Below are 114,732 nucleotides of genomic sequence, written 5' to 3' on the forward strand. Positions count from 1 at the left end.
TCGAGCAGCCTCTCGACCGTCGCGTCGTAGTGGTCGAACCACTCCTCGATCAGTCCGACGATCAACGCCTGCTTGGTGCGGAAGTGGTGCAGCAGGCCGCCCTTCGAGACGCCCGCCTCCTTGGCGACGGCGTCGAGACTGATGTTCGGACCTTGCTCGCTCAACGCTCGCGCGGCCGCCGCGAGCACGTCACGGCGGGTGCGGGGCGCGTTGCGCTGCTCTCCGGGCATGTGATCAACCTATCGGTTGCTTAGCCGACCGTCCAGACGGTACGTTATTTGCAGACCAGATGGTCGGCTAAGGGGGTTCGTCATGCGAAGGTGGGCAGCACTGGGTGTGCTCGCGCTCGCGTTGTTGTTGATCGCCGTGGACGGCACGGTGCTGGCCCTGGCGATCCCGGCGCTTCAGCACGAACTGGCGCCGACCGCCGCGCAGGTGTTGTGGATCGGCGACATCTACTCGTTCGTGCTCGGCGGCCTGCTGGTCACCATGGGCACGCTCGGCGACCGCATCGGCCGCAAGAAACTGCTGCTCCTGGGCGCCGCCGGATTCGGGGCAGCGTCGCTGCTGGCCGCGTTCGCGCCCTCGGCCGAGTGGCTGATCGCAGCCCGCGCCCTGCTCGGCGTGGCCGGCGCGACGATCATGCCGTCGACGCTGTCGATCATCCGCAACCTGTTCACCGACCCCGTCGAACGGACACGGGCGGTGGCGGTGTGGGCGGCGGCGGCCACGGCCGGCGCGGCGCTCGGGCCGTTGGTCGGCGGCGTGCTGCTGGAACACTTCTGGTGGGGTTCGGTGTTCATCGTCAACCTGCCGGTGATGGCGGCGCTGCTCGTGTTCGGCGCGTGGTGGCTGCCGGAGACCCGTGACCCGAACCCAGGCCCGTTCGACCTGGTCAGCGCACTGCTGTCAGCAGTTGGCGTGGTACCGCTCGTGTACGCGATCAAGGAGGTCGCGCTGGTCGGCCCGACGTGGACCGCGTTTCTGGCCGGACTCGTCGGCGTTGCGGGCCTGTGGCTGTTCGTGCGGCGGCAGCAGTCGTCCGCGCACCCGATGATCGACGTGGCACTGTTCCGCAATCCGGCGTTCAGCGGTGCCGTGGGCGCGACGATGATCGCCGTGTTCGCCCTGACCGGGCTGGTGTTCTTCCTGTCGCAGTACTTCCAGAACGTGCTGGGCTACTCGCCACTCGAGGCCGGGTTGCGGGAACTGCCGCTCGGTGTCGCGGGCATGCTCGTGATCGCGTTGATCGGGCCGGTCGTGCGCAGGCTCGGCGTGGGCCGCGCGATCGGGGCCGGTCTGCTGGTCAGCGCGGCAGGACTGGCGATCGTCGGTTTCTCGGCGCGGTACGGCGCGATCGCGGTGGCGTTGGTGGTCATCGGCGCCGGCGTCGGGCTCGCGCTGACCCTCACCACGGACGCCGTGGTGTCGGCCGTTCCCGCGGACAAGGCGGGCGCCGCGTCCGCGGTGTCGGAGACCGCGTACGAACTGGGCGCGGCGCTGGGCATCGCGGTGCTCGGGACCGTGCTGTCGGCGTGGGCGGTCACCGGCACGTTCACGGAGGCGATGCAGGGCACGGCACTGGTGGCGGCGGCACTGCTGGCGGTAGCGGCCTTCGTTGCCTACCGGCTCATTCCGAGCGCGACGCCTCGGCCAGCCGTTCGTGCAACCGTTCCCTGATCTGGTCCGGTGTGTAGGCCTCGCGGCGGCGCTGGTTGCGGGCTGCGACCACGCCGCTCGCCGCGACACCCGCGAAAGCGGCGATGCCGAGCAGCTTCCAGAGCTTCATGTGCCTAGGCTAGTCGGTCATGGCGACAACACTGGACAAAGCCGTCGAGATGACCCGCACCGGTGACGTGTGGGTGTTCCGCGGGCGCAGTGCGGCGGACCGGGCGATCCAGGCCATGACGAACAGCCCGGTCAACCACGTCGGCATGGCGATCGTGATCGACGACATGCCGCCGCTGATGTGGCACGCCGAGCTCGGCAAGTCCCTCAAGGACATGTGGAGCGGCACTCATCAGCGCGGCGCACAGCTGCACGATCTGCGCGACGCCGTCGTGACGTGGCACGACAAGTACGGGCAGCGGGCCTGGCTGCGGCAGCTCGACCACGAGGTGACGCGCGAGATGGAGGACGCGGCGCTCCGGACGGTGGCGCGCCTGGACGGCACGCCGTTCCCGTCCACCGCCAAGCTCGCCTCGCGCTGGGCGCGCGGGCGGATTCCGTTGCGGCCGAAGGGAGACGCGACCATCGAGAGCGCGTTCTGCGCGGAGATCGTGGCCGTGACTTACGAGGAGATGGGGCTGCTGTCCAAACGCAGGCCCAACTGGTACGACCCTGGCAAGTTCTGGAGCGGCGACGACCTCGACCTGCTGAACGGCGCCAAGCTCGGCAGGGAGATCGAGATCGTCGTCATGTGAGCGCCGCGCCGACCAGGACCAGTCGCAGCGCCCGTTCCGTGGCGTCGGTGAGCAGTTCCGCGGCGGTGGCCATCGCGACGTCCAGCGCGACCGGGGCGGCGATGATGCTGGCGTAGGCGTCGATGCCGACGTCGTGGGTGGCGCGGGCGTTCTCCCCGATCGTGCCGGCGAGCGCGATGACGGGCTTGCCGTGCTTCTTCGCTCGGCGTGCCACCTCCGCGGGCACCTTGCCGTGCGGGGTCTGGCCGTCGATGGCGCCTTCCGCGGTGATGACGAGATCGGCGTGCGGCAGGCGGGCGTCGAGGTCGGAGTGGTCGAGCATCACCTCGAAGCGCGGCACGAGGGTGGCGTTGAGCGCGTGCAGGCCGGCGCCGAGACCGCCCGACGCGCCGCCACCGGGGATGGTGCGGACCTCCGGGCCGAGCAGGTCCGCCCAGTTGTCCAGGGCGGCCCCGAGCAGGTCGACCTGTGCCGGTGTCGCGCCCTTCTGCGGCCCGAACACCCTCGCGACGCCTCGGTCGCCGCACAGCACGTTGTGCTGGTTGCAGGCCACGGTGATCTCGACCTTGTCCAGTCTGGGGTCCACATCGGACAGGTCGAGCGCCCTGGCGTCGATCAGGGCCGCTCCCCCGCGTCCGATCTCGCGGCCTCGTGCGTCGGTGATCCGCGCTCCCAGCGCCTGCAACGCGCCGGCACCGCCGTCGGACGTGCCGGAGTCGCCGCACCCGACCAGGATCCGGTCGACGCCGAGGTCCAGCGCGGCGAGGATGAGTTCACCGACGCCGTACGTGGTGGTCGTGGCCGGGTCGCGGTGGCCGTTCGGGACGAGCCGCAAGCCTGCCGCCGCCGCCATCTCGACCACGGCGGTACGGGGTCCGGGCCCGCCGAGCAACGCGAACCAGGACGGGACCTCCTCGCCGATCGGACCGGTGACCAGGGCGGGCACGAGCTGGCCGCCGGTTGCCTCCGCGAGCGCTTTGGCAGAGCCTTCACCGCCGTCGACGAGCGGCACCTTGTCCACGACCGCGCCGGGGACCACCCGGTAGATGCCTCGTTCGATCGCGTCGGCGACCGCGCACGCGTCGAGGGACTCCTTGAAACCGCTGGGAGCTACCAGAAAACGCATCGGTGACCTCATTTCAGTGGGAGGCCGAGGTGCGGCCACAGGAGGACGGCGCAGGCGAGGACGAGCGCGCCGGTGATCGGGGCCAGGACCGCGGAGAGCTTGAGCAGGTCCCTGGGGCGGTAGGCGTCGGCGAAGAGGGCGACCGGTTTCGCGGACGACGTGAAGGTGTGGCAGAAACCGGCGGCCGCGGTGGAGGCGAAGGCCAGGGCCGCGGGGTTCATCCCGGCGGCGAGCGCGAGCGGGATGACGATCGGGATCAGGACCGAGGACCGGGCCGAGCGGGACTGGACGACCAGGTGGGCGGCGAGGCTCACCACCACCACGGTGGGAAGCAGGTGGGACGGGCTGATCAGGCCGGCGATGGTCGCGGCCGCGCCGGAGCCGACCAGGGCGGTGCCGAGCATGGTGGTGGCGGCCATGAACAGCAGGAGGGACCACGGGATCTCGGCCATCGCCTGCTTGAGCGTGGTGACGCCGAGGCGTGGGGTCGTGATGGCGATGGCGCCGGCCAGGGCGGTGACCTCGGGTGGGACGTGGTGCCAGGGTTCGGTGAGCCAGGCCGCGGAGACGACGGCGAGGATCGCGAGGGCGGCGAGTTCGGACCTGGTCAGGCCGGCGAGGTGCGGGCGGACCACCTTCGGCACGGCCAGTGCGCCGACCGCGGCGGGCCCCTCACTCCACACTGCCGTCACCAGCGTGGACTCGTCCAAGCCGAGCCGCTCCGCGCGATCCGCGCGGGTGGTGAAGAGCCACAACACCACCTCGGCCGTCACGTGCGCGCTGACCAGGGCGAGCGGCAGCCCCAGCACCAGCCACTGCCCGAACCCGATGCCCTCCCCCGTCGCCTGCTCCAGCAACGCGCTGGTGATCAGGTGCGCGCCCGCACCCACCAGGGTCGCCACCGCGGTCAGCAGGATCACCGACGGGAACAGCACCCCCAGGGCACGCGACACCCGCGAGTTCACGCGCTCCCGCAAGGCGCCGTGCACGGGCAACGCGAGTGCGGCACGGCCCGAGGTCGAGGGCACGAGGAAAGCGGTGAGCAGCAAGGCGAAGGCCGTCAGGTGCAGGAGCCCGCGCACCGAACGCGCACGGCCTGTCAACGACGTCGCCAGCCGGGCGGGCAGCCCTGATGCCGTGACGCCGCCGGCCAGTACGAAGGCGGCGATCAGCAGCCAGGTCGTCGAGCCGCCCAGCACTGCCAGGGCCGAGGCCGGCAGCACGCCGAACAGCAGCAGGACGACCACTGCGGCGAGGGCGACGAACGTGTCGTCCAGCGGTGTGCACGTCCAGAGCACCACCGCCACCGCGAAGACCACCAGCGTCAGCATCACGAGAACGATCCTGCGGCGCCGTGCTGATCCAGCGGTGAAGCCCGGATGAAGGAGCTTTCATCTGCCGTGCCGCCGTCACACTTTCAGCGGGTTCTTCCGCCGCCGGCCGGAGTCATGCTGGTACGAGGCACAGACGTGATGAGGGAGTTCCTGATGCGTCCAGACCCCTTCAACGAATTCCAGGCCAGAGCGCAGCGAGATCGGGAGAGGGCGAAGAGGCGCGAGGAGAGCGAAGAGGGACTCCGGCGTCAGGTCGAGTCCGGGGGCCTCGACGTGGGCATGGTGGTGATGGCGGTCGTCGTCCTCGTCGCCCTGCTGATCTTCTTCCTCGCCATCACCCCGTCCGGGACCTGGTGAAGCACTAGACGAGCCGGTACCCCATGCCGCGCACGGTCTCCACACGCTCCGCACCGATCTTGCGGCGCAGCGAGCGCACGTACACATCGACCACGTTGGACCCCGGGTCGAAGTCGTAGCCCCAGACGTGGGACAGGATCTGCTCGCGCACCAGCACCTGGCCGGGGTGCCGCAGGAACAGTTCCAGCAGAGCGAACTCGCGGGCGGTGAGGTCGACCGAACCGGACGGCAGCACGGCCTGGCGGGTGCGCAGGTCCAGGGACAACGTTCCGGCGGACAGCACGGTGGACTCGGGCACGCCGGGTGGGCGCAGCCGGAGCCGCACGCGGGCCAGCAGTTCCTCGAACCGGAACGGCTTGGTCATGTAGTCGTCGGCACCGCCGGACAGGCCGGCGACGGTGTCGTGCACGGAGTCACGCGCGGTCAGGATGATCACCGGCGTCTGGACGCCCTGTGCGCGCAGTGACCTCAGCACGGAGAAGCCGTCCAGGTCCGGCAGCCCGAGGTCGAGCACCACCAGGTCGAACGACGCGGCCCACGACAACGCGTCCGCGCCGGAGGCGACCACGGACGTGCTGAAGCCGTTGGCGCGCAGGCCCTTTTCCACGAAGGAGGCGATGCGGGCCTCGTCCTCGACGATCAGGATCCGGCCGGTCATCGCGGCACCTCCACCACAAAAGTCGCTCCCTGCCCCGCCACCGAACGTACCTGGACGGCACCACCGTGCGCGTCGGCGATGGCTTTGACGATCGGCAGGCCCAGGCCGGTGGAGCGGGAGAAGAGCAACGACTCGTCGCTCACGCCGGGGCCGGAGTCGGCTATCCAGAAGGAGACCGCTGAGTCCACTGAGGATCCGAACCGGATCGTGGAGCCGTCGGTCGTGTGCCGGACGGCGTTCGAGGCGAGTTGCAGGACGGCCTGGGTCACGCGTTGCGGGTCCAGCACGGCCTCGCCCTCCGCGATCGACTCGAGCACCCAGCGGCGATCGCCCAGGGCACGGAGCTTGGCGTCGATGTCGCTGGTGAGCTCGGGCAGGCTCACCACGACGGGACGCAGGAAGTCCGGGCGTTCGGACTTGACGAGCAGCAACAGGTCCTCGACCAGGCGGGCCATGCGGTCCAGCTCGTCGGTGCACAGCCGCACGACGGCGGTGCGTTCCTCCGGTGAGTCGCCGAGCAGTTCCAGGTGGCCGCGGACGATGGTGATCGGCGTGCGCAGTTCGTGGGAGGCGTCGTCGAGGAACTGGCGCTGCAGGCGGAACGAGCGGTCGAGACGGTCCAGCATCGAGTTGAACTGCTGGGCGAGCGCGGCGACGTCGTCGTTGCCGGAGACCGGGATGCGGCGGGTGAGGTCGTCCTCGGTGATCTCGGCCGCGGCCTGCCGGACCACGCGGATCGGCGCGAGGATCACCCCGGCCACGAACCAGGCGATCAGGGCCGCGATCAGCAATCCTGCCAGCGACACCAGCACCAGCACGCGCACCGTCGAGTGCACCGGGGCGTGCACGCCGTCCTCGAAGTAGCCGGTGACGAACCACATCTCCGCGGGAGCCGCCGCGTGCACCTTCGCCCAGCGGAACGGACCGGCCGGAGTGGACACGACTCCCCATGGCGCGCTCGAGGAAGTGATCACGCCCAGCACCGCGCGGTCGTTCTCCAGCGCGTAGGTCATCCCGGCACGCTGGACGAGCACGCCATCGGGGAGAACGGCGAGGTGGATCTCGTGCTCGTCGGGGTACTGCAGGCTCAGGTGGGCCCCGGCAACGGCGCGCGCGTTGCCGGCGTGCGTCTCGGCATAGGTGCTGAACTCGCCGGTCTCCTGTTCCAGGGCACGGTTGACGCGGTCGTCGACGTCGACGAGCAGGAAGCGCCACACCACGACCACGACGGTCGCGAGGACGAGCGTCATGAGGCCGAGGAGCCAGCACATGATCTTCACGCGTGCGGGCACGTCAGTCGTCCTCGCCATCGTCGTCGTCTTCGACCGGCGGTGGCGGGGGCAGCACGGAGCCGGGTGTGGTCGTCGGAACCACGGCGGAAGACGTGGCGGGCGGGGCCGATCGTCCTATCTGAACCTCCGGTGCACGCACGTCGGGCGGAACCGGTCGCGCCACGGTGAGTACGAGCAGCACGGCCGCAAGCGCGCACACCACGCTGAGCACGGCCACGAGGACCGTGCCGGTGCGGGCCGACGGCAACATGCGACCGACAATGCCCCAGCCGGAGTAGTCCCGCATGAGACCAAGATGAAGATCTCTTCATCTGTCCGCAAATCGACTGATAACTATCAGCCTCTTGACCGGGAACGAACGGCCCCACACGATGGGAGCGGTCTCACACCGGGAGCTGACAACGATGTCACGACTGCTCGTACTCGTGCTCGCCCTGCTGTTGCCCGCCGCGCCCGCCGTCGCCGCACCCGCCGGCTGGACGGTCGCAGGCCCTGGCCAAGTCGCCGCGGAAGTAGCTCTGAACAGCGGAAATCTGACGTTGACCGTGCGCCGGCAAGGCAGAACGGTGCTCCAGCCCGCCGCGGTCGGCCTCACGACGACCACTGCGGACCTCACGAAGGACCTGACGTCCACCGGACGCAGTGACCGCGTTGTCATCGACCGCTACACCATGCCGACCGGCAAACGGTTGCAGCGCACGACCCGGATGAACGAGGCCAGGTTCGGCTTCCGCAACGCCTCCGGCAGCTTCGACCTGGTCGTGCGCGCCTCGGCGGACGGCGTCGCCTACCGCTACGTGCTGCCCGCCCCGGCGACGATCACCGGGGAGGCATCGAGCTTCAGCGTTCCCGCGGACTCGAAGGCGTGGCTGCTCCCCTACAACGCCTGGTACGAGGCCAACCGCGTGCGCACGACCGCGGGTGAGGCCACCGGCGACTTCGGCTACCCGTCGCTCTTCCAGACGGGACAGGACTTCGCGCTGCTCACCGAGTCCGATGTGGACGGCCGGTACGCGGGCAGCAGGTTGCGCAAGAGCGGCAACGGTTTCCAGGTCGTGCTGGCCGACGCCCAGGTGGCGTCGACCGGGACCACGCCCTGGCGCACCGCGATCGTCGGCGATCTCGGCACCGTCAGCACCTCCACGCTCGTGGACGACCTGGCCAGTCCCGCGAAGTTCGCCGACCAGAGCTGGATCAGGCCGGGCAAGGTCGCGTGGTCGTGGCTGAGCGAGCACTCGAGCCCGAGCGACTTCGCGCGGCAGAAGCAGTACGTGGACTTCGCCGCCCGCAACGGCTGGGAGTACGCGCTGGTCGACGAGGGCTGGAGCGCCGCGTGGGTGCCGGAGCTCATCCGGTACGCCCGCGCGCAGGGCGTGGAGATCCTGCTGTGGCTGCGCTGGAGTGACCTCGACACGCCGCAGGAACGTGACACCGTGCTGCCCAGGATCAAGCAGTGGGGCGCCAAGGGCGTGAAGCTCGACTTCATGGAGTCCGACTCGCAGGACCGTTATCGCTGGTACGACGCGGTGTTGCAGAAGACTGCCGACCTCAGGCTGATGGTCAACTTCCACGGCTCCACCATCCCGCACGGCCTCGCGCGCACGTGGCCGCACGTGCTCACGATGGAGGCCGTGCGCGGCGCCGAGAACTACCCGCCCGCCGCCAACAACCCCGTGCAGTTCTTCACCCGCAACGTCACCGGGTCGATGGACTACACGCCCGTGTCGCTCGAAGTCGGCACGAAGGAGGCGTCGATCGCGCACGAGGTCGCGCTGCCGGTCGTCTACGAGTCGGGCTGGACGCACTTCGCGGACAAACCCGAGGCCTACGAACGGCATCCGCAGGCGTTGCGCTACCTGGACCAGATCCCGACGGTCTGGGACGAGACCAGGCTGCTGAACGGCGATCCGGACTCGCACGCCGTGGTCGCGCGCCGCAACGGCGACAGGTGGTTCGTCGGCGGCATCGCCACCCAGGAACGCACTCTCCAGGCACCGCTGGGGTTCCTCGGCGGCGGGCAGTGGCTGGTCGAGACCGTCCGCGACCCCGCCATCCGGGCTGACGTCGTCCGCGACGGTCAGGTCCTGCGCAGTTCCGACACCCTCAGCGTGCCCGTCAAGCGCAACGGCGGCTTCGCGGCGGTCCTCTGCCGCTACCGGCCGGGGTTGCGGACCTGCGACCAGCCGATCCAGCAGGTCCCGAAGACCACGCTCACCGTCACGCCGACCGGCCAGGTCGACACCCCGGCAGGGTCGACCGTCGAGGTCGCCGGCACGTTCACCAACGGCGACAAGGAGATCCGCGACGTCACACTGAGCGCGACCGCACCCGAGGGCTGGTCCGTCAGCGGCCCTGCCGTGCAGCGCCGCAGGCTCGCGCCGGGCGAGTCGATCAGCGGAAGCTGGCAGCTTCGCGCGGGCACGCAGGTCGGCCCGGTGGACGTGCCGATCGTCGCCACCTTCGGTGCCGGTGTGCACGTCGAGCAGGCGGTCAAGGCGTTCGTCCCACCCCCGACGCCCGCGAACGGGTCCCAGGTCAGCGATCTGCCGTTCATGAGCGAGACCAACGGCTGGGGCCCGGTGGAACGCGACAGGTCCAACGGCGAGAACACCGGCGGTGACGGCAACGTGCTGTCCATCGGCGGCACCACCTATGCCAAGGGCATCGGCACGCACGCGCCGTCCGAGGTCTCGGTCTACCTCGGCCGCGGCTGCGAGCGCTTCACCGCGAAGATCGGCCTCGACGACGAGACGGAGCAGCCGGGCTCGGTCGCGTTCCAGGTCTTCGGCGACGACAAACCGTTGTACGACAGCGGAATCGTCCGGGGCAAGGGCGCGGCGGTGCCGATCGACGTCGACGTCAGCGACGTGCGGATGCTCAGTCTCCGCGTCACCGACGGCGGCGACGGCCGCAACTTCGACCACGCCGACTGGGCGGAGGCGGCGCTGACATGCTGATCAACCGCAGAACGTTCCTGGTTGCCACGGGTGTGCTGACAGTCGCGCCGAAAGTCTCGATCGCACAGCTCAAGGACACCTACTACGAGGTGTTGCTCAGGCACACGAGGTGGGCCGAGACGCAGTACGACGCCACGGCCGGGCGATATCGGCGCACGGACTTCGGGTTCGCGGTGGTGCTCGGCAACGCCGTCCTGCTCACCCGAGGCAGCTACGACGCGTCCCTGGCGGGCGTCGAGAAGGACGTTCTGCGCGACCACACGCTCGCCACCATCAAGCACTTCGCGGCGAGCAACGTGCTGGCGGGCGGCACCGAGTGGGGCAAGACCCTGTTCTGGGACACCACGTTCCAGTCCTACTTCGTGCTGGCCGCACGGCTGCTCTGGCCGGACCTCGACGCACAGACCCGAGCGAACGTGGACGCGATCGCGCGCGGCCAGGCCGACTACACGACGTCACTCGGCACCGCGAACGACCCGCGTTCCGGCAGCTGGACGCCGAACGGTCTGCTCGGCGGGCACCGCGGCGACACCAAGCTGGAGGAGATGGGCGTCTACGCCCAGGCGCTCGCGCCCGGACTGGCCTGGCACGGCGACGGACCGGGCTGGCGCGAGGCGTTCACCCGCTGGAGCCGCAACGAGGCCGGGCTGCCCGCCGCCGATCTCGCCAATCCCTCCACAGTGGACGGAACGCCGATCTCGGCCAACACCGCGACGAACCTGCACGACACGTTCATCGTCGAGAACCACGGCTCGTTCGGCCCGCACTACCAGGAGGAGCTCTGGCGCACCTCCGGCCGCAACGCCGTGCACTTCCTGCTCGCCGGACAGCCGCTGCCCGAGGTGCTGACCAAGCAGCCGAACGGAGAACTGTTGTGGCGCACCATTCTCGCCACGATGAGCGACGCCGGCGAGCCGTTGATGCCGATGGTCAACGACCGGGAACACCTCTACGGCCGTGACGTCATCCCGCTCGCCTTCCGCTCCACGGTCTTGCGTGACCCGATGGCGGCGTGGGCCGAGTCGGCGCTCGCGTCCCGGCTGCTCGCCTACCAGGCACATCCGCCCGTGTACCGGCTCGCAAAGTTCTCCGGCGAGGCCAAGTACGAGCCCGAAGCACGCGCGGAGCTCGCGATCAGCTACCTGCTGCACGAGCTGCGCCCACCGGTGGCCCCGGCGACGGACTTCTTCGCCCGCGCCGCGATCACCCTCGACCACGGCGCCGACCCCGGCCTGCTGACCCACCAGTCGGCGGCCGCCTGGGCCGGCACGGTGACCAAGCCGGGGTTCACGAAGCTCGCCTGGCAGCCCGCGCACGACGACTGGCTGTTCAGGATCAGCGGCTCGACCCCGATGCTGCTGCCGTCCGTTGCGGTCACGAGTCGCAATGCCGTTGTGTACCAGCAGATTCGCGACGGCTTCGACGGTACCGCGAGCCTGCTGCGGTTCGCGGACGGGTTCGTCGGCACCGCCACCCTGCCGACCGGCACGATCGTCTGCGCACTCCCCCGTCCCGGCCGGGTCGACGTGCACAACCTCGCGATGGCGGGGATGCCGGGGCTGAGCGGGTCACGCACGTACACGGGTTCGGCGGGCCGCGTCACGGTCCAGGCGCGCGAGGGGTTCCGGGTCGACGACCTGACGTTCCCGGCGACTTCCGCACGTCACGTCCGCATGGTCGGCATCACCCCGCACCCCACCTACGGGTACTCGCTGTTCGAGTTCGAGGCAGGTCAGGGCACGGTGACGGCGTCGTCGTTCGATCCCGGCTTCGAACCGGCGAAGGCGACCGACGGCAATCCGGCCACGCGCTGGGCGGTCGCCCGTGCCGAACGCGGCCGCGCGGACAGCTGGATCGCCGTCGACCTCGGCACCGCCACGACGGTGCAACGCGTGCGCTTGCGTTGGGAGACAGCGGCCGCGGGCGCGTACCGCATCGAGACGTCGCTGGACGGCGCCGCGTGGACGACCGTGGCCGAGTACCCGCGTCCGGATCTCAGCACGCCGGGCTGGCTCGACGTGGACGGCCGGGCGGGGTTCGTCGCGCGGTCCGCCGAGCCGATCACGGTGCAGGGCGACACGATCACCGTGCCCGCAGGCCTCGTCGAGGGTTACGTCCGCGCCGATCTGCGGAAGATCGCGGCAGAACCCGCTCCAGAATGCCCGCCGGGGGTGCGGGCGAGCACCGCGGACGGGTTCCTCAGCCTCTTCAACCTGTCCGGCGCCGACGTCACCGGAACCGTCCGGCTGCGCGGCAGCAGGCTGTACCGGGGCACGCAGGTCACCACCCGCGACGGCACCGAGTACGCGCTGACCCTGCCCGCCGCCACCGCACGGATCGAGGCGCCGTGGTTCACCGCTCGCGGCCTCCCGCCGGGCATCACCGCCGTCGTGCACGACGGGCAGCGCGTCACCTTCCGCGGTGGCCCGGCGATGTTCGTGCTGGTCCACCGCGACGGCCGCAGCCTCCCGGTCGTGCTGGGCAGGGCCGAGCGCACGGTGAGCATGCCGCCGGCCACGCCGTTCCCGATCAACGATCTCACGCTGGGGCGTGTCACGTTCCCGAACTCCGTGCTGCCACCTGGCATGAGCGATCCGTCCGCCGCCGTCGACGGCCGGCAGCACACCGCGTGGAAACCGGGACGGGACGGCCGCATGGTGGTGGACCTCGGGGCGGTGCACGACGTCCAGGTCGCTCTCAAGTGGACGGCCGGGCCGGTGCCGCCGCACGCCGTCACGTACAGCGTGGACGGCAGGACCTACGGCTCGGCCACGGCCGCGCGGTACGTCGCCGTGTCGACCGGCTGGCGTCCGGGGCACGCCTCGGTGCAGAGCGTCGTGGTGCGGACCCGCTCGAACTGACAACGGTCAACGCCCACAAGGCGGGATCACCCGATCCGGCGACCTCATCCCTTCCCAGGCGCGCCGCCTCGTCCGAGGTGGACACAGCGGGCAGGCTGTCACACGTCATCGCTGAAGCACGGGGAAGGAACGACGAGCGGATGATCCGAATCGTGCCTGCCAAGGATCAGCACGTGCGGGTGACCTGGGCGCTGCCCCGCCACGAGCCGCCAGGACCGGTGAGCGTGGTCGGCGACTTCAACGGCTGGACACCGGGGGCGACCGAGCTCCGCGCCCGTTCCAACGGCCGCCGCACCGCCGCGGTCGTCGTTCCTCGCGGCACGACGCTGCGCTTCCGCTACCTCGGTTCGGACGGCGACTGGTTCGACGACTCGGACGCGGCGGCGAAGGACGACCACGGCTGCGTGATCACCGTCTGAGATGGTTACAGCGCTTTGAGGCGCTTGCGGTTGACCGTCAGGACCTCGTCGGACAGCGCGGGATCCGCGTCGGCGACCGCGCGGGCGACCATCATCGACCCGACCATCTGGCTGAACAGCGCGACGGCGCGTTCGCGGGCTTCGGCGGGCGTGAGCTCGGCGCCGGTCTGGCGCGCCCGCTCCAGCAGCATCTCGGTGATGGCGCCGAAGTAGCCGTCGAGTCCGCGTTTGTACTCGGCCTGGGCCTCGGTGCCGTGGCGGCCCACATCCGAGACGAGGGCGGCTGAGGCGCACCCGATCTCGGGGTGGTCGCGGTGGTGTGGGCTGACGTAGCTGTCGACCATGTCGTGCAGGGCCGCTCGCGCCGAACGCGGGTGCGACTTGCGGATGGCGTCCAGGGCCGCCAGCGAGTCGGTGAAACCCTCGTGGAGGACGGCGAGGGCGAGGTCGTCCTTCGAGGCGAAGTGGTTGTAGAAGCCGCCGTGGGTCATGCCGGCGGACTTCATCAGCTCCTCGATGCCGATGCCGTCGATGCCGCGCAGCCGGAAGCCCTCTCCGGCCGCGCCGACGATCTTCTCGCGGTTGAGCCGTTTCTGCTCCTGTGTGATGCGGGGCACTTCGACCACCTCCCTGGCTTGGCACGGCACCTCGTGACCAGGGCCGACGTCCACCTGACTGCGATGTTACCCATCATCAAAACGGGTGTCCACGGACGACGGTGCCTTGACAAGGCAACGATGTCGAGCATCATCATTCTTATTGATGTCACACGTCATCAATAAGCGGGAAGGAGCTCGTCGTGCGCTTCGGAACGATCGGTGCCGGCACGGTCGCACAGGCCATCGCCGGTCACCTCGTCACGGCCGGGCACGAGGTGACGCTCAGCAACAGCCGCGGTCCGGAGACGTTGCTCGACGTCGTGACCCGGCTGGGACCGCTCGCCCGCGCGGGCACGGTCAAAGAGGCCGCCGCGGCCGACATGGTGTTCCTCGCCGTGACGTGGCCGCAGGTCGGCAACGCGCTGTCCGGTCTGTCCTCGTGGGACGGACGAATCCTCGTCGACACCACCAACTCCGGCTTCGCGCCACCCGCGGTGGAGGACCTCGGGGTGGAGACCTCCAGCGAGTTCGTCGCCCAGCGCGCTCCGGGCGCGCGGGTGGTCAAGGCGTTCAACACCCTCTACGCCCAGTACATCGCGGCCGATCCCCGGCACGCGGAAGGCAGGCAGCTGCTCTTCCACGCCGGCGACGACGACGCGGCCAAGGCCGACTTCCGTGCGGTCTTCGACGGCATCGGGTTCGCCCCGGTCGACGCCGGGTCACTGCGCGAAGGTGGCCGGCTGATGCAGGTGGGCGCCGTGCTCTCCGCCCTGCACGCCGTGAAGCTGGACTGAGCATGAGGGCTCTCGCCTACGAGAAGGCTCATCCACTCGACGCGTTCGCCATCGAACTGGTCGACGTCGCGGAACCGCGGCCGCGCGACGGTGACGTCCTGGTCGAGGTCGCCGCGATCGGCATCAACCCCGGTGAGGCCGCGATCCGGAGGACGCGCAGCGCCGCGCCCGGCAGCCGGGTCGTCCTCGGCTGGGAGTTCGCCGGGGTGGTCGTCGCCCTGGGAAAGAGCGCCACCGGTTTCGGGATCGGTGACCGCGTCATGGGGACCGGCGACGTCACCCGGGACGGGGCCTGGGCGGAACGCGTCGCGGTCGACCATCGGGTCGTCGCGAAGATCCCGGACGAACTCTCGTTCACCGACGCCGCCTCCCTTCCGATCGGGGTGCTCACGGCGTGGGAGGCGTTGTTCCGCGATCAGGACTCCCTGCCCGCGGGCGTCGACCGGGTGCTCGTCATCGGAGCGGCGGGAGGCGTCGGTTCGATGGCGACACAGCTGATGAAGGCGAAGTCCGCCTTCGTGATCGGCACGGCATCACGGCCCGAGTCGGCGCGGTGGGTCACGGCGATGGGCGCCGATCTGGTCGTCGACCACCACGGCGACCTGCCTGAGCAGCTTCGCGCGGCGGGCATCGGCACGGTCGACGCGGTGCTCTCCACCTCGGGGACCGGCGGTCACCTGCGATCCATCACCGATGTGCTGCGGCCGTTCGGCCACCTGGCCTTCATCGACGCCGCCGGGCCCGTCGACCTCGGCGCGTTCACGGGCAAATCCCTGTCGCTGCACACGGAGATGGTGTTCAGCAAGATCACCGCCGGCGGGGACCCGAGCACCCAGGGCCGGATCCTCGCCCGCACGGCGCAGGACGTCGTCGCGGGCCGCATGCGCCCGATCGTCACGACAACGCTGCACGGGCTGACCGCGGAGACCATGCGGACCGCCCACACGCTCGCCGAAAGCGGCCGGACGGTCGGCAAGACCGTGCTTGTGGCACACGGCTCCCGCGGGATCGCAACCCCCAACTGAATCACCACTGGAAGGACCGCTCCCCCATGGGAAAGCTTCTCGTCACCGGCGCCACGGGCCACCTCGGACGCCTGACCCTGCAAGCCCTGCTCACCCAGGTGCCGCCCCACCGCCTCGCGGGACTCGCCCGCGACCCGTCCCGCGCCACTGACCTGGCCGAGCAGGGCGTGGACATCCGCAAGGGCGACTACTTCGATCACGACTCGCTCGTCGAGGCGTTCGACGGCGTGGACCGGCTGCTGCTGGTGTCCGCGGAGGCCCTCACCGACCGCGACACCCAGCACGCCAACGTGATCACGGCGGCGAAGCAGGCCGGCGCCCAGCACGTGATCTTCACCGCCGTCCAGCGCCGCGAGGACTCCGACGCCAGGCAGATCGGCGTCACCGACGGCGACATCTTCGCCGAGAACGTGCTGAAGAACTCAGGCCTGACCTACACGATCCTCCGCCACCCGACGTTCATGGAGCACCTCGGCGTCTACATCGGGGCCGACGCCTACGACAAAGGTGTGCGAGTCCCCGAGGGCGACGGCACGGTGGCACCGGCGACCCGGCACGACCTCGCCGCCGCCAACGTCGCCGTGCTCACCCAGGACGGCCACGAGAACACCACCTACACCCTCAGTGGCAGCGAGGCGGCCTCGTTCCGCGACATCGCGAACGCGCTGACGGAGATCCACGGCTCCGAAGTGCTCTACCTGCCCATCACCGCCGAGGAGTACACCGAGAGCCAACTGGCGCAGGGTCTTCCGCGCGAGGTCGCGGAGTTCCTGACCTCCTGGGCCACCGCGATCACCGGCGGCACGTTCAGCGAGAACACCGGAGATCTCGAACGGCTGATCGGCTACCGGCCCACGAGCTACCGGGAGTTCCTCGCCCAGAACCATCCGCGGCTCACCCAGACGGAAACCCTTGACGCCACAAAGGATCTGCTCGAGGGCGAGTACGTTCCCAGCCCCGACCCGATGACCCGCGAACAGGTCGAGCTCTACGAACGCACCGACGGCCGCGAAGGCGCGACCATGATGGGCGGCCCGGTGGTCGTCGTGACCATGCGCGGTGCACGCTCGGGCAAACTCCGGAAGGTCGCCCTCATGCGCATCGAACGCGACGGCGTCTACGCCATCGGGGCATCGGCCGGAGGCCAGGCACGCCACCCGAACTGGTTCCACAACCTCGTCGCACACCCGATCGTCCAGCTGCAGGACGGTCCGGACCGCAGGTTGATGACGGCCAGGGTTGCCGAGGGCCCTGAGCGCGAAAGCTGGCTCGCCTACGCGGACGGGCTCTACCCGTTCTTCGCGGACATGCGGGCCCGCGCCGCCAACGACCGCGAGGTGCCGCTCGTCCTCCTCGAACCCGCCGAAGGCTGACCCCGCAGCCGTTTCGCGCCTAGACGCCGGTGTCACCGAGGAAGTTCAGCACCGCGGCGAGGGTCTGCTGGGGGAACTGGACGTGCGGGTAGTGGCCTGCCCCGTCGATCATCTCCAGCGTGCCCAGCCCGGCCGGCAGAGCGGCGATGATCGCCTCTCCCTCCGCCCGCGGTGAGGCCCAGTCGGGGTCGAGGGTGCCCTGCACGACCAGGACCGGCCGGGTGACGCCGGCCAGGTGCTCACCGGCGTCGGCGGGAGAGATCTTGCCCATGGCCTGCAGGACCTTCATCCGGCCCGGCTCCTCCAGCTTCGCGGTGATCTGACGCAGGCGGGCGTCCCAGTCCGCGGGCTTGGGGCCGGGGTAGGCGACGTCCAGGTACTTGGCCCACTGGCTGGTGCTGCCGAGGAGGGCGGTGCCCATGAGGTGGGTCATGCCGCGGCGGTACGCGGCGACCCGCAGGTCGCCGAGGCGCATCTGCTGCTTGCGGGTGAAGGGTGCGAGCTCGACCACCGCGGTGACCAGTTCCGGGGACTTGGCTGCGGCGATCGTGACCGCGCCGCCGGAGATCGAGTGGCCGACGAGCACGGCCGGTCCGCCGAGGTGCTTCACCAGGGCGATCAGGTCACCCGCGAGGTCGGTGCGGGTGTAGTCCGGCCACTCGACGCTGGACTCGCCGTGGCCGCGCAGGTCCACGGCTGCGACCCGGTACCCGGCCCGCACCAGGCCGGGAGCCAGGAAGCGGTAGGCCTCGCGGCTGTCGCCCATGCCGTGGGCGAGTACGACGAGCGGCCCCTCGGTTCCGGTCACCTCGTAGGCGAGGGTGCCTCCGTCGACACTCAGGAACTCGGTCATCTCACTGCCTCCACGGAGCGTTGGCTAATCTGATTAGCCAAAAGCTATCACCTTTAGCCAAACCGTCAAGCCCCTTAGCCGACGCGTTGCACCCGCTGGCTAACTCCACTAGCTTGAAGCTACTGAAGTTAGCTACCTTGAGGTGCGCCATGACCGAGAACCGACGCAGGACGCCGAGTGCCTAGGGCGGGGCTCACCGCGGCCGCGGTCACCGAGGCAGGGGCCGCGCTCGCGGACGAGATCGGGTTCGCGCAGCTCAACATGGGCCTGCTCGCCGAACGGCTGGGCGTGCGGACCCCCTCGCTCTACAAGCACGTCACCGGCCAGGCCGACCTCCTGCACCGCATCGCGGTCCAGACGGCGAACGAGATGGCCGACACCATCCGCGACGCGACCCAGGGCCGCGCCGGCAGTGACGCGCTCGCCGCGGGCGCGCACGCGATGCGCACCTACGTCAAGGAACACCCCGGCCGGTACGCGGCGGGCAACGCCGCACGGCCGGCCGGTCCCGACGACCCGCTCACCGCCGCGGCCGGCCGGGTGCTCGACTCCTGGACGGCCATGCTGCGCGGCTACCAGATCGGCGCCGACGAGGAGATCCACGCCCTGCGGATGGTGCGCAGCATGCTGCACGGTTTCGCGACGCTGGAGGCGAACGGCGGGTTCCAGATGGACACCCCCGTCGAGGACAGCTTCACCTGGATCATCGACTTCATGGACCACGGCCTGCGGTCGCTCGAGAGCGCGCCTGCCGACGAGTGACGCGCACCTCGAGGATCAGCCGGTGACGGGCACGATCCGGGCGTCGAGCAGCACGCCGTCCTCGATCTCCAGCAGCCCGAGGGTGCCCTGCGGCTGACGCCATTTGTCGGTGGGCGAGCCGGGGTTGAACACCCGGACTCCGTCCTCCTGCTCGTCCCACGGGATGTGCGAGTGCCCGAACACGACGAGGCGGGCGGCGGGGAACCGGCGGCGCATCCTCGCCATCCGTCCGGTCTTCTGGCCGCTGTCGTGGATCATCGCGAACGGCAGCCCGCCGATCTCTGCCTCGACCACGTCCGGCGCGCCCCAGGCCACCACATCGGGCCCGTCGTTGTTGCCGCACACGGCGATGACGGGCGCGTACTGCGCCAACTCGTCCAGCACGGGCGCCACGCAGACGTCTCCGCCGTGCAGGATCAGGTCCGCCGACCGCAGATGTGCCGCCACAGCGGTAGGACACCGCTTCCAGAACCGCGGCGCGTGCGTGTCGGACAGCACGACGACTCTCACGGCTCCGACCGTAGCAACCCCCCAACACCTGCTGATGCTGGAGACGTGGAAGGTCGCGCCGGCGCTGGAGGCAGGGATTCCGGACGGCGTGTTCACCGTCGTGCACGGTTTCGGGCCCCGTTCGGCGGGCGAGACGCTCACGGTCAACCCGGCCGGTGAGCTTCGAGCCGGGTGGCAAGGGCTGCAGGCGGCGCCGGCTTTGCGGCTCGGCGACCCGAAGGACCCCACCACGAGGAACAGCAGCGCGGCACGCGGATGACCCGCACGGTCTACGGGATCACCGCCGCGGGCGTGGCGGAGCTGCGGGAGTGGATCGGCACGCCGCAGCCGATCCCTCCCTCGCGCGACGCCCTGGAGGTACAGGCGCTGTACTTCGACGTGGTGCCGGCCGAGTCGGCGAAGCGGGTGCTGAAGGAGTTCATCAGCGAGCAGGAGGACGCGTGTTCGCCGGGCACGCGGCGGTGGCCCGGACGCGCATCGCGTGGGCGCAGGAGGGGCTGCGGCTGCTCGACGAGTAACCGCGCGCCCTGGCGGGTACCTGACCTGCATGGCAAGGGCGATCTGGAGCGGTTCGGTCAGTTTTGGACTCGTGAGCATCCCGGTGGAGCTGTACAGCGCCACCGAGGACCACACCGTGCACTTCAACCAGTTCCAGCGCGGCACGTCCGACCGCATCCGCTACAAGCGCGTCAACGAGCGCACCGGCCGTGAGGTGCCCTACGACAAGATCGTGAAGGGGCACGAGGTCGACAGCGGCGAGTACGTGGTCGTGGAGCCGGAGGAACTGGACGAGATCGCACCGGGCCGCAGCCGCACGCTCGACATCGAGGCGTTCGTGGACATCGACGAGATCGACCCGGTGCACTTCCAGAAGACCTACTGGCTCGGTCCGGCCAAACCCGAGTTCTCCCGCCCGTACCTGCTTCTCGCGCAGGCGATGAAGAAGACGAACCGCGCGGGCATCGCCATGTTCGTCATGCGCGGCAAGCAGTATCTGACGGCGTTGACGGAGGACAAGGGGATCCTCGCCGTGCACACGCTGTTCTTCGCGGACGAGATCCGCAAGCCGAAGGACGTGCTGGACGTGCCACCGGAGGGCCGGGCGCCGGGCGGCAAGGAGCTCGACATGGCGGTGTCGCTGGTCGAGTCCATGGCCGACGACTGGCGGCCCAAGGACTACCGCGACACCTACACCGAGCGCGTGCACAAGCTGATCAAGGCCAAGCAGAAGGGCCGCAAGGTCAAGGTCGAGGACGAGCCCGCCGAGGCCACGGGGGTCGTGGACCTCATGGAGGCGTTGCAGCGCAGCGTCGAGGCGAGCAAGAAGAAGCGGAAGGTCAGCTGACGACCAACGCCGTCGCGTTGTCGGTGCCGCGCGCGTAGAGAGCCGCACGGACCAAACGCTCCGCCGAGGCGTGCCCGGACATTATCGCCTCGATCCCGTTGTGCCCCAACGGTCCGTAGACGCCATCGGACACGAGAGCGAGCCGCGGTGCCCGAGTCGCCGCACGGCCGATGTTCTCGGACGTGGCGTGGCGGACGGTGTTCGTGACGACGTGTTCCATCCGCGGTTCGGCCTTGATGCCGCGCTCGCGGAAGTACTCCGCGACCGTGTGGTCGGTGGTGAGCTGGACCAGGTCCGAGCCGTTCGAGGCGTACGCGCGGGAGTCGCCTGCCCACGCCACGTCGAAACCGCCGTCCGGGCGGGCCGTGGCGACGACGATCACGGCGTCGCCGGAGTGCACCTGGAGGGCGTCACGGGCGGCGAGGATCGCGGCGACCGGGTCGGCGAGCAGGGCGGCGGCTCGTGCGGCTGCCCATGCGGCTTCGGCGGCGGACGCGGAGTCGCCCACACCATCGGCCACCACGAATGTGCGGCGGTGCTGCGCGAAAGCGTCGGCGTTGTACGTGCGCGGCCCACGATCCGACGCGTGGGTCACGGTGAGCGCGGTGCCCAACGGCATGGTGGCCAGTGGCATGGTGCGATCGATCAGCATGGCGGACCTCCCTGACCTCCACTAAGCCGCGTGCAGCTAGGAGTCTGCTGTCAGGACCCTGAGAAATTCTCTAGAACTTCGCCGCCCTGCGAAACCGGTCCGCTGCCTGGAGCAACGCCGTGGACAGTTCCGGCGGGGAGACGACCTCGAACTCGACGGTGATGCTCGCGAGCATGAACACCACGTCGTCCATGGTCTCGCCTCCGACCCGGACGTGGCACGACGTTTCGTCCACAGCCAAAACCTCGCCGTAGCTGCGCCACCCCACGGCCTCCGAGGCGGGCACGCTCAGTCGCACGACGCCCTGCACGGGCCACCGATCGGCGACGCGCGCGGCCACGAACGCCCCCGCGTCGCCGCCCGGAATCTCACGGGGTGTGAAGCGGGCACCGAACGGAGTCCGCACGCTCATCCGATCGAGCCGAAAAGTCCGCCAGTCCTCCCGTGCGAGGTCCCACGCGACCAGATACCAGCGCCGTCCCCACGTCACGAGCCGATGCGGCTCGGCCTCGCGCTGGGACTCCTCCCCCGCGTGCCCGACGTAGCCGAACCGGATCCGCTGCCGGTCGCGGCAGGCCGTCCCCACCAACGTCAGCAGCCCGGCGTCGACCGCGGGAGCCGGAGAGGTGTGCGGCACCGTCGCGATCTCCAGCGCCGCGACCCGGTGGCGCAACGCGGAAGGCAGCACCTGCTCGACCTTCAGCAACGCGCGCACGGCCGTCTCGCCGATGTTCTCAATGCCGCTCGCGGTCCGCAGCCCGACCGCCACGGCCACGGCCTCGTCGTCGTCCAGCAGCAACGGCGGCAGCTGCGCGCCGGACCCGAGCCGGTAGCCGCCGCCGGACGTGCCCATCGACGCGTGCACCGGGTAGTCCAGTGAACGAAGCCGGTCGACGTCACGCCGCACGGTGCGTGTGGTGACGCCCAGCCGGTCCGCTAGTTCCGCCCCGGACCACTCACGGCGTGACTGCAGCAGTCCGAGCAACTTCAACAAACGAGCAGAGGCCACTGTAGGACCATAACTGTCCTACAGGCGAAATAGCGTCGTCAGCATGAAGCCGTTCGAGATCGCCATCCCCCAGTCCGACATCGACGACCTGCACCGCCGCCTCGACCAGACCCGCTGGCCGAACGAACCCAACGGAGCGAGCTGGGCCCAGGGCACGCCACAGGAACGTCTCAAAGAACTCGTGGACGCGTGGCGGAACTTCGACTGGCGCGAGCAGGAGCGGCGGCTCAACAAGATCCCGCAGTTCGTCACCGAGATCGACGGCGCGCAGGTGCACTTCCTCCACGTCCGCAGCGCCAATGAGAACGCCGAAGCGCTGCTGCTCACCCACGGCTGGCCGGCGACGGGCTTCGCGTTCGAGGAGATGATCGAACCGCGGGCCCGCGACTTCCACCTGGTGATCCCGTCGGTGCCCGGCTTCGGTTTCTCCGGCCCCACCCAGGAGCTCGGCTGGACCATCCCCCGTGTGACCAACGTCTTCGCGGAACTCATGCGGCGCCTGGGTTACGACAGCTACCTCGCGCACGGCTACGACTTCGGCGCCAAGCTCACGCGCGAACTCGGGATGCGGGAGGAGGTCAAAGCCATCCACGTCAACCAGATCTTCTCCGCCGGTGTCACCCAGGAGACGGCGGACATGGAGGTCGAAGCCGAGCGACGGTCCGTGGAGAAGGCTTTCCGGTACGAGTACGAGCAGTTCGGTTACGTGTCGATGCAGAGCACTCGGCCGCAGTCGGTGGCCCACCAGCTCACCGACTCGCCGGTCGCGCAGCTGGAGTGGATCGAATGGGCGTTCCACACGTGGAGCGACCCGGAGATCGGGGTACCCCTCGACGCGTTGCTGACCAACGTCTCGATCTTCTGGTTCACCCGGACCGCGGGCTCGTCGGCGCGCTACTACCAGGAGGGCGACGAGACGTGGGGCGAGCTGGAACCGCCGTCGGCGACACCGACCTCGGTCGCGGTGTTCCCGCACGACGTGGGCGTGCCGATCCGGCGGATGGCCGAGCGCAACCACAGCATCGTGCGGTGGACGGAGATGGCGCGGGGCGGGCACTTCGCGGCGTTGGAGGTGCCGGAGCTGATGACCGCCGAACTGCGAGAGGCGTTTCTTTTGTGAAGCCTCCGCTGGACCGACTACGGTGATCACCGTGCGGTTCACGGTCTTCGGCGGGGTGTCGGCACGAACAGGCGATCGCACGACCGAGTTCGGCCCGACCCGGCTGGGGGCCCTGCTCGGCGTCCTGCTGGTCGACGCGGGCCGGGCGGTGAGCGCCGACGACCTCGTCGAGCGCGTCCTGGGTGACGCGCCACCACCCCGTGCCCGCGCGATGATGCAGACGTGGCTGACCCGGCTGCGGCACTCGTTGCCCGGCCTGGTCGAACGCGACGGAGCCGGCTACCTGGTGCGGGTCGATCCGCTCGAGATCGACCTGCACCTGTTCCGGCACCTCGTGCGGACCGGCCGCACCACCGAGGCGCTCACCCTCGCCGGCAAGCCCCTGCTGTCCACACTGGACACACCGTGGGCCCGGCGGCAACGCGCGGACTTCGCGGACGAGCTGCTCGCCGCCCGGCTCGACCACGTGGACGCGCGGCTGGCCCAGGGCGAGCACTCGACGCTGGTGCCCGAACTGCACGTCCTCGCGGCGGAACGGCCGCTGGACGAACGGATCGCGGCCCAGCTGATCGAGGCGTTGCACGGCAGCGGGCGCGCGGCGGAAGCGTTGCGGCACTTCGAGATCGTGCGTGCGCGGCTGGGCGCAGAGCTGGGCGCCGAACCGTCCCGGCACCTCGCCACCCTGCACCGGCGGCTCCAGGCCGCCTCGGCACCGCGGCAGCTTCCGGCCGCGCCCAAGCCGTTCACCGGCCGGGCGGTGGAGCTCGCGGAGCTCGACCGGGAACCGAACGGCGTCGTGGTGATCACCGGCACCGGCGGCGTCGGCAAGACCTCGCTCGCCGTGCACTGGGCGCACCGCGCGGCGGCCCGGTTCCCGGACGGCCAGCTCTACGTGAACCTGCACGGGTTCGGGCCGAGCGGCGCGGCGGTGAGTCCCGGTGACGCGCTGCTGCGGTTCCTCTCAGCGCTCGACGTGCCGCGCGCCAAGGTGCCGCACGACCTCGCCGGGCAGTCGGCGTTGCTGCGGGACGCGCTCGCGGACAAGCGGGTGCTCATGCTGCTGGACAACGCGACGGACGCCGACCAGATCGAGCCGTTGCTGCCGCGCACGCCGAACGCGCATGTGGTGATCACGAGCCGCACGACGCTGAAACCCGCGCACTCCCACGCGTTGCCGTTGGGACTGCTGCCGCCCGACGACGCCCGCGAGCTGCTGGCCGCCCGCATCGGGCAAGACCGCGCGCGGGCCGAGCCGGACGCGGTCGACACCGTGGTCCGCCGCTGCGCCCGCCTGCCGCTGGCGCTCGCGGTGGCCGGGGCGCGGGCGGCGACGCAGCCGGAGTTCCCGCTGGCGGCGCTGGCGGACGAGTTGGCCGATCTCGACGCGTTCGCCGACGACGATGACGTCACCGCCGACCTGCGTTCGGTGTTCTCCCACTCCTGCAAGGCTTTGACCCCTGCGGCGCTGCGGCTGTTCCGGTTGCTCGGGCTCATGCCGGGCTCGGACATCAGTCTCGCCGGCGCCGCCTCGCTCGCCGGGCTCGGCGAGCGGGAGACCGGGACGCTGCTCGCGGAACTGGCGAGGGCGAACCTGCTCGACCAACCCGAACCGGGCCGGTTCACCTGCCACGACCTGCTCCGCGACTACGCGGCCGAGCTCGCCCTCGCCGGCGAACGGGCCGAGGCGCTGCACCGGTTGCTCGACCACCTCGCGCTGACGGGCGTCGAGGCGGGCGTCGTGTACACGCCCAGCCGCCACCGCCCGAAGACTCCGGAACCGGCGCCGGGCGTGGTGGTCCAGCGGTTCGGCACGCACGAGGACGCGCTGGCGTGGCTCATGGCCGAGCACCCGACGCTGATGGCGGCGATGCCGCACGGCACCGCGGCCCAGACGTGGCTCATGGGCTGGTCGCTCGCCGACGCCCTGGACCGCCAGGCCCGCTACCGCGATCTGCTGACCTCGCAACAACTCGCGGTCGCCGCGGTCGCGCAGCTCGACGACGCCGACGGCCTGGGCCGCACGCTGATCAACCTCGGCCGCAGCCTGAGCCGCATGGGCCGGACAGAGGAGTCCACCGCCGCGCTGCACCAGGCGTTCGACGTCTACGAGGGCAACCCGGCGGGCCAGGCCGGGGTGCTGCTGAACATCGCGATGCTGACCCCGGACGACCGGATCGCCGAGGCGCTGGAGCACACCCGGCGCGGGCTCGCGTTGTTCGAGGAGTGCGGCGACGCCTACGGGCAGGCCAACGCGCTGACCGGGCTCGCGTGGGGCCACGGCAAACTCGGCGAGTACGCCGAGACCGTGCGGTACGCCGAGCGTGCGATGCGGATGTGGCGGGCGATGGACCACCTGATCGGCCAGGCCGAGGCGTGGGACAACCTGGGCACCGGCTACCTCGGGCTGGGCGAGCACGCGAAGGCCGCCGAGGCGTTCACCCGGTCCTGCGAGATGTTCCGGCTCGGTGGCGACCTGCCGCTCCAAGCCGGTGCGTACGAACAGCTCGGCGACACCCACGCGGCCGCGGGTGACGCCGAGCTGGCTCGAGAAGCCTGGCAGAAGACCGTGGAACTGCGCACGGAGGCCGGGCTTCCGACCGACCGCGTGCGCGCGAAACTACAGGCCGAACGCGAGTAGCACGCTGCCGTGCGGGCTCGTGAACTCCGGGTAGTAGCCGGACTGCACGTAGACCATGCCGTCCGACACCACCGCGCCCGTGCCGGGACCGGACATCGTGCCGCCCCGCCCGGTCAGCCCGTTGACCCCGCGAACGTCCTGCACGGTGTCGTAGGACCAGATGATCCTGCCGGTCTTCGCTTCGTACGCGCGGAACTTGCCGTCGGCGGCACCGAGCCAGACCACGCCCGGCGTGCTGGACACCGGCAGGCCGTGCGCCCGCTCGCAGTTCGGCTGTCCCGCGGCCCCGCCCGTCGTGCAACCGTCCTCGGGCGCCGGGGTCTCCCACAGCACCTGGCCGGTACCGGGGTCGACCGCGAAGAGCTTGCCCGGGTCCGCGTAGTAGGTCGCGATGTAGAGCCGCTTGCCGTCGTAGCTCGATCCCCACTGGATGCCGGAGACGCCACCGCTGGGCAGCGGCACGCCGAGCTGGCGACGCCACACGACCTGCCCCGTCGAGGCGTCGAACACGTGGTAGACACCGGACTTCTGGCCAACACCGACTAGCTGCCTTCCGTTGACCACGAACAGGTTCGGCGTGGCGCCGATGTCGTAGTCGAGGTTGGTGCCGTCCTTGAGCCCCGGGCAGTAGCCCTCGGCGTCCGGGGTGTTGCACGCGTCGCGCCAGGTGTCGGCGTCGGTCACCTGGTTGGTCCACTTCACCGCGCCGGTGCGGGCGTTGAGCGCGAGCAGCGAGTCGAACTCGCCGCCCTTGCCGGTGTAGTTCTGGCCGGTGCCGACGTAGAGCGTGCCGGTCCTGCGGTCGATCACCGGCGAGCTCCACACCCCGGCGCCCGACGGCTCGAACCGCTTGGCGCCGTTGGGCCACGTGCCGACCTCGACCGGTTCCGGCACCGTGTAGTGGCGCCAGACCAGCGCGCCGGTGTCGATGTCGTAGGCGTCGATGTGGCCGCGGAACGTGCAGCAGGCGTGCGTGATCGGCAGCGTGTTCTCGGCACTGGACGTGCCGACGTACAGCAGTCCGTTGTGGACGATCGGCGAGCTGGTGGTGGTCGAGGCGATGCCGTCGTCCATCTGCACCTGCCACCGCAGCCGGCCGGTGCGCTGGTCGAGCGCGTAGAGGCGGCTGGCGTTGTCACCGAAGAAGACCTTGCCTTCGGCGACCGTCGGTCCGTCGGAGTTGTACGCGTACCGGTCGGCCGGTGGGAGCGCGAACTCCCACTTCGCCCTGCCGGTGCGCGCGTCCCTGGCGTAGAACTTCCGGTCAGGGCCACCGAAGTAGACGGTGTCCCCCACGACCGCCGGCTGGCTGCGGACGCCGTTGAACTCGCTCTTCGGATAGGCGAGCGCCCACTTCAGCTTGAGCTTTCCGGCGTTGCCCGCGTGGAGCCGCCACTCCGCTGCGTTGTGCCGGGATCCGTTGAGGTCCTTCTGCCACCCCGCCCAGTCGCCGCTGGCGTGAGCCGTCGCGGGTGACGCGGTCAGCACTACTAGCGCCGTGGTGAGCAGCGCTGTGGTCTTGAGCATGAGTTTCCCCCTTCCACCAGCAACCTTGACAGCGGAGGAAGGGGGAAACACCCAAAGAACGTCTCGTGGAAATTAGCCGATCGGTTGATGCGTCACGACGCCGATGCCCGGAAAACCCTTGCTGACCACCGGGTTCCGCCGGCCGTTCAGGTACTGCTGGAAGAACGCCGGGATGTACGTGGTCGCGATCCCACGTTGCTGCTCAGGGGTCAGCGCGGTGGCCGGGCAGGTGCTGTCGTTGTCGTAGGACCATTCGGTGTTGAAGTAGTTGTGGTTGGCGTTCTTCGGCGTGACCTCGTGGATCGGGACGACGTTGCGGCCCTTGGCGTTGTCGATGTACGAACCACCGTCGACCGCGCCGTCGCAGCTGCCGGTCATGACCGCGAACGGGATTTTCGTGATGCGGTAGTCCAGGTTCTCCGGTGCCTCCGGGTCCGGCGCGTAGTACTCGGCGGGCGCGAGCGGGAGCACGGCCTTGATCCTCACCCCGGCCGGCAGTTCACCGGCATGTTCGTCCGACGCCTGGTAGACCGCGCCACGGCCACCGCGCGAGTGCCCGAGCGTGCCGACGTTGGTGAGGTCGACGTGTCCGCGGAACCCAGGCAGCTTCAACGGACCCTTGCCGTCGTCGAGGTCGCGCCACAGCTCCAGGTGCCTGCTCATCACCGCCGCCCTGGCCACGTCCGCGATCTGGCCCATCTCGCCCGCGTTGACGCCGTTGACGCTCACCGACACGACCACGAAACCCTGCCGCGCCAACTCCTCGGCGAGATAGTCGTAGCCGCGGTAGCTCGGGAACGCGTCCCCTGCTGGACACGGCCACTTCCACTGGTCGCCGGCGCACGGCTTCCAATAACCGTGCGCGAGCAGCACCAACGGGCGTTTGCCGACGAGCGTGCGCGGCGCGTGCACGACCGCGGTGAGCTCGAGATCGGCGACAGGTCCGTCCGGTTCGGTGTGAAAGCCGGGCACTTGAAAGGCCCGGTCACCGAGCGAGTACTCGACCTTTCTGATGCCGGAGCCGTGTTCGGGGGCCGCGGAGGAGGTCGGCGCGGCCAGCACCATCGCCATCACGACGGCGGCCGCGGCTTTTCCGATTGCCATGCGCTGATCTCATCGGGAGTTTGTGGGGGTCCTGTGAGCGCGCTGTCACGGTTCTGCCACAGCGAGATGGCCGGCGAACCTGCCGAACCGCTCCGCCAGCGGTCCCGTACCCGCGACGACCCCGCGCCACAACTCCCGGTGCCGGTCCAGCGAGAACCGATCGTCCACCAGCACCACCACGAACCCCTGCCGCGCCAGTTCCTGCGCGTACACATCGGATCCGCGGAAGTGGAACACCATCGGCAGCATGCCGACGAGCGTGCGGGGCGCGTGCACCACACCGGTCAGCGAGCCGGCCTCGTAGCGCGTGGTCGTGGTCGCGGGCCGGTAGTCGTCCTGCGAGGGTGCGGCCGCCGTGCTCTGCGCCGTCAGCACGAGGGCGCACGCTACGGCCACAAGGACTCTGCCGAAAACCATGAGCACGATCTCATCGAGTCCGTGTGCACTGAACGTCCGGACTATGTCACGGTTTTGCTACAGCACCCTCAACACCGTCGAGCAGCACTTTCAATCCGCCGCGAAAGTTTTCGACCGCATCGTTCTCCAGATACGGCAGTTCCGGATCGATTGGCTCTCGATCGTTTTCCAGCAAGTGCAGCATCGGGAACTTCTTCTCCAGGTCAGGCTCGATCTCCAGCAGCACGGCGGACCGCGCGTACCACCACTCCTCGTCGGCCTCCCCGGTCGCGCCACCCGCGGCACGGGCCTCCGCGACGGTCTGGGCAGCGCCGCGCACGAAGTAGTTGACGGCTCCGACGATGCCGCGCAGCTCCCGGCCGGGCAGTCCGGTCGCCACCAGGATCGCGGCCAGCGCCTCGATCACCGCGAACTCGTGCGGGCCGAGCACCGGACGGGCCTGCGACACCTGCAACACCCACGGGTGGCGGCCGTAGAACTCCCACATGTCGTTCGCCCACCGCGTGACGGCGGCACGCCAGCCGTCGTCCAGCTCGTACGACGTGGGCAACTCGGCCATCGCACGGTCGTACATCAGGTCGACCAGCTCGTTCTTGCCCGGCACGTACGTGTAGAGCGCCATGGCGGTGCGCCCGAGCCGCTCCCCCACCGCGCGCATCGAGAACGCCATGCCGTGTTCGTCGGCGACCGCGATGGCCGCGTCGACGATCGCGTCCACGCTCAGCCCCGGCTTCGGACCGGAACGCTTCTCCGCGACCGACGCCCGCCAGAGCAGCTCGATGGAACGGCGCGGGTCGCCCTGACCTGCGTAGACGACCACGGTTGCGACTCCTTACAACGTAAAGTAACCTTGCCGGTCGATACTTTACGCCATAAAGAACAGTTTTGAATCAAACACGGGGGAAGCAGCCTTGAACGCTGTCGCAGACAGCCATGACGTGATCCAGGTCCGCGGAGCCAGAGAGAACAACCTCGCGGACGTGTCGCTCGACGTCCCCAAGCGCCGCCTGACCGTCTTCACCGGCGTGTCCGGTTCCGGCAAGTCCTCGCTGGTATTCGGCACGATCGCGGCCGAGTCCCAGCGCATGATCAACGAGACCTACACCGCGTTCCTCCAGTCGTTCATGCCGTCGATCGGCCGCCCGGACGTCGACGCGCTGCACAACCTGAGCGCGGCGATCATCGTCGACCAGGAACGCATGGGCGCGAACTCCCGCTCCACGGTCGGCACCGCCACCGACGCCCACACCATGCTCCGGATCGTGTTCAGCCGCCTCGGCGAGCCGTACGTCGGCACGTCCGGCGCGTTCAGCTTCAACCTGCCCGAAGGCATGTGCCCGGCCTGCGAGGGCCTGGGCAAGGTCACGACCATCGACGTGGACGCCATCGTCGACCGGACGAAGTCCTTGAACGACGGCGCCATCGACGCCCCGAACTACGGCGTCGGCACCTGGTACTGGCAGGTCCTCGCGAACTCCGGCCTCTACCCCGCCGACCAGCCGATCTCGACGTTCACCGAGCAGCAGCTCGACGACTTCCTCTACAAGCCGACGACGAAGCTGAACATCAACGGCACCAACGTCACCTACGACGGCCTGATCGCGAAGCTGCAGCGCACGATCCTCAGCAAAGACCGCGAGTCCATGCAGCCGCACGTCCGCGCGTTCGTCGACAAGGCCGTCACCTTCGCGACCTGCAACGACTGCAAGGGTGCCCGGCTCAACGAGGCCGCGCTCAACTCGAAGATCCGCGGCGCGAACATCGCGGACTGCTGCGCGATGCAGATCAGCGACCTCGCGAAGTTCGCGCACGCCATCGACGACCCGTCAGTGGCACCGCTGCTCGCCACCCTGCGGGGCACGCTCGACTCGCTGGTCGAGATCGGCCTCGGCTACCTGTCGCTCGACCGCGAGTCCGGCACGCTCTCAGGCGGCGAGTCGCAGCGCGTGAAGATGGTGCGGCACCTGGGTTCCTCGCTCACCGACATCACCTACGTGTTCGACGAACCGACCGTCGGCCTGCACCCGCACGACATCCAGCGGATGAACAACCTCCTGCTCCGCCTGCGGGACAAGGGGAACACCGTGCTCGTCGTGGAGCACAAGCCGGAGACCATCGAGATCGCCGACCACGTCGTCGACCTCGGCCCCGGCGCGGGCGTCAACGGCGGCCACCTCTGCTACTCCGGCGACGTGGCGGGCCTGCGCGCGTCCGGCACGCTGACCGGCCGCCACCTCGACCACCGGGCCAAGCTGCGGTCGGAGTTCCACTCCCCCAAGGGTTTCCTGACGATCAGCGGCGCCCGCACCAACAACCTCAAGGACGTCTCGGTCGACCTGCCGCTCGGCGTGCTGACCGTCGTCACCGGCGTCGCGGGCTCCGGCAAGTCGTCGCTCATCCACGGCTCGCTGCGCAAGGGCCCGGACGTCGTGACGGTCGACCAGTCGCCGATCCGCGGCTCGCGCCGGTCCAACCCCGCCACCTACACCGGCCTGCTCGACTCGGTGCGCACCGCCTTCGCCAAGGCCAACGGCGTCAAGGCGGCGTTGTTCAGCGCGAACTCCGAAGGCGCGTGCGAGAAGTGCAAGGGCATCGGGCTCGTCTACACCGACCTCGCGATGATGGCTGGCGTCGCCACGGTCTGCGAGAAGTGCGAGGGCAAGCGGTTCACGCCCGAGGTGCTGCGCTACACGTTGCGGGGCAAGAACATCAGCGAGGTGCTCGGCATGTCCGTCGCCGACGCCCGCGACTTCTTCCCGTCCGGACAGGCCCACGCGGTGCTCAGCCGCCTGCACGACGTCGGCCTGTCGTACCTGTCGCTCGGCCAGCCGCTGACCACGCTGTCCGGCGGCGAACGGCAACGGCTGAAGCTCGCGATCCACATGGCGGAGAAGGCCTCCACGTACGTGCTGGACGAACCGACCTCCGGCCTGCACCTCGCGGACGTCGACCAGCTGCTCGGGCTGCTGGACCAGCTGATCGACGCCGGCAACACGGTGATCGTGATCGAGCACCACCTCGCCGTGATGGCGCACGCCGACTGGATCGTCGACATGGGCCCCGGCGCGGGACACGACGGCGGCCAGGTCGTCTTCTCCGGCACCCCCGGCGAGCTCGTGTCCACTTCGGACACCCTCACCGCCCGGCACCTGAGGGAGTATCTGTCGTGAGCCTGCTGACGGTCACCTCGGTCCGGCCGGTCACCCCGCGCATGACGCGGATGACGTTCACCGGACCCGGCCTGCGCGAGATCGGCACCTGGCCGGACCAGCAGCTCAAACTGCTCTTCCCGCGGCCCGGTGGATCGGCGCACGTGTCGGACGCCCCGGACGTCGGCACCTGGTACCAGGCCTACATGGCGATGCCCGAGTCCGAACGGCCGTGGATGCGCAGCTTCACCGTGCGGTCGCTGATCGACGGCGTGCTGACCGTCGACTTCGTGCTGCACGGCGACAACGGTCCTGCGTCGAAATGGGCCGCCAACGCACGGGTGGGTGACGTCATCGGCCGGTTCGGGCCATCGCGCGACTACGCCCGGCCGCTCGGCACCGCGGACCTGCTGGTGTTCGCGGGCGACGAGACGGCGTTGCCCGCGATCGGCTCACTGCTGGAACTGCTGCCTGCTGCCCAGCAACGGCTCGTGTTCGTCGAGGTCGCGGATCCGCTGGAGGAACAGGACATCCCCGGCGTGCGGTGGATTCACCGCAGTGCCGGGGAGAACCTGGTCTCGGTGGTGACGGCGGCCGAGGTGCCGTCGCCGGCGTGGGTGTGGCTCGGCGCCGAGGCCTCCGCGGTTCGCGCGCTGCGCAGACACTTCGTCGGCCTCGGAGTGTCCAAGAAGGACATCGAGTTCACCGGCTACTGGCGGCGGACCCTCACCCAGGACGACGCCCCGACCTCCGACGACCTCGCCGAGGCCCAGGAACGGATCGCCGCACTCAGCGAGTGAACTCCAGCAGGCTGCGCCCACCGGTCACCTGAGTCACGGACTCCAACCGGAGTCCGTGCGCCGAGGCCCAGGAACGGATCGCCGCACTCAGCGAGTGAACTCCAGCAGGCTGCGCCCACCGGTCACCTGAGTCACGGACTCCAACCGGAGTCCGTGCGCCGAGGCCAGCCGTTCGAAGTCGTGGAGCCCTCGGTCACGCCCACCGAAGTGCACAAGCATGACCAGGTCGAACTCCGTGCTCTCACCGAGGGACTCCACGACGAGAACCCGTTGCCCCGCCTCGGCGCACCGGGCCAGGATCCGATGCGCCTGCTCGTCGTCCCAGTCGTGCAGGATGTCGAACAGCAGGCAGGCGTCGCCGGTCGGCAGGGGATCGAAGAAGCTGCCGCCGGTCACCTCCGTCCGGCCTTCGAGGCCACGCTCGCGGAACAGTTCGCGCGCACCCGCCGCGCTGTCTTCAAGATCGACCAGGTGGCCGCGCATGTCCGGGTTCGCGGCAAGAATCGCGGCGAGCAGGCTCCCGTGGCCGCCACCCACGTCGACGAGCGTGCCGAACCGCGACCAGTCGAAGTTCTCGACGACCTGCGGGATCCAGCCGCTCATCCGGTTGTTCATCTGCTGGTCGAAGGCCTCGCGCAGGTGCGGCTGCTCGGTCAGGTCGGTCCAGAAGTCCTGGCCGTAGCGCACCGGGTAGGCCGGTTCGCCGGTGCGGACGCTGTGGATCAGGTCGATGAACGCCAGATCGGCGCGTCCGGCGGCGGAGTCGTGGTGCAGCAGGTTGTTCAGGCCGTTGCCCGCACCGGCGCCGAGGAGCGCGCCGAAGTCCGTGGTGCGGTAGCCGGCGTCTGTCAGTTCGGCCACACCGAGGGTCGTCAGGTGGGCCAGGAGCAGGTCGAGCGCGAGCGGGTCGACCTTGAGTTCGGATGCGAGTTCCTGGGCTGTGGCGGGGTTGTCACGCAGGCGGTCCGGCAGTCCCAGGGTCACGGCGACCCGGAGCGCCATCGGCGTGATCAGCCCGGACATCTGTCGAAGCCGTTGTACGTCGGTGTCCACGTGGATCCACCCTGCCACCGCGCGCAACTTAATTTCGGTCAACACTGAAGCAATAGTGTTGAAGGATTCTCACTCAGTGGACGTGGCAGACGCGCTCACTCGATCGGCTTACTGTGCGCCGCGACAGATCATCATCACGCCCGAGAAGCAGGTCACGCAGTTGTCCACTCCCGTCGCGCGGTCCGTGCCCGCCGCGATCAGATCGGTGCTCGCCCGCGATCGCTGGGCGCTCGCCGGCACCGTCACCGTCGTGGTGATCGGTCTGGTCGCGATCTTCGCGGACGTCCTCACCGCCATCGAGGGCCACGACCCGTACACCTACGACGCCACCGCGCTGGCCCCGGAAAGCGGGCTGCCCGCGGGGTCGTTCGGCGGGGTGAGCGGCGAGCACTGGTTCGGCGTCGAGCCGCTGACCGGCCGGGACCTGTTCGCGATCGTCGTGCACGGCGCGCGGACGTCGTTCCTGATCGGGTTCGCGGCCACGCTGGTGTCGATCGGGCTCGGGGTGCTGATCGGCGCCGCCGCCGGGTACCTGGGCGGCTGGATCGACCGGGTGATCACCTGGAGCGCCGACGTCTTCCTCGGGTTCCCGTACCTGGTGTTCATGATCGCGATCGGCGCGGTGGTGCCCGTCGAGTTCCCGCGGGCGCTGCTGCTGATCGTGGTGATCGGGTTCTTCGGCTGGCCGTCGACCGCGCGGATCGTGCGCGCCCAAGTGCTCACGTTGAAGGAACGCAACTTCGTGAAGGCCGCCCGCGTGCTCGGCGCCTCGCCGTGGCAGGTGTTCCGCACCGAGCTCCTGCCGAACCTCTGGGGTCCGGTGCTGGTCATGGCAACGTTGTCGGTGCCCGGCAAGATCGGGCTGGAGGCGGCGCTGTCGTTCCTCGGCGTCGGGGTGCTGCCGCCCACGCCGAGCTGGGGCCGGTCCATCAGCGCCGCGATCGACTGGGTCCGGGTCGACCCCGCCTACCTGCTGTTCCCCGGCCTCGCGCTGTTCGCCGTCACCTGGGGGTTCAACGCGCTGGGCGACGGGCTGCGGGACGCGCTCGACCCGAGATCGGTGACCCGCCGATGACCACCCTCAGGTATGCGCTGACTCGACTCGGCGGCATGGTGCTCGTGCTGCTGATCGTCGCCTTCTGCACGTTCGTCGTGTTCTACCTGGTGCCCTCGGACCCGGCGCTGCTGGCGTGCGGCAAGCCGTGCACGCCGGAGAACCTCGCGCTGGCGCGGGAGTTCATGGGCTTCGACGAACCCTGGTGGCAGCAGTTCCTCACGTTCCTCGGCGGCATCTTCACCGGCCGCACGTTCGGCGCCGGCGCGACGGCGATCCACTGCGCCGCACCGTGCTTCGGCTACTCGTTCCGGCAGAACGCCGACGTGCTGGAGCTGATCGGCGACCGGCTGCCGGTGACGTTCTCGCTCGCGATCGGCGCCGCCGTGCTGTGGGTCGGTGTGGGCGTCGCGATCGGCGTGTACGCCGCGCTGCGCAAGGACTCCTGGTTCGACCGGGCCGCGCTGGCGGGATCGGTGATCGGCGTGTCCGCGCCGGTGTACCTGGTGGGGCTGCTCGGGATCCTCGTGCTCGGGTTCCAGCTGAACGTGGTGCCGGTCGGCAACTACACCGCGTTCACGGAGGACCCGGTGCGCTGGGCATGGGGGCTGGTGCTGCCGTGGAGCGTGCTCGCGTTCGCGCACGGCGCCCACTACGTGAAGCTCACCCGCACGCAGATGCTCGAGACGATGAGCGAGGACTTCATCCGCACCGCACGGGCCAAGGGCGTGCCGGAGCGGACCGTCGTCGGCAAACACGCGCTGCGCAACGTGTTGCTGCCCGTCGTGACGCTGACCGGCATCGAGTTCGGGTCGCTGCTCGGCGGTGCCGTGATCACCGAGCGGGTGTTCAGCCTGCCGGGCCTGGGCGGCCTGCTGATCGAGGCCGTGCACGCCCGCGACCTGCCGACCCTGCTCGGCTGCACCTTGTTCGCAGGTTTTCTCGTTGTCGTCGCCAACGCCGTCGTCGACCTGTCCTACGGCGTGCTCGATCCCCGAGCACGGCTCACCTGAGGGAGGAAAGTCCGTTGTCCAGCAAGAAACTTCTTGCGATCGTGCTCGCCGGTGCCCTGGGGGTCTCGGCGTGTGGCGCGAACGATCAGAAGCCCTCCGGTGACACCGCGGTCAAGCCCGGGAAGGGCGGCACGCTGCGCATCCTGTCCGAGTCGCGCACGCTCAACCTCGACCCCGCCAAGTCCCAGAGCCTCGCGATCACCTCGCTCGGTCTCGTGCACCGCAGACTGACCGGCTGGCAGAACGCCGTCGGCCAGCCCGCGAAGGTCGTGCCCGACCTGTCTGACACGGGCAAGACGTCCGACGGCGGCAAGACCTGGACGTTCGTGCTGCAGGACGGCCTGAAGTTCAGCGACGGCACGCCAATCACGTCCGCGGACGTGAAGTGGGGCGTCGAGCGCTCGTTCGCACCGGCGTTCGGCGGCGGCCTGGGCTACCACAAGGACCTGCTGGGCGGCGGTGACTACAAGGGTCCGTTCGAGGGCAAGGAGCTCGACTCCATCAAGACCCCGGACGAGAAGACCATCGTCTTCACGCTGACCCGCCCGTACGGCGACTGGCCGTGGATCGCCTCCACGCCCGCGTTCGCACCGGTGCCGAAGGGCAAGGGCGCCGAGGCCGACTACCACGAGCACGCCGTCGCGTCCGGCCCGTACCAGGTCGAGACCTACACCAAGGGCGTCGAGGTCAAGCTCAAGCGCAACACCAACTGGGAGCCCGCGAAGGACCAGGTCCGCGCCGGCCTGCCCGACGCCGTGGTGTTCCAGCTGGGCCAGGAGGCCTCGGTCGTCTCGCAGCGCCTCGCCGCCGACTCCGGCGACGACCAGACGGCGTTCGCCTCGTCGTTCGTCTCCCCCGCCCAGCTCGCGCAGCTGCAGGGCAACCCGTCCGCGAAGTCCCGCGTGGTGACGTCGAAGTCGGGCGCGGTCGCGTTCCTCTCGCTCAACACGCAGAAGGCGCCGCTGAACAACGTCAAGGTGCGCCAGGCGTTCCAGTACGCGGTGAACAAGGCCGCCTACCAGGTGGCGTCGGCCGGCACGGCGGCGCTGGCCGGTGACACCGCCTCCACGTTGATCACCCAGGGCATCGAGGGCCGCGAGCAGTTCGACCTCTACCCCTCGAAGCCCGAGGGCGACCCGGACAAGGCCAAGGCGCTGCTCGCCGAGGCCGGTTTCCCGAACGGTCTCGAGAACCTGTCGCTGGTGCTGAACAAGTCCAACAACCAGACCGACAAGGCCGAGGCGATCCAGGCCGCGCTGGCCCGCGCGAACATCAAGGTCACCATCCGGTCGCTGGAGGCCGACGCGTTCGAGACCGAGACGAACCTCTCGGACAACCCCACGTACGACCTGATCCTGTCGTCGTGGCAGCCGGACTTCCCCAGCGCGAACTCGAACATCCAGCCGCTGTTCGCGACCTCGGAGATCGGCAAGGGCGGCTACAACACCTCGCGCTACTCCAACCCCGAGGTGGACAGGCTGATCGAGGAGGCGCAGTCCACTGTGGACCCGGCGGAGGCCGGTAAGAAGTGGGCGGCGATCGACAAGTTGATCCTGCAGGACTCGCCGGTCGTGCCGCTGATCTACACCCGCAACTCGTTCATCCGCGGCTCGAAGGTCGGCAACTTCTACATCGCCGACTTCCCCGCCTACCCGAACTACCTCCAGGTCGGTATCACGAAGTGAGTGCGCTGCTGTCCGTCGAGGACGTCTCGGTGGACTTCGGCTCGGGCTCCCCGGCGGTCAGCGAGGTCTCGTTCTCGCTGACCGCCGGGGAGGTCCTCGCCGTCGTCGGCGAGTCCGGTTCCGGCAAGACCGTGACCGCGATGTCGTTGCTCGGGCTCCTGCCTCCCACTGCGACGGTGTCCGGCCACGCGGTCCTGAACGGGCGCGACCTGTACTCGTTGAACGCCAACGAACTGCGGGAGGTGCGGGGCAACGAGGCCGGCATGGTGTTCCAGGAACCCATGAGCGCCCTCAACCCGGTCTTCACCATCGGCAGCCAGATCGTGGAGGCCGTGCGGGTGCACCGCGCGGTCTCACGGGCCAAGGCTCGCGCGCGGGCGGTGGAGCTGTTGCGGCTCGTCGGACTGCCCGAGGAGCGGTTCAAGGCCTATCCGCACGAGATGTCCGGCGGCCAGCTGCAACGCGTGGTGATCGCGATGGCGGTGGCGAACGAGCCGTCGTTGCTGATCGCCGACGAACCGACGACCGCGCTGGACGTGACCGTGCAGGCCGAGATCCTCGGGCTGCTGCGGGACCTGCGCGACCGGCTCGGGGTCGCGATCCTGCTGATCACGCACGACATGGGCGTGGTCGCGGACCTGGCGGACCGGGTCGTCGTGATGAACGCCGGACGGGTCGTGGAGACCGGGACCGTGCGGCAGGTCTTTCGGGCGCCTGCGGAGAAGTACACGCGGACGTTGCTCGACTCGGTGCTGCGGCTGGACTCGCGGGAGCTGGGGAGGCGCGACACGGCAGAACCGGCGCCACCACCGGACACGCGAGAACCGGGGACACACGACACAGCAGAACCAGCGCCACCACCGGACACGCGAGAACCGGGGACACACGACACAGCAGAACCAGCGCCACCACCGGACACGCGAGAGCCGGAGACACGCGACACGGCAGAACCGGCGCCACCACCGGACTCCGCCCCCACTGGCCCACCCCGCTCCACCACCGAACCAGTTCTCCTCCTCTCCGGCGCGTCCGTCACCTACGGCAAGTTCCGCGCCGTCTCCGACGTCTCCCTCACCATCGGTCAAGGCGAAACCCTCGGCCTGGTCGGCGAGTCGGGGTCGGGCAAGTCCTCCCTCGCCGGCGCCATCACCGGCCTCACCCGCTACACCGGGCGGATCACCGTGGCGGGCAAGGAGGTCTCGGCGCTGCGCAAGGGCGACCGCGGCCGCATCGGGCTGGTGTTCCAGGACCCGCTGTCGTCGCTGAACCCGCGCGCCACGATCGCCAGGTCGATCGCGCAACCGCTCCTGCTGCACACGTCGTTGCGCGGCAGGGAACTGGCCGCGAAGGTCGACTCGCTGCTCGACGCCGTGCAGCTCTCGGCCTCCCTGCGGGACCGCTACCCGCACGAACTGTCCGGCGGTCAACGGCAGCGGGTCGGCATCGCCCGTGCCATCGCGCTTGATCCGGACCTGCTGATCGCCGACGAACCGACGTCGGCGCTGGACGTGACGGTGCAGGCGCGCGTCCTGGACCTGGTCCGGTCGTTGCAGCGCGACCTGCGGTTCGCGTGCCTGTTCATCAGCCACGACCTGGCCGTCGTGCAGCACCTCGCCGACCGGGTCGCGGTGCTGCACCTGGGCCGTGTGGTCGAGGAGGGCACGTCGGTGTTCGCCGCGCCGCAGGATCCCTACACCCGACGATTGCTGGCGTCGGCGCTTACCGTGTCTGTATGAGGACCAACTGGGCTGGCAACGTCACGTTCACCGCGGCCCAGGCCGTGACCCCGGCCTCGGCCGAAGACCTGCGTGCGCTCGTGCGCGGTTCATCGGCCGTGCACGTCGTCGGTTCGGGACACTCGTTCAGCACGATCGCCGACACGACCGGCACGCTGGTGTCGTTGTCGGCGATGCCGGAGGTCTTCGAGGTGTCCGGCCACACGGTCCGGGTCAGCGCGGGCATGACGCTCGCCGACCTGTCCGTCCGGCTGGAGGCGGCGGGCCTGGCCCTGCACACGCTGCCGTCGTTGCCGCACATCACCGTGGCCGGCGCGATCGTGACCGCGACCCACGGCTCGGGTTCCCGCTCGCTGGCCGGTGCCGTGCGGTCCGTCGAGGTGCTGCGCGGTGACGGCTCGGTCGTCGAGCTGACCTCGGCCGGCGCCCCCGTGTCGCTCGGCGGTCTGGGCGTCATCACGACGGTGACGCTGGACGTGGTGCCGTCGTTCCAGGTCGCGCAGACCGTCTACGAGCACGTCGCCTGGACGACGCTGCTGATCCAGCTCGAACAGATCTTCGACGGCGCGTACAGCGTGAGCGCGTTCGTCGACTGGCAGGGCGGCGCGACCCTGTGGGTGAAGCACCGCGTCGGCGACGAGGAGTTCCGCTACCCCGGCCGTCCCGCGTCCGAGCAGGCTCACCCGGTGCCCGGCCAGCCCGGCTCCCGCTGCACGATCCAGGGCGGCGTGCCCGGGCCGTGGCACGAACGCCTGCCCCACTTCCGCGCCGAGTTCACCCCGTCGGTCGGCGAGGAGCTCCAGACCGAGTACTTCGTCCCCCGCACCCGCGCGGTGACGGCGTTGCGCGCGCTGGCCGAGATGTCCACGGTGATCTCGCCGCTGGTGCAGGCCTGCGAGATCCGCACGATCAACGGCGAACCGCAGTGGCTCAGCCCCGCCTACGACCGGGACAGCCTGGCGATCCACTTCACCTGGGTGCCGAACACCCCGGCCGTGCTGCGGCTGCTGCCTCGTCTGGAGGAGGCGATCGCGCCGCGACCGCACTGGGGCAAGCTCTTCACCGTGCCACCGGCGCTGCTGGCCGCCCGCTACCCGCAGTGGGACGCCTTCCGGGCGTTGCTCCGCGAGCACGACCCGAAGGGCGTCTTCCGCAACGACTTCCTGACGACCTACTTCGGGTCCGCTTCCAGCTGAGGCCCCCTACCCCGCAGCTCCTCCAGCTCGGCGTCGGAGAACCCGTAGGTCGTCACGACGGTCATCTTCGCGCTGGTGACCACGAGACCCGGCCCGAACTCCTCCACCACGACACCGCGCTGGTTCTCCGACTCGAAGAACGGCTTGCCGCTCACCCCGAGATCGACCTCGGACGGCCAGAACAGCGTCCTGCGCTTCTCGCCGGGGTGGAACTCGTGCGCGAACTTCAGCTGATGCAGGAACGTGATCCAGCCTTCGGTGATGTCCTCGTAGTAGTCGTCCCACTCGGGTGAGGTGCCCTTGGGCGCGCGGGTCAGCACGACGCGGGTGCCCTCGGGAACGGGCGTGAGGACGAACGTGTCGTGGTTGTGGACGATCAGCGTCGTGCCGTCCTCCTCCGCGTTCTGAAAGTAGATGTGGTCGATCTCGGCGTCGAGCTCCGGGAGGTCCCAGCCGTGCCAGTGGCGCAGCTTCTCCTTGTCCCGGAACGACTGCCACACCTCGTCGACCGGTGCGGCCACGGTGATCTCGATCCGGACGCCTTCGTCACTCATCTGCTACTCCGGGGTGGCCCAGGGCGACCACCCGGTACGGGCGGCCTGACTCGGTGTCGTACTTCAGCGCGATCTGCCGCACCGCTTCGGCCAGGTCGCTGGTGAACTCGTGGACGTCGCCGGGCGCGCCGAAGCGGACCGTCGTCTCCACCGTGAACGTGAGCAAGCGCTTTCCCGCGTCGGCCGCCGCGTTCGACATCCGCTCGACGTCACGAGCCGAGTCCTCCGCGACCGACACCAGGTGCGTCGCGGCGAACTGGTCCTGGACGCCGGCGGCGATCTCGCGGCCGGGCTTCGCGCGCAGCACGCGTTCGACGCAGCCGCGGCGCTGGCGTTGTTCGACCAGCTCGACCAGTCCTGCCTGTTCCAGGGCTCGGACGTGGTAGTTGACGCGCTGCCGGGGCAGGTCGAGGACCGCCGCGAGCTGCGTCGCCGAGGCGGGCGATCTCAGCAGCTCCAGCAGCGACCGGCGTAACGGCGACAGCTCCACGCCTAGCACAGTCGCATTTGACAAATTCGTGTGTCAATACCGGAACACGACCGGAAACAGTTAAGTTCGTTGACGGTTGCAACAAACCACCCCCACCCTGTGACCCGTGAGAACCCCCCTGCTGGTGGCAGCGTTGGCAGCAGCGGCGATCGTTCCTGTGTGGACGGTCGCGGCGCAGGCCGACGTGGTGCCCGGAACCGCTTATCAAGTGACGAACGTCGGCAGCGGAAAGTGCGTGGAGTCGCTGGGAACGGCCAACGGCGCACAGCTCCGCCAACAAGGTTGCACTGGGCAGAAGTGGACCTTCACGCCCACGAGCGACGGCTACTACACGGTCGGCGACGGCCAGGTCTGGGACGTCTCGAACGTCTCCACCGCGGACAACGCCCCGGTCCACATGTGGCAGTCGTTCACCGCGAACAACCAGCAATGGCGCGCCGAGGCCGTCGGCACGGACACCTACCGGTTCGTGAACCGCAACAGCGCCAAGTGCCTCGACGTGCCCGGCGCCTCGACCGGTGACGTCCAGCTGGTCCAGTACACCTGCAACGGGACCAACGCGCAGCTCTTCCGCCTCGCCCAGGACGGCCCGCCGAACCCCGGCCAGCCGGACTTCGGCCCGAACGTGCTGATCTTCGACCCGTCGATGTCCTCCGCCACGATCCAGGCGCGGCTCAACGACGTCTTCCGTCAACAGGAAGAGGGTCAGTACGACGCGCGCCGGTTCGCGATCATGTTCAAGCCCGGCAACTACAACGTCGACGTCAACATCGGCTTCTTCACCCAGGTCCTCGGCCTGGGCCTGCTGCCGGACGGTGTGACGATCAACGGCCAGGTGCACGTCGAGGCCGACTGGTTCGAGGGCAACGCGACGCACAACTTCTGGCGTGGCGCGGAGAACCTCGCGGTGCGGCCGCCTTCGGGCACCAACACGTGGGCCGTCTCGCAGGCGTCCGCGATGCGCCGCACGAAGGTCTACGGCAACATGCAGCTCGACGACAACGGCTGGTCGAGCGGTGGTTTCCTCGCCGACTCCGTGGTCACGGGCCAGGTCCGCTCCGGTTCGCAGCAGCAGTGGCTGTCGCGCAACACCGAGTGGGGCTCGTGGACGGGCGAGAACTGGAACATGGTGTTCGTCGGTGCTCGCAACGCACCGCAGAACACGTTCCCGGAGCCGCCGTACACGACCGTCGCGCAGACCCCTGTCGTGCGGGAGAAGCCGTTCCTGAACGTCGACGGCAGCGGCAACTACAACGTGTTCGTCCCGGCGCTGCGCTCCAACACCAGCGGCACCACCTGGGCGTCGGGCAACCAGCAGGGCACGAACATCCCGCTGTCCCAGTTCTACATCGCGAAGCCGGGCACCTCGGCCGCGACGATGAACGCGCAGCTCGCGGCCGGCAAGCACCTGCTGCTCACGCCGGGCGTCCACCAGGTCTCGGAACCGATCCGCGTCACCCGCCCCGACACCGTCGTGATGGGTCTCGGTCTCGCGACCGTCATGCCCACCAACGGCAACATGGCGCTCGACGTGGCCGATGTGGACGGTGTGAAGATCGCCGGCCTGCTGCTCGACGCGGCCCCGACCAACTCGCCGCTGCTCGCACAGATCGGCGCGCCGGGCAGCAACGCCAACCACTCGGCCAACCCGACCTCGCTGCACGACTTCTACGTGCGCATCGGCGGTTCGGCCGTCGGCCGCGCCACGACCTCGTTGGTGGTCAACAGCCACAACGTGATCGGCGACCACCTGTGGCTGTGGCGAGGTGACCACTCCATCGGCGTCGGCTGGGACGTGAACCGGGCGGACACCGGCCTGATCGTCAACGGCAACAACGTGACGATGTACGGCCTGTTCGTCGAGCACTACCAGAAGTACCAGACCATCTGGAACGGCCAGGGCGGCCGGACGTACTTCTACCAGAACGAAATGCCGTACGAGGCGCCCAACCAGGCGGCGTGGATGAACGGCTCGACCCGCGGCTACGCGGCGTACAAGGTCGCCAACAACGTCACGACGCACGAGGCGTGGGGCCTGGGCAGTTACATCTTCGCCAACGCCAACCCGAGCGTGGTGGCCGACCGGGCATTCGAGGTGCCGAACACCCCGGGCGTCAAGTTCCACAGCATGGTGACGATCTCGTTGGGCGGCAAGGGAACCATCGAGCGCATCATCAACAACTCGGGTGGACGGGTGACCGCCGGATCTACCGAGGCTTACCTGGCGAACTACCCGTGATGTTCCGCTGAGTGGTTTTGAACTGCACATCCCCATGCTCCGGTCCGCATAGACTGGAGCATGGGGATTCTTTCTGAGCAGTTGCGCGTCATCGAAGCCTTGAACCCGGTCTACAACGCGTTGACCTCCGTGTTCGACGTTCGGGATGAGCCGGTCGGTCCACTCGCCGGGGTCACGTTCTCGGTCAAGGACAACATCGACGTCGCGGGCGCCGCCACCACGCACGGCCTGAAGTCGCTGGCAGGCAACGTGAAATCTGCGGACGCGCCCATCGTGGCGCGGCTGAGAGCAGCCGGGGCGACACCGATCGCGCACGCCAACATGCCGACGTTGAACGCCCGTGGCATGCACACGTACAGCGAACTGGCCGGGCACACCATCAACCCGTGGGACAGCGCTCTTTCGCCGGGTGGGAGCTCCGGCGGTGACGCGGTCGCCGTGGCCACGGGAATGGTGGATTTCGGGATCGGCAACGACGGCGGCGGCTCGTTGCGACTGCCCGCGTTCCTGAACGGCGTCTGCGCGCTGAAGCCCAGCTACGGGCGTTACCCGCAGGGCGCGATCTACGGCCAGCCGGACCCGTCGTTCCCGACCCAGGTCATGACCGTGGAGGGACCGCTCGCCCGCACGGTCGAGGACCTGCGGCGAGTGCATTCGGTGCTGTGCGGCGCGGACCCGGCCGATCCTCGTTCCGTCCCGGTGCCCGCCACCGGCTCACCGACGCCGAGGATCGCCGGTTTCGTACCGGGTGACCCGGTCGTGGAGGAGGCGGCGAAACGGCTGGTGGAGGCCGGTTACGAGGTAGAACCGGTCACTCCTCCGCGGGTCGAGGAGGCGTCGACGCTCGCCATGAGGATGATCGCCACGCCGATCGCGCTCGACTTCGAGCAGTTCGCCACGTTCGCGGGCGAGGACGTCGCCCTGTACTCCCGTCACCTGCTGAAGGTGCGGCCGGGACTGGACCTGGCCGGGTTCCTCGAGCTGACAGGTACCCGGCTCGCGATCCAACGCGAGTGGGCACGGGTGCTGGACCGCTACCCGGTGCTGGTCGGGCCGGTGTCGACCACACCGTGGTTCGAACCGGACCAGGACCGCCGCAGTCCTGAGGCCCTGGCCGACTACTTCGAGGCGATGAAGCTGTGCGAGGCGAGCAGTTTCGTCGGCGTGCCGTCGGTGGCGGTGCCGACGGGGCTGCGGGACGGGCTGCCGACCGGCGTCCAGGTGATCTCCCGGATGTATCGGGAGGACCTCGCGCTGGACGCCGCCACCGTCCTCGAAATCCCGCTCAGCCCAGCCGTTTCGGCCGGTTGACCTTCATCTCGTCCATGTCGGTGACCTTGGCCTTCAACCCCTGGAAGTCGACGCCGAGCGAGTCGAGGGCGGTGGCCGCGCGCCGCAGCCCCGCCTCGTCCGGCTTCTCGGCGGCGGTCAGGATCACGCGGTAGCTGAAGAAGTCGAGCTTCTCGTCGAACATCAGCGCGCCTTCCTCGCTGAAGCCGCCGTCGCGCAGGAAGTCGAAGCCCTTCAGGCGGTCCTGCAACGAGACGCGCTGCTCGGAGGTCAGGTCGGCGAACCGGCCGCGGACGAGTACTCGGTAGGTGTGTTCAGCCACGAGCGAAGATGCTCCCCGAAGGGCCCGCGGTCTGGCGAACGATTTCCCGAGTGCGAAAGAATCGGGACCATGAACGCAAAAGAGCTGGTCACGCGCATCCGAACGGAGCTGCACCCCGGTGAGCACGACAACCTCGTGGTCAAACTGATCGAAACCGGACAGGCCCCGCGCGCTGTGATCGCCACGTTCGCCGCCGAGGAGAACCACATCGTGTCGTCGGACTGGCGAACATTCCTGGCGCTCGCGTCGAAGGCGGAGGAGCCGAACGCGCGGGCGTTCTTCACGTTGCTCGCGGGCGGCGAGGAGCTGGTGCTACCGATGCTGGAGCCGCTCGCGAAGGCGGCGGGCATGTCCGCCAAGGACTTCCAGAGCTACGAGCCGTTCCCCGGCTGCCAGTCCTACCCGGCCTACCAGGCGTGGATGGCGCTCAACGGGGAGCCGACGGACGTGATCCTCGCGATCCTCGCGAACTTCACCGCGTGGGGCGGCTACTGCGCGCGGATGGCGAAGGGGCTGCGCGAGCACTACGGGTTCAGCGACGAGGCGTGCGCGTTCGTGGACTTCTTCGCCACGCCCGCGCCGCAGCTCGAGGACCGCGCGATCGCCGCGATCCAGGCGTCCCTCGACGCCGGCTGGCAGCCGAAGCACGCGTGGCGCTACGGCCGCCTGCTCCAGGCATACGAACTTCAGTTCTGGTCCACACTGGCCTAACGGAAACGGGGGCGGCGAAAGCCGCCCCCACCGCCGCTATCGGGGCAGATAGGCCCGGTGGGCCTTGGAGAACTCGTAGTTGTTGTACTTGTCCCAGTTGATCGACCACGTCATGAGGCCGCGCAGGTTCGGGTAGACGCCCTTCGGCTTGTAGCTGCCGCAGCGCGTGCCCTTGGTGAGGCAGTCCAGCGCGGTCTGGACGTCCGCGACGGACGTGAACCCGTTGCCCGCGTACTGCGCGGCGGGCAGGCCGATCGCGACCTGTTCCTGCCGCAACGGCGCGAAGAACTTCGACGCGTCACCGCGCACCGGGAAGCCGGCGAGCACCATGTCGGTCATCGCCACGTGGAAGTCCGCGCCACCCATGTTGTGGTACTGGTTGTCCAGCCCCATCACAGGTCCGGAGTTGTAGTCCTGCACGTGCAGCAACGTCAGGTCGTTGCGCATGGCCTCGATCACCGGCAGGTACGCACCCGTGCGCGCGTCGCCGGTGCCCGTGCCACCGTAGAACTGGTAGCCGACCTGCACGAAGAACGTCTCCGGTGCCATGGTGAGCACGAAGTTGGCTCCGTAGCGGGACTTCAGCGTCCGCAGCGCCGAGATCAGGTTCACGACCACGGGCGTGGTCGGGTTCTTGAAGTCGAGGTCACCGGGGTTCAGCGACAGCGAGTGGCCCTCGAAGTCGACGTCGAGACCGTTCAGGCCGTACTTGTCGATGATGGCGCCGACCGACCGCACGAACGCGTCGCGCGCCCCCGTGGTCTCGAGCCGCACCTGGCCGTTCTGGCCGCCGATGGAGATGTTGACCTTCTTGCCCTTTGCCTGCTGGGCGCGGATGCCGGCGATGAACTCCGCCTCGGACTCGACGTTCGGGCACTCCGCGACCGGGCACTGGCTGAACCGCAGCTCACCGGATGTGGCGCTGGTGGGCTCGGCGAACGAGAGGTTGATGACGTCCCACTCGTCCGGCACGTCCTTCATGCGGATGTAGCCGGAGCCGTTGGCGAAGCTGGCGTGCAGGTAGCCGACGAGCACCTTGCGTGGCAGCTGACCCGTGGGCGGCTGACCGGTCGTAGTGGTGGTGGTCGTGGTCGTAGTAGTCGTCGTGGTCGTGGTGGTCGAACTGGTGGTCGGTCCGGTGCCACCCGTGCACGCCGCACCGTTGATCGTGCAGTTCGCCGGGTCGGCGGTGCCGGCGGCGTTGAAGCCGAACGACACGCTGGCGCCGGGCGCGACCGAGCCGTTGTACTCCCGGTTGACGAACGTGTTGTGGTTGCCGCTCTTGGTGAGCAGCGAGTCCCAGTAGGCACCGACGGAGGTCGAGGCCGGGTAGTCGAACTCGACCTTCCAGGAGCTGATCGCCGCGCTGGTCTCGTTCTTGATCGTCACCGTCGCGGTGTAGCCGGTGCTCCAGGCCTGCTTGGAGAACGTCGCCGTGACTCCGGCGGCACTGGCAGGGGCGAGGCTCACGATCACGGTGCCGAGCACCAGTGCGGCCACCGCGGATATTCGAGCGAACAACAGCATGGGTTCCATCCCTCACGCGTTGGCGGCCGGCAGGGGGTCACCCCGAATTGGACTAGACCATCTATCGGGAAGTCAAGGTTCTAGACTTCCGGTCGTGTCCCACGCCCGTGCCGCCGACGGAACCAGCCTCTTCTACTCGGTCGAGGGCTCCGGACCTCCGCTGCTGCTCATCGCGGGCCAGGCGAACTCGTCGAAGTGGTGGTCACAGGTCCGCGGGGACTTCTCCACCCGGTTCACGACGATCGTCACCGACCACCGCGGAACCGGTTCCAGCGACAAGCCGGACGTCCCGTACAGCACCAGGATGTTCGCGGCGGACTGCGTCGCGATCCTGGCCGACGCGGGCATCGAGTCCGCCCACGTCTACGGCACGTCGATGGGCGGCCGGATCGCGCAGTGGATCGCGGCCGCGCACGGCGAGCGCGTCAACCGGCTGGTGCTGGGCTGCACCTCCCCCGGCGGCCCGCACGGCATCGAGCGCAGCGCCGAGGTCCGCAAGTCACTCGCGCAGGTCGACCCGATGAAGGCGCGCAGGGCGTTGGAAGAGCTGATGTACACACCGGCATACCGCGGCCCGTACAACACGCTGGGCGACCCGCGGATGCCACCGCACGCACGCAAGCGGCACCTCTTCGCGAGCGCCGAGCACGACGCGTGGGACGTGCTGCCGTCGATCGCCGCACCGACCCTGGTCGTGCACGGCACAGAGGACATCTTCAACCCCACGGCCAACGCTCCGCTGATCACGGAGCGAATCCCCGGCGCGCGGATGCACCTGATCGAGGGAGCCCGTCACGGCTACTTCGAGGAGTTCGCGAGTGAGGCGACGCCACTCGTGCTCGACTTCCTGGAGGCCTAGTGGTGTGGCCCGGAATGCTGCCGGGCGAATTCGCGGTCAGACGGGTGCGTCGTGGTGTCGCGAGGCGCCCTGCTGAGCGTGAACTACCCAGCCGACATTCCGGGTCGCACCAGTGGCTCAGCCGGTGACCCACCGAAGGCCGCGCATCAACGCGTGCCCCGCGAACCGAACCCCGGTGGCCTCCGCGATCGGCAGGTACGGCAGCCGCAACGGAACCCGCGCCCACACCGGCAGGGTCGCGACCGCCGTGGAGCTCAGGATCGCGTACGGCCCGCGCGCCAGCAGCGGCAACGGCGCCTTGAGCAGCAGGAACCTGGCCGCTTCGCACGCCTCGGGCGTGCCCTTCAGCTCGGCTCGGTAGGAGTCGAGCTTCGCGTCGAGCTCGGCGACCGTGCGCGGCGGATCCGGGATGCCCATGGCGTCGGCGATGACGGCCATGTCGGCCACGTACCCGTCGTAGTCGTCCAGCGGCTTCTCGCCATAGCGCTGGTGGCAACGCAGGAAGCTGTCGACCTCGGCCACGTGCACCCACGCCAACAGGTGCGGGTCGTCGGCGCGGTACTCACGGCCGTCCGGCGCGGTGCCGTGGATGTGCTGATGCACGCGCCCGAGCCGTTCAACGGCCTTCAGCGCGTCGTCCGCGCTGCCGTACGTGGTGACGCCGACGAAGAGGCTCGTGCGCTGCAACCGGCCCCACGGGTCGGTGTGGTAGTCGGAGTGCTGCGCGACCGCCGCCATCGCCAGCGGGTGCAACGACTGGAGCAGCAACGCCCGCAGCCCGCCGATGAACATGGCGTGATCAGCGTGCACGTGCCGGATCGGCCGGTCGTCGGCGAACAGGCGCGGGCCGGGCGAGTCGTGGATCCGGCGAGCGTGTTTCGCCCGCTCCGGACCCGCGACCTTCTCGAAGAGTCCCTCGCTCAGCTGACGCCTCAGTGCCTCCAGCATCACTCCATGATGCGCGCCGGTCGCTGAGAAAACAGGTCAGGAGTGCCAGTCGTCGCGTTCGGGAAGGCGCAGCCACAGATCAGGCGCGGTGAACGCGCGGTCGTCCATCGGCCTCAACCCCGCGAACGCGAGGCAGAACGCCGCCGGTTCGTCCTGGTAAAGGTGTGCCAGCAGCACGTCCGCCGCTGTTTCCTCCTCCACGACGCCTTCGCCGGGATGCAGGTCCCAGTCATCGACGTCGCCGTCGCGGTACACGTCGCCGTGATTACCGCCCTTGGGGTTGGCGTACATGCCGACCGCGACGGTGCCCGCCGACAACCGTCCGAGCACGCCCGACATGGACGCCGTGTAACCCCAGAGCTGCATCAGCACACAACCGCCGGGCACCGTCGTCACACCGAGCACGGTCTCACCGCCCTGCGGCTCGGTCCGCCACTCCTGGATCTGCTCGTGAGTCACCTCGACGGACTCCGCCTCCAGCCTGCACAGCGCGGTCTCCGCGTCCACACCCGCGACGCACGCCAGGCTGTAGCCGTCGTCGCGGGGAACACCACCGAGTGCCGCCACGAGCCGGTCGCGTTCCTCGATGGCAGCGCGTTCTTCGTCCGTGAGGACTTCGTCGGTCGGCAACGCGTGTTCCGTGGCGAGGCTGAGCCGCGCCGGCGACCAGCCGTACATCATCGAACGTGCCGGATCCGCACCCGCGGCGAGCAGGACCCGGACGTTCTCGGGCCGGCTCGCGTGCACGGCGCGCCACAACGCGGTGCGCTCCTCGTCCATCGCGTCGATGTCGTCCGCCTGAGCGATCAGCTCCGCGACCTCCTGCGGTGACTTGAACTCAGCGGCCCAGTGCAATTCGGAAAGCCAGTCATCCCCCATGAACGGCACCCTACCGAGGCAGGGTGCCGTTCCAGCACGGAGATCAGGCGAGCGCGATCTGGTCCAGATCAGGCGCGCCCGCGCTGTCGTTGCCGAACCTGATGGTGTTGGCGCCGGCGTTCAGCGTCACCGGGATCTCGGCCACGTAAGGCGTGTTGTTGCCGAGCCCGTCGAGCTTGACCTCGACCGGCGCGCCGCCGTTGACCGTCACGAAGTACGACCGCGGCCCGTTCACCGTGAACTGGATGAACAGCTTGTAGGAACGCGATTCCGGCACCGTCACGTTGGGGAAGGTCACCGACGCGTCCGCGCTGCCGCCGATGTTGCGCACCTTCTCCGCGCCCGAGCACGTCCCGCAACCCGTCAGCCCGGTGCTGCCGAACTGGTTCGCCGAGTCCTCCGCCTCGCGCACGAACACTCGGTCGGCGGGCCTGGTGCGCACCGGCACCGTGCCCGAGACCTTGCGGTCCGAGCCGAGCAACTGGAACGAGGCAGCGACAGGAATGCTCACCGCGCCCACGTCCGCACCGGCGGGCGAGGTCGCGGTCCAGGTGCCTTCGAGCAGGCCGGCCAGGCGCATCGACGCACGCGTGGCCGGCGCACCGGTCAGCGTCCAGCCCGCGGGGAGAGCCGGGGCGAGGGACACGTTGTCGATCTGGTCGTCGGCGTCGAGCCGCAGCCGTGCGGTGATCTTCACGGACTGCTGACCGGGCGCGACCCATTGCACGCCATGGGGTTCCACGGTCAGGGTCGTCTTCGGCGTGTAGTTCGACGGCGGCAGCCCGCCCACCGAGATCCGGTCCAGGCCGAGCCTGCCGGTGCCGAACACCTTCACCGTGTTGCGGCCCGCGTTCAACGGCACCGCGACCGACGTCGGATCCGGCACGTCCGCCCGATCGCGAGGCACCGCAACGGACACCGGCGCCGCGCCGTTCACGGAGACCGAGACGACCGAGGACTCGGCCGACATCAGGTCGAGCCGCAGGCTGTAAGTACCAGCCGTGCCAACGGAAACATCGCGGTAGGTCACGGCATTGCGCTCGCCGCCACCGAGACCGGTCACCTGCCGTGCGCCGGAGCAGGCCGCACAGGACTCACCGCGCGCCGAACCCGACCGTGACGCGTCCTCGGCTTCCAATGCGCCCGGCAAGCCGCGCGGATAGCTGTGGCCGACCCGGATCTCGTCGATCTTCAGTTCCTTGAAGTAGACGGGAGCCTGCGGCCCGCCCCAGGTGTTCAGCACGGTCAGCTTCAGGAACCGGGCCTCCTGCGCCCCGATGTCGATGAACTGAGTTCCACGCGCCGAAGGCAACGCCCCACTGCGGACGTGCCACCAGTTGCGGCCGTCAACAGACGCCGTCAGCTGGTAGTCCTTGATGCGCGAGGAATCCTCCGGCCGCCCGAACGACACGCGGGCGTGCGTGGGCGACGACTCGCGCTGGTTGATCGCGAGGAACGCGGCCTCCTTACGACGGCCGAGGTCGAGCGAGATCGAGACGGGCTGCGCGGCGTTGGCGTCCCAGTACGTCTCATAGCTGCCATCGGTCAGATGAGAGGCCGGGAAACCGTTCTCGGACGACGTCGCCGAAGCCTTCACGCCGGTGTAGAAGCCTTGCTGCCCAGCGGTTTCCACGGCGAACACCGTGTCGTACTCGTCCCACGCCGTTATGCCCTGGATCGTCAGGAACCCTGCCGACTGTGAGAACCGCATCCGTTCGCCGGTGCGCAGATCACGAACGCCGGTCACGCGATACCCGTTGTCCCGCAGGCGAACGAAGTCGGCGCGTGGCCTGGTGACGACGTGGACGTACTGCTTGCCGGTGCGTGGATTGATGGTGATCACGCCGTGCGCGCCGTCGTTCCAGAACCCCGGCTGCATGCCGCCGTACAGGTAACCGGCGCCTTCGACGCCCTGGATCGACTCGCGGATCGGCGGCACCCACGAGGCCATGAAGTTGTTGTAGGTCTCCTGTTGCGCGGGCATCCTGCCGTTCACCATCGGCGTCTCGGCCATCAGCGACTTGATCGACGAACCCGCGTTGGTGACGTAGCGGCCGGTGTTCAGGCGCGTGTCGACGGCGTGGTTTCCGCCGTCGTACCACCAGTCGCCGGTGTTGGGCAGCTTGTAGCAGGCTTCGGACAGGCGCGGCATCGGCGTGAACGTCGCCGCCGGGTAGTCGTAGGACGGGAACATGCCGGTCTTCTGCTCGTTCGAGACCGTGTCCATGATCGGCGTGTCCTCGTTGTTGTTGCTCAGCAACCAGGTGGGCCGCAGCTGCCGGATCTGCTCGTAGAGCTTGTTGCGCTCCCAGTACTCGTTGTCGTTGTCGATCCAGAAGCCGGCGAGGTCGTCGTAGTTCTTCATCACCTCGAAGAAGAGCTCGTAGCTGTACTTGCCGAAGCCCTCGCGCGTGGTCAGGTCGACCTGCTCGCCGCGATGAGCCGAGTACGCGGCCGAGTCGAGCATCTGCACGCCCTGCTCGCTGTGCCACTGCGGGTCGTCGGTCATGTAGAGGATGACCTTGACGCCCTTGGCCTTGCCCGCGCGGACGAGCTCGCCGAGCAGATCGCGTTCGGTCGCGCAGCTGCCGGGGACCTTCGACGGCCACGGCCGCGCGTAGCCCAGCCGCGAGTGGAACGTCGCCAGCACGACGTAGGAGGCGCCGAGCTTGCGGGCCTCGTCGATCCAGTAGTCGGGGGTCCACCCGCCGCCGGTGACGTCGCGCTCCCACTCGGCGCAGTTCAGGTGCTTCGGGGCGGTGAACATGCCCCAGTGCAGGAACAACCCGGCGGTCGACTGCCGCAGCCACTCCTGTCTCGGGTGTTGCACCTCGGCTTGAGCGGCTCCTTGCGCCACCACGGTGAGCAGACCTGCGAGCAGCGCGGCCACCACAGCCACGCACCAACGACGTAGTCCCATGACCATTGCCTTCTCGTCCGGGGCGGCGGCGAGAAGATCCGATGATTGCAACCGGAACCAGGCGGGTCAAGGCCCATTCGCCGCCCAAAGATGAACACTCATCGGACCACTCGCCGATCCAGCGCGTCGTCAGCCGCCGCCGTGATAATCAGGCGTCTGGCTGCCCACGATCAACTTCGGCCGACTAGGACGGAACTGGATGAACGACGAGCACCTCCCCGGCTTCTACCACGACGCGGAGGCGGTCTCCCGGCTCGGGCAGCGGCTCACCCTGCTGTTCAGCCGGGTGCGGCTGATCGGCGCGGTGGTCGCGGCGGTCGGCGGTGCGTTCAAGTGGCAGATCGGCGGCGGCGTCGACGTCTGGGCCTGGGTGGCGCTGGGCGGGTTCCTCATCGCGCTGTTCGGCGAGCTCCTGCTGTGGGTGATGCACCCGGAGCTGAAGTGGAACGCCGGCCGGACCGTCGCCGAACGCGTGAAGTCGCTGGCCTGGCGCTACGCCGTGGCGGGCGACCCGTTCCACGGCATCGTCCAGAACCCGCGCAAGGAGCTGGACCTCGCCATCGCCGACGCGGTGCGGGAACACCGCAGGGAGGTGATGCTCACCAGCGCGAACGACAACGGCGAGCAGGTCATGACCGAGCTGCGCGCCAGGCCGTTCGACGAGCGCAGGACCGCCTACCGCGAAGCCCGCGTCCAGCCGCAGCTCCAGTGGTACCGCGACAGGTCCGCGATGAACGAGACCCGCGCGAACGTGTTCCGCGTCCTGATGATCGTCGGCGAGCTCGTCGCGATCGTCTTCGCCATCCTGCGCATCAACGGCGCGTGGGACGTCGACCTGTCCGGCGTGATGGCCGCGGCCGTCGCGGGCGGCGCGGCCTGGATCGGCCTGCGCCAGTACGAGAACCTCAGGATCACCTACGCGGCCGCGGCCGGCGAGCTCGCGGCCATCGACCACCGGCTCCCCTACGTGCGGGAGACCGACTGGGCCGCCGTGGTCGCCGAGACCGAGGCCGTGATCGGCAAGGAGCACGCCGCCTGGCTCGCGTCGCGGCCCAGCGCGACCTGAGCCAGGCGGAACGCGCCGTCAGCTGAGTGCTTCGACGACCTTGGTGACCATCGCCCGCTCGGCCACGGCCACCTCGCCGTCCGCGCCCGCCACCGAGCGGCACATCTCCGACACGGCGGCGCGGAAGATCGCGACGTCACGCGGTTCGTGGGCGTTGATGATCGCCACGGAGTCCCGCAGCGCGGCCAGGACCCCGGACTCCACATCGGACGCCGAGCCCTTCGGCAACGAGGGCGGCGCCGCGGCGATGATCGCGCGCAGGTCGTCCGTGAGCAGGGTGATGGCCCTGATGCCCGCCTGGCTCTCCTCGTCGACCGAGCCGGGGTCCGCAGTGGACACCAGCACCATGGCACCGAAAACGGCCGTGCGGAGGGTCTGCCCCTCCGCCTCCGTGTACGCAGTCATGGGCGCAAGCCTATGCAACGATCAGTGGCTATGAGTGCGGGTCAGGTGCTTGGCGCCAACATCAGGGCGTTCCGGGAGCAGCGCGGGCTGTCGCTGTCGGAGCTCGCGCGGCGGTCGTCCATCGCCAAGGGCACGCTGTCGCAGCTGGAGAGCGGCGCGGGCAACCCGACGATCGAGACAGTGTTCAGTTTGTCGAACGCTCTGGATGTGCCGGTGTCGGAACTGGTCACCGCGCGGACGCCGCCGGAGGTCGTGCTGGTCCGCGCCAGGGACGTCGAGGTGCTCAGCAGCAACGCCGTCGACCTGCGGCTGATGCGACGGATGGACGTCGGGGACACCGTGCTGGAGATCTACGACCAGCGGGTCCGGCCCGGTGCCACGCAGACCAGCGAAGGACACCCCGGCAAGGAACACGTGCTGGTCACGAGCGGTCAGCTCCGGGTAGGACCGGTGGACGAGCCGTACGAACTGGGACCCGGCGACTACGTGTGCTTCCCCGGTTCGATGCCGCACTCGTACGAGACTGTCGACGGTGAGGTCAGCTCGGTACTGGTGCTGGAGTACCCGAAGCACTAACGTTCATTCTATTGAACGGAGGTGGCGATGCAGCCGGACGTCGTGGTCATGGGCGCGGGCATCATCGGGGCAGCGTGCGCGCAGGCTCTGCGAGCGCGCGGGCTCCGTGTCGTCGTCCTCGACCGGCACGGACCGGCGTCGGGCACCAGCGCGGCCGGCGAGGGCAACGTCCTGGTCAGCGACAAGGAGCCGGGCCCCGAACTCGAACTGGCCCGGGCGAGTCGCGACCTCTGGCCGGAGCTGGCAGAAGACGCCGAATGGGAGGAGAAGGGCGGACTGGTCGTCGCCACGACTCCCGAGGCCGTCGTCCCGCTCCAGACCTTCGCCGCGAAGCAACGGGCCGCGGGCATCGACGCCTGCGAGATCACCACCGCCGACGCGCTGACCTGCGAACCGCACCTCAGCCCGGACATCACCGCCGCCGTCCACTACCTCCAGGACGCCCAGCTCAACCCGGTCAAGGCCACCCGCGCACTGCTGCGCGGCATCGAGGTCAGACGTACCGAGGTGTCCACAACGGACGGCCGCGGCGTGACGACCCCGGACGGCGTGATCAGCTGCGGCGCGGTCGTGAACGCCACCGGCCCGTGGGCGCGGAACTTCGGCGTCAACGTGCTGCCCCGGCGCGGCGTGGTGCTCGTGACCACCCCGATCCCCGGCACGATCCGGCACAAGGTCTACGACGCGGACTACGTCGGCGCGGTCGCGAGCGGCGACGCGGACCTCCAGACGTCCGGCGTGGTCGAGTCGACCCAGGCCGGCACGGTGCTGATCGGGTCGAGCCGCCAGCGCAAGGGCTTCGACGACACGATCGAGAGCAGGGTCCTGAAAGCGTTGGCGCTGAAGGCGATCGCGCTCTTCCCGATGCTGACGAACGTCCCGGTCATGCGCGCGTACGGCGGCTTCCGCCCGTACGCCCCCGATCATCTGCCGATCATCGGTGAGGACCCCCGCACGCCCGGCCTGTGGCACGCCACCGGCCACGAGGGCGCGGGCGTCGGTCTCGCCCCGGCGACCGGACGTCTGCTCGCGCAGCTCCTCACCGGCGAGACCCCGCTCGTGGATCCCCACCCGTTCCGCGTGGACCGGCCGGAGGTGATGGTGTGAAGGTGACGTTCAACGGCCTGGAGCGCGAGGTCGCCCATGTCGCGGAGTTGTTGCCCGGCAGGTTCTTCTGCGGCATCGGCGTGTGCTTCGGCTGCGTCGCGGAGATCAACGGCGTGCCCGAGGTCCGCGCGTGCCGCCACCCGTTGCGCAACGGCGACGTCATCAGGACGACGTCATGAGAGTCGTCGTGGTGGGCGCTGGCCCCGCTGGAATGGCCGCCGCTCGCACCGCCGCCGACGCGGGCGCCGAGGTCGTGATGGTCGACTCGGAGCCGGACGCGGGTGGGCAGTACCTGCGCGGCAGGGCCAGGTTCAGCCACACCGGGGTCACGCACCTCCGGAACACCGAGGTATGGATGGTGGAAGGCAACACACTGCACCTGAGGGGGCCCTCGGATAGAAGGGGTGAGTCGAGAGAGAACGAAGCCCCCTCCGCCGTCGCTGCCGCTCCCTGCGCCGCCACTGCCACCCCCAGCGCCGCCGCTGCCACCCCCAGCGCCGTCGCTGCCACCCCCTCCGCCGTCCCGGCCACCCCCAGCGCCGTCCCGGCCACCCCCAGCGCCGTCACTGCCACCCCCAGCGCCGCCGCTGCCACCCCCTCCGCCGTCCCGGCCAACCCACGCCTCCTCCACTTCGACGCGCTGGTCGTCGCCACCGGCGCCTACGACCGGCCGCTCCCCTTCCCCGGCTGGGACGGCCCCGGCGTGATCACCGCGGGCGCCGCGCAGGCTCTCGCGAAGCAGGGCGTCACGCTGGCCGAACGCGTGATCGTCGCGGGGACCGGCCCGTTCCTGCTGCCGGTCGCGACGGCGTTGCAGGACCTCGGTGCCACGCTCGTCGGCGTCTACGAGGCGTCCTCCCCCACCAGGTGGCTGCGCGAGGCCAAGGCGATCACCGCGAACCGGCACAAGATCGGCGAGCTCGCGGGCTACCGGAAAGTGCTGCCACGCCTGGAGACCCGCACCGCCGTGATCGCCAAGCACGGTGACCGCGTGACGGTCGCGAAGCTCGACAGCCAGTGGCGCCCGGTCAGCCACCGCACCGTGCAGGCCGATCTCGTCTGCATCGGCTACGGCTTCCTGCCCCGCACCGACCTCCTGCCGGACGCCAGCCGCACCGACGACTTCTACGACGTCGACGAACACCAGCGGACGTCGATCGAGCACGTCTACGCGGCCGGCGAGGTCACCGGCATCGGCGGCGCCGACCTCGCCGAGGCCGAAGGCGTCATCGCCGGAGCCGCCGCGGCCGGGCAGGAGCCACCGCGCAAGGCCGTGGAAGCCGTGCGCAAGGGCCGCCTGTTCGCGCAGGCCCTGGCCAGAGCGCACGCCGTGCAACCGGGCTGGCGGACGTGGCCGGCCCCGGACACCACCGTGTGCCGCTGCGAGAAGGTCCGCCTCGAAGATCTGGCCGACGCCTCCAGCATGCGCGAACTGAAGCTCACCAGCCGCGTCGCGATGGGCCGCTGCCAGGGCCGCATCTGCGCCCGCAACGCCGCCGAACTGACCGGCGTCCCGTTCGACGGCCAGCGCCGCGTGATCGCGGTCCCGATCCCCCTCGGCGAACTCGCCGCACTCCCGGAGGAGAAGTAGTCATGACCGAACGCCTCGACGGCGTCATCGTCGCCACCGCACTCCCCTACGCCGAAGACGCCGGTGCTCCGGCCGGACTGCGTCCCGACCTCGACAAGTTCGCCGAGCACTGCCGGTGGGTCGTCGAGAACGGCTGCCGCGGCGTCGGCCCGAACGGCTCGCTGGGCGAGTACTCGTCGCTGACCGACGCGGAACGCCGCGAGGTCGCCCAGACCGCCATCGCGGCGGTCAAGGGCCGCGGAATCGCGGTCATCGGCGTGCACGGCGTGGGCGCCCACCAGGCACGTCACTGGGCCGAGCTGGCGGCCGAGGACGGCGCGGACGGTGTGCTGTGCCTGCCGCCGACGATGTACCGGGCCAACCGCGGCGAGGTCGTGCACCACTTCCGCGAGGTCGCGAAGGCCGGGCTGCCGATCATGGTCTACAACAACCCGATCGACACCAAGGTCGACCTGACGCCCGACCTGCTCGCCGAGATCGGCCAGATCGAGAACGTCGTGGCGGTCAAGGAGTTCTCCGGTGACGTCCGGCGCGTGCTGGAGATCCGCGCGGCCGCCCCGCACCTCACCGTCGTGGCGGGCGCGGACGACGTCGTGCTGGAGAGCCTGCTGATGGGCGCGACGGGCTGGTTCGCGGGCTACCCCAACGTGTTCCCCGCCGAGAGCGTCGAGCTGTACACCCTGGCCCTCGAAGGCAAGCTCGAAGAAGCCCGCAAGCTGTACGAGAAGCTCGTGCCGGCGTTCCGGTGGGACTCGCGCACCGAGTTCGTCCAGGCCATCAAGCGTTCGATGGACTTCGTCGGCCGCTACGGCGGTCCGTGCCGTCCCCCGCGCGGCCCGCTGAGCGCCGAGCAGCTCGCGCAGGTCGACGCGGACATGAAGCTGGCGACCTCATGAGGTTCGCCAAGTACTTCAGCGCCGTCGACTCGCACACCGAGGGCATGCCGACGCGGGTCATCACCGGCGGGGTCGGCGTGATCCCCGGCGAGACCATGGCCGAGAAGCGGCTGAACTTCATCAAGAACCACGACCACATCCGCAAGCTCCTGGTGAACGAGCCGCGCGGGCACGCGGCGATGAGCGGCGCGATCCTGCAGCCGCCGACCCGCCAGGACGCGGACTGGGGCGTGCTGTTCATCGAGGTCTCCGGCCTGCTGCCGATGTGCGGGCACGGCACGATCGGCGTCGCGACGGTGCTGGTCGAGACCGGCATGGTCGAGATGACAGAACCTGTCACGACCGTGCGCCTGGACACCCCGGCCGGGCTGGTGCTCGCCGACTACGACACCCGCACGAAGCTCGTGACGATCCGCAACGTCCCGGCGTACGCGCACGAGCTGGACGCCGCCGTCACCGTGCCCGGACTCGGCGAAGTGCGCTACGACATGGCGTACGGCGGCAACTTCTACGCGATCGTGCCGCTCGCGGATCTCGGCATCCCGTTCGATCGCGTGGAAAAGGAACGAATTCTGGCCGCTGGTCTGTCCATCATGGACGAAATCAACTCGGTGAACCGGCCGGTGCATCCGGTCGACGCGGCGATCAGCGGCTGCAAGCACGTCCAGTTCACCGCACCCGGCCAGGACGGCGCCGACTCGCGCAACGCGATGGCGATCCACCCCGGCTGGTTCGACCGATCACCCTGCGGCACAGGCACTTGTGCCCGGATGGCCCAGCTGCACGCCCGCGGCGAGCTCGGCATCGGCGAGGACTTCGTGAACGAGTCGTTCATCGGAACGAGGTTCATCGGCCGGCTGCTGGAGGAGATCCCGCTCGGCGACCGCACGGCCGTCGTGCCCACCGTGGCAGGTCGGGCGTGGATCACTGGCATGGGTCAATATTTTCTGGACGAGACCGATCCGTTTCCTGAGGGGTTCGCGCTCTAGTCACTACAGTCATGCGCGTGACAACGACGCCCAGTCTGGAAGCGCTGCTGCGCATCGGACCGTTCCACTCGGCGCTGCGCGCGGCCATCCGCAGGCGTGGCCTGACCCTGGAACGGCTCCGGTTGCGCCTGGCACAGCAGGACGTGGCGGTGGCTCTGTCGACGCTGAGCGACTGGCAGCAGGGCCGGGTGCGGCCGATCTCCCCGAAGTCGCTCAAGGCCGTCACAGTCCTGGAGGAACTGCTGGAGGTGCCGCCCCGCGCGCTGATGACCCTGCTGGAGCACACCGGCCCGAGCGGCTGGCCGGACGTCGTGCCCGGCATGATGCCCGGCTTCAACGCCAACGACCTGGAGATCCTCTCCCGGCACGACCGGGTGTTCGTGGACGCCGCCAGGCACGCGTCCCGCGTCGACGTGCAGATGGTCGTCCGGGCCCGCCGTGACGGCGTCGACCGCTTCTACGCGCACTACTTCTGCGACGACTCGGTGGAGACCGCGCAGCTGCGTCAGGAAGCCGTGCGCAACTGCCGTCTCGGCCGGTCCACGCGCGACGAGGCCGAGCGCGTGGTCGTGGACGAGCTGCTGTTCGACAAGCCGTTGCTGGAGGGCGAGACCTGGGTCTTCGAGTTCGTGGCACACGACCCGACGCAATTGGACAGCATCGAGTACGCCCACGGCGTGCGGTGTTTTCTCGCGCAGAGCCTGATCGAGGTGCACTTCGACCCGGCCGCGCGGCCCGTCGACCCGCACGTCTACCTCCAGGACTGGGAGGAGCCGGAACCGCACCGGACGATCGACCTGGAACTGGACCACACGAACTCCGTGCACCACTTCGAGACTGATGTGTCGGTGAACTGGGTAGGTATCCGCTGGAGGTGGGCGTAGATGATCACTACCGACTTCGTGCCCGGAGCGCCTGCCTGGATCGATCTGGGCACGTCCGACGAGGCCGCAGCGGCTGAGTTCTACGGGCGCGTGCTCGGCTGGGGGTACCAGCCGCTCGAGACCCCGGGCTCCGGCGTGTTCACCCACGCGGGCCGGACGGTCGCCGGGCAGGTGTCCTCGCAGTCCGGTTCGTGGACCGTCCACTTCGCCGCGTCCGGTGCGGAGCCGGCGGCCGACGTCCGGCTGACCGATCCGCACGGCGGCGAGTTCGGCGTGTGGCAGGCGGGAGAACGCCCTGGGATCGGCGCGGTGTCGATCCCGGGGTCGCTGACGTGGCTCGAACTGCACTCCCCCGCGCCCAGCGCGTCGGCGGCCTTCTACCGTTCGCTGTTCTCGTGGGAGATCGAGCTGATTCCGGGTGCGCCCGGCCAGTTCCTGCGGCCGGCGGGCACGGGCGCCGGACGGCTGTTCGGCGCGATCGTCGCGGACACGCAGGCGTTCTGGCTGCCGTACTTCGAGGTGGCCGATGTGGATCAGGCCGCGGCCTCCGCGCCGGTCCTCCTCGCACCCCACGACCTGGACGGGGTCGGCCGGATCGCGGTGCTCGTCGATCCGTTCGGAGCGCGGTTCGGGGTCATGCGTTCCGTTACCGTCGAAAGCCTCCCAAACTTCTGAGTCGCCAGTTAGCGTGCGCTGGTGCAGTTGCCGTGGAGAGCCGCGCCCAGGGCCGCGCTGTCGAGTCCGCTCACGTTGCTGGTGAGCATCGCGACGACGTTGCTGCTGGGCTTCGTGGTGGCCGCGGCCGCACTGCATTCCTCCTCCGCGGGCAGTGCCGCTCTCGCCTACCAGCAGAGCCGGATGTGCCCGCATTCCGTGCATCCCTCGCTGGACGGGGACGGGATGCCGCTGGCCGCCGCCGCCGAGATGGCGGCGCGCAGCGACCTGGGCGCCGCCTACACGCCCATCGGCCGGCCCGACTTCAACGGGCTCGCGACCTACGGCCGCTTCGGCTATCGGCCGGACGCCCTGTCGCACCTGACGGTGGTGCAGGGCGGTGGCACCGGGTTGTGGGTGCCGCAGACGATCGCCACCGCCGCTCGCGTGCAGATCGGCGATCGGCTGACCGGGTCCTCGCTGGTGGTGACCGCGATCTACGCCGACCTCGCACAACCCGTGTCCGGGTGGTGGTGTTCCGAGGCGAAGACCGTGGTGCCGAACCCGTTGGGCGGTGACGGCGCCAGCACGTCGGTGATCTGGGTGGCCTCCTCTTCGGACCTCGCCCTGCTGCCGCCGGAGTTCACGGGGTACGCCACGGTGTCGCTGCGTTTCCCGGTCGAGCCACCGGCGACGCTCGCCGAGGCGGAGGCGTTGCGGGACAAGGGCAACGCGCGGCTGACGTCGCTCGGGCTGTCGTTGACGCGGACCGATCTGCTGTCCGGTGCGATCACGGCGGCACGGACGTCGGAGCGCAACGTCTCGTCCGCGCTGCTGCCGTTGGTGATCATCAGCGTGCTGGTCGGGCTCGCGGGCGTGGGCACCGTGACCGTGCAATGGGCGCAACGCCGGCATTCCGAGCTGCGGCTGCTGTGGGTGCGCGGGGCGAGCCCGCTGTCCCTGGGCTTCCGCGGTGTGCTGGAGCTGGGGTTGCCGCTGGTCCTGGGCGGTCTGCTCGGGCTGGTGGCCGCGCGGCTGCTGTTGCCGTTGTACGCGCCGGGGGTCGTGCTGGCCGCCGGAACGCTGTGGGTGGCGCTGGGTCTCGTGCTGGCCGTGGTCGTGCTGAGCCTGGCGGTGACCGTGCTGGTGGCGGCCTGGCGGGCGCACCGGACGTTCCAGACTCAGGCCCGGACGCGACGGCTTTCGCTGGTGCCGTGGGAGCTGGTCGTCGCCGGACTGGCCGTGGTGGCTTGGGTCCGCCTGTCCCACAACGGGTTGGGCACGGCGTTGAAGCCGGGTTCGCTGCCCCGTGTCGACGTGGCCGCGCTGGCGTTCCCGCTGCTCGTGGTGCTGGCGGCGGCGTTGCTCGCGACGCGGCTGCTGCGCTGGTCGCTGGCCTGGTCGCACCACGTGCAGTGGTGGCGGGTTCCGGCCGCCCAGCTCGCGTTGCGCCGCCTGGCCGCGGCCGCCGGTCCCGTGACCGGGGTGCTGCTCGTGGGCGTCCTGGCGGTCGGCACCATCGCCGTCGGCAGCGCGGTGGCGGGCGCGCAGCAGTCGGCGCTGGACTCGAAGTCGGGCGTGTTCGTCGGTGCCAACAGCACGGTCCAGGTGTCGCAGGACATCGCGCTCGGCCGGGTCGCGCTGCCTTCGTCGTTGCGGGGCAACACCACTCTCGTCGGCGTGAGCACGGGCGCGCTGGTCGTGGACCCTGTGACGTTCACCGACGCCGCCGTTCTGAACGACGCTCCCGCGGTGCGTTCGCTGCTCTCGGGGTTGCGGCGGGACGGGGAGATAGCGCAGGCCGTGCGCATCGGCCGTTCGGCGAACCAGGAGATCCAGGTCCCCGGCCTGCCGTTGCTCAAGCCCGTGGCGTCGCTGCCGTCGTTCCCGAAGCTCGGCACGCGCGGCTACGTGGTGGCCCGCGACTCGGTGCCCGCCGCCGAACAGGTCGGCTCGTGGCACCTGTGGTCGTCACTTCCGTTGTCCGCCTTGACTTCCGCTCTGCAAGCCGAGGGCATCCACTACACGAACGTCGCCGACCGCGGCCGCGTCCTGGACGGCCTGCCGTTCCTGACCGTCGAGTGGACCTTCGGTTTCGTGGCGGCGATCGGCGTGGTCCTGGCCGTGGTCGCCGCCGTGGCGCTGCTGCTGGCCGTCGAGGTCCGTCGCCGTCAGAACGCCGTCTCCGGCGCGTTGTCGACCCGCATGGGCATGCGCCCGTCCGTGCTGTGGTCGAGCCATCTCCTGGAGGTGGGCGCGTTGGCGTTGCTGGCACTCGGGATAGGCTCGGTGGCCTCGTTCATGAGCGCCGGGGCGGCCGTACCGCGGCTGGATCCCGCGCCGTGGCTGAACCCGGCCCCGATGCTGCCGGACCTGCTGCCGTTGCTGGGTTCGATGGTGACGTGCGGCGCTCTGGTGGTCGTCGTGGCGGCCTGGCTCGCGTTGCGCGGTGTGCGAACCGCGCGGATGGGAGAACTGCTCAGGTGATCCGCGCTTGTGGCGTAGGAGTGTCGTACGGTTCCGTGCGCGCCGTCGCGGACATGTCGCTGTCGATCGCGCCCGGCCTCACCGTCCTTTCCGGACCTTCCGGTTCCGGCAAGTCGACGTTGCTGCGCGTGCTCTCGCTGATCGAGCGGCCGTCTCTCGGCGAGGTGTTCGTGCACGACGTGGCGACCTCGTCCCTGTCGTGGGCGGAGCTGCGGGCGTTGCGGCGCAAGGAGATCGCCGTCGTCTTCCAGAACCCGGCGGACAACCTGATCTCGCACCTGACCGTCGGCGAGAACCTGCGGGCGGCCGGCGCCTCGGACTGTTCGTTGCTGGATCAGCTCGGGCTGGGCGGGTCCGCGACCTGGCGGATCGGTGCTCTGTCCGGTGGTCAGCAACAACGTCTGGCGTTCGGGTGCGCCCTCGCCCGTGGCGCTTCGGTCGTGATCGCCGACGAGCCGACCTCGCAGCTCGACGTGAAGTCCGCTGATCTCGTGCTGGAGACCCTGGAATCTCTGCCGGTGCCGGCCGTGGTGGCGTCACACGACCCGCGGCTCGTGTCGCTGGCGGACCTGTGCGTCCCCCTGGCCGCGTCATGATCCGGGCGGACGGCGTGCACCGCGCGTTCGGCGGGGTGTCCGTGCTGCGCGGGGTGGATCTGGCCGTCGCGGCCGGTGAGCTGGTCACCTTGAGCGGCCCGTCCGGCTCCGGGAAGACCGCTCTGCTGTCCCTGTTGTGCGGGTTCGACTTCCCGGACAGCGGGTCGGTGTCGCCGGGGCCGGCCTCCTGGTCCGCCTGCGCGGTTCTGCCGCAGTCGCTCGGGCTGGCCTCCGAGCTGACGCTGGAGGAGAACGTCGCTCTGCCGTTGCGGCTGGCAGGGCGTGAGGTGGCCGGGGTGTCCGAGCTGCTGGCGGAGCTGGGGATCTCCGAGCTGGGTGCCCGGTATCCCGGTCAGGTCTCGTTCGGGCAGCAGCAGCGGGCGGCTCTGGCACGCGCTGTCGTGACGCGGCCTTCAGCGCTGCTCGCGGACGAGCCGACCGCGCACCTGGACGCCGTGAGTGCTGTGGCGGCCGTGGGCCTGCTGCGGCGGGTCGCCGACGAAGGCGCCGCGGTGCTGATCGCCACGCACCACGACGCCGTGCACGCCGTCGCCGACCGCGTACTGCTGCTCGCCGACGGACAGGTTCAGACCGCCGGCGGCCTGTCCTCATAAGGCGTGGACAGCACGACCGTCGTCCGCGTCGAGACGTTCGCCGACTCCCGGATCTTCTGGAGGAGCTCCTCCAGCGCGACCGGCGAGGCGACGCGGACGCGCAGGACGTAGGAGGCGTCGCCTGCCACCGAGTAGCAGGCCTCGATCTCCGAGAGGTGCTCCAGGCGCTTCGGGTAGTCGTCCGGCTCGGCGGGGTTGATCGGGAACAGCGAGATGAACGCGGACATCGGCAGGCCGATCTCCGTGCCGTCCAGCCGGGCCGCGTAGCCCTTCACGATGCCGCGCTGTTCGAGGCGCTTCACGCGTTGGTGCACGGCCGACACGGACAGGCCCACGCGCTCGGCCAGGTCGGTGAAGCTGCACCGGCCGTCCGAGGCGAGTTCCTTCAGTATCGCTCTGTCGATCTGCTCGAGGGTCAAAGCACCACCAGGTCGTGAGGTCGGTTGTTGAAGGACTCGACGCCGTCCGGGGTGGCGACCACGATGTCCTCGATGCGCGCGCCCCAGCGGCCGGGCAGGTAGATGCCGGGCTCCACGCTGAAGGCCATGCCCGCTTCGAGCGGCAGGGAGTTGCCGCTGACGATGTAGGGCTCCTCGTGCACGTCCAGGCCGATGCCGTGGCCGGTGCGGTGCACGAAGTACTCGCCGAAGCCCGCGTCGGTGATGACCTTGCGGGCGACGGCGTCGATCTCCTCGCAGGTCACGCCGGGCTTCACGGCGTCGACCGCGGCCTGCTGCGCCGCCTGCAGGACCGCGTAGGTGTCCCGGACGTCGTCGTAGGTGGGCTCGCCCATCACGTAGGTGCGGGTCGAGTCGGAGTTGTAGCCCTCGGCGACCGGGCCGCCGATGTCGATGACGACGACCTCGCCCGCCTGCACCACGCGGTCGGAGTCGCGGTGGTGCGGGGACGCGCCGTTGGGCCCGGAGCCGACGATCACGAAGTCGGCGACCGTGTGGCCTTCCTCTACGATCGCGGCGGCGATGTCCTTGGCGACCTCACGCTCGGTGCGACCGACACGCAGGAACTCGCCCATGCGCGCGTGCACGCGGTCGATCGCGGCACCGGCCTTGCGCAGGGCGTCGATCTCGGCGGTGTCCTTGCGCATGCGCAGCTCGCGGATGATCGGCCCGGCCAGCGACTGCTCGCCGCCGATCGCGTTGCCGAGCTTGATGGTGTGCAGCGCGGGCATCATGTCCGCGACAGCCGTCCTGCTGCCCTTCAGCGCGGCCTTGACCAGCGCGTACGGGTCCTCGCCATCGACCCACGTGACGACCTCGACACCCAGCTCGTCGGTCGGGATGGCCGCGTAACCCGGCTGCTCCAGCTTCGGCACGACCAGCGTCGGCGTGCCGCCCACGGGCAGCGCGAGGCAGGTGAGGCGCTCGAACGAGTCGCCACCGGCACCGATCAGGTACCGCAGGTCCGAGCCGGGCGAGATGAGGAGGGCGTCGACGCCCGCCTGCTCGGCGGCGGCGGTCGCGCGGTCAAGCCGCGCGCGCAGCGCGGACACGTCGATGGGCCCGGTGATCGTTGCCATGGTCGAAAGCCTAGTGCGTGGACCGCGACGCGTGCCGGGCGCGTTCGGCACTCAGTGGGACATCTCGCAGGCCTGAACGCGCCCGGCAGGCGTTGGCGGTCCACTCACGAGTAGCTTGTCCGTTCGTGAGCTCTCCCCTGGTGCTGCTCGACTCCGCGAGCCTCTACTTCCGGTCGTACTACGCGCTGCCGGACTCGATGACGGCGCCCGACGGCACGCCGGTGAACGCCGTGCGCGGGTTCGTCGACACGATCGCCCGCGTCATCACCGAACGCGGCGCCGCCCGGCTGGTCGCCTGCCTCGACGCCGACTGGCGGCCGGAGTTCAGGGTGAAGGCGCTGCCGTCCTACAAGGCGCATCGCGTCGCCGAGGACGCCACCGACGGGTCCGAGGAGGTCCCGGACACTCTGACGCCGCAGATCCCGATCATCCTCGACGTGCTCGACGCGGCCGGCATCTGCACCGGCGAGGCGGCGGGCCACGAGGCCGACGACGTGATCGGCGCGCTCGCCCACCACGAGAAGAAGTCGCGCGTCGAGGTGGTCACGGGCGACCGCGACATGTTCCAGGTCGTGCGCTTCGAACCCACGCCCGTGCACGTCGTCTACGTCGGCCGCGGCTGGAACAAGGCCGAGGTCCTCGGCCCGAAGGAACTGGCGGCCAAGTACTCGCTGCCGGTCGAGAACGCGGGTTCCGCGTACGCCGACATGTCCGTGCTGCGCGGCGACCCGTCCGACGGCCTGCCGGGCGTCGCGGGCATCGGCGAGAAGACCGCGGCGAAGCTCATCACCGAGTTCGGCTCGCTCGACGCCGTCCTGAAGGCCGTGACGGACCCGATGGACCGCAAGCTCACCACCAAGGCCCGCAACGCGCTCATCGCGGCCGAGGACTACCTGGCGGTGGCACCCGTGGTCGTCCGCACCGCGCTGGACGCCCCGGTCGTGCTGGACCGCTCCGACGAGGTGCCGCGCGTGCCCGCCGACCCCGAGCGGCTGCGTGAGCTCACGCAGCGCTGGGGCCTCGGCAGTTCGGTGCCGCGCCTGGTGAACGCGATGGAGCGGCGCGGCTAGAAGAAGGTCGAGCAGAGCGGTGCGACGGGGCCGGCGAACAACGCGTCGGCCTCGGCGAACCGCGAACCCTCGATCCGCTTGGCCGCCGCGAGGTCCGAGAACTTCGTGTCGCCGAGGTAGACCGCTCCGAGCAGTTCGACGGGGATCGTGATGTCGGCCTGCTGGTCGACGCGTTCGGCACCGTCCGCCGAGACCCGGTAGCAACCGTCGTTGGCGGGCAGCAGCTTGTCGTGCACCTCGATGACGACGGGCTCACCGACGCCGTACGTGCGGGCGGCCAGCATGCGCGGCGCGTCCACCAGCCGCAGCCAGATCTGGTCGTAGACGTCCTTCGTGCACACGACCCGCGGGTCTTCGAAAAGCCAGTTCAGCGGGTCGTCGAGGGCCGCGTCGACGTTGATCTCGTCGATCAGGTCCAGCCGCGTCAGGTAGATCCAGAGGTCGCGCCACGCGTCGGCGTTGGCCCACGCGATGTCCTCGATCTCCATGCTGTGCTTGAAGTCCTTGTCCTCGGACACCTTGTAGCAGACGTAGCCGTCGTCGCCGTCCGGTCCACTGTGGACGACCATGACCCGGTTCTCGGCCTCGGTCTTGCGGTCGAGCGCCCTGGCCCACCAGCCGGGCCAGCGCGAGATCTGCCCCGGCCGGTCGAGCCCGAACGCGGCGTGCAACTCCGGCAGCAGCTTGTCCGAGGTGTCGGGGTCCACCATCCGCACCCGCCCGGCCGGCGAACCCGGGATCACGGCTTTCTTCGCGTCGATCCGCAGGAACCGCACGCGTCCGGCCAGGCCGTAGCCGAAACGGCCGTAGATGCGTCCCTCCGACGCGCGCAGCGTCGCGACGGGTTCCGGGAGCGTCGAGAGTTGCTCCTGCATCAGCGCGCTCACCACGCCACGGCGCGTGTAGTCCGCACGCACACCAACGCGCGACACGGCCGCGTGCGGCACAACGGCACCGCCAGGCACCACCATCGAGCTGCCGAACGACTGGGTGGTGCCGACCATCTCGTCGCCCTCGAACGCGGCGAGCACCCGGCCGGGCTCGTAGGACGGCAGCACGATCGGCCACTGTTCGTCCGTGGGCGGGCCCCAGTGCATCGCACGGCGGAAGAGCGTGCTGTGGGCGCGGTACTGCGCTTCGTCGGTGAGAACGCGGATCTCCGTCACGCCCGCGATCGTCGCTCAGGCCGACGGCGTACGCACCTCAGTTTCCGAGCACCCGGTACGCCCGGCTCCCCTGCTCGCGGCGGTGGAGGATCAGCTGGGGCGAGGTGGTCCGCCTCGGACTCGGCGATCGGGATCTTGACGCCGCGTTCACCGCCGATCCCGAATGGGATCGCCGGATGGGAGTCGTGGTCACCCTCCGATCGCATCACGTGCAGCGAGTCGTCCGGGGGCGCTCCACGAGCACGGCCTCACCGTCACCGAGGTCGATGTCCGGCTGGGTGCGCCGTTGTCGACGCGGATGCTCGGTGCCGTCGTCGCCGACCCGCACCACCGCGATCGGACACCGAGGCTCCCGCCTCGGCCGAAACAAGAAAAAGCGCAAAAGAAAACCTTCCCCCAGGAACTCCCGGGGGAAGGCTGACGCGAAAGCGGAGGATCAGCCGGTGGGCTGACCGACCTCGTACTCGCCGTCCTCGGTCTTGACGACGATCTTGACCTTCTTGTCCTTGCCGCCGACCTGCACCTTGCACTCGAACGAGGTGTTGGGCTTGACCTCGTTCTCACCGGAGCAGGTCGCGGCGCCGACGTCGGAGATCTTGTACTCGTCCTTCAGGATCTGGACGATGCCGGTCTGCACCGAGGCGTTGTCGAAGATCTTCTTCTTGAAGAACGCCGGCGACACGAACCCGGTGAACAGCACGCCACCGACGAGCAGGACGACGACCACCGCGGCGACCCAGATGGCGGCGCTGGACTTCTTCTTCGGCGGCATCGGCGGGCCGTAGCCCGGCTGCTGGCCGTACGGGTTGGGCTGCTGCTGGCCCGGCATGCCGTACTGCTGCGTCTGGCCGTACGGGTCCTGTGCGGGGGTGCCGTACGGGTTCGACTGAGGCTGCTGGCCCGGCACGCCGTACTGCTGCGTCTGCTGCTGCGACGGGTCGAAGCCCGGGTACGGCTGCTGCTGGCCCGGCTGGGGCTGCGGCGGGCCGTAGGGGTTCTGCTGCCCCGGGTTCTGGGCCGGGAAGCCGCCGGACGGCGTGCCGGGAGGGAAACCGCCTCCGTAGGGCTGCTGCGGCGGCTGCGGCTGCTGGCCCCATGGCTGCTGCGGATCGTTCCCTCCGGACGGTCCGTACGGGCTGCTCATCTGTCGACCTCCGTGTGTACGACGTTGCGGCGAAATCCAATCACACCGTTGACGTCAGTCTTTACTCCGACTCGCAAAACCTTCGTCAGGCCCATGTCACATCATCGCCACAACTCCGCGCCTCAGCGCGTCGACGGCCTTGGCCGCGGCCGCTCCGACCGGGTCCTGTCGGCCGACCACCTCACGGATCTGGTCCAAAAGGTCGATCACCTGCCGGCACCAGCGCACGAAGTCGCCCGCCCCGAGCTCGTTGCCACCGGCCTCGGCGGCGCTCAGGACCTTCTCCAGCGACTCGCCGCGCGCCCAGCGGTACACCGGCCAGGCGAAGCCGGGGTCCGGCTGGCGGGTGATGCGTTCGAGCTTGTGACGGCGCTCGTCGTCCTCGATCTCCGCCCACAGCCGCACGGTCTTGAGCATCGCGTCGGCCACCGGGCCCTGCGGCAGCCGCGCCTCGACGGGACCGTCCCGGCGCGCCTCGTAGACCAGCGACGACACGACGGAGGCGAGCTCCTCCGGCTTGAGGCCCTTCCACACGCCGTTGCGGATGCACTCGGCGGCGAGCAGGTCCGACTCGCTGTAGAGCCTGGTCAGGCGCTTGCCGTCGGCGGTGACCTCCTCGGCCTCGCTCAGGTAGCCGCGCTCGCGCAGCAGCGCCCGGATGCGGTCGAACTGACGCGCCAGCGAGTGCGTCGTCGCCGCGACCTTGCGTTCGAGCTGCTCGGTCTCGGCCAGCAGCCGGTGGTACCGCTCGCCCCACCGGGCGTGGTCCTCGCGCTGGTCGCAGCCGTGGCACGGGTGAGCGCGCAGGGCCCGGCGCAGCGTGGCGAGCTCGGGGTCGTCGTCCGCGGTGGTCTGCCTGCGACCCCGCGACGGCACGGTGATGCCCGTGTTGCGGATCGTGGACGCGAGGTCGCGCCGCGACTTGGGCGAGCGGACGTCGACCTGCTTGGGCAGCCGGATGTGGCCGAGCACCTCGACCGGCGACGGGAAGTCCGCCGACGTGAGGCGGCCGGACCAGCGGTCCTCGGTGACGACCAGCGGCTTCGCCTCGCCCATCGGTTCGAGGCCGGGGTCGACGACGACCGCGAGGCCGCTGCGGCGCCCGGACGGCACGGCGATCACGTCGCCCTTGCGCAGCCGTTCGAGCGACTTGGCCGTCTCGATGCGGCGCGAGTTCGTGTTCTGCTTCGCGAGCTGCTTCTCGCGGTCGCCGATGCGGCGGCGCAGCGCCGCGTACTCGGTGAAGTCGCCGAGGTGGCACGTCATCGCCTCGGTGTAGCCGCCGAGCGCCTCCTTGTTGCGGTCGATGCGGCGGGCGAGCCCCACCACCGACCTGTCCGCCTGGAACTGCGCGAACGACTGCTCCAGGATCTCGCGTGCGGCCGAGGCGCCGAGCTGGGCCACGAGGTTGACGGCCATGTTGTAGCCGGGCCGGAACGACGACCGCAGCGGGTACGTGCGCGTGGACGCGAGCCCGCCGACCGCCTTGGGGTCGATCCCCGGCTGCCAGACGACGACCGCGTGCCCCTCGACGTCGATGCCACGACGCCCAGCGCGACCCGTGAGCTGCGTGTACTCGCCCGGCGTGAGGTCGACGTGCGCCTCGCCGTTGTACTTCACGAGCTTTTCGAGCACGACCGTCCGCGCGGGCATGTTGATGCCCAGCGCGAGCGTCTCGGTCGCGAACACGACCTTGACCAGCCCGCGGACGAACAGCTCCTCGACCGTCTCCTTGAACGCGGGCAGCAGCCCGGCGTGGTGCGACGCGATGCCCCGTTCCAGGGCCTCACGCCACTCCCAGTAGCCGAGCACCGCCAGGTCGGCCTCCGGCAGGTCGCGCGTCTTCTCGTCGACGATCCGGCGAACCTGCTCGGTCTCCTCCGGCGAGTTGAGCCGCAGCCCCGCACGGGCCGTCTGCGCGACCGCCGCGTCACAGCCCGCACGGCTGAACACGAACACGATCGCGGGCAGCAACGACGCCGCGTCGAGCCGCTGGATCATGTCGGTGCGCGACGTCGGCTTGAACCCGCTGTTGCGCGCCGGACGGCCTGGGCCGCCACCACCGCTGCGGTTGCGCCCACGGCTGAACGGCACGTGGTAGCGCGTGAGCTCCTCGGTCTTGCGCAACACCTGGGTGTTGATCCGCGCGTGCGTCTGGTCGCCCTCGAACAGGTCGAGCATCTGGTTGCCCACCAGCATGTGCTGCCACAGCGGCACGGGCCGGTGCTCGTCGACGACGACCGAGGTGTCGCCGCGCACCTCGACCAGCCACTCGCCGAACTCCTCGGCGTTGCTGACCGTCGCGGACAGGCCAACCACCTGCACGTGCTCGGGCAGGTGCAGGATGACCTCTTCCCACACGGGACCGCGGAACCTGTCCGCGAGGTAGTGCACCTCGTCCATCACGACGTACGCGAGTCCGTCCAGAGTGGACGAACCCGAGTAGAGCATGTTCCGCAGCACCTCGGTGGTCATCACGACCACGGGCGCGCCGCCGTTGATGCTCGTGTCGCCGGTGAGCAGGCCGATCTTGTCCGCCCCGTACCGCGCGGTGAGGTCGGCGAACTTCTGGTTGCTCAGGGCCTTGATCGGCGTGGTGTAGAAGCACTTGCGGCCCTCGGTCAGGGCCAGGTGCACGGCGAACTCGCCCACCACCGTCTTGCCGGCACCGGTGGGGGCGCAGACGAGCACTCCGTGACCGTCTTCCAGGGCCTCGCAGGCCTGGCGCTGGAACGGGTCCAGCTCGAACGAGATCACGGACAGGAAGTCGGTCAGCTTGGGCCGTTCGGCACGACGCCGGGAGTCGGCGTAGGCCTCGGCCGGGGACCGCGAAGCACTTGACACTCCATCAGGCTTTCACATCACACCGACAATCGCCGCCGAGATAGATTAACTTCGATCAACACTGAAACGACAGAGGGCGATGTCCCTCGGACATCGCCCTCCACCTGCGGTTTTGTCAGAACGTGCGCTGCACCCCAGGTGTCAGCGCGATCACCTGACTGACGTGAGTGGTGGGTGGCGACCTTCCAGCCGCCACCCACACCCGTCAGAACGTGCGCTGCACCCGGTCCGCCACCAGCTTCACGAAACGGGACGGGTCGGCGAGCTCGCCGCCCTCGGCCAGCAACGCCAGCCCGTAGATCAGCTCGGCGGTGTCGGCCAGCGACTCGCGTTCGCCCGCCGCGAACGCCCCGTGCAGCCCCTCGACCAGCGGGTGCGACGGGTTGAGCTCCAGGATCCGCTTGATCTTCGGCAGCTCCTGCCCCATCGCCTTGTACATCTTCTCCAGCGTCGGAGTGATGTCGTGCGCGTCGCCCACCACGCACGCCGGTGAGGTCGTCAGACGGGACGAGAGCCGCACCTCCTTGACGTCCTCCGCGAGAGAGGTGCCCATCCACGTCAGCAGGTCGGAGAACTCCGCGGACTTGGCCTCGTTGGCCGACTTCTCCTCGTCGGTCTCCAGGTCCACCTGCCCCTTGGCGACGGACTGGAGCGACTTACCGTCGAACGCGGGAACGGAGTCGACCCACATCTCGTCGATCGGGTCGGTCAGGATCAGCACCTCGAAGCCCTTGGCGCGCAAGGCTTCCATGTGCGGCGACTTCTCGACGGCGACCCGCGAGTCTCCGGTCATGAAGTAGATGTGCTCCTGGCCGTCCTTCATCCGCTCCACGTACTCGGCCAGCGTGGTCAGCGCGTCCTCGGCGTGAGTCGAGGCGAAGGAGCAGACCTCCAGGATCGCGTCGCGGTTGTCCGAGTCGGAGAGCAGGCCCTCCTTCAGCGCCGCGCCGACCTCGCCCCACAGCTTCGCGTAGTCGTCGGGACGCGAGGCCTGGAGCGACTTGATCGAGGAGAGCACCTTCTTCACCAGACGGCGGCGCATCAGCTGGATCTGGCGGTCCTGCTGGAGGATCTCGCGCGAGACGTTCAGCGAGAGGTCCGCCGCGTCGACGACACCCTTCACGAACCGCAGGTACTCCGGCATCAGCTCGGCGCAGTCCTCCATGATGAAGACGCGCTTCACGTAGAGCTGCACACCGCGCTTGCCGTCGCGCATGAACAGGTCCATCGGCGCCTGCGCGGGCAGGAACAGCAGGGCCTGGTACTCGAACGTGCCCTCCGCCTGCATGCGGATGGTCTCGAGCGGCGCGTTCCAGTCGTGGCTGATGTGGCGGTAGAACTCGGCGTACTCCTCCTCCGTCACCTCGGAGGCCGGGCGCGCCCACAGGGCCTTGCGCGAGTTGATCTCCTCGCCGCCCAGGCGCACCGGCCAGGTGATGAAGTCCGAGTAGCGCTTGACGATCTCGCGGATCTTCGCCGGCTCGGTGTAGTCCGGCAGGCGGTCCTCGTCGTCGGACGGCTTGAGGTGCAACGTGACCGAGGTGCCCTGCGGCGCGTCGTCCACGTCGTCGATCGTGTACGTGGCCTCGCCGCTCGACTCCCAGCGCACGCCCTTCTCGGCGTGCGGGTACTTCGTCACGAGCGTGACCTTGTCCGCCACCATGAACGACGAGTAGAAGCCGATGCCGAACTGGCCGATCAGGTCCGACGTGCTGGACTGCTGTTCCTTGAGCTGCTTCAGGAACTCCGCGGTGCCGGACTTCGCGATCGTGCCGATCAGCCGCACGACGTCCTCGCGCGTCATGCCGATGCCGTTGTCCCGCACGGTCAGCGTGCGCTCTGCCGGATCGGACTCGATCACGACGTGCAGGTCGTCGACGTCGACGACCATGTCCTTGTCGCGGAACGACTCCAGTCGCAGTTTGTCGAGCGCGTCGGAGGCGTTCGAGACCAGCTCGCGCAGGAACGTGTCCTTGTTCGAGTAGATCGAGTGGATCATCAGCTGCAGCAGCTGACGCGCCTCAGATTGAAACTCCAACGTCTCCATGAATCCCTACCGAAGAACGGAAAACGAACCGAACAGCCGTATAACTTAGCGACCCACGACTGTGAGAGCGCCTGGAACCGTCCGAACTGAGACCGGCAATGCCTCCTGGCGTTCGCCATCGGCGTACGCGATCCAGCCGTTGCCACCGGACAGAGAGACCTCACGCGCGCGGAACGTCCGCACGGCCGGGTGCTCGGTGTGCTTGCCCGTGCGCAACGTCGGCAGCATCCGCATCAGCATCGTGCGGCTGCCGTGCTCCACGACCGTCACGTCGAACAGACCGTCGTTGGCGTCCGCGCCAGGGCACACGGGAATGCCGCCGCCGTAGTTCGGGGTGTTGCCGATCGCCACGAGCGTCGCGTCCAGCTCGAACGTCTCGTCCTCGGTCGTCACGACCAGGGGCGCCGACTTCAACGACGCCAGCTCGGCCACGATCGCGAGGTCGTAGCGGCGCGGACCGGCGGGCCAGCGCATCGCGTTCGCCCGCTCGTTGACCGCGGAGTCGAACCCGGCGCACAGCACCGTCGCGAACCACTGTCCCGTCGACAACCGCCCGAGGTCGAGCTGCCTGCGAGTGCCGTGCACGACGTCCTCGACCGACCGGGACCCCACGGCCACGGCCAGGTCGTTCCCGGTGCCGGCCGGGACGATGCCCAGCGCCGTGGACGTGCCCGCCACCGCCTGAACGCCCAGGTGAGCGGCACCGTCACCGCCGAGGACGACCAGCAGGTCGACACCGTCCGCGACGGCCTCGTGGGCCATCGCGAGCGTGCCCTCGGCGTCGTGCGCGACCAACTGCCGCAGCGACGAGACGTGCGGACGCAACGCCGCGGCGGTCGACCCGGCCATCCGGGCCGCCCGCCCCTTGCCCGACGCGGGGCACACCAGCAAGGCGGCCCGCGTCACGTGGCGTCGTCGTAGTTCACGCGCTTCGAGGGTTCCGAAGCGATGGCCTTCTCACCGGGGTCGTTGCCGTCGGCGTCGGACGCCACGTAGTTGAACGGCGCCGCCTCGTCGTCGTCGAGCTCGTCCAGGCCCTCGGCCGCGCGGAGCCTGGCCTTGCGCTTGTCGTGCACGCGGGAGATCTGGATCGCCATCTCGAACAGCACCGACAACGCGAGGGCCAGCACGACCATCGAGATCGGGTCGGTGCCCGGCGTCGCGATCGCGGCGAACACGAACAGGCCCATCAGCAGGCCGCGCCGCCACTTCGACAGCCGCTCGTAGGACAGCACGCCCGCGCGGTTGAGCATCACCACGACCAGGGGGAGCAGGAAGCTCACGCCGAAGATGAACAGCATCGTGATGACGAAGTTGATGTACTTGCTACCGGTGAGCGCCGTGACCCAGTTGTCGCCACCGAAGCCGAGCAGCACCTTCAGGCCCTGAGGCACCACCAGGTACGCGAGCACCGCACCGGCCACGAACAGCAGCGCTCCGGCGCTGACGAACATGCGCGCGAACTTGCGTTCCTTCTGGTAGAGGCCGGGCGTGATGAAGGCCCAGATCTGGTACAGCCACAGCGGGCTGAGCAGCACCGCGCCCGCCGCCGTGCCGACCTGCAACTGCACGAGGAAGATCTCGAACGGCTCGGTCTGCAGCAACGCGCAGGTGCCGTCGTTGGTGATCTTGGCCCGGTACTTCTCCAGATCCGGCTGGCAGTACGGCCCCGTCAGGATGTCGCCCAGCGACGGGATCGGGCCGAGCCGCACCTGGAACCAGATGAAGCCGAAGATGGCACCGACGGCGATGACCAGCATGGCCAGGCCGAGCCGGTACCTCAGCTCGTACAGGTGCTCTTTGAGCGACATCGTGCCGTCGGCGCTTCCCCGACGGCGCCTGCCGCGTTCCCGGCGTTGCGCCACCCACCGGAACGGACTTGCCACCGCGTTGACCGTCCTTACAAGTCAGGAGACCGGAAGGTCAGTTGTTCGCGGCCTTGTTCTGGGTGGTCTGCTCGATAGGAGGCGCGACCTGGGGCTGCTGCTGCACCTGCGGCTGGGCCGGAGGGAGCTGCTGGACCGGCTGCTGCACGGGCTGCTGCTGCACCGGCGCGTCGTCCGCGTCCTGGTTGTCGCGCAGGCCCTTGGTCTCGGCCTTGAAGATCTTCGCCGACTTGCCGAGCGAACGCGCCATGTCAGGAAGCTTCTTCGCACCGAACAGCAGAATGATCACCACTGCGATGATGATCAGCTCGGTGGGTCCGAGGTTACCCATTGGTGATCCTCCTGTCTCCCCCGTGACGACGATCGTACGCGGGGTTTGCCCTGGTGCGGGCCTGTTCCTTGGGGCGTCGTTGTGCGAAGGCCACCTTCAGCGCAGCCGATCGCGCCTTGAGCATGCCCACGCCGTCCCCGACCCTGTCCCCCACCAGAGTGCGGGCACGGGCGAATCGACGCAAGGATCGGAGGACTCGGACCATGAACGCGATGAGCAGGATCAGGCCGAGCGCGATCAGCGCCAGGGTCGGTGTCGACGGCACAAGCACACGTTATACGTCTTAGGTGGACAGCAGGTGATCTGCCCGGCGCAATGCCTCGCGGGCCTGGCGCACCACCTCGTCCGCGAGCTCGGCCGGCTGCTCTACGTGCACGTCGCCGCCCAGCCCGAGGAGCAGGCGGACCATCCAGGACGGGTCGTCGTAGCGCATGAGGACACGCGTGCGGCCGTCCGAGAGCTCCGCTGAGTGATCGACCGGGTAGTACTCGGCGACCCAGTGCGCGTCCGGTTCGAGCAGCAGCACCGCGACCTTCTGGTCGTCCCTGGCGTGGAACAACCCCTCCGATGTATCGGTCAGCTGGGCGTGCGGCGGAGGCGACGACGGCTCGTCGAGCACCTCCACCTCGTCGATGCGGTCGAGCCGGAACAACCGCACGCCGAGCGCCGATCGGCACCATCCTTCGAGGTAGCCGCGCCCCTCGACGAGCAGCAGGCGCATCGGATCGACCACTCGGTCGCTCATCGCGTCATGCGACTGCGAGTAGTAACGGATGCGCACAGCCCGTTCGCGCTTCACGGCGTCCTGCACGGCGGCGCGAACCTCGGCGGTCTCCCCGCGTTCGAACGCGCCGAGCCCGACCACCATGCCCGCCGGCTGCGCCTTGCCGACCGCCGCCTCGATCTTCGCGAGCGCCCGCCGCACGGCGTCCGTGTCGACCACACCGGGTGTGTCGGCCAGCGCCCGCAGCGCGACCAGCAGCGACGCCGCCTCGGCCGCGGTGAGGCGCAACGGCCGGTCGAGACCGGCGTCGAACGAGACGGTGATCGTCTCGCCCTCGAACGACAGGTCGATCAGGTCGCCGGGCCCGTAGCCGGGCAGGCCGCACATCCACAGCAGCTCGAGGTCCTTGCGCAGCTGCTTGGGCGTGATGCCGAAGTCGGCCGCGGCCTCCTTGACGGTGATGGCGGGCCGGGTGAGCAGGTACGGCACGAGTGCGAGCAGACGCGGCAGCCGTTCGTTCGACGCGGTCACCGCGCTCCTTCCAGTGCGCCCTGCAGGCGGTCGCGGACCGACTTGGCCAGGACCTCGGGTTCCAGCACCACGACGTCGGGCCCGAACCCGGCGAGCCACTTGGCGGCCGAGTCGGGGAACTTCAGGTCGATCTCGACGACGTCGCCGCCGTCGCGTTCCTCGACGACCTTCGCGTGCCGCCGCAGCCCCTGCGCCCGGTTCTTGGCGACCCAGATCTTGGCGGGCGCCGTGTGGTGTGGATCGACCTCCGTGCGCGCGATGAGGCTCATCAGATCCGTGCCTTCTGGAACGGTGAAGGCGTTGGGCCTGCCCACGGTCCGGACCGCGCCCACGACCCTGGAGAGCCGGAAGCAGCGCGTGTCGTTGCGTTCACGATCCCAGCCCACGAGGTACCACTTGCCGCGCCACGCGACGACACCCCACGGCTCGACCGTTCGTTCCTTCTGCCCGCCCGGCGGCGGCTTGCGGTAGTCGAACGCGACGACCTGCCCCGCCTGCACGGCCTGCAACAACGGCGGGAACGCGGGCTCGTTCGCCCGCACCTTGGGCTCTACGGCCGCGGGCGTGTCCTGGTCGACGTCCACCCCGGCGGCCCGCAGCTTGATCAACGCCCCGTGCACCGCGCCCGTGAGCTGCGGCGAGTCCCAGAGCCGGGCGGCCAGCGCCACGGCGGCCGCCTCGTCGGGTTCGAGGTCGATGTCGCCGAGCTCGTAGTCACGCCGCGCGATCCGGTACCCGTCCTCCGCGCCCTCGGCGTTGGACTGCCGCCCGGTCTCCAGCGGCACGCCGAGATCCCGCAGCTCGGACTTGTCCCGTTCGAACATGCGGAAGAACGCCTCGTCCGTCGGCGCTTCGTGATAGCCGGGGACGATGGCGCGGATGCGCTCCGCTGTCAGGTACTGACGGGTCGACAGCAGGCACAGCACCAGGTTGACAAGGCGTTCGGCGCGTGCGATGGCCACGGAGAGACCCTAACGCGTGCGCGCACGGAAACCTCATCACCACCTGTCGTCAACGGTCCGTTCAGAACAGGGTCCGCAGTTCCCGGACCAGTTCGACGGGTGCCTCCTCGGCCATGTGGTGCCCGCAGCCGAGGGCACGTACCCGCACGTCATCCGCCCACTCGGCCCAGATCCCCGGCAGGTCGTCGTACAGCTCGCCGAGGTCGTCCTCGGCCGACCACAACGCCAGCACGGGGCACGAGATCTTCCGTCCGGCCGCGCGATCCTCGTCGTCGTGCTGACGATCGACCTCCAGACCGGCGCGATAGTCGCCGCACATCGCGAGCACGGTCTCCGGGTCGTGGATCGCCCGCTGGAAGTCGGCCCAGTTCTCCACGCCCATCGCCAGCGGGGTGTCGTGGTAGCGGCGGCCGTACCAGAGGCCGGGGTCCTGGTTGATCATCGCGGCCGCGAGTTCCTGCTGTGCCAGGAAGAACCAGTGGTACCAGTCCCGCGCGAACCGGGCGTCGCAGCGACTGAGGTGGGCGCCGATCGGCAGCCCGTCCAGCACGGCCAGCCGCGTGACCCTCTCCGGGTGGTCGAGCGCGAGCCGGATGGCGGCGGCAGCGCCTCGGTCGTGGCCCGCGACGGCGAACCTCTCGTGGCCCAGCTGCTTCATGAGATTCACGAAATCGCGCGCCATGGCACGTTTCGAGTAGTCACCGGGTTTGCTGGATTCGCCGTAGCCGCGCAGATCCGGACACACGACCGTGTAGTCGTCGGCGAGCAACGGCGCGACGCGGTGCCACGTCGTGTGGGTACGCGGATGGCCGTGCAAGAGGAGGACCGGCGGCCCTGCACCACCGGTCCTCACTCGCAGATTGGCCTCGCCAACGTCCCTGCAACGCAACGAGAATCCGTCGAACACCTGCATCGGCTACCCCGCTCGGGAGCGGCCGACACGTCCTTTTTCGCCAGACGCCCGGCAGGCGTTACACACCGACGACGATCTCGGACTCGGGATCGTGCCGAAGTGCGGTCGTACCTGCCACGACCACCGTCGCCCTGCGCCAGGGCTGTTCGCGCAGCAGGAACGGCAACTCCTCGGCCAGCCACGCGGCGACGTGCCGCTGCTGCTCGGCGGAGTCACCGTCGCGGACGACCAGCCGTCGTTCCTGCTCGTCCAGGTCGCCCTGAATCCAGATCGAGGCGTCGATCCACGCAGCGCACCGCTCCCGGATGATCCCGGTGCCCTCGATCCACACGACGTCCAACCCGGACGCGACCTGGATCGCGCCGGGCCGGTGGTGCTCGATCCAGGCCGCCGGCCGGAACGCCACCGCCTCACCCCGGTGCAGGGGCGCCAGCACGTTCTCGACCAGCAGATCTCCCCAGTCGAAGTACGCGTGGTTCCAGGCGATGTCGTCGGTGTGCACCACTTCGGACTTCGGGACGATCCGCCGCAACCGTTCGGCGAGGGTGGACTTCCCGGCACCGCCGCGCCCGTCGACCGCGACGAGGAGGGGACGCCCCACGGGCGCCTCCTCCCGCAGCCGCCGCACGACGTCGGCCAGCCGCACGACCCGCCACCGCGCGGCCTCGGTCTCACCCGGATGCAGACGCATGCCCTGTCTCCTCTCAGGTGCGGCCGACCCGCCCCTTCTCTCCGGCCGCCCAGCAGGTGAAGCCAACGCAGTCCACAGTGTCGAAACTCCCCGTGTCCGCGACCTTCCAGGACTTGCCGTCCTTGCTGACGTCCGTTCCGGACGGACCGACCGCGACCAGCCCGTCGCCCCGGTAAGCGATGCCGGACCGGTAACCGACGGGCGCCTGCTTGCCCGCCGTCCACCCGCGACCGTCGTTCGTCGCGAACGCCGGCGTCGGATCGGTCGGCTTCAGGTAGTCCCCGCCGATCGCCACACCCCGCCACGGCGTCTTGAACGCCACCGCGAACACCCCGGCCGCCTCACCCGACGGCAACGGCACGTCGCTCGCCTTCCACGACCGCCCACCGTCCCGCGACTCCAGCACACGTGCCTTCGCGCCGCCGCCGGTCGCGATCCACGCGTGGTTACCACTGGTAGTCACGCACTGCCCAGACGCCGCGAACGCGAACTCACCCGGCAACGCGTCAGGCATGCCCTTGGTGTCGTTGACGTGCCACGACCGGCCACCGTCCCACGTCCTGAGGACCCGGAACTTGCCATCAACGGGGTCGCTCAGCGCGAGCCCGCGGAACCGGTCGAAGAACGCCACGCAGTCGTAGAACGCCTTCGGATCGGTGTTGCGGAACTCCTCCTGCCAGCTCTTACCGCCGTCGGAAGTCCGGTAGATCCGCGACGACTCGCCCTCGCCGATGGACAACGCCACGGCGTTGCGCGCGTCGAAGGCCTCGATGTCGCGGAACTCCAGCGCCTCGGTGCCGGGCGGGCCGACGGACTCCCACGTCCGGCCGGCGTTGGTCGTGCGCAGGACGGTGCCCTTCGAACCGCTGGCCCACGCGACCTGGCTGTTGACCGCGGACAGGCCACGCAGGCGCGCGTCCGAGCCGGTGGGTTTCAGGTCCCAGAAGGTGTCGTCCGATGCCGAAGCCACCCCGGGAAGTATCAGGAAAGCAGCGAGTGCCGCCGCGATGATCCTCATGCGCCCACTCTGGTCGAGCCGATGTCCACTTCCTACCCGCTGATCGGCCGGACACGGCTGAACGGGTGACTTGTCGCGTCGCCGACGCACTCCCGGGCTTCCACGGGCAGAAGATCTTCCCATGCCCGAAAGCACCGACGTCATCTCGATCGAGGTCCTGCTTCCGCTGACGCTGCTCTCGGACCTCACCACCTCCCACGAGTGGTCGAAGTACGCCGCGCAGCACGTCGGCTGGCAGGGCGTCCGCGACGACGCGACGAAGTCGGCGACCGTCGCCGTGGTGCGCAGGCTGGCCGGAATCTGGGAGACCAGGCGGCGCTCGCTCGCCGACGATCCGTGGCTCGACGTCGAGTTCGGCACACGGTTCACCGACGCGGTCCGGTGGCTGGTCAGCCTCGTGCGCAAACATGAGAACGTCGAGCTGTCCGATGCCGAGGTGGCACTGCTGGTCACGTTTCCCTACCTGCACCAGGCGTTCTGGGCCAAGCAGGCCGCTGACGTGCTCCACGGCATCTCCCCGGCGACCGCCGCCTTCACCCAGAACCACGAACTGCCGGCCTTCCACGCGTTCGCTGCCCGGCACGGCATCCTGCACCGCCGCGGAGCCGACGCCGGTGACTCGGCCGCGAACAGCATCGCCTGGTGGCTGTTCCACCACTGGCTCGTGGGCGAGTCGGACTGCTACCTCGCCGACGGCCTCACGTCGCTGCTTCCCTCACGTCTTCCGGTGCCGCTCAGGTGGGTGCTCACCCCGAAGCGACTCATGGAGCTGCTCCGCGTCGTCCAGATCGATCCGGCGTTCATCGAGGATCCCGACCGCGAGAACGGGTTGAAGCCGATCGCGCACATCGCGGGCGGCAGCGATCAGGAGCAGAAGGTCCGCGAACAGCTGATCGGCTACCTGCTCGTGATCGCCTACCGCACCGCGATCGACTCGGCCCTGACGCACCGGGTGATCGCGGACCACCTCGGCATCGAGGACGGTGTCACCCCTGAGGGAGTGCTCAGCGCCCTCAGGGACGCGCAATGGCTCGGGGAGAGGACGCGGGTTCTCACCACCTCCTGCGACCACGACGCCACGGTGCTCGCGCTGCGCAGACACACCGCGGCGCTTGATGCTGTGCTGACAGACGTCGCCCGAGCCTCCGAGACGCCGGGCCCGCTCCTCGCCCTCAACGCCGTACCGGTCCACGTCTCGGCGGACGGCATCGAACTCAGGACGGCGCAGGGCAGCAACAAGGCGCCGATCTCACTCGGTCACCAGTTCCGCCTGGCCAGCGACAGGATCCAGGAGCTGCTGATGGGCGAGCAGCTCTACGGAACGCCTGAGCTCGCCATCCGGGAGCTGTACCAGAACGCTCTCGACGCCTGCCGGTACCGCGAGGCCAGGACGATCTACCTGCGGAAGACCGGCGGCAAGGTTCAGCCGTGGAGCGGCAGGATCGACTTCCGGCAGGGAGTCGACGAGCGCGGACGTCCCTACCTCGAATGCGTGGACAACGGCATCGGGATGCGCGACCGCGAGCTCGTGCAGGTGTTCTCCCGGGCCGGTGTCCGGTTCTCCGACCTGCCGGAGTACGTCGAGGAGCAGGCGGACTGGGCCAGCCAAGGCATCGAGTCGTACCCCAACAGCCGCTTCGGCATCGGGGTGCTCAGCTACTTCATGCTGGCGGACGAGATCACCGTGACGACCTGCAGGCTGTCCCGCGCGGGCACACCGGAACAACGACTGGAAGTGCACATCGCCGGCCCCGGCGCGTTGTTCAAGGTGCGAGATCTGGGCAAGGGTGAAGAAGCGGGCACCGTCGTGCGGCTCTGGCTTCGGCGAACGGGAGACCCGCCGCGCTGCACCGAGCTGCTGCGCCGGATCCTCTGGATCAGCGACTACGAGGTCACGTCCGACGACATGAGCGGCCTGCAGAGGTGGGAGCCCGGCGAGTTGTCCCCGGCCGCCCCGGTGGGCACAGACCCGTTCGAGGCCGACGAGTCCGCCGAAACCGCCGGTCAGGTACTCCCCGCACCTGGAGGCAGGGTGTGGTGGTGTGAGACCACCGGCGCGATTCTCGCGGACGGGATCTGGGCGGGCACGAGCGTGTTCGGTGCCGTCGTGAACCTCACCGGCCGGGATCTGCCCCAACTCACCGTCGACCGCAAGACGATCATCGGTCTCAACCATCCGCTGGTCGAGGAGCTCATGCGTGCGGGACGTGAGGTGCTTCTCGACGGGCCCCGGTCACCGTTGTCGCACGGGTGGCTGTCAAAGCTCGTGAAGGACATGCCGCGCCTCGCGGACGAGATCTGTGAACTCGCGATCGCGGCAAGATACCGGCCCTGGACCATCGCGGGGAACGACATGCCGATCGAGGTGGTCGGCTGCTTCCCCACCGACACGGACATGCTCTCCGGTCAACGCTTCAAGCAACCGCGCTGGGACGGCCGAACGGGGCGATGGAGGCTGGCCGCATGGCGCTGGGCGAGTACAGGGGCAGGGTGTGCCGGAGGTAGCGGTGCGGTGGTTCCCGCGCTCCCGTCAGACGACATGCTGTTGAGCTCTGATCGCGAGCACGATCAGTGGTTGTCCGACACGATGCAACCGGAGCTCGGCCACATTCTGTCCGCAGCGCGGCGAGCGCAGCGCTCTCCGCGCGAGGTGGCGGAGCGGCTGACCACGCTCGGCTGGTCCACACCAGATCCGGAGACCTTGCCTCCTGACGCCAGAGCGGCCGATCCCCAACTCCTCAGCAGGCACCGCGACGGCGAGTGGCCGTGGCTGTCCAGAAAGCAGCCGGTTCCCCACGAACATGTGCTCCTGGCCGCGGTGGGCACTGGTCTGACCCCCGCAACGGTACTCGAGAGGCTGTCCGAGTTGGGTTACTCCGCGGCACCCGCGGACCGTTTTCCCGAAGTGGTGCACCCCACCGACAAGACGCTCCTCCACGGCGGGCTCGGCTACTGCATGCTGTCCCACCCGTCGGCTGTACCGGCCTCCCATGTCCTGGCGGCCGCGGCGACCACCGGCTGGACACCCGCCGCGGTGGCGCGACGGCTCACCGAACTCGGTTACAGCACGCCCACGACCGCACAGTTGCCATCCGACTCCGACAGGCACGACAACATCATCTTCACCACGCACTTCGGCATGCGTGTGGAAAGTCCCGTTCCGCTGTGGCAGGTCACGGCGGCTGCGATCAAATCCGGCCGATCACCGGCTCAGGTCGCCGCCCGCTTCGCCGAGGCAGATCTCGACGTACCCGTCGCCGATGACCTACCCGAACTCAAACTGCCACTGGACGTACTCCTCACCAGGGTCCAGCACGTCGACAACAGTCGACCCGATGAGCCGCTGCACGACGCCTCAGTGGAAATCGGTCACGTGTTGAGCGTTGCGATCAAAACGGGACTAACACCTTCTCAAGCGGCACGACGGCTCACCGAACTCGGGCACACGCCACCTGAAGAACTTCCGGACACGGCGGAGCCCGATGATCTGGTGCTCGTCAGCACCACGATCGGAACCGCGTCCCGGCCGAGCTACTCACATTCCCCATGGTTGCGCGCCGGCACGCAGGTCCACCTGCCACGGATTCTGATCGCCGCGGCCAAGACGCGACGATCTCCACGCGATGTGGCGCACAGGTTCATGCAGCTGGGTTTCAGCACCCCACCGGAGCCCTTGCTCGGCTTCGGCCCCAGACCGGACGACCTGCTTCTGCTCAGCGCGGCTCTGGATGGCAAGGCACCGTGGCTCGACGGCGACCACACGGCGATGGTCCGCCACGGGTTCACGTTGCCACTAGGGCACGTCCTGGTCGCCGCTGCCCGCCTCGGACTGCCTGCCTCGGACATCCTGGCGAGGCTGGAGCTACTGGGCTTGCGCACCGAGGCGGCGGATCTACCCGCCGGGGTCGACGCTCTGGCCGACCCATTGCTCAACCGCGCGGTCGACGTGAGCCGGTGGTCGATCTACAACCAGGACCAGTTCCAGTGGCTGAGTGCGACCGTTCCGGTGGAGACGCGGCACCTGCTGATAGCCGCTGCCCGAACCGGCCTGCCACTGACGAACATCCTCCGCCGCCTCGCTGACATGGGTTTCCCGGTCGAGGACGCCCAGCGCCTCCCGCACGCGGTTGACCACACGGACCTTCGACTCCTGAGCAGAGACGGGAACGGCCAGGAACCGTTCAGGTCCCTGGCCGAAGAGTTCCCGCTCGGTCGAGTGCCCCTGGCGGCCGCACAAGCAGGAACGTCACCTGACGAGGCGATCGCTCGGCTGCAACGCCTCGGGTTCACCATCGGCTCCTGAGCGACGGACACCCCGCCCGCCGCTCAGGCCGAGCCCTACAGCGACGAAATGAGCCTTTCGACGCGCTCGTCCACCGCGCGGAACGGGTCCTTGCACAGCACGGTGCGCTGCGCCTGGTCGTTCAGCTTCAGGTGCACCCAGTCGACGGTGAAGTCGCGACCGGCGGCCTGGGCGGCAGCGATGAAGTCGCCGCGCAGCTTGGCGCGCGTGGTCTGCGGCGGGGTGTCCTTGGCGGCCTCGATCTCGCCGTCGTCGGTCACTCGTTCGACCTGGCCCTTGCGCTGCAGCAGGTCGAACACGCCACGGCCACGGCGGATGTCGTGGTAGGCGAGGTCGATCTGGGCGATGCGCGGGTTGGACAGGTCCATGTTGTGCTTTTCCATGTACCGGTTCATCAGGCGGTTCTTGATGGCCCAGTCGATCTCGCGGTCGATCTTCGTCAGGTCCTGCGCCTCGACGGCGTCGAGGGTGCGGCCCCAGAGTTCGAGGACGCGCTCCGCCATCGGGTCCGGTGAGCGCTTGGCGCAGTGCTCGACGGCCTTCTCGAAGTACTCGCGCTGGATGTCGAGCGCGGACGCTTCCTTGCCGCCGGCCAGACGGACCGTGCGGCGGCCCGTGAGGTCGTGGGAGATCTCGCGGATGGCGCGGATCGGGTTGTCCAGCGAGAAGTCGCGGAACTGGACGCCCTGCTCGATCATCTCGAGCACCAGGTTCGCGCTGCCGACCTTCAGCAGCGTCGTCACCTCGGACATGTTCGAGTCGCCGACGATGACGTGCAGGCGCCGGTAGCGCTCGGCGTCGGCGTGCGGCTCGTCGCGGGTGTTGATGATCGGGCGGGAGCGGGTGGTCGCGGACGACACGCCCTCCCAGATGTGCTCGGCTCGCTGCGAGAGGCAGTACACGGCGCCGCGCGGGGTCTGCAGCACCTTGCCGGCGCCGCAGATCAGCTGCCTGGTCACCAGGAACGGCAGCAGGACGTCCGCGATGCGCGAGAACTCGCCGGCGCGTGCGACCAGGTAGTTCTCGTGGCAGCCGTAGGAGTTGCCGGCGGAGTCGGTGTTGTTCTTGAACAGGAAGATGTCGCCGCCGATGCCCTCGTCGGCGAGCCTGCGCTCGGCGTCGACGAGCAGGTCCTCCAGGATCCGCTCACCCGCCTTGTCGTGCGTGACGAGCTGCGCCAGGTCGTCGCACTCGGCCGTCGCGTACTCCGGGTGGGAGCCGACGTCGAGGTAGAGCCGGGAGCCGTTGCGCAAGAAGACGTTGGAAGAACGTCCCCACGAGACGACGCGGCGGAACAAGTACCGCGCGACCTCGTCCGGGGACAGACGACGCTGCCCGTGGAAGGTGCAGGTCACCCCGAATTCTGTCTCAATGCCGAAGATCCGCCGCTGCATGCCTCAACAGTAGGCGACTCTCAGGCGGAGCAGGGTGATCCGTTCGGGCGGCACGCCGGTTGCGGTTTAGTGTCGGTGGGGTGTGGAAACGGGTCAGCGCTCTCGACAAGAAGCTCATGAGCTCCTCGGCCGGACTGCGTCCGAGCAGGCTCGACACGGGTTTGAAGAGACTTTCGAAAGCCGCCAACCACAGCCTGCTGTGGTTCGTCATCGCGGCGATTCTGGCGATCAGGAAAGGCCCGTACCGGCGTGGTGCGATGCGGGGTCTCGCGGCCATCGCCGGGGCCTCTGCCAGCGCGAACCTCGTCGGGAAGTCTCTTTTCCCGCGCCGTCGCCCTGCCGCGGATCTGCTCGCGATGGACCGCCGGTTGTCCAAGCGGCCGACGTCGTCGTCATTCCCGTCCGGTCACTCCGCGTCAGCGGCCGCTTTCGCCACGGCGGTCGCCATGGAATCCCCCAAAGCAGGCGTGGTGGTGGCGCCGATCGCCGCCGCCGTCGCCTATTCACGCGTTCACACGGGCGTTCATTGGCCGACAGATGTCGCGGCCGGCGCGGCGGTCGGTGTCGGTGCCGCGTTGCTGACTCGCCGGTGGTGGCCGCTCGGGGTGAACGAGCCCGCGTCGGCCTACGAACACGCCGACCTGACGTCGTTGCAGGACGGCGACGGGCTGGTCGTGGTGGTGAACCCGCACTCGGGTGTGGGGCCGGATCCGACGCCGCAGATCACCGAGGAGTGGCCGAAGGCGCAGATCGTCTCGGTCGAGGAGCTGTCGGACCTGCCGGACGCGAAGGCGCTGGGCGTGGCCGGTGGTGACGGGACCGTGGCCGCCGTGGCCGCCATCGCTGCCGAGAGCGACCTACCGCTCGTGCTCATCCCCTCCGGCACGTTGAACCACTTCGCGCGTGACGTGGGCATCATGGGTCTGCACGACACGGCTCAGGCGGTCGCGGACGGCGTGGGCGTGCGGGTGGACATGGCGAAGGTCAACGACCAGTGGTTCATCAACACGGCGTCGCTCGGCGGCTACCCCGACATGGTGCGCATCCGCGAGAAGCTGGAGAAGCGCTGGGGCAAGTGGCCCGCGGCCGGAATCGCGATGTTCCGCGTCCTGCAGCGCGCGAAGCCGTTGCACATGACGATCGACGGCGACAAGCACCTCGTGTGGATGCTGTTCGTGGGCAACGGGCCGTACCGGCCGAAGGGCTTCGCGCCGACCATGCGGCCCCGGCTGGACGACGGGCTGCTCGACGTGCGGTTCGTCCGTGCGGATCGGAAGTACTCGCGGACCAGGTTCTTCCTGGGCGCGCTGCTCGGGGCCCTGGAGCACTCGCGCATGTACAAGCACTTCGAGGTGGCGTCGTTGAACGTCGAGGTGCACGGTCCGCCCATCTCGATCGCGACGGACGGCGAGGTCCGCGAGAGGGCCAACCACTTCAGGTTCCGTTCGCGGGCGGCCGCGCTGGGAATCTATCGGCCGTAACAGCACTGGCGCCGAGCTCGACGACGTGGTCACGTAGTTGGACGAACTCCAAGCGGCGGGGGACCAGATGAGCCATGCACCGAATCGAGGCACCGGACAACCCGAGTCCTCGATACGTGACGCGGTGCATGGCCTCGTCGACATCTCCGACCTGTACGCCCCAGGTCCGCCGATCATCGCCCAGCTGATCCAGTCACGGGCCATCCAGCGGCTGCGCCGGATCAAGCAACTCGGTTTCGCCTCGCAAAGCTATGTCGCGGCGGACCACAGCAGGTACGCGCACGCCCTCGGCACGATGCACGTAATGCGAAACCTTTTGAAACAGGTCGGTGGCGCTCGTTCGAGCTTCAGGACGACCCTGCTGCAACAGTACGAAGAGGCGTACGAACCCCCAGAACCGATCACCGCCGACTTCCTTTACCAGCACGTACTGGTGGCCGCTCTACTACAGGACATCGGCGAGTTGCCGTACCAGAACGCGACCACCGAGCACTTCGTGCCCGACGAAGATCTCCGGGACTGGGTCGGAGGCAAGATCGACCAGGACGTCTCGCTCTGGCCATCTAAAGCGGTATTCAACCTGGGCTGTCTCCTCAACGCCGATCTCCAAGCGATTCTCGAGCCGCTCAACCTCCACTTCATCGCGTTCCTTATGTCGGCCGAGAGCTGGTCAGACAGCGCGTGGCAACAGAGGTTCATGCCGCTTCGTCACATGCTCGACGGCGAGATCGATGCCGACAGGATCGATTATGTACACCGGGACGCCCACCACACGGTCGGCGGCCTCAGCACCTCACACGATGTCGTCTCAGCCATTCTCTCCTATGATGACAGCGGCCCGATCTGCTCTGATCCGGCCCCACTGGGAAACTTTCTTGCCACACGCGCCCATCTGTACTCTATCGTCTATTTCGCTCCACAGAACAGATTTCGGGTAATGCTTCTTAGCAGCATAATCGACGGCATCCGAAAGCTACCTGACGCATTCCACACCTCTTCCCTAATCGCAACAAGGGAGGTAGGTATCGAATCCTTTCTCGAACTCGACGACGTACGACTGGAAGCCGAGATCAACAACGTCAAATCCAGCCAGTCCAGGAGACGCCTGGACAAGAAGACATCCATCGCCCTAAGCGAGTTCACCACTGCTTCCAGCGCATATGCGCACTTCTGGCTGAGGGAGAGCAACCAGTCGAGCTCGGTCAACGGCGCCACGGTACCCATACCGAACGAGATCTTCTTCGAAACGTTCGAGGCGAGCACACCGAAACCCAGCGGTATCCGATTCGAGACGACTGCCCCGACAGGTGAAACGGAGCTTGCCGCGATCAACGACATGAATGGCCCCTACTTCGAGGTGGTCCGCAGTCCACGTGTGACCATGCCCATCCTGGGCGATGTGCTGATGTTCTACCCTCAGCACGACCGGGGCCGAGATTTCGCGGCCCTCAAGAAGTCCTACCGCATGGGAACTCTGAGGTCGTCGCTTCTCGCGAAGAAGCGAAGCGAATGGGGAGGAATACCGGCGGATACGCGCCGATCGCACGGTTACACCGGACTATCGGTCTTCATCTCGTACTGCGTGGACGACACCGTCCACGTCCAGCGAATCGTTAGAGAACTACACAATTCGCGCCGCCGCTACTACGTCATACTCGAGCCGAATCAGGGCATCGGCGGAACCACGGCCCAGAACAGCATCGACGGCGTGATGCAGACAGATTGCTGCATCATCGTCGCTTCTCGCGCCTATCAAGGACGCTGTTCCAAACAGCTCAACGGAAACATCATGCACGAGATACGAACTATGCACGATAGGCGAATCCCGAACCCAGATTCATACCCGGTCGTACCGGTATCGATCCACCGTCACGAGGAGGTCGCCAACATCCCCTGGTCACTCCTTGGGATGAGTTCTCCACCTTTCACCGGAACAGTCCTCGAGCATGCCACGGAAAGCGAGCTTCGCACAACCGTGGCGGCAGCGATCGCCGCATTGGACAGTCGCATGGCAGAGAAGTAGAAGGATCCGAATACCGATGATCAGAATCGCCCTGGCAGGTCTACCAGGAGCCGGCAAAAACACGTTCACCCAGTCAGCTCGACACTGGGCCACCCACCGCGGGCACGAGATCGAAATGATCACGCTAGCCACCCCGCTCTACCAGGCGCAGGCTGCTGTCTACCAGATCGCCGGGAAGCCGCTCGACGACGAGAGCGTCCAGGACGGCGAACTGCTGAACTTCCTCGGTTCGCACCTACGGAAGATCAACCCGTCGGTGCTGGAGGAGCAATTTCTGCTGGAGTTGAAGAGGATCAGCTCGCGTGGACTGCACACAGGAAGAACTCTGGTCGTGTGCACGGACGCCCGGCCTGCCGACTTCGCCTACCTGAGGCAGGAGTTGTTCCGGCTGGTCATGATCGACGTTGATCCGGAGACGTCGAGGAAGCGGAGGGTCCTCCGAGGTGACCTGAGCCTGGGCGCGACCGATCACGTCACGGAGACAGGACTGCAGCCCGCCGACGCGGACCTGATCATCGACAACAACGGCTCCCTGGAGAACTTCGACTCGGCGGTCTGGAACCTTCTGGACGGCCTACCAACGTGATACTCACCGGGATGGCGATAGCCAAGGCGGTCGAGGCAGGCGAGATCACGATCAGTCCGTTCGACACGGAACGCCTGAATCCGAACAGCTACAACTACTCCCTCGGCGAGGAGATCCGCTTCACCCCGCAGAAGACGCTCGACGCGAGGGCGAACGCGCCCTGGCTGGAAGCCAGGATCCCGGAAGAGGGCTACCAGCTACGTCCTGGACGGCTCTACCTCTCCACCACCGCCGAGGTGATCGGCAGCACCACCTTCGTCACCAGTTTGATCGGCCGGTCGTCGATCGGCAGGCTCGGACTCTTCGTCCAGGTCACAGCCGATCTAGGGCACCAGGGAGCCGTCCACCGGTGGACACTCGAGCTCACAGTGGTCCAGCCGCTGCTCGTCTACGCCGGAATGCGGCTGGGCCAGGTCAGTTTCTGGCGAAGCCGAGGAACCGCGACTGCGTACGGTGGCGCGTACGGCGACGCCATGGCGCCGATGCCCGCTCTCCCCACGAGCTTGATCTGAACACCCATCGGCTCGCGAGGTCACAGTGATACTTACAGGCAGCGAGATCGCTCGTCAGGTGGGCCTGGGCAGGATCGAGATCGACCCGTTCCGCGAGAACCAGATCAACCCGAACAGCTACGACTTCCGCCTGGGACCCGAGCTTCTCGTCTACCAGGACCTTGAACTCGACGCCCGGCTGCCCAACAAGGTCGACACGGTCGCCATCGGCGAGTCGGGCTTCACGCTGACACCGGATCGCGTGTACCTCGGATCCACTGCGGAGAGGATGGGCAGCGACCAGTACGTGCCGATCATCCGGGGGAAGTCCTCACTCGGCCGGCTCGGGCTGTTCGTCAACATGACCGCCGATCTGATCGACATCGGGTCACACAACAATTGGACGTTGCAGTTCCACGCCGTGCAGCCCTTGGTGGTGTACCCCGGCATGCGGATCGGCCAGGTCACCTTCTGGGTACCAGAGGGTGAGATCGAGCTGTACGACGGCAAGTACCAGGGTGCGACCGGCCCGCGCAGCTCCGAGTCGTTCCGGGACTTCGACGCACAGACGTGAACGACATGTGTTCGACATTGTCGAACGAGCGCAGCTAGAGTGGGGTGCGTGCCCGGCCCCATTCAGTCCATTCAACGCGCGGCAGAGGTCCTGAAGCTGCTCGCGCACGGCGGCGCGCACCAGCTGAGCGTCGGCGAGATCGCGCGCGCCCTGGACCTCGCGAAACCGACGGTGCACGGCATCCTGCGCACGTTGCACGAGGTCGGGTTCGTCGAGCAGGAGGTCGAGGGCGGCAAGTACCGCCTGGGCGCCGCGCTGTTCCAGATCGGCACGTCCTATCTCGATGGCAACGAGCTGCGCGCCAAGGCGTTGAACTGGTCGGACACGTTGGCGATGCGTGCGCGCGAGGCCGTGCGCATCGGCGTGATGCACGGCAAGCACGTGCTCGTCGTGCATCACGTGTTCCGGCCGGACAACAGCCGGCAGACGCTCGACACCGGCGCGTTGCTGCCGTGGAACGCGACGGCCCTGGGCAAGGCGCTGGTCGCGTTCGGCGAGTGGCCGGACGGCGACCTGCAACGGTTCACGCGGCACACCCTCAACCCCGAGCAGCTCGCCGACTCGATGAACGAGGTCCGCGACCGCGACTGGGCCTACGACCTGCACGAACTCGTCGAAGGTGAAGCGTCCGTGGCGGCGCCGATCCGGGACAGGCGGGGCGTGGTCGTGGGCGCGGTCGGCATCTCCGGGCCGGTCGAGCGGCTGTGCGACTCCCCTGATCAGCCGCCGCGCCTCGAACTCGTGTCCTACGTACGTGAGGCAGCTCGCAGCGTTTCGAGGGAGCTGGGCGGACTCTCCTGGTAGTACTGTGGAATCGTTCGACATTGTCGAATGGTTCGCACAAGGGAGTGTGCACGTGGCTTACATCGCGGCGATAGACCAGGGCACGACGTCGTCCCGGTGCATCGTGTTCGACCAGTCCGGCGGAATCGTGTCGGTCGCTCAGCGCGAGCACCGGCAGATCTTCCCCAGGCCGGGCTGGGTGGAGCACGACGCGACCGAGATCTGGACGAACGTGCAGGCCGTCGTGCGCGACGCCCTCTCTCACGCGTCTCTCTCGTTCAGCGACATCGCCGCGTTCGGCATCACGAACCAGCGCGAGACCACGGTCGTGTGGGACAAGGCGACCGGCGAGCCCGTGCACAACGCGATCGTCTGGCAGGACACGCGCACGGACGCGTTGATCAAGCAGCTCGGCGACCAGGACAGGTTCCGCGAACGCTCCGGACTCCCCCTGGCGACCTACTTCTCCGGCCCGAAGCTGCGCTGGCTGCTCGACAACGTCGACGGACTGCGCGCACGGGCCGAACGCGGCGAGGTCCTGTTCGGCACCATGGACACCTGGCTGATCTGGAACCTGACCGGCCGCCACGTCACCGACGTCACGAACGCGTCGCGCACCATGCTGATGAACCTGGAGACCCTCGACTGGGACCCGGAACTCGTCGAAGCGATGGACGTGCCGCGCGAGATGCTCCCCGAGATCCGGTCCTCCTCCGAGGTGTACGGCAGCTACGAGGGCGTGCCCGTCGCGTCGGCGCTGGGCGACCAGCAGGCCGCGCTGTTCGGCCAGACCTGCTTCGAGCCCGGCGAGGGCAAGTGCACCTACGGCACCGGCGCGTTCCTGCTGATCAACACCGGTGGCAAGCCGGTGCACTCGCGGAACGGCCTGCTGACCACCGTCGGGTACAAGATCGGCGACGAGCCGGCGGCCTACGCCCTGGAGGGCGCGGTCGCGGTGACGGGCGCGCTGGTGCAGTGGTTCCGCGACAAGATCGGGCTGATCTCGTCGGCGGCGGAGATCGAAACGCTCGCACGGACCGTGGACGACAACGGCGGTGCGTACTTCGTGCCCGCGTTCTCCGGACTCTTCGCACCGCACTGGCGCAGCGACGCGCGTGGCGTGATCGCCGGCCTGACGGGCTACATCTCGCGCGGGCACCTCGCACGGGCCGTGCTGGAGGCATCGGCGTGGCAGACGCGCGAGGTCGTGGACGCGATGAACGCCGACGCTGTGAATGCCCACTCGGCAGCGGACCTCACGACGTTGCGCGTCGACGGCGGCATGACGGCGAACAACCTGCTCATGCAGTTCCTGTCGGACGTGCTGGACGTGCCGGTGGTGCGCCCGATCGTGGCCGAGACGACGTGCCTGGGCGCGGCGTACGCGGCGGGTCTCGCGGTGGGCTACTGGAGCACCACCGACGAGCTGAAAGCCAACTGGCACAAGGCGGCCGAGTGGGAGCCGTCGATGGAACCGGCGGCGCGATCTCGCGGCTACCGGAAGTGGAAGAAGGCGGTCGAGCGGACCGTCGGGTGGATGGACGAGGACGATGACTGACTCAACTCAGCGGACAAGGGCTCGCGAAGAGCTTCAGCACGGCACGTTCGACGTCGTCGTGATCGGCGGCGGCATCCTGGGCATCGCGACCACGTGGGCCGCGGCCCGCTCCGGCCTCCGGGTCGCGCTGGTGGAGAGCGGCGACTTCGCGGGCGCCACGTCGTCCGCGTCGTCGAAGCTCGTGCACGGCGGCCTGCGCTACCTCGCGATGGGACCGTCGGCCGTGCCGATGGTGCACGAGAACCACAAGGAGCGCCGCGCGCTGGGCGACCACCTGGCCCCGCACCTGGTGCGCCCGCTGCCGTTCCTCGTCCCCGTCTACAAGGGCGGCCCGCACAGCCGGTTCGTGCTGGGCGCGGGCGTCACGTTGTACTCCGCGCTGTCGGGCTTCGGCGACGGCATGGGGAAGGTGCTGTCGGCGCGCAGGGCTGTGGAGTGGGTGCCTGACCTGCGCGCCGACGGTCTGCGCGGTGCCGCGATGTACTACGACCACCAGATGAACGACAGCCGCGTGGCGATCACCGCCGCCCGCGCCGCCGCCGAGGCCGGTGCCGTGCTGCTCAACCACATCTCGGTCGTGGGCCTGCGCAAGACCGGTGCGAAGGTCACGGGCGTGGACCTGAAGGACTCGCTGGGCGAGTTCGGCGTGGACGCGAAGGTCGTCGTGAACGCGACCGGCCCGTGGCTGGACGTGCTGCGGCGCATGGAGGATCCCGCCGCCGACCCGTCGATCCGCCTGTCGAAGGGCTCGCACCTCGTGTTGCGCACCCAGTCGGAGTGGAAGGCCGCGCTGACGATCCCGGTCGACGACGTGCGCGTGTCGTTCGCGATCCCGTGGGAGGGCCACCTCCTGCTCGGCACCACCGACGAGGCCTACGAGGGCGACCCGGCCGCGGTCGCGTGCACCGACGCCGACATCGACCAGATCCTGGACGAGGCGGGCGTCGCGGTGTCCGGTTTGGACCGTTCGCGGATCGCGTACACGTTCGCGGGCCTGAGGGTGCTGCCCGGCGGCCCCGGCGACACCTCGCACGCCAAGCGCGAAACCGTGATCACCGCGGGGTCCGGCGGCATGATCAGTGTGGCCGGCGGCAAGTGGACGACGTTCCGCAAGATCGGCGCCACCGTCCTGGCCCGGGTGAACTCCGAGCTCGGCCGCACCTTCGACGGCCCGCTGGACGGCGTGGCGCTGCCCGGTTCCGCGTCGCCCGACACCGTGGGTTCCGTGCTGGGCCACGCGTTCGACGCGCTGCCCGACGACGTGGTCCGCCACCTCGCCACGCACTACGGCACGACGTCGCACGAGGTCGTCGCGCTAGGCCTGGAGAACCCGGCGCTGCTGGAGCGCGTCCACCCGGACGGCCCGGACATCTGGGCGCAGGTCGAGCACGCCCGCCGCACCGAGTGGGCGTCCGAAGTGGACGACGTGCTTCGCCGCCGCACCACCGTGATGGTCCGCGGGCTCGACTCGCCCGAGGTCCGCTCGCGGGTGTCGGAGCTGCTCGCTTCCTAAAGTGCCATGGCGCGTTCCACGAGGTACTCGGCCAGTTCGGGTTCCGAGTGGAACGCGCTGCGCACCGCCAGCGTCCCGTCGCAGCCCAGCACGACCTGTTCCCGTGACACGTCACGATGTTCGAGGCGCAGGCCTTCCAGATAGGCGTCGATGATCGCCTCCCGCACCGGTGGCAGGTCCGTGACCGCCATCGGCCCGGCCTGGGCGAGCCCCACGAGCAGCTGACCGAGGTCCGCGCCGACCGGGTTCGGGCACTGCCAGGTCACGTCGATCACCACGAACGACTCCGGGTCGTCCAGCGGGACCAGCAGGTTCTGCGGGCACGCGTCGTTGTGCCCGTTCGCCTGGGGCAACGCCTCGAGCCGCGCCAGGAGTCCCGGCATCCGTTCCGCGAGAGCCGAGCAGTGCGGCCGCAGGAACGCGTCCCGCACGAGCATTCCCTCGTACAGCACCCGCAACGCCCTGCCCGGCCCGCCACCGTAGCGGCGACCTGCCCAGCGCCCGAGTGCGAGCGCGGCCCGCCGGAAGCGGGGCAGGTCCCACTCCACGTCCGCGCAGCGCACGTCCTCCAGCCACAACGCGATCCGGTCGCCGAAGTCGTCCACCCGCAGCACGCGCGGCCGGCGCATCCCCGGTGGCAGCACGAAGTCCGACAGCAGGAACTCCACCTCGTCGCGCCACGGGAAATCGCCCACCACGTCCTTGAACTCGTCCGGGACGTGCGGCCGCCGCAGGACCTTCACGAACGCCGGCTCCCCCGCCGACACCACCCGGTAGACCGCCGCCGTCGTCGGTGCGACCGGGTCGAACGGCACCGTGACCACGCGGGTCAGCGGTACGGATCGGTGATCTCGCCGAGCATCTCGAGCGCCTCGCGCAACTGGGCCATGCGGCGCCTGCCGATGTGCTGTTCCCATTCCGCCTCGATCCTGGCCATCTCCGCGTTCGCGACGGGGACGGCCTCCTTCGCCTTGCCGGTCACGCGCACCAGCCGCGCCCGGCCGTCCGTGGGATCGGGCACGCGTTCGACGTAGCCGACCTTCTCCATCTGGTCCACCAGGAACCCGGCGGTCTGCTTGGTCACCTGGGCGGCCTCGGCGAGCTCGGTCAGCCGCGTCCCGTCCGGGCCGACGCGCATCAGCACCCGCGCCTGCGCCTGCGTGATCTCGAACCCCGCCGCGACGACCGCGGCCAGGATCCGGTTCTCCACCTCGCGGCTCGGGATGAAGAGCAGCAGACCGATGTTCACCCGTTGGCTCCCCTTGTTCTAGTCAGATTCTCTGATTAAAGTAGTCAGCCTCTCGAACTAAATCAAGAGGAGAGGGTCATGGACGAGGCGAAGATCTGGCAGACGATCGACTCCGAGCGCGCGGCGACCGCGGACCTGCTCGCAGGACTGACGGACGTCGAGTGGACCTACCCCTCGCTGTGCGAGGGCTGGACGGTGCGCGAGGTCGCGGGCCACCTGTCGCTCGCCAACCGCATCGGCGTGGGCGGGGCGTTCAAGGCCTTCGTCCGCGCCCGCGGCAGCTTCAACCGCATGGTCGACCAGACCGCGCGCGCCGAGGCACGCAGACCGACGGCCGAGATCGTCGCGAACGTGCGCGGCGCGGTCGGCCACCACAAGCTCGCACCGGGTCAGTCGCTGAAGAACGCCCTGATGGACTCCATGGTCCACGCGCAGGACATCGCGATCCCGCTCGGGATCGAACGCCACATGCCCCTCGACGCCGCCGTGGTCGCGGCCGACGACCTGTGGCGGATCGGGTTCCCGTTCCACGCGCGCCGCAGGCTGGCCGGGCACCGGCTGGTCGCCACCGACGCCGACTGGTCCGCGGGCGAGGGCGCCGAGATCACCGGGCCGATCGAGGCACTGGTCATGCTGCTCGCCGGACGCACCGCGACGATCCCGCGCCTGAGCGGCATCACGGCCTGAGTTCGCGCACCATCCTGCGGCACACGTGCACGCGCTCGAACCGTTGCCGCAGCTCGGTCTCCCGCTCGATCCTGGCGTGCAGGAACGCCCCGACCGGCTCCAGCCCGTACCTCACGCTCAGCACGGTGCCCACCTCGGCGGGCGACGCGTACACCTGCAGGTACCGGCGGTCCTCCACGAACCCGTTGCGCGCGAACCATCCCAGCGCCGGCGCGTCCTCGCGGGTCCACGCCTGGACCTCGCGCACACCGCACCGCTCCAGCCGTCGCACCGCCTCCGCGAGCAACGCCGTCGCGATCCCCCGTCCCTGGTGGTCCGGGTGCACGACGACGGTCTCGATCGTCGCCTCCGCCCCCGGCACCGACACGTCCAGCACACCGGTCACGCCGCCGTCGACCGCGACGAGTTCCAGGTCGGCGCGGCGCTTGGCCGGCCACACGTCGTCGTAGCAGGTCGTCGCCAGCAGCCCGAGAACCCGGCAGCGCAGCCACGCCGTCTCGTCCGCCGGTTCGTAGTCCCGCACGTCCGGCAGCCCAGAGCAACGGCGCATCTCGGTCCCGCCTGACACCCCCAGCAAGCTCGGTCTTCCCGTTCTGTCCCGCGCGGCGCCGACCACGCTCCCACCCCGCTTCATCCACCCATCAGGGTTCCTGATGTCAGCACCGTTCGCACGCGTGTTTGCCCTTCACCGTTTGCCAGGAACATACTCGGTATGCATACTCAGTAGGTATGTCGGTCAAACACGGTCTGCTCGCGTTGCTCCAGCGCGGGCCCATGTACGGCTACCAGCTGCGGGTGGCGTTCGACTCGGCCACCGGCGGCACGTGGCCGTTGAACATCGGGCAGGTCTACACGACGTTGTCGCGCCTGGAGCGCGACGATCTGGTCGCCGCGCTGCCCGAGAACGAGGGCCAACGGCCCTACGAGATCACCACGCAGGGCCGTGACGAGCTGAAGAAGTGGTTCGCCACGCCCGTCCAGCGCGGTGACCGGCCGCGTGACGAGGTGGCGATCAAGCTCGCCCTCGCCATCACCACGCCCGGTGTCGACGTCGCCAAGGTCGTGATGACCCAGCGCACGGCCACGATGCGCACGTTGCAGGAGTACACGAGGCTCAAGACCCAGCCGGGCGACCTGCCGTGGCTGCTCGTGCTCGACGCGATGATCTTCCAGGCCGAGGCGGAACTGCGCTGGCTCGACCACTGCGAGACGAGTCTTGTGCGCTACGAACCGAAGGCCGTCCCCGCGACGACCGACGTCGAGGTGCCGAGATGACCGTCCTCGAACTGCGCGACGTGCATCGCGTCCACGGCACCGGCGAGACGGCGGTCAACGCCCTCGACGGCATCTCCCTCACCGTCGAACCGGGTGAGCTCGTCGCCGTGATGGGCCCGTCCGGCTCCGGCAAGTCGACGTTGCTGAACCTCTGCGGCGGCCTCGACAGCCCGACCAGCGGCCTGGTGCTGGTCGACGGCACGAGCCTGCGGTCGTTGTCCCGCAAGCAGCTCGCCGCCTGGCGCCGCAAGCGGATCGGCTACGTCTTCCAGGACCTCAACCTCATCGCGAGCCTCACCGCCGCCGAGAACGTCGCGCTCCCGCTCGACCTCGACGGCGTCCGCAGGTCCCGGCAGCAGGCCGAGAAGGCACTGTCCGAAGTGGACCTCGACGGGTACGCCGACCGGTTCCCCGACGAGATGTCCGGCGGCCAGCAGCAACGCGTCGCCATCGCCCGCGCCCTGATCGGCGAACGCCGTCTCGTGCTCGCCGACGAACCCACCGGCGCCCTGGACTCCCGCACCGGCGAGACCGTGCTCCGGCTGCTGCGCTCCAAAGTGGACGCCGGAGCCGCCGCCGTTCTCGTCACGCACGACGCCCGCCACGCCGCCTGGGCCGACCGCGTCGTCTTCCTGCGCGACGGCGTCGTGGTCGACGTCTCGTCCCGCGACCAGCCAGAAGAACTGCTGAGCACGCCGTGAACGGGTGGCGCGCGGCACTGCGCATCGCCTGGCGGGAAGCGCGGAAGTCCGCCGGCCGCTCGGCCCTCGTCATCGCCCTGATCGCGGTCCCGGTCGCCGCGCTGTCGTTCACCGCGATCGTGCACGACTCGACCAGCCCGACCCCGGACGAGGACGCCGCCCGCCGCATGGGCGCCGCACAGGCCCTGGTCAGCTGGCCCTACCGCGGTCCCGTCATCCAGGAACCCACCAGGGACTTCGCGATCCCGACCACCAACGCCGAGGGCCAGGAGCCGTCCGAGGACCGCCTCAGAGCCCTGCTCCCCGGCACCGAACTCGTCCCCGTCGACCGCGGCGGGGCCAACATCCGCACGGCGGCGGGCGTCGGCCGCGCGGGCGTCCGCATGCTCGACCTGACCAACCCGCTCACCCACGGCATGATCACCGTGCTGGAGGGCAGGGCGGCCGCGAACGCCACCGAGATCACGTTGTCCCGCAAGGCGATGGACCGCACCGGCGCCGCGCTCGGCGGCACCCTCACGACCGAGGACGGCCGCACGTTCACCGTCGTGGGCGTCATCGAGGAACCGGACCGGCTCGACAACACGACCCTGGTGGCGTTGCCCGGCACGTTCGAGCGGACCGACCGCTCCTGGCTGGTGACCACGCCGTTGTCGTGGTCGAAGGTCAAGGAGCTCAACAAGGTCGGCATCGCGGCGCTGTCCCGCGCCGTGCTGAACGACCTGCCGCCCGCCTCCGAGCGCTACCCGGAGTTCCCCGGTTCGAACGAGCTCACCGCCGACGTCCTCGTCCTGGTGGCGGGCCTGGCCGTGCTGGAGATGTCGTTGTTGTCGGGCTCGGCCCTGGCCGTCGGTGCCCGCCGCCGCAAACGCGACCTCGCGCTGGTGGCCGCGGTCGGCGGCTCCCCCGCGCACGTCCGCCGCATCGTCCTGGCGGACGGCGTCGTCATGGGCACGCTGGCCGCGCTGGGCGGCGTGGTCCTGGGCGTTCTGGCCGCGGTGGCCGGCCGTCCGCTGATCGAGTGGCTGCTGGCCGAACGGTTCGCAGCCCAGCGCTTCTTCCCGTCCGCCCTGGCCGCGCTGGCCCTGCTCGCGATCGTCACCGGTGTCCTCGCGGCTCTCGTTCCCGCGTGGATCTCGTCCCGGCAGGACGTGGTGACGGCCCTGGCGGGCAGGCGGGGCATCACCCGCTCGCGCCGCCGCTGGCTGGTGCTGGGCCTGGCCCTCGTGGCCGCGGGAGTCGCGGTGGGCGTCTTCAGCGCGATCCAGATGCGGTTCACCGGAATCCTGGCCGCTCTGGTCCTCACCGAGGTGGGCCTGGTCCTCTGCACCCCGTCACTGCTGGGCCTGCTGGCGCGCGCCGGCCGTTGGCTGCCGGTGGCCCTGCGCATCGCTCTGCGCGACGCCTCCCGCAACCGCACCGCCGCGGCTCCCGCCATCTCGGCCGTGATGGCGGCGGTGATCGGCGCGGTGGCGGTGAGCGTCATGCTCACCTCGCAGTCCCAGCAGGAGGCCGGCCAGGTGGCGGGCAGCATGGGGGACGTCACCGTCTACCGCCTGGACGACCTCACGAAGTCCAGCACCGCCCCCATCCCGCCCTCGGTGGCCACCGCGATCCGCAACGCCATGCCGGTGGCGGAAACCCACGAGATCAAACTCCTCTCGTGCGACGGCGGCCCCTGCTTCGCCCACGTCCGCCCGCCGGCGGACCGCGAATGCCCGTACACCCTGGACGTCCTGCACCGAGATCCCACCGAGGCGGAACAACAGTCCGCGCTGGCCGACGACCGCTGCGCCGGCGTGGGCCGCACCCACCGCTACTTCGGCACCTACACCACCGCGAACGGCTTCCTGGCGGTGGCGACGCCGGAGGCCGTCCAGTCCTTGCTGCACCTGGACTCCGGCGACGCGGCAGCGGCGCAGGCGGCCCTGCGCGAAGGCAGGATCGTCGTCAACGACCCCGATCTCGTCTCCGGCGACCAGGTCCTCCTGGCCACCGGCACCCAGGCCACCACCACCCCGGCCCCGGGATTCGCCGCACCACAACGCCACCCTGCGCCCCTGGCCGTGATGACCGAGGAGACCGCCCGATCACTGGGCTACGACGTCACGACGTTCACGATGTACGCCACCACGACCCGCATGCCCACCGAAGCGGAACAGGAAGCCCTGACCGCGGCACTGGGCGGCGAGTACGAGGTGAACGTCGACAGGCCGACGGAGTCCGACGTGCAACAGGCCCTGACCGTGCTCGGCCTGGTGGCGGGCATCATCACCCTCGCGGCCGCCGCCCTCGCCACCGGTCTGGCGGCAGCGGACGGCCGCCGCGACCTCACCACGCTGGCCGCGGTGGGCGCGACACCGACGTTGCGCAAACTCCTGTCCCTGAGCCAGGCGGGCGTGATCGCCGGAATCGGCGGCTTCCTGGGCACAGCGGCGGGTGCGGGCTCGGCGCTGGCCCTGCTGGCTGCTCTCAACGTCGGCTACGCCGGTCTCTGGCCGCAACCGGAACCGAACCCGCTCACCGTCCCCTGGCCCACCATCGCGATCTCCCTGCTCGTGGTGCCCGCCGCGGCCATGCTGGGCGCGGCCCTCTTCACCCGTTCCCGCCTGCCGATCGAGCGTCGCGAATAGGCTGCGGCCATGACGACCTTCGCGATAGCGCACGGAGGGGGCGACGTCGGCTGGTCGTGGCACCTGGTCGCACAAGCCTTGCAGGCCAAGGGTCACACCGTCGTCGCCCCGGACCTCCCCATCGAGGACGAGTCGAAGGACCTCACGGACTGGGCGTCGACCATCGTCGACGCCCTCCCGTCCACTTCGGACGCGGTGGCGGTGGGCCACTCGTTCGGCGGCTTCGTCGCTCCCCTGGTCGCCTCCCGCGTCAACGCCAGGGCGCTGGTCCTGGTGACGGCGATGGTGCCCAGCCCCGGCGAGACTCCTGGTGACTGGTGGGCCAGCACCGGCTACACCGATTCGGGCCTGGAAGACCAGTTCTTCCACGACGTCCCCGCCGACCTGGCCGCGGAGGCCCAGAAGCGGGAACGCGGCATGTCCGAGAACTCGATGACGAAACCGTGGCCGTTGGACGCGATGCCGGACGTGCCCACGCACTTCGTCCTGTGCACGGAGGACCGTTTCTTCACCCCGGACTTCATGCGCAAGGTGGTGGCGGACCGGCTGGGCGTCGAGCCGGTGGAACTGGCGGCGGGCCACTGCGCGTCGCTGAGCAAGCCGAATGAGCTGGCAGACCTGCTGCTCGGCCTGACCGCAGGACAAGCCGCCGACCCAGCGGGCTCGGACGTGCACACCGGCATCCTCGGTCTGGGCAACGACGGCAACTGAGCCCGACGCCACCGAGAAGCGCGAAGCCCAGGCGAACCGGAGGCCTTCGCGGACTGACGTGAAAGGCCCCCAGGCACCAGCCTGGGGGCCTTTCACGAAGCGAACAGACCTACTTGGACTCGTCGTCCGCAGGCAGCTCGACGTCCTCGACGGCCTTGCCGTCCTTGGTGGGCGCGGGCATCAGCCCGTCCAGCGCGGCACCGGCGATCCGCCGGAACGCCCTGCGAGGCCGTGCCCTCTCCAGCACCGCCACCTCCAGCTTCACAGCCGGAAGCAACTCAGCGGACCCGGCCCCAGTGGACGGTGACCCGGCGGACAACGCCTTCACCGCAAGCGGAACGGCCTCGGCCAGCGTGAGACCGTCGGCGAAGGCCTCCTTCAACGCCGTGTTGGCGGCGTCGACGGTGCCGCCCATCACGATGTACTGGGGCTCGTCCACGATGGACCCGTCGTACGTCAAGCGGTAGAGCGTGTCCGACGCGGCCGTGTCACCGACCTCGGCCACCGCGATCTCCACCTCGAACGGCTTGATCTGCTCGGTGAAGTAGGTGCCGAGGGTGGTGGCGTAGACGTTCGCGAGCGACCGGGACGTCACGTCGCGCGGGTCGTTCTGGTACCCGCGCACGTCGGCGAACCGGATGCCGGCCTGGCGGAGGTTCTCGAACTCGCTGTAGCGGCCCACGGCGGCGAAGCCGATGCGGTCGTAGATCTCCGAGACCTTGTGCAGCGTGCTGGAAGGGTTCTCCGCGACGAAGAGAATGCCGTCGGCGTACTTGAGCACGATGACGCTGCGACCCCTGGCGATGCCCTTGCGGGCGTACTCCGAGCGGTCGCGCATCACCTGCTCTGCCGATGCGTACAGCGGCATCGTCATGGGTGGTGCTCCTGACGTCGAACCTGTGGGGGACTCAGCCTGAGGGGCGGGACCGGCGGCCTTCGACGACCGCGTCGGCGATCGTGGCGACCTGGGGTTCCGGTACCTCTACGGCACCGTCGGCGCCGTTGATCGTGACCACGATCGGGTAGAGGCGGCGGACCGGGTCCGGGCCACCTGTCGCCGAGTCGTCGTCCGCCGCGTCGTAGAGAGCTTCGACGACGGAACGGATCGCGGCTTCGACGTCCGCGTCCGGGTCGTAGAGCTTCTTGAGCGCCGACTTCGCGAACAGCGAGCCCGAGCCGACGGCCTGGTAGCCCTGCGACTCCTCGTAACGGCCGCCGGTGACGTCGTAGGACACGATGCGGCCCGCGCGCTCCGAGTCGGTGGCCGAGGTGTCGTACCCGGCGAACAGAGGCACCACGGCAAGACCGGCCATGGCCGCGTCGAGGTTGCCCCTGATCATCGCCGAGAGGCGGTTCGCCTTGCCGTCGAGAGACAGCGGCACGCCCTCGATCTTCTCGTAGTGCCGGAGCTCCACCGTGTACAGGCGCACGATCTCGATGGCGATGCCCGCCGTGCCCGCGATGCCGACGGCCGAGTGGTCGTCGGTGACGAAGACCTTCTTCATGTCGCGCTGGGCGATGACGTTGCCCATCGTCGCGCGCCGGTCGCCGGCGATCACGACACCGCCCTTGTAGGTGGCCGCGACGATCGTCGTCCCGTGCGGGGCCTGGACGGTCCCCTCCGGGAGCTTCCGGGCACTAGGCAGCATGTCGGGTGCCTGGGCCCGCAGGAAGTCCGTGAACGACGACGAGCCCGGCGTGAGGTACGCCGAGGGCAGCGCCGCGGCCGGGTAGCGCCCGGTCGAGCTGTGGTCCATGTGTTGGTTGTTCTCCCGTCCCCGAAGTGGTCAACAGGCCCCCGAAGGCCTACTGACCACCCTTCTGCACGTATGCGCGGACGAAGTCCTCCGCGTTCTCCTCAAGCACGTCGTCGATCTCGTCGAGGATCGCGTCCACGTCCTCGCCGAGCTTCTCGCGGCGTTCCTGACCGACTCCTGCGGCGTCGTCGGCACCGTCGTCGCCGTCGCCACCACCCTGGCGCTGCTTCTGTTCCTGGGACATCTCGGCCTCCCGCTCACTCGCCTGACAAGAACACTACCCAGCGGCACCGACAAAAATCCTGAGCCACTCGGGTAGACGATCACCCGCGAGTCAGCGCGTCCACCAGTTGCTCGGCGGTGTCCGAGGCCTCCAGAAGGGCTCCGACGTGCGCTTTCGTCCCTCGGAGAGGCTCCAGGGTGGGAATTCGCACGAGGGATTCTCGACCGAGATCAAAGATCACCGAGTCCCACGACGCAGCCGCGACCGAGGTCGGGTAGCGCTCCAGGCACCGGCCGCGGAAGTACGCACGCGTGTCCTCGGGCGGCGAGGTGATGGCCGCGCGGACCTCCTCCTCGCTCACCAGCCGCTTCATCGAGCCGCGCGCGACCAGGCGGTTGTAGAGGCCCTTGTCCAGGCGGACGTCGGAGTACTGGAGGTCGACCAGGTTCAGCCGGGCCGCGCCCCACTCCAGACCGTCGCGCTGCCGGTAGCCCTCGAGCAGCCGCAGCTTGGCGACCCAGTCGAGCCGGTCGGCGCACTCGGACGGGTCACGGGCCAGCGCGTCGAGCACCTCGCCCCAGATCCGCAGGACGTCGCGGTCGCCGACGCCCTCCTTCTCGACGAACGCCAGCGCGCGCTCGTGGTAGGCGAACTGCACGTCGAGGCCGGTGAACTTGCGGCCGCCGGTCATCTCGACCTTGAACTTCAGGGTCGGGTCGTGGCTGATCTGGTGCACCGCGCGCACCGGGTCGACCATCCGCAGGTCGTCGAACCGCTGCCCGGCCTCGATCATGTCCAGCACCAGGGACGTGGTGCCGACCTTGAGGAACGTGGAGTACTCGGCCAGGTTCGCGTCGCCGATGATGACGTGCAGGCGGCGGTACTTGTCCGCGTCCGCGTGCGGCTCGTCGCGCGTGTTGATGATGCCGCGCTTGAGCGTCGTCTCGAGGCCGACCTCGACCTCGATGTAGTCGGAGCGCTGCGAGAGCTGGTAGCCGGCCTCCTCGCCGGACTGCCCGATGCCCACGCGGCCGGATCCCGTGATGACCTGGCGCGACGCGAAGAACGGCGTGAGGCCCGCGATCACGGCCGTGAACGGCGTCGAGCGCTGCATCAGGTAGTTCTCGTGCGTGCCGTACGACGCGCCCTTGCCGTCGACGTTGTTCTTGTACAGCTGAAGGCGGGGCTGGCCGGGCACGGAGGCGGCCTTGATCGCGGCCTCCTCCATCACCCTCTCCCCCGCCTTGTCCCAGATCACCGCGTCACGCGCGTTGGTGACCTCGGGAGCCGAGTACTCGGGGTGCGCGTGGTCGACGTAGAGCCGCGCGCCGTTGGTGAGGATGACGTTCGCCGCGCCCAGGTCCTCGACGTCGGAGTCGGCGGGGTGGCCACCGGGGCTGCCCAGGTCGAACCCGCGCGCGTCGCGCAGTGGTGACTCCACCTCGTAGTCCCAGCGCGCCCGCCTGGCGCGCGGTATGTCCGCCGCCGCCGCGTACGCGAGCACCACCTGTGTCGAAGTGAGCACCGGGTTCGCGGTCGCGTCGCCCGGCACCGCGATGCCGTACTCGACCTCGGTTCCCATGATCCGCCGCATAGCTCACACCTTATGACCTCACCCCGACACCAAGCGTGAGGGGAGCTTCGCGTTGAAGCTCCCCTCACCCTATTCACCCGGACGCCAGTCCGGCGGCAGGACGAATGCGGGACGCGCCGCGAGAAGGCCCGAAAGCGGCGAGCACGGCGAGCAGAACGACCGCCACCGCGCCGATGACCAGCGGCAGGACGACTTTCAGCCCTGGCAGTGACATGTCGATGCCGGTGGAGAGAATCGCGATTTCCGCGTAGCCGAACCCGAGCACGCCGCCGCCGATCACCCCGACCAGGGCCAGCATGATCGCTTCAGCGATGACTCCGCCCTGCAGTCCGCCCCTAGTGACGCCCAAGGCGCGCCTCAGTGCGAGCTCCTTGCGGCGTTCCTGCACGGAGATGGTCAGCGCGGTGCCGATGCCGGTCACGGCGACCGCCACGGACAGTCCGAGCAGCATCATCATCAGCACGGTGCCCAGGTGCATGTACCGGTCCGCCTCGGCGCGTTCGTCCGCGTCCGTCTTCACGATGACGGTCGGGTTGTTCGGCAGCGCCGCCTGCAGTCCCGCCCGGAACTGGGCGGGATCGACGCCGGGCTTCAGCGCGACCAGCACCTTCTCCGCGGGTCCCGACGTGGGACCGGCGATGATCGGCGTGTAGCCGGTGATGCTGCCGGGGATCGTGCCGACGACCTTGTACTGCGTGCCGTCGGCCTCGACGTACGGCCGGCCCTCCCAGTGCGGCGGCACGATCGCGGTCCCGGCCGTGAGCTGCTCCGCGCCGGACACGTTCTGGGCCTTGAGCCAGGCCTTGAACTGCTCGGGGTCGACGCTCGCGGCGCCGTCCGAGGTCTTGTGCAGCACGACGCTCGCGGCCACGTCCGGCTGCGCGGGGATCTCCGGCAACGGCCGCTCGCCCGCGTCCACCACGGTCGCGTCCGGGCGTTCCTCGTTGGCGTACTGGTAGGTCATCTCCTGCGCGCCGCCCAGCACGACCAGGAAGAACGTCACCATCGAGCTGGCCAGCAGCAACGGCAGCGCCACCGACGCCGAGCGCTGCGGCATCCTGCGCACCTCGGCGCCGGCGAGCTTCCACTGGGTGCCGCCGATCTTGCCGAACAGCCGCGCGATGAACGGCACCGTGACGGGGCCGAGGATCCAGAACAGTCCCGTCACCGCGGCGATCGCGGAGAACGTCACGGCGAGAGGAGCGGCGGCCGTGCCCTTGGCGCCGATGGCCATCAGTGCGAGCAACGCGGCGCCACCGGTGAACAGCGCGCCGAACACGAACCGAAGGCGACGCACGGCGCGAGGCGGCACCTCGTTGTCCGCCTCACGCAAGGCGGCCAACGGCGAGACGCGCGCGGCGTTGATCGCGGGACGGACGGCCGCCATCACGCTCAGGACCGCGGCGACGACGACTCCGAGGATCACGTATCCGGTCGACGGCAGCAGTTCGGGGCTCAGCTCGACCGCGCCGAACAGCGCGGAGATGCCGGTGGCGTCGAACGTCCTGGCCAGCAGCCAGGCCATCGGCCCGCCGAGCAACGCACCACCGACGCCCGCAACCGCACCCGTCACGAACGCCTCGAACAGACTCCTGCGCACCAACGGCCCGCGCTGGGCACCGATGCACCGCAGCATCGCCGTCTGCCGCTGCCGTTGCGCGTAGACCGCGCGGAACGTGGCCGCCGCGACGAACACCGCCGTGGCCAGCGCGAGGATGCTGAACGGCAGCAGGATGAACGTCAGGTCGCTGCCGATGCTGTCGGCGTCCGGCGCCGGGTCCCACACGACGTACGCCGCACCCGCCGCGCTCGCGACGTCGGCGCGGGCCCCGCCGAGCACCCAGATCGCGGTGGTGACGGGCCGCGGGTCGAGCTTGCGCGCGAGATCCGGTCCCGCGACCAGGATCGGCCGCGAGTCCATCCCGCCCTTCTTCATGACCCCGCTGACGGTCACCTCGACCGGCCTGCCGTCCGCCGCGGCGAGCTTGATCTTGTCGCCGGGCTTCAGACCGCGTTCGAACGCGGTGATCTTGTCGACGGCGACCTCGCCGTCCGCAGCCGGGGCCTTGCCCTCGGCCAGCGGCCAGCGCGCCAGGTCGGGCTGCTGGACGTGCACCTCGGCACGGTGCTCCCCGGCCCGGCCGGTGCCGTCGAGGAGGTCGGCCTGGGCGACCTGCACCGGCACGGCACGGCCGACCGGGGAGAGCTTCGCGAGCAACGCGTCGTCGAGCCTCGGCTGGTTCGCCTCGACGGTGCCGGTCCCGTACTCGACGGGTTTGGTGTCCACCACGTGGCTCACCGACGACGGTGTGAGGGGCGCGCCCTCGTCGACCGACCTGGTGAGCGCGTCGCTCAGCACGAGGGCGGCCAGCAGGCAGGCGACGCCGACGACGAGCGCGACGCCGGGCAGCAGCGCGCGGCCCGGCCGGGCGCGGAACTCGGCGACGCCGAGCCGCAGGGAAGTGGACACGAATCCTCCTCGGTGACGTCTGACGTTCACGAAGGTAGGAAGGAAGGCGATCAGCGGGCGTCGGACTGGGGTAGCAAGCTCGCGTACGACCACAGGAGGACACCGGGATGATCAATCTGTACGACGAGGACGCGAACGTGATCGGCGAGGTGACCCGCGAACGCATGCGCGCGGAGAACCTCTGGCACGGCTGCGTCCTGACCGTGGTCTTCTCCGGCGACGGCGAACGGATCTACGTGCACCGCCGCACCGACTTCAAGGACGTCTTCCCCGGCCTGTACGACTACGCGGCGGGCGGCGTGATCGACGCGGGCGAGACCCCCGACGAGGCGGCGGTCCGCGAGCTGCGCGAGGAGCTCGGCGTCGAGACCCCGCTGACGCCGCTCTTCCAGACCACCTACGTCGACGAGCTGACGCGCTATCACGCGTGGGTCTACGAGACGCACAGCGACGGCCCGTTCGTCCACCAGCCCGAGGAGGTCGCCTGGGGCGGGTGGATGAACGCCGACGAGTTGCGGGGCAAGATCGAGGACCCGGGCTGGCCGCTCGTGCCGGACGGACGGGAGATCGGGCGGGAGTGGTTGCGGCGGACTAAGAGCGCGTGAACCCGTGGCTGCGCTCCACCTTCGCCACGTGGAGCGTGTAGCTCTGGTACCAGTGGGCACGCCCGCGCTGCTGCGCCGCCTGGTGTTCGGCGTTGGTCCGCCACTGCGTGAGGGCCTCGGCGTCGCTGAAGTACGCGACGGTGATGCCGAGTCCGCCGGGGTTCTGCGCGTGGTCCATCCCGAGATATCCGGGGACGTCCTTCACCAGTTCTTCCATGCGCGCGTTGGTGTCGCGGTAGCCGCTCTGCTCCTGCGTCCGCACGGTGGTGAAGACGACCGCGTAGTAAGGGGGTTCGAAAGCCTCGACGGGCGCATCGCTCACCGCACCACCGTAACTAGTTCCAGCTGAGGCCGGAACGGATTTTCCAGTACTGCTCGGCGGGCTCGGCCAGATCCGGCAGGTCCACGTCGATCCGCAGCGCATCCACATTGGACCGAAGCTGGTCCGGGCTCGCCGCACCGGACAGCACGACGTCGGCCCACGGCTGCCGTGCGATCGCCGCCAGCGCGACCGCGTCCGGGCCGACGCCGAGCGCTTTCGCCTGCGCCGCAACCGCTTGCGGAGGCTCGACGACGAGCCGTCCGTTGGCCACGCCCTCCTTGACGATCACGCGCAACCCGGCGTCGTGCGCCTCCCGCAGGGCCTCTCCCGCCGAGGTCTCCAGCACGTTCCAAGTGGACTGGACGGACTGGAAGACGCCGAGCTCGAGTGCCTTGCGGATGGCGTCGGCCTGCCGCGGCCCGGACGTCGAGAAGCCCAGCGGTACCTCGATCCCGGCCATCGCGTCCAGCAACGCGCGATCCTCGAACAACGGGCTGTCGGCCGTCAGCGAGTGCACCTGGTAGAGATCGACCCGGGGCAGCAGAGCCGTGGTCTCCTGCCACTGCCGGCGGAAACGGGCGAGCGAGTGCTCCTTGACCTCGTGCACCTCGGCATCCGGCTGCCAGTCCGCGGTGTAGGCGTAGCCCCACTTGCTGGAGACCGTCACGTCGTCATGACCGGGCAGCCACGACGACAGGAAGTCCTCGGACAGCCCGTACGAACGGGCCGCGTCGACCCAGCGGATGCCCAGTTCGTAGGCCGTGTCGAGGACGAGATGGCACTGCGCGCGCATGGACTCGACGTCGCGCACGGCGGGCAGCGCGTCCTCACGGCCGAGGTTGATGTAGGCGGGACGGCCGAGGGAGGCGAGACCGAGCGCGAGGTGAGCCATGCCGACAACGGTAAACGGCGGCCCCGAAGGACCGCCGCTCACGTGACCCGCCGGGGTCGGTCGATCAGAGAGATCAGAAGTCGTCGGCGGTGCGGATGTGGTTGCGCACCCACTTGCCGGCGTCCTTCAGGGGACCCTCACCGGTGAAGCCGCTGCCGGAGCACGTGCCGCTCTTGAACACCGCGCCGGTCCGCTGGTCGTCGGAGAAGTTCCAGTTGGTCCAGGAGATCTTGGCTTCCTTCATGAACGCGATGAACTTGTTCGCCATGGTGAAGTCGTTGGGACCGTCACCGGAGGCCTCCTGCGAACCGAACTCGGTGACGAAGACCGGCACCTGGCTCGAGACCGTGCGCAACGCGTTGAGGTACGAGTCGCGGTGGTCCTTGGCGTAGAAGTGGAACGTGTACATCAGGTTCGAGGCGTTGACCTTGTTCTGGCTGACCTCGTTGATGTTCTTGCCGTCGGACAGGCCGAACGTCGACCAGCCGTGCGTGCCGACGAGCACGAGGCTGTCCGAGTCCTCCGCGCGGATCGTCGGGATGACGGCCTCCGCGTAGGACTTGACCTTCGCCCACGTCACGCCGTTCGGCTCGTTGGCGATGTCGTAGATGATGTTCGTCTTGTCCTTGTGCCGCTGCGCGATCTCCTTGAAGAAGGTCTTGGCGCGCGTGGTGTTGGCGTTCGGGTCGCCCGGCGAGAGCTGGTGCCAGTCGACCAGCGCGTACAGGCCGCGCTTGGTGGCCTCCTCGATGTAGCCGTGCACCATGTCGGTGAACTTGCGAGGGTTGGTCTCGTAGCCACCTTCCTGGATGTACATCGAGATGCGGAGGACGTCCGCCTTCCAGTCGTTCGCGAGCGCGTCCAGGGACGCGGTCTTGACGCACTGGGAGTACCACTGGATGCCGTGCGTGCTCATGCCGCGCAGCTGGATCTGCTTGCCGTTCTTGTTGCACAGCTTGACGCCGCACACCTTGAGCTGGCCGTTGACCGCCGCGGGCGAGCCCGGCGGCAGCGCGGCTGCGGCGAAGGTGCCCTCGGGGGCGTCGGCGACGGAACTGCCCGCCATCGCACCGGTCAACGGGAGCACCACTGCCGCGGCGAGCGCCACCACAGACTTCTGCCAGGACATTCAGCGTCTCCTCTCGGAACTGCCGGCGGCGGATTAGTTAGGTAAGTTTCCTTACCGATTAAAGGTATAGATGACCTTAGGGGCGCCCCAAGAGCGAGTCAAGCGTCTTGTCGCAGAAGAGTCACCGTTCCGGCACCCAGCGTCACCAGTACGTAAATGGCCAAAACCGCAACGGCGGCCAATGGACCCAGCGGCGCGTCGTCGACGACCCCGGCGACCTCCCACACCAGGTACGGCACCATCACCGCGGACGCGTCCATGTTCCAGGGCGCCGGCAGCATCGGCGTGATGGCGGGCAGACCCCACAGCAGCACGCCCACCACCACGATCGTGACGGCCGTCGACCTGACCGCGAGCCCGATCCCGAGGCCGGTCAGGCCTGTCACCAGGATCGACAGCACGGCCGCCCCCGCCCACGGCAGCACGTCGCCGATGCCGTCCCACGGCGCGATAGGTGGCGGCCGGTCCCCCATGATCAGCCAGCTCGACCCGATGCTCAGCACGAGCGCGAGGGCACCGACCACCACGGCCGTGGTGGCGACGAGCACGCTTTTGGCCGCCAGCAAGCGTTTCCGGTCCGGCACGGCGGTCAGCGCGGTCAGCCTCGGATCGGACGTCGCGACCAGGGCGCCGAGCGCGGCGACGAGGAACTGGACGACCGGGGTGATCACCACGCTGCTGTCGGCGGAGGCGAACGTCGCCTGTTCCGCGGCGGACGACGTGTCGTAGTCCTGGACGATCAGCCACGACAGCAGCACGCCCGCGACCACCATCAGGCCGACGGTGATGATCAGCCCGTACGACGACCGGACGGTCCGGAGCTTGAGCCACTCCGCGGCGAGCGCGTTCATGACAGTCCCCTCCCGGAGGTGAGTTCGAGGTAGGCGTCCTCCAGCGAACCGTTGCGGGTCAACGCCTCCATCGGCGTCTCCTTGACCAGCTGTCCTCTTGCGACGATCACGACGTGGTCGGCGGTCAGCGCCATCTCGCTCATCAGGTGGCTGGAGACGAAGACCGTGCGGCCCTCCTTCGCGAGCCCGCGCATCAGATCGCGGATCCAGCGCACGCCCTCGGGGTCGAGGCCGTTGACCGGTTCGTCGAACATCAGCACCCCGGGGTCGCCGAGCAACGCCGCCGCGACGCCGAGCCGTTGCTTCATGCCCAGCGACAACGCCCTGATCCGCTTGTGCCGCACGCCTCCCAGGCCGACCTGCTCCAGCAGCGCGACCGCGCGCTTCTCGCCGATGCCGTTGCTCGCGGCGATCCAGCGCAGGTGGTCGAGCGCCTTGCGGCCGTGGTGCACGGCGGCGGGATCGAGCAACGCGCCGACGTGCCGCAGCGGCTGGTCCAGGTCCTGATAGCGCCTGCCAGCGATCAGAGCCTCGCCGCCCGACGGCCGGTCCAGGCCGAGGATCATCCGCATCGTCGTGGACTTGCCGGCGCCGTTCGGGCCGAGGAAGCCCGTCACC

General features: G+C 69.3%; 108 protein-coding genes and 1 pseudogene (2 of these 109 only partly in view). 53 read left to right on the plus strand and 56 right to left on the minus strand.

Going from position 1 to position 114,732, the window contains the following annotated elements; all coding sequences use genetic code 11:
- Window positions 1-230, minus strand: the beginning of a protein-coding gene (locus BM417_RS01300; RefSeq protein ID WP_093587873.1) for a TetR/AcrR family transcriptional regulator. It extends 325 nt beyond the left edge of the window; 230 of the gene's 555 nt are visible here — the first part of the coding sequence; the start codon lies at window positions 228-230; the stop codon falls past the left edge of the window.
- A gap of 82 nt (window positions 231-312) precedes the next feature.
- Between BM417_RS01300 and BM417_RS01305 the strand changes: the two genes are divergently transcribed.
- The gene (locus BM417_RS01305) at window positions 313-1,680 is read left to right on the plus strand and encodes an MFS transporter (protein WP_093587874.1); all 1,368 of its coding nucleotides are present in this window, start codon (window positions 313-315) and stop codon (window positions 1,678-1,680) included.
- Here BM417_RS01305 and BM417_RS47485 read toward each other — a convergent pair.
- A complete protein-coding gene (locus BM417_RS47485) occupies window positions 1,631-1,789 on the minus strand; it encodes a hypothetical protein (protein ID WP_177320227.1) in 159 nt (52 codons plus the stop codon). The two genes, BM417_RS01305 and BM417_RS47485, sit on opposite strands and share 50 nt — an antisense overlap.
- A 19-nt stretch (window positions 1,790-1,808) precedes the next feature.
- On the opposite strand from BM417_RS47485, the gene BM417_RS01310 reads away from it, so the two are divergent.
- Window positions 1,809-2,423, plus strand: a complete 615-nt coding sequence (locus BM417_RS01310; protein ID WP_093587875.1) for a hypothetical protein — start codon at window positions 1,809-1,811, stop codon at window positions 2,421-2,423.
- On the opposite strand, the gene BM417_RS01315 is transcribed toward BM417_RS01310, so the two are convergent.
- Together BM417_RS01315 and BM417_RS01320 are read right to left on the minus strand one after the other, a co-directional pair.
- On the minus strand, window positions 2,416-3,549 hold the full coding sequence (locus tag BM417_RS01315) for a glycerate kinase family protein (RefSeq protein ID WP_093587876.1): 1,134 nt from the start codon (window positions 3,547-3,549) through the stop codon (window positions 2,416-2,418). The genes BM417_RS01310 and BM417_RS01315 overlap by 8 nt on opposite strands.
- An 8-nt stretch (window positions 3,550-3,557) precedes the next feature.
- Window positions 3,558-4,880: an SLC13 family permease gene (locus BM417_RS01320; protein ID WP_143138456.1), complete on the minus strand. Its 1,323-nt coding sequence runs from the start codon at window positions 4,878-4,880 to the stop codon at window positions 3,558-3,560.
- Between the two features lie 156 nt (window positions 4,881-5,036).
- Here BM417_RS01320 and BM417_RS01325 point away from each other — a divergent pair, with 156 nt between their 5' ends.
- Window positions 5,037-5,240, plus strand: coding sequence for a hypothetical protein (locus BM417_RS01325; protein ID WP_143138457.1), 204 nt, complete (start codon window positions 5,037-5,039; stop codon window positions 5,238-5,240).
- A gap of 4 nt (window positions 5,241-5,244) precedes the next feature.
- On the opposite strand, the gene BM417_RS01330 is transcribed toward BM417_RS01325, so the two are convergent.
- From BM417_RS01330 to BM417_RS01340, 3 genes are read right to left on the minus strand one after another with little or no spacing between them, the layout of a single operon-like run.
- A complete protein-coding gene (locus BM417_RS01330) occupies window positions 5,245-5,898 on the minus strand; it encodes a response regulator transcription factor (protein ID WP_093587879.1) in 654 nt (217 codons plus the stop codon).
- Window positions 5,895-7,190 (minus strand): sensor histidine kinase, encoded by a 1,296-nt coding sequence (locus BM417_RS01335; protein WP_245821602.1) that lies wholly within the window; start codon window positions 7,188-7,190, stop codon window positions 5,895-5,897. The genes BM417_RS01330 and BM417_RS01335 overlap by 4 nt, the downstream gene beginning before the upstream one ends.
- Window position 7,191: 1 nt before the next feature.
- Window positions 7,192-7,476 carry a hypothetical protein gene (locus BM417_RS01340; protein WP_093587880.1) on the minus strand — a complete coding sequence of 95 codons (285 nt, stop codon included), beginning with the start codon at window positions 7,474-7,476 and terminating at the stop codon, window positions 7,192-7,194.
- A gap of 118 nt (window positions 7,477-7,594) precedes the next feature.
- Between BM417_RS01340 and BM417_RS01345 the strand changes: the two genes are divergently transcribed.
- The 3 genes from BM417_RS01345 (at window position 7,595) to BM417_RS01355 (ending at window position 13,427) form a co-directional block, all read left to right on the plus strand.
- The gene (locus BM417_RS01345) at window positions 7,595-10,147 is read left to right on the plus strand and encodes a glycoside hydrolase family 97 catalytic domain-containing protein (RefSeq protein ID WP_093587881.1); all 2,553 of its coding nucleotides are present in this window, start codon (window positions 7,595-7,597) and stop codon (window positions 10,145-10,147) included.
- Window positions 10,141-13,008, plus strand: coding sequence for a discoidin domain-containing protein (locus BM417_RS01350; protein ID WP_093587882.1), 2,868 nt, complete (start codon window positions 10,141-10,143; stop codon window positions 13,006-13,008). The genes BM417_RS01345 and BM417_RS01350 overlap by 7 nt, the downstream gene beginning before the upstream one ends.
- A gap of 152 nt (window positions 13,009-13,160) precedes the next feature.
- Entirely contained in the window at window positions 13,161-13,427 is a 267-nt protein-coding gene (locus BM417_RS01355) for an isoamylase (protein WP_407656068.1), read from the plus strand.
- A gap of 5 nt (window positions 13,428-13,432) precedes the next feature.
- Here the strand turns inward: BM417_RS01355 and BM417_RS01360 are convergent, their stop codons facing one another.
- Window positions 13,433-14,044, minus strand: a complete 612-nt coding sequence (locus BM417_RS01360; protein WP_245821604.1) for a TetR/AcrR family transcriptional regulator — start codon at window positions 14,042-14,044, stop codon at window positions 13,433-13,435.
- A 182-nt stretch (window positions 14,045-14,226) separates the two neighbouring features.
- Here BM417_RS01360 and BM417_RS01365 point away from each other — a divergent pair, with 182 nt between their 5' ends.
- Genes BM417_RS01365 through BM417_RS48415 form a run of 3 tightly spaced genes read left to right on the plus strand, consistent with a single transcriptional unit; the run spans window position 14,227 to window position 17,218 of the window.
- Window positions 14,227-14,820, plus strand: a complete 594-nt coding sequence (locus BM417_RS01365; RefSeq protein WP_093587884.1) for an NADPH-dependent F420 reductase — start codon at window positions 14,227-14,229, stop codon at window positions 14,818-14,820.
- A 2-nt stretch (window positions 14,821-14,822) separates the two neighbouring features.
- On the plus strand, window positions 14,823-15,845 hold the full coding sequence (locus tag BM417_RS01370) for a zinc-binding alcohol dehydrogenase family protein (RefSeq protein WP_093587885.1): 1,023 nt from the start codon (window positions 14,823-14,825) through the stop codon (window positions 15,843-15,845).
- Window positions 15,846-15,871: 26 nt separating this feature from the next.
- Window positions 15,872-17,218 carry a nitroreductase/quinone reductase family protein gene (locus tag BM417_RS48415; protein WP_218164291.1) on the plus strand — a complete coding sequence of 449 codons (1,347 nt, stop codon included), beginning with the start codon at window positions 15,872-15,874 and terminating at the stop codon, window positions 17,216-17,218.
- Between the two features lie 19 nt (window positions 17,219-17,237).
- Here the strand turns inward: BM417_RS48415 and BM417_RS01385 are convergent, their stop codons facing one another.
- On the minus strand, window positions 17,238-18,071 hold the full coding sequence (locus BM417_RS01385; RefSeq protein ID WP_093587886.1) for an alpha/beta fold hydrolase: 834 nt from the start codon (window positions 18,069-18,071) through the stop codon (window positions 17,238-17,240).
- A gap of 177 nt (window positions 18,072-18,248) precedes the next feature.
- Here BM417_RS01385 and BM417_RS01390 point away from each other — a divergent pair, with 177 nt between their 5' ends.
- On the plus strand, window positions 18,249-18,833 hold the full coding sequence (locus BM417_RS01390; protein ID WP_093587887.1) for a TetR-like C-terminal domain-containing protein: 585 nt from the start codon (window positions 18,249-18,251) through the stop codon (window positions 18,831-18,833).
- 15 nt (window positions 18,834-18,848) lie between these two features.
- Here BM417_RS01390 and BM417_RS01395 read toward each other — a convergent pair whose 3' ends face one another.
- Complete coding sequence (locus BM417_RS01395; protein WP_093587888.1) at window positions 18,849-19,343, minus strand: metallophosphoesterase family protein; 495 nt, start codon at window positions 19,341-19,343, stop codon at window positions 18,849-18,851.
- Between the two features lie 34 nt (window positions 19,344-19,377).
- Here BM417_RS01395 and BM417_RS01400 point away from each other — a divergent pair, with 34 nt between their 5' ends.
- The gene (locus BM417_RS01400; protein WP_143138458.1) at window positions 19,378-19,602 is read left to right on the plus strand and encodes a hypothetical protein; all 225 of its coding nucleotides are present in this window, start codon (window positions 19,378-19,380) and stop codon (window positions 19,600-19,602) included.
- 10 nt (window positions 19,603-19,612) lie between these two features.
- On the opposite strand, the gene BM417_RS47490 is transcribed toward BM417_RS01400, so the two are convergent.
- Window positions 19,613-19,765: a hypothetical protein gene (locus BM417_RS47490; RefSeq protein ID WP_177320228.1), complete on the minus strand. Its 153-nt coding sequence runs from the start codon at window positions 19,763-19,765 to the stop codon at window positions 19,613-19,615.
- A 167-nt stretch (window positions 19,766-19,932) separates the two neighbouring features.
- Between BM417_RS47490 and ku the strand changes: the two genes are divergently transcribed.
- Window positions 19,933-20,688, plus strand: coding sequence for a non-homologous end joining protein Ku (gene ku / locus BM417_RS01405; protein WP_407656069.1), 756 nt, complete (start codon window positions 19,933-19,935; stop codon window positions 20,686-20,688).
- Here the strand turns inward: ku and BM417_RS01410 are convergent.
- Both BM417_RS01410 and BM417_RS01415 read right to left on the minus strand, forming a co-directional pair.
- Window positions 20,681-21,340 (minus strand): PP2C family protein-serine/threonine phosphatase, encoded by a 660-nt coding sequence (locus BM417_RS01410; protein WP_245821606.1) that lies wholly within the window; start codon window positions 21,338-21,340, stop codon window positions 20,681-20,683. The genes ku and BM417_RS01410 overlap by 8 nt on opposite strands.
- A 70-nt stretch (window positions 21,341-21,410) precedes the next feature.
- Complete coding sequence (locus tag BM417_RS01415) at window positions 21,411-22,349, minus strand: helix-turn-helix transcriptional regulator (RefSeq protein WP_093587891.1); 939 nt, start codon at window positions 22,347-22,349, stop codon at window positions 21,411-21,413.
- A gap of 43 nt (window positions 22,350-22,392) precedes the next feature.
- Between BM417_RS01415 and BM417_RS01420 the strand changes: the two genes are divergently transcribed.
- The gene (locus tag BM417_RS01420; protein WP_093587892.1) at window positions 22,393-23,469 is read left to right on the plus strand and encodes an epoxide hydrolase family protein; all 1,077 of its coding nucleotides are present in this window, start codon (window positions 22,393-22,395) and stop codon (window positions 23,467-23,469) included.
- 31 nt (window positions 23,470-23,500) lie between these two features.
- Window positions 23,501-26,107, plus strand: coding sequence for an AfsR/SARP family transcriptional regulator (locus BM417_RS01425; RefSeq protein WP_143138459.1), 2,607 nt, complete (start codon window positions 23,501-23,503; stop codon window positions 26,105-26,107).
- On the opposite strand, the gene BM417_RS01430 is transcribed toward BM417_RS01425, so the two are convergent.
- The 4 genes from BM417_RS01430 to BM417_RS01445 all read right to left on the minus strand — a co-directional run bounded on the left by BM417_RS01430 (window position 26,087) and on the right by BM417_RS01445 (window position 29,975).
- Complete coding sequence (locus tag BM417_RS01430) at window positions 26,087-27,634, minus strand: outer membrane protein assembly factor BamB family protein (protein WP_093587894.1); 1,548 nt, start codon at window positions 27,632-27,634, stop codon at window positions 26,087-26,089. The genes BM417_RS01425 and BM417_RS01430 overlap by 21 nt on opposite strands.
- A gap of 72 nt (window positions 27,635-27,706) precedes the next feature.
- Complete coding sequence (locus tag BM417_RS01435; RefSeq protein ID WP_093587895.1) at window positions 27,707-28,738, minus strand: alpha/beta hydrolase family protein; 1,032 nt, start codon at window positions 28,736-28,738, stop codon at window positions 27,707-27,709.
- A gap of 45 nt (window positions 28,739-28,783) precedes the next feature.
- Window positions 28,784-29,113, minus strand: coding sequence for a hypothetical protein (locus BM417_RS01440; RefSeq protein ID WP_143138460.1), 330 nt, complete (start codon window positions 29,111-29,113; stop codon window positions 28,784-28,786).
- 88 nt (window positions 29,114-29,201) lie between these two features.
- On the minus strand, window positions 29,202-29,975 hold the full coding sequence (locus tag BM417_RS01445) for a TetR/AcrR family transcriptional regulator C-terminal domain-containing protein (RefSeq protein ID WP_093587897.1): 774 nt from the start codon (window positions 29,973-29,975) through the stop codon (window positions 29,202-29,204).
- A gap of 91 nt (window positions 29,976-30,066) precedes the next feature.
- Between BM417_RS01445 and BM417_RS01450 the strand changes: the two genes are divergently transcribed.
- Both BM417_RS01450 and BM417_RS01455 read left to right on the plus strand, forming a co-directional pair.
- Window positions 30,067-32,325 (plus strand): ATP-binding cassette domain-containing protein, encoded by a 2,259-nt coding sequence (locus BM417_RS01450; protein WP_093587898.1) that lies wholly within the window; start codon window positions 30,067-30,069, stop codon window positions 32,323-32,325.
- Window positions 32,322-33,104 (plus strand): siderophore-interacting protein, encoded by a 783-nt coding sequence (locus BM417_RS01455; protein ID WP_218164292.1) that lies wholly within the window; start codon window positions 32,322-32,324, stop codon window positions 33,102-33,104. The genes BM417_RS01450 and BM417_RS01455 overlap by 4 nt, the downstream gene beginning before the upstream one ends.
- 87 nt (window positions 33,105-33,191) lie before the next feature.
- Here BM417_RS01455 and BM417_RS01460 read toward each other — a convergent pair whose 3' ends face one another.
- Window positions 33,192-34,157, minus strand: coding sequence for a methyltransferase (locus BM417_RS01460; RefSeq protein WP_245821608.1), 966 nt, complete (start codon window positions 34,155-34,157; stop codon window positions 33,192-33,194).
- Between the two features lie 160 nt (window positions 34,158-34,317).
- Here BM417_RS01460 and BM417_RS01465 point away from each other — a divergent pair, with 160 nt between their 5' ends.
- The 5 genes from BM417_RS01465 to BM417_RS01485 are packed head-to-tail and all read left to right on the plus strand — an operon-like array spanning window position 34,318 to window position 40,841.
- Window positions 34,318-35,232 (plus strand): ABC transporter permease, encoded by a 915-nt coding sequence (locus BM417_RS01465; protein ID WP_407656076.1) that lies wholly within the window; start codon window positions 34,318-34,320, stop codon window positions 35,230-35,232.
- On the plus strand, window positions 35,229-36,224 hold the full coding sequence (locus tag BM417_RS01470; protein ID WP_093587900.1) for an ABC transporter permease: 996 nt from the start codon (window positions 35,229-35,231) through the stop codon (window positions 36,222-36,224). The genes BM417_RS01465 and BM417_RS01470 overlap by 4 nt, the downstream gene beginning before the upstream one ends.
- A 14-nt stretch (window positions 36,225-36,238) precedes the next feature.
- Entirely contained in the window at window positions 36,239-37,909 is a 1,671-nt protein-coding gene (locus tag BM417_RS01475; RefSeq protein WP_093587901.1) for an ABC transporter substrate-binding protein, read from the plus strand.
- Window positions 37,906-39,645: a dipeptide ABC transporter ATP-binding protein gene (locus BM417_RS48940; RefSeq protein ID WP_093587902.1), complete on the plus strand. Its 1,740-nt coding sequence runs from the start codon at window positions 37,906-37,908 to the stop codon at window positions 39,643-39,645. The genes BM417_RS01475 and BM417_RS48940 overlap by 4 nt, the downstream gene beginning before the upstream one ends.
- A complete protein-coding gene (locus BM417_RS01485) occupies window positions 39,642-40,841 on the plus strand; it encodes an FAD-binding protein (RefSeq protein ID WP_093587903.1) in 1,200 nt (399 codons plus the stop codon). The genes BM417_RS48940 and BM417_RS01485 overlap by 4 nt, the downstream gene beginning before the upstream one ends.
- On the opposite strand, the gene BM417_RS01490 is transcribed toward BM417_RS01485, so the two are convergent.
- Together BM417_RS01490 and BM417_RS01495 are read right to left on the minus strand one after the other, a co-directional pair.
- Window positions 40,817-41,395 carry an SRPBCC family protein gene (locus tag BM417_RS01490; protein ID WP_093587904.1) on the minus strand — a complete coding sequence of 193 codons (579 nt, stop codon included), beginning with the start codon at window positions 41,393-41,395 and terminating at the stop codon, window positions 40,817-40,819. The two genes, BM417_RS01485 and BM417_RS01490, sit on opposite strands and share 25 nt — an antisense overlap.
- A complete protein-coding gene (locus tag BM417_RS01495) occupies window positions 41,388-41,885 on the minus strand; it encodes a winged helix-turn-helix domain-containing protein (RefSeq protein WP_245821610.1) in 498 nt (165 codons plus the stop codon). Before BM417_RS01495 ends, BM417_RS01490 begins: the two co-directional genes overlap by 8 nt.
- A gap of 106 nt (window positions 41,886-41,991) precedes the next feature.
- On the opposite strand from BM417_RS01495, the gene BM417_RS01500 reads away from it, so the two are divergent.
- Together BM417_RS01500 and BM417_RS01505 are read left to right on the plus strand one after the other, a co-directional pair.
- A complete protein-coding gene (locus tag BM417_RS01500; protein ID WP_245821612.1) occupies window positions 41,992-44,124 on the plus strand; it encodes an RICIN domain-containing protein in 2,133 nt (710 codons plus the stop codon).
- Window positions 44,125-44,184: 60 nt separating this feature from the next.
- Window positions 44,185-45,435 (plus strand): amidase, encoded by a 1,251-nt coding sequence (locus tag BM417_RS01505; RefSeq protein WP_093587907.1) that lies wholly within the window; start codon window positions 44,185-44,187, stop codon window positions 45,433-45,435.
- Here the strand turns inward: BM417_RS01505 and BM417_RS01510 are convergent.
- The gene (locus BM417_RS01510) at window positions 45,410-45,736 is read right to left on the minus strand and encodes a DUF6204 family protein (RefSeq protein WP_093587908.1); all 327 of its coding nucleotides are present in this window, start codon (window positions 45,734-45,736) and stop codon (window positions 45,410-45,412) included. The two genes, BM417_RS01505 and BM417_RS01510, sit on opposite strands and share 26 nt — an antisense overlap.
- Before the next feature lie 69 nt (window positions 45,737-45,805).
- Here BM417_RS01510 and BM417_RS01515 point away from each other — a divergent pair, with 69 nt between their 5' ends.
- Window positions 45,806-46,447, plus strand: coding sequence for a thiaminase II/PqqC family protein (locus BM417_RS01515; RefSeq protein WP_093587909.1), 642 nt, complete (start codon window positions 45,806-45,808; stop codon window positions 46,445-46,447).
- 36 nt (window positions 46,448-46,483) lie between these two features.
- Here BM417_RS01515 and BM417_RS01520 read toward each other — a convergent pair whose 3' ends face one another.
- Window positions 46,484-47,974: a chitinase gene (locus tag BM417_RS01520; protein ID WP_093588529.1), complete on the minus strand. Its 1,491-nt coding sequence runs from the start codon at window positions 47,972-47,974 to the stop codon at window positions 46,484-46,486.
- 94 nt (window positions 47,975-48,068) lie between these two features.
- On the opposite strand from BM417_RS01520, the gene BM417_RS01525 reads away from it, so the two are divergent.
- Window positions 48,069-48,833, plus strand: coding sequence for an alpha/beta fold hydrolase (locus BM417_RS01525; RefSeq protein ID WP_093587910.1), 765 nt, complete (start codon window positions 48,069-48,071; stop codon window positions 48,831-48,833).
- Between the two features lie 117 nt (window positions 48,834-48,950).
- Here BM417_RS01525 and BM417_RS01530 read toward each other — a convergent pair whose 3' ends face one another.
- The 3 genes from BM417_RS01530 to BM417_RS01540 are packed head-to-tail and all read right to left on the minus strand — an operon-like array spanning window position 48,951 to window position 53,586.
- Entirely contained in the window at window positions 48,951-49,781 is an 831-nt protein-coding gene (locus BM417_RS01530; protein WP_093588530.1) for an oxygenase MpaB family protein, read from the minus strand.
- A gap of 36 nt (window positions 49,782-49,817) precedes the next feature.
- Window positions 49,818-50,660 carry a DUF6461 domain-containing protein gene (locus tag BM417_RS01535; protein WP_093588531.1) on the minus strand — a complete coding sequence of 281 codons (843 nt, stop codon included), beginning with the start codon at window positions 50,658-50,660 and terminating at the stop codon, window positions 49,818-49,820.
- A gap of 43 nt (window positions 50,661-50,703) precedes the next feature.
- On the minus strand, window positions 50,704-53,586 hold the full coding sequence (locus BM417_RS01540) for an alpha-L-fucosidase (RefSeq protein WP_177320229.1): 2,883 nt from the start codon (window positions 53,584-53,586) through the stop codon (window positions 50,704-50,706).
- Between the two features lie 193 nt (window positions 53,587-53,779).
- On the opposite strand from BM417_RS01540, the gene BM417_RS01545 reads away from it, so the two are divergent.
- Complete coding sequence (locus BM417_RS01545; protein ID WP_093587911.1) at window positions 53,780-54,646, plus strand: DUF4231 domain-containing protein; 867 nt, start codon at window positions 53,780-53,782, stop codon at window positions 54,644-54,646.
- Window positions 54,647-54,664: 18 nt separating this feature from the next.
- Here the strand turns inward: BM417_RS01545 and BM417_RS01550 are convergent, their stop codons facing one another.
- Window positions 54,665-55,051, minus strand: coding sequence for a hypothetical protein (locus BM417_RS01550; RefSeq protein WP_093587912.1), 387 nt, complete (start codon window positions 55,049-55,051; stop codon window positions 54,665-54,667).
- Between the two features lie 30 nt (window positions 55,052-55,081).
- On the opposite strand from BM417_RS01550, the gene BM417_RS01555 reads away from it, so the two are divergent.
- From BM417_RS01555 to BM417_RS01605, 11 genes are read left to right on the plus strand one after another with little or no spacing between them, the layout of a single operon-like run.
- Window positions 55,082-55,627 (plus strand): helix-turn-helix domain-containing protein, encoded by a 546-nt coding sequence (locus tag BM417_RS01555; protein WP_093587913.1) that lies wholly within the window; start codon window positions 55,082-55,084, stop codon window positions 55,625-55,627.
- A 27-nt stretch (window positions 55,628-55,654) separates the two neighbouring features.
- Entirely contained in the window at window positions 55,655-56,734 is a 1,080-nt protein-coding gene (locus BM417_RS01560) for an NAD(P)/FAD-dependent oxidoreductase (RefSeq protein ID WP_093588533.1), read from the plus strand.
- Complete coding sequence (locus BM417_RS01565; RefSeq protein WP_093587914.1) at window positions 56,731-56,913, plus strand: 2Fe-2S iron-sulfur cluster-binding protein; 183 nt, start codon at window positions 56,731-56,733, stop codon at window positions 56,911-56,913. Before BM417_RS01560 ends, BM417_RS01565 begins: the two co-directional genes overlap by 4 nt.
- Entirely contained in the window at window positions 56,910-58,325 is a 1,416-nt protein-coding gene (locus BM417_RS01570) for an NAD(P)/FAD-dependent oxidoreductase (protein ID WP_093587915.1), read from the plus strand. The genes BM417_RS01565 and BM417_RS01570 overlap by 4 nt, the downstream gene beginning before the upstream one ends.
- 2 nt (window positions 58,326-58,327) lie before the next feature.
- Complete coding sequence (locus BM417_RS01575; protein ID WP_093587916.1) at window positions 58,328-59,221, plus strand: dihydrodipicolinate synthase family protein; 894 nt, start codon at window positions 58,328-58,330, stop codon at window positions 59,219-59,221.
- Window positions 59,218-60,210: a proline racemase family protein gene (locus tag BM417_RS01580; RefSeq protein ID WP_093587917.1), complete on the plus strand. Its 993-nt coding sequence runs from the start codon at window positions 59,218-59,220 to the stop codon at window positions 60,208-60,210. Before BM417_RS01575 ends, BM417_RS01580 begins: the two co-directional genes overlap by 4 nt.
- 17 nt (window positions 60,211-60,227) lie before the next feature.
- Entirely contained in the window at window positions 60,228-61,094 is an 867-nt protein-coding gene (locus BM417_RS01585; RefSeq protein ID WP_143138461.1) for a hypothetical protein, read from the plus strand.
- Complete coding sequence (locus BM417_RS01590) at window positions 61,095-61,769, plus strand: hypothetical protein (protein ID WP_093587919.1); 675 nt, start codon at window positions 61,095-61,097, stop codon at window positions 61,767-61,769.
- Between the two features lie 21 nt (window positions 61,770-61,790).
- Window positions 61,791-64,235: a hypothetical protein gene (locus BM417_RS01595; RefSeq protein ID WP_093587920.1), complete on the plus strand. Its 2,445-nt coding sequence runs from the start codon at window positions 61,791-61,793 to the stop codon at window positions 64,233-64,235.
- Between the two features lie 35 nt (window positions 64,236-64,270).
- Window positions 64,271-64,831, plus strand: coding sequence for an ABC transporter ATP-binding protein (locus BM417_RS01600; RefSeq protein WP_245821613.1), 561 nt, complete (start codon window positions 64,271-64,273; stop codon window positions 64,829-64,831).
- On the plus strand, window positions 64,828-65,445 hold the full coding sequence (locus BM417_RS01605) for an ABC transporter ATP-binding protein (protein ID WP_093587921.1): 618 nt from the start codon (window positions 64,828-64,830) through the stop codon (window positions 65,443-65,445). The genes BM417_RS01600 and BM417_RS01605 overlap by 4 nt, the downstream gene beginning before the upstream one ends.
- Here the strand turns inward: BM417_RS01605 and BM417_RS01610 are convergent.
- Window positions 65,418-65,864 carry an Lrp/AsnC family transcriptional regulator gene (locus BM417_RS01610; RefSeq protein ID WP_093587922.1) on the minus strand — a complete coding sequence of 149 codons (447 nt, stop codon included), beginning with the start codon at window positions 65,862-65,864 and terminating at the stop codon, window positions 65,418-65,420. The two genes, BM417_RS01605 and BM417_RS01610, sit on opposite strands and share 28 nt — an antisense overlap.
- The gene (locus BM417_RS01615) at window positions 65,861-66,982 is read right to left on the minus strand and encodes a M24 family metallopeptidase (RefSeq protein WP_093587923.1); all 1,122 of its coding nucleotides are present in this window, start codon (window positions 66,980-66,982) and stop codon (window positions 65,861-65,863) included. The genes BM417_RS01610 and BM417_RS01615 overlap by 4 nt, the downstream gene beginning before the upstream one ends.
- Window positions 66,983-67,107: 125 nt before the next feature.
- On the opposite strand from BM417_RS01615, the gene BM417_RS01620 reads away from it, so the two are divergent.
- Entirely contained in the window at window positions 67,108-68,052 is a 945-nt protein-coding gene (locus BM417_RS01620) for a 5'-3' exonuclease (RefSeq protein WP_093587924.1), read from the plus strand.
- Here BM417_RS01620 and BM417_RS01625 read toward each other — a convergent pair.
- The 14 genes from BM417_RS01625 to BM417_RS01685 all read right to left on the minus strand — a co-directional run bounded on the left by BM417_RS01625 (window position 68,049) and on the right by BM417_RS01685 (window position 82,309).
- Window positions 68,049-69,218 carry a GNAT family N-acetyltransferase gene (locus BM417_RS01625; protein WP_177320230.1) on the minus strand — a complete coding sequence of 390 codons (1,170 nt, stop codon included), beginning with the start codon at window positions 69,216-69,218 and terminating at the stop codon, window positions 68,049-68,051. The two genes, BM417_RS01620 and BM417_RS01625, sit on opposite strands and share 4 nt — an antisense overlap.
- A gap of 205 nt (window positions 69,219-69,423) precedes the next feature.
- On the minus strand, window positions 69,424-69,546 hold the full coding sequence (locus tag BM417_RS49780) for a hypothetical protein (RefSeq protein ID WP_281251279.1): 123 nt from the start codon (window positions 69,544-69,546) through the stop codon (window positions 69,424-69,426).
- A gap of 108 nt (window positions 69,547-69,654) precedes the next feature.
- Window positions 69,655-70,362 carry a DUF4333 domain-containing protein gene (locus BM417_RS01630; protein WP_093587926.1) on the minus strand — a complete coding sequence of 236 codons (708 nt, stop codon included), beginning with the start codon at window positions 70,360-70,362 and terminating at the stop codon, window positions 69,655-69,657.
- A 96-nt stretch (window positions 70,363-70,458) separates the two neighbouring features.
- Window positions 70,459-73,206, minus strand: coding sequence for a DEAD/DEAH box helicase (locus BM417_RS01635; protein ID WP_093587927.1), 2,748 nt, complete (start codon window positions 73,204-73,206; stop codon window positions 70,459-70,461).
- A gap of 205 nt (window positions 73,207-73,411) precedes the next feature.
- Entirely contained in the window at window positions 73,412-75,253 is a 1,842-nt protein-coding gene (htpG, locus tag BM417_RS01640; protein WP_093587928.1) for a molecular chaperone HtpG, read from the minus strand.
- A gap of 45 nt (window positions 75,254-75,298) precedes the next feature.
- Entirely contained in the window at window positions 75,299-76,159 is an 861-nt protein-coding gene (locus BM417_RS01645; protein ID WP_093587929.1) for a diacylglycerol/lipid kinase family protein, read from the minus strand.
- On the minus strand, window positions 76,156-77,064 hold the full coding sequence (gene tatC, locus BM417_RS01650) for a twin-arginine translocase subunit TatC (protein WP_093587930.1): 909 nt from the start codon (window positions 77,062-77,064) through the stop codon (window positions 76,156-76,158). Before tatC ends, BM417_RS01645 begins: the two co-directional genes overlap by 4 nt.
- A gap of 112 nt (window positions 77,065-77,176) precedes the next feature.
- Window positions 77,177-77,470 carry a Sec-independent protein translocase subunit TatA gene (gene tatA / locus BM417_RS01655; protein WP_093587931.1) on the minus strand — a complete coding sequence of 98 codons (294 nt, stop codon included), beginning with the start codon at window positions 77,468-77,470 and terminating at the stop codon, window positions 77,177-77,179.
- Entirely contained in the window at window positions 77,463-77,741 is a 279-nt protein-coding gene (locus tag BM417_RS01660; RefSeq protein ID WP_322788929.1) for a bacteriophage holin, read from the minus strand. The genes tatA and BM417_RS01660 overlap by 8 nt, the downstream gene beginning before the upstream one ends.
- Before the next feature lie 12 nt (window positions 77,742-77,753).
- Window positions 77,754-78,725 carry a helix-turn-helix transcriptional regulator gene (locus BM417_RS01665; protein ID WP_093587932.1) on the minus strand — a complete coding sequence of 324 codons (972 nt, stop codon included), beginning with the start codon at window positions 78,723-78,725 and terminating at the stop codon, window positions 77,754-77,756.
- Window positions 78,722-79,687 (minus strand): helix-turn-helix transcriptional regulator, encoded by a 966-nt coding sequence (locus tag BM417_RS01670; protein ID WP_093587933.1) that lies wholly within the window; start codon window positions 79,685-79,687, stop codon window positions 78,722-78,724. Before BM417_RS01670 ends, BM417_RS01665 begins: the two co-directional genes overlap by 4 nt.
- A gap of 61 nt (window positions 79,688-79,748) precedes the next feature.
- Window positions 79,749-80,540: an alpha/beta fold hydrolase gene (locus BM417_RS01675; protein ID WP_407656070.1), complete on the minus strand. Its 792-nt coding sequence runs from the start codon at window positions 80,538-80,540 to the stop codon at window positions 79,749-79,751.
- 118 nt (window positions 80,541-80,658) lie between these two features.
- A complete protein-coding gene (locus BM417_RS01680; protein ID WP_093587934.1) occupies window positions 80,659-81,291 on the minus strand; it encodes a uridine kinase family protein in 633 nt (210 codons plus the stop codon).
- 13 nt (window positions 81,292-81,304) lie between these two features.
- Window positions 81,305-82,309, minus strand: a complete 1,005-nt coding sequence (locus BM417_RS01685) for a WD40/YVTN/BNR-like repeat-containing protein (protein WP_093587935.1) — start codon at window positions 82,307-82,309, stop codon at window positions 81,305-81,307.
- Window positions 82,310-82,430: 121 nt separating this feature from the next.
- On the opposite strand from BM417_RS01685, the gene BM417_RS01690 reads away from it, so the two are divergent.
- Window positions 82,431-86,612, plus strand: coding sequence for a wHTH domain-containing protein (locus BM417_RS01690; protein WP_093587936.1), 4,182 nt, complete (start codon window positions 82,431-82,433; stop codon window positions 86,610-86,612).
- Between the two features lie 35 nt (window positions 86,613-86,647).
- On the opposite strand, the gene pafA is transcribed toward BM417_RS01690, so the two are convergent.
- Window positions 86,648-88,006, minus strand: a complete 1,359-nt coding sequence (pafA, locus tag BM417_RS01695; protein ID WP_093587937.1) for a Pup--protein ligase — start codon at window positions 88,004-88,006, stop codon at window positions 86,648-86,650.
- 116 nt (window positions 88,007-88,122) lie between these two features.
- On the opposite strand from pafA, the gene BM417_RS01700 reads away from it, so the two are divergent.
- From BM417_RS01700 to BM417_RS01735, 8 genes are all read left to right on the plus strand, one after another.
- A complete protein-coding gene (locus tag BM417_RS01700; protein WP_093588536.1) occupies window positions 88,123-89,487 on the plus strand; it encodes a bifunctional phosphatase PAP2/diacylglycerol kinase family protein in 1,365 nt (454 codons plus the stop codon).
- Between the two features lie 37 nt (window positions 89,488-89,524).
- A complete protein-coding gene (locus BM417_RS01705; RefSeq protein WP_143138462.1) occupies window positions 89,525-91,510 on the plus strand; it encodes a TIR domain-containing protein in 1,986 nt (661 codons plus the stop codon).
- 115 nt (window positions 91,511-91,625) lie between these two features.
- On the plus strand, window positions 91,626-92,096 hold the full coding sequence (locus BM417_RS01710; RefSeq protein ID WP_093587939.1) for a nucleoside/nucleotide kinase family protein: 471 nt from the start codon (window positions 91,626-91,628) through the stop codon (window positions 92,094-92,096).
- A gap of 11 nt (window positions 92,097-92,107) precedes the next feature.
- Entirely contained in the window at window positions 92,108-92,608 is a 501-nt protein-coding gene (locus BM417_RS01715) for a dCTP deaminase (RefSeq protein WP_093587940.1), read from the plus strand.
- Between the two features lie 25 nt (window positions 92,609-92,633).
- Window positions 92,634-93,161: a dCTP deaminase gene (gene dcd / locus BM417_RS01720; RefSeq protein ID WP_093587941.1), complete on the plus strand. Its 528-nt coding sequence runs from the start codon at window positions 92,634-92,636 to the stop codon at window positions 93,159-93,161.
- Window positions 93,162-93,209: 48 nt separating this feature from the next.
- On the plus strand, window positions 93,210-93,965 hold the full coding sequence (locus tag BM417_RS01725) for an IclR family transcriptional regulator (protein WP_093587942.1): 756 nt from the start codon (window positions 93,210-93,212) through the stop codon (window positions 93,963-93,965).
- Between the two features lie 52 nt (window positions 93,966-94,017).
- Window positions 94,018-95,502, plus strand: coding sequence for a glycerol kinase GlpK (gene glpK, locus BM417_RS01730; RefSeq protein WP_245821616.1), 1,485 nt, complete (start codon window positions 94,018-94,020; stop codon window positions 95,500-95,502).
- Window positions 95,495-97,015, plus strand: a complete 1,521-nt coding sequence (locus BM417_RS01735) for a glycerol-3-phosphate dehydrogenase/oxidase (RefSeq protein WP_093587944.1) — start codon at window positions 95,495-95,497, stop codon at window positions 97,013-97,015. Before glpK ends, BM417_RS01735 begins: the two co-directional genes overlap by 8 nt.
- Here BM417_RS01735 and BM417_RS01740 read toward each other — a convergent pair.
- Together BM417_RS01740 and BM417_RS01745 are read right to left on the minus strand one after the other, a co-directional pair.
- Window positions 97,012-97,839: a hypothetical protein gene (locus tag BM417_RS01740; RefSeq protein ID WP_093587945.1), complete on the minus strand. Its 828-nt coding sequence runs from the start codon at window positions 97,837-97,839 to the stop codon at window positions 97,012-97,014. The genes BM417_RS01735 and BM417_RS01740 overlap by 4 nt on opposite strands.
- 5 nt (window positions 97,840-97,844) lie before the next feature.
- The gene (locus tag BM417_RS01745) at window positions 97,845-98,264 is read right to left on the minus strand and encodes a MarR family winged helix-turn-helix transcriptional regulator (RefSeq protein ID WP_093587946.1); all 420 of its coding nucleotides are present in this window, start codon (window positions 98,262-98,264) and stop codon (window positions 97,845-97,847) included.
- A 78-nt stretch (window positions 98,265-98,342) separates the two neighbouring features.
- Between BM417_RS01745 and BM417_RS01750 the strand changes: the two genes are divergently transcribed.
- The gene (locus BM417_RS01750; protein ID WP_093587947.1) at window positions 98,343-98,951 is read left to right on the plus strand and encodes a maleylpyruvate isomerase family mycothiol-dependent enzyme; all 609 of its coding nucleotides are present in this window, start codon (window positions 98,343-98,345) and stop codon (window positions 98,949-98,951) included.
- Here BM417_RS01750 and BM417_RS01755 read toward each other — a convergent pair.
- Window positions 98,941-99,519, minus strand: coding sequence for a GNAT family N-acetyltransferase (locus tag BM417_RS01755; RefSeq protein WP_218164295.1), 579 nt, complete (start codon window positions 99,517-99,519; stop codon window positions 98,941-98,943). The two genes, BM417_RS01750 and BM417_RS01755, sit on opposite strands and share 11 nt — an antisense overlap.
- Window positions 99,520-99,680: 161 nt before the next feature.
- Between BM417_RS01755 and BM417_RS01760 the strand changes: the two genes are divergently transcribed.
- The 4 genes from BM417_RS01760 to BM417_RS01775 are packed head-to-tail and all read left to right on the plus strand — an operon-like array spanning window position 99,681 to window position 104,271.
- The gene (locus BM417_RS01760) at window positions 99,681-100,226 is read left to right on the plus strand and encodes a PadR family transcriptional regulator (RefSeq protein WP_093587949.1); all 546 of its coding nucleotides are present in this window, start codon (window positions 99,681-99,683) and stop codon (window positions 100,224-100,226) included.
- The gene (locus BM417_RS01765) at window positions 100,223-100,927 is read left to right on the plus strand and encodes an ABC transporter ATP-binding protein (RefSeq protein ID WP_093587950.1); all 705 of its coding nucleotides are present in this window, start codon (window positions 100,223-100,225) and stop codon (window positions 100,925-100,927) included. The genes BM417_RS01760 and BM417_RS01765 overlap by 4 nt, the downstream gene beginning before the upstream one ends.
- Window positions 100,924-103,560, plus strand: a complete 2,637-nt coding sequence (locus tag BM417_RS01770; RefSeq protein WP_093587951.1) for an FtsX-like permease family protein — start codon at window positions 100,924-100,926, stop codon at window positions 103,558-103,560. Before BM417_RS01765 ends, BM417_RS01770 begins: the two co-directional genes overlap by 4 nt.
- A gap of 9 nt (window positions 103,561-103,569) precedes the next feature.
- Window positions 103,570-104,271 carry an alpha/beta fold hydrolase gene (locus BM417_RS01775; protein ID WP_093587952.1) on the plus strand — a complete coding sequence of 234 codons (702 nt, stop codon included), beginning with the start codon at window positions 103,570-103,572 and terminating at the stop codon, window positions 104,269-104,271.
- Window positions 104,272-104,380: 109 nt separating this feature from the next.
- Here BM417_RS01775 and prcA read toward each other — a convergent pair whose 3' ends face one another.
- The 5 genes from prcA to BM417_RS01800 all read right to left on the minus strand — a co-directional run bounded on the left by prcA (window position 104,381) and on the right by BM417_RS01800 (window position 110,315).
- Window positions 104,381-105,145, minus strand: a complete 765-nt coding sequence (prcA, locus tag BM417_RS01780; RefSeq protein WP_093587953.1) for a proteasome subunit alpha — start codon at window positions 105,143-105,145, stop codon at window positions 104,381-104,383.
- Window positions 105,146-105,179: 34 nt separating this feature from the next.
- Complete coding sequence (gene prcB, locus BM417_RS01785; protein ID WP_093587954.1) at window positions 105,180-106,028, minus strand: proteasome subunit beta; 849 nt, start codon at window positions 106,026-106,028, stop codon at window positions 105,180-105,182.
- A 49-nt stretch (window positions 106,029-106,077) separates the two neighbouring features.
- Window positions 106,078-106,272 carry a ubiquitin-like protein Pup gene (locus tag BM417_RS01790; protein WP_093587955.1) on the minus strand — a complete coding sequence of 65 codons (195 nt, stop codon included), beginning with the start codon at window positions 106,270-106,272 and terminating at the stop codon, window positions 106,078-106,080.
- Between the two features lie 79 nt (window positions 106,273-106,351).
- The gene (gene dop / locus BM417_RS01795; RefSeq protein WP_093587956.1) at window positions 106,352-107,845 is read right to left on the minus strand and encodes a depupylase/deamidase Dop; all 1,494 of its coding nucleotides are present in this window, start codon (window positions 107,843-107,845) and stop codon (window positions 106,352-106,354) included.
- A gap of 73 nt (window positions 107,846-107,918) precedes the next feature.
- Window positions 107,919-110,315, minus strand: a complete 2,397-nt coding sequence (locus BM417_RS01800) for an FtsX-like permease family protein (RefSeq protein WP_093587957.1) — start codon at window positions 110,313-110,315, stop codon at window positions 107,919-107,921.
- Window positions 110,316-110,422: 107 nt separating this feature from the next.
- Between BM417_RS01800 and BM417_RS01805 the strand changes: the two genes are divergently transcribed.
- The gene (locus tag BM417_RS01805) at window positions 110,423-110,920 is read left to right on the plus strand and encodes an NUDIX hydrolase (protein ID WP_093587958.1); all 498 of its coding nucleotides are present in this window, start codon (window positions 110,423-110,425) and stop codon (window positions 110,918-110,920) included.
- Here the strand turns inward: BM417_RS01805 and BM417_RS01810 are convergent.
- The 5 genes and pseudogenes from BM417_RS01810 to BM417_RS01830 form a co-directional block, all read right to left on the minus strand.
- Window positions 110,907-111,242, minus strand: coding sequence for an antibiotic biosynthesis monooxygenase family protein (locus tag BM417_RS01810; RefSeq protein ID WP_093587959.1), 336 nt, complete (start codon window positions 111,240-111,242; stop codon window positions 110,907-110,909). The genes BM417_RS01805 and BM417_RS01810 overlap by 14 nt on opposite strands.
- A 13-nt stretch (window positions 111,243-111,255) precedes the next feature.
- On the minus strand, window positions 111,256-112,134 hold the full coding sequence (locus BM417_RS01815; protein WP_093587960.1) for an aldo/keto reductase: 879 nt from the start codon (window positions 112,132-112,134) through the stop codon (window positions 111,256-111,258).
- Between the two features lie 73 nt (window positions 112,135-112,207).
- Window positions 112,208-113,263, minus strand: a complete 1,056-nt coding sequence (locus tag BM417_RS01820; protein WP_093587961.1) for a glycoside hydrolase family 5 protein — start codon at window positions 113,261-113,263, stop codon at window positions 112,208-112,210.
- A gap of 98 nt (window positions 113,264-113,361) precedes the next feature.
- The gene (locus BM417_RS01825) at window positions 113,362-114,114 is read right to left on the minus strand and encodes a hypothetical protein (RefSeq protein ID WP_093587962.1); all 753 of its coding nucleotides are present in this window, start codon (window positions 114,112-114,114) and stop codon (window positions 113,362-113,364) included.
- A 59-nt stretch (window positions 114,115-114,173) separates the two neighbouring features.
- Window positions 114,174-114,732 (minus strand): annotated as a pseudogene (locus BM417_RS01830) (ABC transporter ATP-binding protein); its annotated part runs 83 nt beyond the window's last position; the annotation flags it as partial.

Origin of the sequence: Lentzea waywayandensis (assembly GCF_900115955.1) — a bacterium.
Lineage (GTDB): Bacteria > Actinomycetota > Actinomycetes > Mycobacteriales > Pseudonocardiaceae > Lentzea > Lentzea waywayandensis.

What these genes read in the sequence shown, in the direction of transcription:
- BM417_RS01305 (WP_093587874.1), top strand. Translation starts at nt 313, where the DNA reads ATGCGAAGGTGGGCAGCACTGGGTGTGCTCGCGCTCGCGTTGTTGTTG.
- BM417_RS47485 (WP_177320227.1), bottom strand. Translation starts at nt 1,789, where the DNA reads ATGAAGCTCTGGAAGCTGCTCGGCATCGCCGCTTTCGCGGGTGTCGCG.
- BM417_RS01310 (WP_093587875.1), top strand. Translation starts at nt 1,809, where the DNA reads ATGGCGACAACACTGGACAAAGCCGTCGAGATGACCCGCACCGGTGAC.
- BM417_RS01315 (WP_093587876.1), bottom strand. Translation starts at nt 3,549, where the DNA reads ATGCGTTTTCTGGTAGCTCCCAGCGGTTTCAAGGAGTCCCTCGACGCG.
- BM417_RS01320 (WP_143138456.1), bottom strand. Translation starts at nt 4,880, where the DNA reads ATGCTGACGCTGGTGGTCTTCGCGGTGGCGGTGGTGCTCTGGACGTGC.
- BM417_RS01325 (WP_143138457.1), top strand. Translation starts at nt 5,037, where the DNA reads ATGCGTCCAGACCCCTTCAACGAATTCCAGGCCAGAGCGCAGCGAGAT.
- BM417_RS01330 (WP_093587879.1), bottom strand. Translation starts at nt 5,898, where the DNA reads ATGACCGGCCGGATCCTGATCGTCGAGGACGAGGCCCGCATCGCCTCC.
- BM417_RS01340 (WP_093587880.1), bottom strand. Translation starts at nt 7,476, where the DNA reads ATGCGGGACTACTCCGGCTGGGGCATTGTCGGTCGCATGTTGCCGTCG.
- BM417_RS01345 (WP_093587881.1), top strand. Translation starts at nt 7,595, where the DNA reads ATGTCACGACTGCTCGTACTCGTGCTCGCCCTGCTGTTGCCCGCCGCG.
- BM417_RS01350 (WP_093587882.1), top strand. Translation starts at nt 10,141, where the DNA reads ATGCTGATCAACCGCAGAACGTTCCTGGTTGCCACGGGTGTGCTGACA.
- BM417_RS01370 (WP_093587885.1), top strand. Translation starts at nt 14,823, where the DNA reads ATGAGGGCTCTCGCCTACGAGAAGGCTCATCCACTCGACGCGTTCGCC.
- BM417_RS48415 (WP_218164291.1), top strand. Translation starts at nt 15,872, where the DNA reads ATGGGAAAGCTTCTCGTCACCGGCGCCACGGGCCACCTCGGACGCCTG.
- BM417_RS01385 (WP_093587886.1), bottom strand. Translation starts at nt 18,071, where the DNA reads ATGACCGAGTTCCTGAGTGTCGACGGAGGCACCCTCGCCTACGAGGTG.
- BM417_RS01400 (WP_143138458.1), top strand. Translation starts at nt 19,378, where the DNA reads ATGCTGGAGACGTGGAAGGTCGCGCCGGCGCTGGAGGCAGGGATTCCG.
- BM417_RS47490 (WP_177320228.1), bottom strand. Translation starts at nt 19,765, where the DNA reads ATGAACTCCTTCAGCACCCGCTTCGCCGACTCGGCCGGCACCACGTCG.
- BM417_RS01410 (WP_245821606.1), bottom strand. Translation starts at nt 21,340, where the DNA reads ATGCTGATCGATCGCACCATGCCACTGGCCACCATGCCGTTGGGCACC.
- BM417_RS01420 (WP_093587892.1), top strand. Translation starts at nt 22,393, where the DNA reads ATGAAGCCGTTCGAGATCGCCATCCCCCAGTCCGACATCGACGACCTG.
- BM417_RS01430 (WP_093587894.1), bottom strand. Translation starts at nt 27,634, where the DNA reads ATGCTCAAGACCACAGCGCTGCTCACCACGGCGCTAGTAGTGCTGACC.
- BM417_RS01435 (WP_093587895.1), bottom strand. Translation starts at nt 28,738, where the DNA reads ATGGCAATCGGAAAAGCCGCGGCCGCCGTCGTGATGGCGATGGTGCTG.
- BM417_RS01470 (WP_093587900.1), top strand. Translation starts at nt 35,229, where the DNA reads ATGACCACCCTCAGGTATGCGCTGACTCGACTCGGCGGCATGGTGCTC.
- BM417_RS01485 (WP_093587903.1), top strand. Translation starts at nt 39,642, where the DNA reads ATGAGGACCAACTGGGCTGGCAACGTCACGTTCACCGCGGCCCAGGCC.
- BM417_RS01490 (WP_093587904.1), bottom strand. Translation starts at nt 41,395, where the DNA reads ATGAGTGACGAAGGCGTCCGGATCGAGATCACCGTGGCCGCACCGGTC.
- BM417_RS01505 (WP_093587907.1), top strand. Translation starts at nt 44,185, where the DNA reads ATGGGGATTCTTTCTGAGCAGTTGCGCGTCATCGAAGCCTTGAACCCG.
- BM417_RS01515 (WP_093587909.1), top strand. Translation starts at nt 45,806, where the DNA reads ATGAACGCAAAAGAGCTGGTCACGCGCATCCGAACGGAGCTGCACCCC.
- BM417_RS01520 (WP_093588529.1), bottom strand. Translation starts at nt 47,974, where the DNA reads ATGCTGTTGTTCGCTCGAATATCCGCGGTGGCCGCACTGGTGCTCGGC.
- BM417_RS01530 (WP_093588530.1), bottom strand. Translation starts at nt 49,781, where the DNA reads ATGCTGGAGGCACTGAGGCGTCAGCTGAGCGAGGGACTCTTCGAGAAG.
- BM417_RS01535 (WP_093588531.1), bottom strand. Translation starts at nt 50,660, where the DNA reads ATGGGGGATGACTGGCTTTCCGAATTGCACTGGGCCGCTGAGTTCAAG.
- BM417_RS01540 (WP_177320229.1), bottom strand. Translation starts at nt 53,586, where the DNA reads ATGGTCATGGGACTACGTCGTTGGTGCGTGGCTGTGGTGGCCGCGCTG.
- BM417_RS01545 (WP_093587911.1), top strand. Translation starts at nt 53,780, where the DNA reads ATGAACGACGAGCACCTCCCCGGCTTCTACCACGACGCGGAGGCGGTC.
- BM417_RS01550 (WP_093587912.1), bottom strand. Translation starts at nt 55,051, where the DNA reads ATGACTGCGTACACGGAGGCGGAGGGGCAGACCCTCCGCACGGCCGTT.
- BM417_RS01555 (WP_093587913.1), top strand. Translation starts at nt 55,082, where the DNA reads ATGAGTGCGGGTCAGGTGCTTGGCGCCAACATCAGGGCGTTCCGGGAG.
- BM417_RS01560 (WP_093588533.1), top strand. Translation starts at nt 55,655, where the DNA reads ATGCAGCCGGACGTCGTGGTCATGGGCGCGGGCATCATCGGGGCAGCG.
- BM417_RS01570 (WP_093587915.1), top strand. Translation starts at nt 56,910, where the DNA reads ATGAGAGTCGTCGTGGTGGGCGCTGGCCCCGCTGGAATGGCCGCCGCT.
- BM417_RS01575 (WP_093587916.1), top strand. Translation starts at nt 58,328, where the DNA reads ATGACCGAACGCCTCGACGGCGTCATCGTCGCCACCGCACTCCCCTAC.
- BM417_RS01580 (WP_093587917.1), top strand. Translation starts at nt 59,218, where the DNA reads ATGAGGTTCGCCAAGTACTTCAGCGCCGTCGACTCGCACACCGAGGGC.
- BM417_RS01590 (WP_093587919.1), top strand. Translation starts at nt 61,095, where the DNA reads ATGATCACTACCGACTTCGTGCCCGGAGCGCCTGCCTGGATCGATCTG.
- BM417_RS01605 (WP_093587921.1), top strand. Translation starts at nt 64,828, where the DNA reads ATGATCCGGGCGGACGGCGTGCACCGCGCGTTCGGCGGGGTGTCCGTG.
- BM417_RS01615 (WP_093587923.1), bottom strand. Translation starts at nt 66,982, where the DNA reads ATGGCAACGATCACCGGGCCCATCGACGTGTCCGCGCTGCGCGCGCGG.
- BM417_RS01630 (WP_093587926.1), bottom strand. Translation starts at nt 70,362, where the DNA reads ATGAGCAGCCCGTACGGACCGTCCGGAGGGAACGATCCGCAGCAGCCA.
- htpG (WP_093587928.1), bottom strand. Translation starts at nt 75,253, where the DNA reads ATGGAGACGTTGGAGTTTCAATCTGAGGCGCGTCAGCTGCTGCAGCTG.
- tatC (WP_093587930.1), bottom strand. Translation starts at nt 77,064, where the DNA reads ATGTCGCTCAAAGAGCACCTGTACGAGCTGAGGTACCGGCTCGGCCTG.
- tatA (WP_093587931.1), bottom strand. Translation starts at nt 77,470, where the DNA reads ATGGGTAACCTCGGACCCACCGAGCTGATCATCATCGCAGTGGTGATC.
- BM417_RS01680 (WP_093587934.1), bottom strand. Translation starts at nt 81,291, where the DNA reads ATGCGTCTGCATCCGGGTGAGACCGAGGCCGCGCGGTGGCGGGTCGTG.
- BM417_RS01685 (WP_093587935.1), bottom strand. Translation starts at nt 82,309, where the DNA reads ATGAGGATCATCGCGGCGGCACTCGCTGCTTTCCTGATACTTCCCGGG.
- BM417_RS01690 (WP_093587936.1), top strand. Translation starts at nt 82,431, where the DNA reads ATGCCCGAAAGCACCGACGTCATCTCGATCGAGGTCCTGCTTCCGCTG.
- pafA (WP_093587937.1), bottom strand. Translation starts at nt 88,006, where the DNA reads ATGCAGCGGCGGATCTTCGGCATTGAGACAGAATTCGGGGTGACCTGC.
- BM417_RS01700 (WP_093588536.1), top strand. Translation starts at nt 88,123, where the DNA reads ATGAGCTCCTCGGCCGGACTGCGTCCGAGCAGGCTCGACACGGGTTTG.
- BM417_RS01710 (WP_093587939.1), top strand. Translation starts at nt 91,626, where the DNA reads ATGATCACGCTAGCCACCCCGCTCTACCAGGCGCAGGCTGCTGTCTAC.
- BM417_RS01715 (WP_093587940.1), top strand. Translation starts at nt 92,108, where the DNA reads ATGGCGATAGCCAAGGCGGTCGAGGCAGGCGAGATCACGATCAGTCCG.
- BM417_RS01735 (WP_093587944.1), top strand. Translation starts at nt 95,495, where the DNA reads ATGACTGACTCAACTCAGCGGACAAGGGCTCGCGAAGAGCTTCAGCAC.
- BM417_RS01750 (WP_093587947.1), top strand. Translation starts at nt 98,343, where the DNA reads ATGGACGAGGCGAAGATCTGGCAGACGATCGACTCCGAGCGCGCGGCG.
- BM417_RS01760 (WP_093587949.1), top strand. Translation starts at nt 99,681, where the DNA reads ATGTCGGTCAAACACGGTCTGCTCGCGTTGCTCCAGCGCGGGCCCATG.
- BM417_RS01765 (WP_093587950.1), top strand. Translation starts at nt 100,223, where the DNA reads ATGACCGTCCTCGAACTGCGCGACGTGCATCGCGTCCACGGCACCGGC.
- BM417_RS01775 (WP_093587952.1), top strand. Translation starts at nt 103,570, where the DNA reads ATGACGACCTTCGCGATAGCGCACGGAGGGGGCGACGTCGGCTGGTCG.
- prcA (WP_093587953.1), bottom strand. Translation starts at nt 105,145, where the DNA reads ATGACGATGCCGCTGTACGCATCGGCAGAGCAGGTGATGCGCGACCGC.
- prcB (WP_093587954.1), bottom strand. Translation starts at nt 106,028, where the DNA reads ATGGACCACAGCTCGACCGGGCGCTACCCGGCCGCGGCGCTGCCCTCG.
- BM417_RS01790 (WP_093587955.1), bottom strand. Translation starts at nt 106,272, where the DNA reads ATGTCCCAGGAACAGAAGCAGCGCCAGGGTGGTGGCGACGGCGACGAC.
- dop (WP_093587956.1), bottom strand. Translation starts at nt 107,845, where the DNA reads ATGCGGCGGATCATGGGAACCGAGGTCGAGTACGGCATCGCGGTGCCG.
- BM417_RS01805 (WP_093587958.1), top strand. Translation starts at nt 110,423, where the DNA reads ATGATCAATCTGTACGACGAGGACGCGAACGTGATCGGCGAGGTGACC.
- BM417_RS01815 (WP_093587960.1), bottom strand. Translation starts at nt 112,134, where the DNA reads ATGGCTCACCTCGCGCTCGGTCTCGCCTCCCTCGGCCGTCCCGCCTAC.
- BM417_RS01820 (WP_093587961.1), bottom strand. Translation starts at nt 113,263, where the DNA reads ATGTCCTGGCAGAAGTCTGTGGTGGCGCTCGCCGCGGCAGTGGTGCTC.
- BM417_RS01825 (WP_093587962.1), bottom strand. Translation starts at nt 114,114, where the DNA reads ATGAACGCGCTCGCCGCGGAGTGGCTCAAGCTCCGGACCGTCCGGTCG.